The organism is Demequina litoralis, assembly GCF_030418455.1.
Lineage (GTDB): Bacteria > Actinomycetota > Actinomycetes > Actinomycetales > Demequinaceae > Demequina > Demequina litoralis.
Genome location: NZ_JAUHPW010000005.1, coordinates 111162 through 220572, shown reverse-complemented (window position 1 = coordinate 220572; position 109411 = coordinate 111162). Strand labels below are relative to the sequence as shown.

112 protein-coding genes and 2 tRNA genes (2 of these 114 only partly in view) are annotated in these 109411 nt (G+C 71.6%); 59 read left to right on the top strand and 55 right to left on the bottom strand.

What is annotated here, in order from left to right:
- The 3 genes in view from QQX09_RS08500 to QQX09_RS08490 are tightly spaced (at most 11 nt apart) and all read right to left on the bottom strand, a layout consistent with a single transcriptional unit that may run on beyond the window.
- On the bottom strand, positions 1-690 hold the 5' portion of the coding sequence (locus QQX09_RS08500; RefSeq protein WP_301133437.1) for an acyl-CoA thioesterase. The gene continues 189 nt to the left of window position 1, outside the view; the window shows 690 of its 879 coding nt (coding positions 1-690); the start codon lies at positions 688-690; its stop codon lies beyond the left edge, outside the window.
- Positions 690-1112, bottom strand: coding sequence for a globin (locus QQX09_RS08495; RefSeq protein ID WP_301133485.1), 423 nt, complete (start codon positions 1110-1112; stop codon positions 690-692). Before QQX09_RS08495 ends, QQX09_RS08500 begins: the two co-directional genes overlap by 1 nt.
- Before the next feature lie 11 nt (positions 1113-1123).
- Entirely contained in the window at positions 1124-2215 is a 1092-nt protein-coding gene (locus tag QQX09_RS08490) for a mechanosensitive ion channel family protein (RefSeq protein WP_301133435.1), read from the bottom strand.
- A 64-nt stretch (positions 2216-2279) separates the two neighbouring features.
- On the opposite strand from QQX09_RS08490, the gene malQ reads away from it, so the two are divergent.
- Positions 2280-4424 (top strand): 4-alpha-glucanotransferase, encoded by a 2145-nt coding sequence (gene malQ / locus QQX09_RS08485; protein ID WP_301133433.1) that lies wholly within the window; start codon positions 2280-2282, stop codon positions 4422-4424.
- 63 nt (positions 4425-4487) lie between these two features.
- Here the strand turns inward: malQ and pepN (QQX09_RS08480) are convergent, their stop codons facing one another.
- Together pepN (QQX09_RS08480) and pepN (QQX09_RS08475) are read right to left on the bottom strand one after the other, a co-directional pair.
- Positions 4488-7082: an aminopeptidase N gene (gene pepN / locus QQX09_RS08480; RefSeq protein ID WP_301133431.1), complete on the bottom strand. Its 2595-nt coding sequence runs from the start codon at positions 7080-7082 to the stop codon at positions 4488-4490.
- Between the two features lie 317 nt (positions 7083-7399).
- Positions 7400-9994 (bottom strand): aminopeptidase N, encoded by a 2595-nt coding sequence (gene pepN / locus QQX09_RS08475; RefSeq protein WP_301133429.1) that lies wholly within the window; start codon positions 9992-9994, stop codon positions 7400-7402.
- Between the two features lie 83 nt (positions 9995-10077).
- Between pepN (QQX09_RS08475) and QQX09_RS08470 the strand changes: the two genes are divergently transcribed.
- Together QQX09_RS08470 and QQX09_RS08465 are read left to right on the top strand one after the other, a co-directional pair.
- Positions 10078-10512, top strand: coding sequence for a GNAT family N-acetyltransferase (locus tag QQX09_RS08470; RefSeq protein ID WP_301133427.1), 435 nt, complete (start codon positions 10078-10080; stop codon positions 10510-10512).
- 31 nt (positions 10513-10543) lie between these two features.
- A complete protein-coding gene (locus tag QQX09_RS08465) occupies positions 10544-11923 on the top strand; it encodes an MFS transporter (RefSeq protein WP_301133426.1) in 1380 nt (459 codons plus the stop codon).
- 33 nt (positions 11924-11956) lie between these two features.
- On the opposite strand, the gene QQX09_RS08460 is transcribed toward QQX09_RS08465, so the two are convergent.
- Together QQX09_RS08460 and QQX09_RS08455 are read right to left on the bottom strand one after the other, a co-directional pair.
- The gene (locus QQX09_RS08460; RefSeq protein WP_301133424.1) at positions 11957-12544 is read right to left on the bottom strand and encodes a hypothetical protein; all 588 of its coding nucleotides are present in this window, start codon (positions 12542-12544) and stop codon (positions 11957-11959) included.
- A 68-nt stretch (positions 12545-12612) separates the two neighbouring features.
- A complete protein-coding gene (locus QQX09_RS08455) occupies positions 12613-14373 on the bottom strand; it encodes a chloride channel protein (RefSeq protein ID WP_301133423.1) in 1761 nt (586 codons plus the stop codon).
- 79 nt (positions 14374-14452) lie between these two features.
- Here QQX09_RS08455 and QQX09_RS08450 point away from each other — a divergent pair, with 79 nt between their 5' ends.
- Complete coding sequence (locus QQX09_RS08450) at positions 14453-14908, top strand: MarR family winged helix-turn-helix transcriptional regulator (protein WP_301133421.1); 456 nt, start codon at positions 14453-14455, stop codon at positions 14906-14908.
- 19 nt (positions 14909-14927) lie between these two features.
- On the opposite strand, the gene QQX09_RS08445 is transcribed toward QQX09_RS08450, so the two are convergent.
- Entirely contained in the window at positions 14928-15404 is a 477-nt protein-coding gene (locus QQX09_RS08445) for a tRNA (cytidine(34)-2'-O)-methyltransferase (protein ID WP_301133418.1), read from the bottom strand.
- A gap of 131 nt (positions 15405-15535) precedes the next feature.
- Between QQX09_RS08445 and QQX09_RS08440 the strand changes: the two genes are divergently transcribed.
- Entirely contained in the window at positions 15536-17380 is a 1845-nt protein-coding gene (locus tag QQX09_RS08440; RefSeq protein ID WP_301133483.1) for an ABC transporter ATP-binding protein, read from the top strand.
- A 33-nt stretch (positions 17381-17413) separates the two neighbouring features.
- Positions 17414-19114, top strand: coding sequence for an alpha-glucosidase (locus QQX09_RS08435; protein ID WP_301133416.1), 1701 nt, complete (start codon positions 17414-17416; stop codon positions 19112-19114).
- Positions 19115-19247: 133 nt separating this feature from the next.
- On the opposite strand, the gene QQX09_RS08430 is transcribed toward QQX09_RS08435, so the two are convergent.
- The gene (locus tag QQX09_RS08430) at positions 19248-19820 is read right to left on the bottom strand and encodes a DUF3558 family protein (RefSeq protein ID WP_301133413.1); all 573 of its coding nucleotides are present in this window, start codon (positions 19818-19820) and stop codon (positions 19248-19250) included.
- On the bottom strand, positions 19817-21754 hold the full coding sequence (locus QQX09_RS08425) for a M13 family metallopeptidase (protein WP_301133412.1): 1938 nt from the start codon (positions 21752-21754) through the stop codon (positions 19817-19819). Before QQX09_RS08425 ends, QQX09_RS08430 begins: the two co-directional genes overlap by 4 nt.
- Positions 21755-21954: 200 nt before the next feature.
- Between QQX09_RS08425 and QQX09_RS08420 the strand changes: the two genes are divergently transcribed.
- A complete protein-coding gene (locus QQX09_RS08420; RefSeq protein ID WP_301133410.1) occupies positions 21955-22407 on the top strand; it encodes a ribose-5-phosphate isomerase in 453 nt (150 codons plus the stop codon).
- A 78-nt stretch (positions 22408-22485) separates the two neighbouring features.
- On the opposite strand, the gene QQX09_RS08415 is transcribed toward QQX09_RS08420, so the two are convergent.
- The 3 genes from QQX09_RS08415 to QQX09_RS08405 all read right to left on the bottom strand — a co-directional run bounded on the left by QQX09_RS08415 (position 22486) and on the right by QQX09_RS08405 (position 25734).
- Complete coding sequence (locus tag QQX09_RS08415; protein ID WP_301133408.1) at positions 22486-23745, bottom strand: GNAT family N-acetyltransferase; 1260 nt, start codon at positions 23743-23745, stop codon at positions 22486-22488.
- A 116-nt stretch (positions 23746-23861) separates the two neighbouring features.
- The gene (locus QQX09_RS08410) at positions 23862-25130 is read right to left on the bottom strand and encodes a GNAT family N-acetyltransferase (RefSeq protein WP_301133405.1); all 1269 of its coding nucleotides are present in this window, start codon (positions 25128-25130) and stop codon (positions 23862-23864) included.
- A 94-nt stretch (positions 25131-25224) separates the two neighbouring features.
- Positions 25225-25734, bottom strand: coding sequence for a CoA-binding protein (locus QQX09_RS08405; RefSeq protein WP_301133403.1), 510 nt, complete (start codon positions 25732-25734; stop codon positions 25225-25227).
- A gap of 166 nt (positions 25735-25900) precedes the next feature.
- On the opposite strand from QQX09_RS08405, the gene QQX09_RS08400 reads away from it, so the two are divergent.
- Positions 25901-26401 (top strand): Dps family protein, encoded by a 501-nt coding sequence (locus tag QQX09_RS08400; RefSeq protein ID WP_301133400.1) that lies wholly within the window; start codon positions 25901-25903, stop codon positions 26399-26401.
- An 85-nt stretch (positions 26402-26486) separates the two neighbouring features.
- On the opposite strand, the gene QQX09_RS08395 is transcribed toward QQX09_RS08400, so the two are convergent.
- The 3 genes from QQX09_RS08395 to cysK all read right to left on the bottom strand — a co-directional run bounded on the left by QQX09_RS08395 (position 26487) and on the right by cysK (position 29140).
- On the bottom strand, positions 26487-27419 hold the full coding sequence (locus tag QQX09_RS08395; protein ID WP_301133397.1) for an aldo/keto reductase: 933 nt from the start codon (positions 27417-27419) through the stop codon (positions 26487-26489).
- Between the two features lie 88 nt (positions 27420-27507).
- A complete protein-coding gene (gene cysE / locus QQX09_RS08390; protein WP_301133395.1) occupies positions 27508-28155 on the bottom strand; it encodes a serine O-acetyltransferase in 648 nt (215 codons plus the stop codon).
- Between the two features lie 49 nt (positions 28156-28204).
- Entirely contained in the window at positions 28205-29140 is a 936-nt protein-coding gene (gene cysK, locus QQX09_RS08385) for a cysteine synthase A (protein ID WP_301133393.1), read from the bottom strand.
- Positions 29141-29514: 374 nt separating this feature from the next.
- On the opposite strand from cysK, the gene QQX09_RS08380 reads away from it, so the two are divergent.
- From QQX09_RS08380 to QQX09_RS08360, 5 genes are all read left to right on the top strand, one after another.
- Positions 29515-29982, top strand: coding sequence for an SRPBCC family protein (locus tag QQX09_RS08380; protein ID WP_301133391.1), 468 nt, complete (start codon positions 29515-29517; stop codon positions 29980-29982).
- Between the two features lie 55 nt (positions 29983-30037).
- The gene (locus tag QQX09_RS08375) at positions 30038-30508 is read left to right on the top strand and encodes an SRPBCC family protein (RefSeq protein ID WP_301133389.1); all 471 of its coding nucleotides are present in this window, start codon (positions 30038-30040) and stop codon (positions 30506-30508) included.
- A 242-nt stretch (positions 30509-30750) separates the two neighbouring features.
- Entirely contained in the window at positions 30751-31167 is a 417-nt protein-coding gene (locus QQX09_RS08370) for a DUF1761 domain-containing protein (RefSeq protein WP_301133387.1), read from the top strand.
- A 46-nt stretch (positions 31168-31213) separates the two neighbouring features.
- The gene (locus QQX09_RS08365; RefSeq protein WP_301133385.1) at positions 31214-32161 is read left to right on the top strand and encodes an aldo/keto reductase; all 948 of its coding nucleotides are present in this window, start codon (positions 31214-31216) and stop codon (positions 32159-32161) included.
- Between the two features lie 76 nt (positions 32162-32237).
- On the top strand, positions 32238-35120 hold the full coding sequence (locus QQX09_RS08360; protein WP_301133379.1) for an aminotransferase: 2883 nt from the start codon (positions 32238-32240) through the stop codon (positions 35118-35120).
- A 471-nt stretch (positions 35121-35591) separates the two neighbouring features.
- Here the strand turns inward: QQX09_RS08360 and QQX09_RS08355 are convergent.
- Positions 35592-35665, bottom strand: a tRNA-Gly gene (locus QQX09_RS08355).
- Positions 35666-35755: 90 nt separating this feature from the next.
- Here QQX09_RS08355 and QQX09_RS08350 point away from each other — a divergent pair.
- A tRNA-Pro gene (locus tag QQX09_RS08350) sits at positions 35756-35832 on the top strand.
- Between the two features lie 80 nt (positions 35833-35912).
- Here the strand turns inward: QQX09_RS08350 and QQX09_RS08345 are convergent.
- The gene (locus tag QQX09_RS08345) at positions 35913-36332 is read right to left on the bottom strand and encodes a DoxX family protein (protein WP_301133377.1); all 420 of its coding nucleotides are present in this window, start codon (positions 36330-36332) and stop codon (positions 35913-35915) included.
- A 169-nt stretch (positions 36333-36501) separates the two neighbouring features.
- Here QQX09_RS08345 and QQX09_RS08340 point away from each other — a divergent pair, with 169 nt between their 5' ends.
- Together QQX09_RS08340 and QQX09_RS08335 are read left to right on the top strand one after the other, a co-directional pair.
- Positions 36502-37167 (top strand): DUF4386 domain-containing protein, encoded by a 666-nt coding sequence (locus tag QQX09_RS08340; protein ID WP_301133370.1) that lies wholly within the window; start codon positions 36502-36504, stop codon positions 37165-37167.
- A 12-nt stretch (positions 37168-37179) separates the two neighbouring features.
- Positions 37180-37776, top strand: a complete 597-nt coding sequence (locus QQX09_RS08335) for a cation efflux transmembrane domain-containing protein (protein WP_301133368.1) — start codon at positions 37180-37182, stop codon at positions 37774-37776.
- Positions 37777-37789: 13 nt separating this feature from the next.
- Here the strand turns inward: QQX09_RS08335 and QQX09_RS08330 are convergent, their stop codons facing one another.
- Both QQX09_RS08330 and QQX09_RS08325 read right to left on the bottom strand, forming a co-directional pair.
- Complete coding sequence (locus QQX09_RS08330; RefSeq protein WP_301133365.1) at positions 37790-38176, bottom strand: DUF1304 domain-containing protein; 387 nt, start codon at positions 38174-38176, stop codon at positions 37790-37792.
- Positions 38176-38760, bottom strand: coding sequence for a GNAT family N-acetyltransferase (locus QQX09_RS08325; RefSeq protein WP_301133363.1), 585 nt, complete (start codon positions 38758-38760; stop codon positions 38176-38178). Before QQX09_RS08325 ends, QQX09_RS08330 begins: the two co-directional genes overlap by 1 nt.
- A 32-nt stretch (positions 38761-38792) precedes the next feature.
- Here QQX09_RS08325 and QQX09_RS08320 point away from each other — a divergent pair, with 32 nt between their 5' ends.
- On the top strand, positions 38793-39353 hold the full coding sequence (locus QQX09_RS08320) for an NYN domain-containing protein (RefSeq protein ID WP_301133361.1): 561 nt from the start codon (positions 38793-38795) through the stop codon (positions 39351-39353).
- Between the two features lie 11 nt (positions 39354-39364).
- Here the strand turns inward: QQX09_RS08320 and QQX09_RS08315 are convergent, their stop codons facing one another.
- Positions 39365-39835 (bottom strand): MarR family winged helix-turn-helix transcriptional regulator, encoded by a 471-nt coding sequence (locus tag QQX09_RS08315; RefSeq protein WP_301133355.1) that lies wholly within the window; start codon positions 39833-39835, stop codon positions 39365-39367.
- A 204-nt stretch (positions 39836-40039) separates the two neighbouring features.
- Between QQX09_RS08315 and tig the strand changes: the two genes are divergently transcribed.
- Entirely contained in the window at positions 40040-41365 is a 1326-nt protein-coding gene (tig, locus tag QQX09_RS08310) for a trigger factor (protein WP_301133353.1), read from the top strand.
- A 78-nt stretch (positions 41366-41443) separates the two neighbouring features.
- Here tig and QQX09_RS08305 read toward each other — a convergent pair whose 3' ends face one another.
- The 3 genes from QQX09_RS08305 to QQX09_RS08295 all read right to left on the bottom strand — a co-directional run bounded on the left by QQX09_RS08305 (position 41444) and on the right by QQX09_RS08295 (position 43149).
- Positions 41444-42016, bottom strand: a complete 573-nt coding sequence (locus QQX09_RS08305; RefSeq protein WP_301133351.1) for a DUF4190 domain-containing protein — start codon at positions 42014-42016, stop codon at positions 41444-41446.
- Between the two features lie 84 nt (positions 42017-42100).
- On the bottom strand, positions 42101-42526 hold the full coding sequence (locus QQX09_RS08300; RefSeq protein ID WP_301133349.1) for a DUF4190 domain-containing protein: 426 nt from the start codon (positions 42524-42526) through the stop codon (positions 42101-42103).
- Positions 42527-42639: 113 nt separating this feature from the next.
- The gene (locus tag QQX09_RS08295) at positions 42640-43149 is read right to left on the bottom strand and encodes a DUF4190 domain-containing protein (protein ID WP_301133347.1); all 510 of its coding nucleotides are present in this window, start codon (positions 43147-43149) and stop codon (positions 42640-42642) included.
- A gap of 177 nt (positions 43150-43326) precedes the next feature.
- On the opposite strand from QQX09_RS08295, the gene QQX09_RS08290 reads away from it, so the two are divergent.
- The 3 genes from QQX09_RS08290 (at position 43327) to clpX (ending at position 46253) form a co-directional block, all read left to right on the top strand.
- A complete protein-coding gene (locus QQX09_RS08290; protein WP_062299720.1) occupies positions 43327-43905 on the top strand; it encodes an ATP-dependent Clp protease proteolytic subunit in 579 nt (192 codons plus the stop codon).
- Positions 43902-44597: an ATP-dependent Clp protease proteolytic subunit gene (locus tag QQX09_RS08285; protein ID WP_436969057.1), complete on the top strand. Its 696-nt coding sequence runs from the start codon at positions 43902-43904 to the stop codon at positions 44595-44597. The genes QQX09_RS08290 and QQX09_RS08285 overlap by 4 nt, the downstream gene beginning before the upstream one ends.
- A gap of 399 nt (positions 44598-44996) precedes the next feature.
- Positions 44997-46253, top strand: coding sequence for an ATP-dependent Clp protease ATP-binding subunit ClpX (gene clpX / locus QQX09_RS08280; protein ID WP_301133345.1), 1257 nt, complete (start codon positions 44997-44999; stop codon positions 46251-46253).
- 124 nt (positions 46254-46377) lie between these two features.
- Here the strand turns inward: clpX and QQX09_RS08275 are convergent, their stop codons facing one another.
- The 3 genes from QQX09_RS08275 to QQX09_RS08265 all read right to left on the bottom strand — a co-directional run bounded on the left by QQX09_RS08275 (position 46378) and on the right by QQX09_RS08265 (position 50649).
- Entirely contained in the window at positions 46378-47307 is a 930-nt protein-coding gene (locus QQX09_RS08275; RefSeq protein ID WP_301133343.1) for a PDDEXK family nuclease, read from the bottom strand.
- Between the two features lie 196 nt (positions 47308-47503).
- On the bottom strand, positions 47504-50257 hold the full coding sequence (gene valS, locus QQX09_RS08270; protein WP_301133341.1) for a valine--tRNA ligase: 2754 nt from the start codon (positions 50255-50257) through the stop codon (positions 47504-47506).
- Between the two features lie 62 nt (positions 50258-50319).
- On the bottom strand, positions 50320-50649 hold the full coding sequence (locus tag QQX09_RS08265; protein WP_301133339.1) for a hypothetical protein: 330 nt from the start codon (positions 50647-50649) through the stop codon (positions 50320-50322).
- A gap of 69 nt (positions 50650-50718) precedes the next feature.
- Here QQX09_RS08265 and QQX09_RS08260 point away from each other — a divergent pair, with 69 nt between their 5' ends.
- A complete protein-coding gene (locus QQX09_RS08260) occupies positions 50719-51132 on the top strand; it encodes a carboxymuconolactone decarboxylase family protein (protein WP_301133337.1) in 414 nt (137 codons plus the stop codon).
- Positions 51133-51134: 2 nt separating this feature from the next.
- Here the strand turns inward: QQX09_RS08260 and QQX09_RS08255 are convergent, their stop codons facing one another.
- Positions 51135-51548 carry a winged helix DNA-binding protein gene (locus QQX09_RS08255; protein WP_301133335.1) on the bottom strand — a complete coding sequence of 138 codons (414 nt, stop codon included), beginning with the start codon at positions 51546-51548 and terminating at the stop codon, positions 51135-51137.
- Positions 51549-51666: 118 nt separating this feature from the next.
- A complete protein-coding gene (locus tag QQX09_RS08250; protein WP_301133333.1) occupies positions 51667-53313 on the bottom strand; it encodes a cation:proton antiporter domain-containing protein in 1647 nt (548 codons plus the stop codon).
- A gap of 291 nt (positions 53314-53604) precedes the next feature.
- On the opposite strand from QQX09_RS08250, the gene QQX09_RS08245 reads away from it, so the two are divergent.
- From QQX09_RS08245 to QQX09_RS08230, 4 genes are all read left to right on the top strand, one after another.
- Positions 53605-54027: a phage holin family protein gene (locus QQX09_RS08245; protein ID WP_301133331.1), complete on the top strand. Its 423-nt coding sequence runs from the start codon at positions 53605-53607 to the stop codon at positions 54025-54027.
- A gap of 84 nt (positions 54028-54111) precedes the next feature.
- Positions 54112-54492 (top strand): phage holin family protein, encoded by a 381-nt coding sequence (locus QQX09_RS08240; protein WP_301133328.1) that lies wholly within the window; start codon positions 54112-54114, stop codon positions 54490-54492.
- Positions 54493-54697: 205 nt separating this feature from the next.
- Positions 54698-56155, top strand: coding sequence for an NAD(P)/FAD-dependent oxidoreductase (locus QQX09_RS08235; RefSeq protein WP_301133325.1), 1458 nt, complete (start codon positions 54698-54700; stop codon positions 56153-56155).
- Between the two features lie 13 nt (positions 56156-56168).
- Positions 56169-56312, top strand: coding sequence for a hypothetical protein (locus QQX09_RS08230; protein ID WP_301133323.1), 144 nt, complete (start codon positions 56169-56171; stop codon positions 56310-56312).
- 117 nt (positions 56313-56429) lie between these two features.
- Here the strand turns inward: QQX09_RS08230 and QQX09_RS08225 are convergent, their stop codons facing one another.
- Entirely contained in the window at positions 56430-57005 is a 576-nt protein-coding gene (locus QQX09_RS08225) for a MarR family winged helix-turn-helix transcriptional regulator (protein ID WP_301133320.1), read from the bottom strand.
- Between the two features lie 105 nt (positions 57006-57110).
- On the opposite strand from QQX09_RS08225, the gene QQX09_RS08220 reads away from it, so the two are divergent.
- Complete coding sequence (locus QQX09_RS08220; protein ID WP_301133318.1) at positions 57111-57689, top strand: NADPH-dependent F420 reductase; 579 nt, start codon at positions 57111-57113, stop codon at positions 57687-57689.
- 201 nt (positions 57690-57890) lie between these two features.
- On the opposite strand, the gene QQX09_RS08215 is transcribed toward QQX09_RS08220, so the two are convergent.
- Positions 57891-59705, bottom strand: coding sequence for an alpha/beta hydrolase (locus QQX09_RS08215; protein ID WP_301133316.1), 1815 nt, complete (start codon positions 59703-59705; stop codon positions 57891-57893).
- Positions 59706-60009: 304 nt separating this feature from the next.
- Between QQX09_RS08215 and QQX09_RS08210 the strand changes: the two genes are divergently transcribed.
- Genes QQX09_RS08210 through QQX09_RS08195 form a run of 4 tightly spaced genes read left to right on the top strand, consistent with a single transcriptional unit; the run spans position 60010 to position 63513 of the window.
- Positions 60010-60660 (top strand): biliverdin-producing heme oxygenase, encoded by a 651-nt coding sequence (locus QQX09_RS08210; protein ID WP_301133314.1) that lies wholly within the window; start codon positions 60010-60012, stop codon positions 60658-60660.
- Positions 60660-61706, top strand: a complete 1047-nt coding sequence (locus QQX09_RS08205; RefSeq protein WP_301133312.1) for a heme/hemin ABC transporter substrate-binding protein — start codon at positions 60660-60662, stop codon at positions 61704-61706. Before QQX09_RS08210 ends, QQX09_RS08205 begins: the two co-directional genes overlap by 1 nt.
- Entirely contained in the window at positions 61703-62746 is a 1044-nt protein-coding gene (locus QQX09_RS08200) for a FecCD family ABC transporter permease (RefSeq protein WP_436969056.1), read from the top strand. The genes QQX09_RS08205 and QQX09_RS08200 overlap by 4 nt, the downstream gene beginning before the upstream one ends.
- The gene (locus tag QQX09_RS08195) at positions 62743-63513 is read left to right on the top strand and encodes a heme ABC transporter ATP-binding protein (RefSeq protein ID WP_301133309.1); all 771 of its coding nucleotides are present in this window, start codon (positions 62743-62745) and stop codon (positions 63511-63513) included. The genes QQX09_RS08200 and QQX09_RS08195 overlap by 4 nt, the downstream gene beginning before the upstream one ends.
- 183 nt (positions 63514-63696) lie before the next feature.
- Here QQX09_RS08195 and QQX09_RS08190 read toward each other — a convergent pair whose 3' ends face one another.
- The 5 genes from QQX09_RS08190 to QQX09_RS08170 form a co-directional block, all read right to left on the bottom strand.
- On the bottom strand, positions 63697-67353 hold the full coding sequence (locus tag QQX09_RS08190) for an HtaA domain-containing protein (RefSeq protein WP_301133304.1): 3657 nt from the start codon (positions 67351-67353) through the stop codon (positions 63697-63699).
- Positions 67354-67473: 120 nt separating this feature from the next.
- Positions 67474-68730: an arginine deiminase gene (locus QQX09_RS08185; protein WP_301133302.1), complete on the bottom strand. Its 1257-nt coding sequence runs from the start codon at positions 68728-68730 to the stop codon at positions 67474-67476.
- Between the two features lie 372 nt (positions 68731-69102).
- On the bottom strand, positions 69103-69561 hold the full coding sequence (locus QQX09_RS08180; protein WP_301133300.1) for a CotH kinase family protein: 459 nt from the start codon (positions 69559-69561) through the stop codon (positions 69103-69105).
- Between the two features lie 67 nt (positions 69562-69628).
- Positions 69629-69859, bottom strand: coding sequence for an NINE protein (locus QQX09_RS08175; protein ID WP_301133297.1), 231 nt, complete (start codon positions 69857-69859; stop codon positions 69629-69631).
- A gap of 195 nt (positions 69860-70054) precedes the next feature.
- Positions 70055-70225 (bottom strand): DUF8730 family Cys-rich protein, encoded by a 171-nt coding sequence (locus QQX09_RS08170; RefSeq protein ID WP_301133294.1) that lies wholly within the window; start codon positions 70223-70225, stop codon positions 70055-70057.
- Positions 70226-70356: 131 nt separating this feature from the next.
- Between QQX09_RS08170 and QQX09_RS08165 the strand changes: the two genes are divergently transcribed.
- Genes QQX09_RS08165 through QQX09_RS08150 form a run of 4 tightly spaced genes read left to right on the top strand, consistent with a single transcriptional unit; the run spans position 70357 to position 72186 of the window.
- Positions 70357-70899: a GNAT family N-acetyltransferase gene (locus QQX09_RS08165; protein ID WP_301133292.1), complete on the top strand. Its 543-nt coding sequence runs from the start codon at positions 70357-70359 to the stop codon at positions 70897-70899.
- A 47-nt stretch (positions 70900-70946) separates the two neighbouring features.
- Positions 70947-71336 (top strand): ribonuclease E inhibitor RraB, encoded by a 390-nt coding sequence (locus tag QQX09_RS08160; protein WP_301133290.1) that lies wholly within the window; start codon positions 70947-70949, stop codon positions 71334-71336.
- Positions 71336-71833: a GNAT family N-acetyltransferase gene (locus QQX09_RS08155; RefSeq protein ID WP_301133286.1), complete on the top strand. Its 498-nt coding sequence runs from the start codon at positions 71336-71338 to the stop codon at positions 71831-71833. The genes QQX09_RS08160 and QQX09_RS08155 overlap by 1 nt, the downstream gene beginning before the upstream one ends.
- Positions 71830-72186: a hypothetical protein gene (locus tag QQX09_RS08150; RefSeq protein WP_301133284.1), complete on the top strand. Its 357-nt coding sequence runs from the start codon at positions 71830-71832 to the stop codon at positions 72184-72186. Before QQX09_RS08155 ends, QQX09_RS08150 begins: the two co-directional genes overlap by 4 nt.
- Before the next feature lie 67 nt (positions 72187-72253).
- Here QQX09_RS08150 and QQX09_RS08145 read toward each other — a convergent pair whose 3' ends face one another.
- Positions 72254-73684, bottom strand: a complete 1431-nt coding sequence (locus tag QQX09_RS08145; RefSeq protein WP_301133281.1) for an MFS transporter — start codon at positions 73682-73684, stop codon at positions 72254-72256.
- A gap of 109 nt (positions 73685-73793) precedes the next feature.
- Here QQX09_RS08145 and QQX09_RS08140 point away from each other — a divergent pair, with 109 nt between their 5' ends.
- The gene (locus QQX09_RS08140) at positions 73794-74051 is read left to right on the top strand and encodes a hypothetical protein (RefSeq protein WP_301133279.1); all 258 of its coding nucleotides are present in this window, start codon (positions 73794-73796) and stop codon (positions 74049-74051) included.
- 63 nt (positions 74052-74114) lie between these two features.
- Here QQX09_RS08140 and QQX09_RS08135 read toward each other — a convergent pair whose 3' ends face one another.
- Positions 74115-74423: a DUF2316 family protein gene (locus QQX09_RS08135; protein ID WP_301133276.1), complete on the bottom strand. Its 309-nt coding sequence runs from the start codon at positions 74421-74423 to the stop codon at positions 74115-74117.
- A 192-nt stretch (positions 74424-74615) separates the two neighbouring features.
- Between QQX09_RS08135 and QQX09_RS08130 the strand changes: the two genes are divergently transcribed.
- On the top strand, positions 74616-75242 hold the full coding sequence (locus QQX09_RS08130; protein ID WP_301133273.1) for a thymidine kinase: 627 nt from the start codon (positions 74616-74618) through the stop codon (positions 75240-75242).
- Here the strand turns inward: QQX09_RS08130 and QQX09_RS08125 are convergent.
- The 6 genes from QQX09_RS08125 to QQX09_RS08100 all read right to left on the bottom strand — a co-directional run bounded on the left by QQX09_RS08125 (position 75239) and on the right by QQX09_RS08100 (position 77674).
- Positions 75239-75517: a hypothetical protein gene (locus tag QQX09_RS08125; RefSeq protein ID WP_301133271.1), complete on the bottom strand. Its 279-nt coding sequence runs from the start codon at positions 75515-75517 to the stop codon at positions 75239-75241. The genes QQX09_RS08130 and QQX09_RS08125 overlap by 4 nt on opposite strands.
- A gap of 101 nt (positions 75518-75618) precedes the next feature.
- The gene (locus QQX09_RS08120) at positions 75619-75864 is read right to left on the bottom strand and encodes a hypothetical protein (RefSeq protein WP_301133268.1); all 246 of its coding nucleotides are present in this window, start codon (positions 75862-75864) and stop codon (positions 75619-75621) included.
- A 120-nt stretch (positions 75865-75984) separates the two neighbouring features.
- Positions 75985-76326, bottom strand: a complete 342-nt coding sequence (locus QQX09_RS08115; RefSeq protein ID WP_301133266.1) for a hypothetical protein — start codon at positions 76324-76326, stop codon at positions 75985-75987.
- Between the two features lie 224 nt (positions 76327-76550).
- On the bottom strand, positions 76551-76796 hold the full coding sequence (locus tag QQX09_RS08110) for a hypothetical protein (protein WP_301133263.1): 246 nt from the start codon (positions 76794-76796) through the stop codon (positions 76551-76553).
- 138 nt (positions 76797-76934) lie between these two features.
- Positions 76935-77207, bottom strand: coding sequence for a hypothetical protein (locus QQX09_RS08105; protein WP_301133261.1), 273 nt, complete (start codon positions 77205-77207; stop codon positions 76935-76937).
- Positions 77204-77674: a nucleotidyltransferase family protein gene (locus QQX09_RS08100; RefSeq protein WP_301133260.1), complete on the bottom strand. Its 471-nt coding sequence runs from the start codon at positions 77672-77674 to the stop codon at positions 77204-77206. The genes QQX09_RS08105 and QQX09_RS08100 overlap by 4 nt, the downstream gene beginning before the upstream one ends.
- Before the next feature lie 111 nt (positions 77675-77785).
- On the opposite strand from QQX09_RS08100, the gene QQX09_RS08095 reads away from it, so the two are divergent.
- From QQX09_RS08095 to QQX09_RS08085, 3 genes are all read left to right on the top strand, one after another.
- Positions 77786-79798: an ATP-dependent helicase gene (locus QQX09_RS08095; protein WP_301133258.1), complete on the top strand. Its 2013-nt coding sequence runs from the start codon at positions 77786-77788 to the stop codon at positions 79796-79798.
- A gap of 46 nt (positions 79799-79844) precedes the next feature.
- Positions 79845-80276 (top strand): hypothetical protein, encoded by a 432-nt coding sequence (locus QQX09_RS08090; RefSeq protein WP_301133255.1) that lies wholly within the window; start codon positions 79845-79847, stop codon positions 80274-80276.
- A gap of 70 nt (positions 80277-80346) precedes the next feature.
- Positions 80347-80679, top strand: a complete 333-nt coding sequence (locus tag QQX09_RS08085) for a DUF3024 domain-containing protein (protein ID WP_301133252.1) — start codon at positions 80347-80349, stop codon at positions 80677-80679.
- Between the two features lie 23 nt (positions 80680-80702).
- Here the strand turns inward: QQX09_RS08085 and QQX09_RS08080 are convergent, their stop codons facing one another.
- The 4 genes from QQX09_RS08080 to QQX09_RS08065 all read right to left on the bottom strand — a co-directional run bounded on the left by QQX09_RS08080 (position 80703) and on the right by QQX09_RS08065 (position 83656).
- Positions 80703-80954 (bottom strand): Txe/YoeB family addiction module toxin, encoded by a 252-nt coding sequence (locus QQX09_RS08080; protein WP_301133250.1) that lies wholly within the window; start codon positions 80952-80954, stop codon positions 80703-80705.
- Positions 80951-81199 (bottom strand): type II toxin-antitoxin system Phd/YefM family antitoxin, encoded by a 249-nt coding sequence (locus QQX09_RS08075; RefSeq protein WP_301133248.1) that lies wholly within the window; start codon positions 81197-81199, stop codon positions 80951-80953. Before QQX09_RS08075 ends, QQX09_RS08080 begins: the two co-directional genes overlap by 4 nt.
- 88 nt (positions 81200-81287) lie before the next feature.
- Entirely contained in the window at positions 81288-82718 is a 1431-nt protein-coding gene (locus tag QQX09_RS08070) for a serine hydrolase domain-containing protein (RefSeq protein WP_301133246.1), read from the bottom strand.
- A 236-nt stretch (positions 82719-82954) separates the two neighbouring features.
- A complete protein-coding gene (locus tag QQX09_RS08065; protein ID WP_301133244.1) occupies positions 82955-83656 on the bottom strand; it encodes an HNH endonuclease signature motif containing protein in 702 nt (233 codons plus the stop codon).
- A 1165-nt stretch (positions 83657-84821) separates the two neighbouring features.
- On the opposite strand from QQX09_RS08065, the gene QQX09_RS08060 reads away from it, so the two are divergent.
- On the top strand, positions 84822-85646 hold the full coding sequence (locus QQX09_RS08060) for a hypothetical protein (RefSeq protein ID WP_301133242.1): 825 nt from the start codon (positions 84822-84824) through the stop codon (positions 85644-85646).
- A 146-nt stretch (positions 85647-85792) separates the two neighbouring features.
- Positions 85793-87052 carry a mechanosensitive ion channel family protein gene (locus tag QQX09_RS08055; RefSeq protein WP_301133240.1) on the top strand — a complete coding sequence of 420 codons (1260 nt, stop codon included), beginning with the start codon at positions 85793-85795 and terminating at the stop codon, positions 87050-87052.
- 33 nt (positions 87053-87085) lie between these two features.
- Here the strand turns inward: QQX09_RS08055 and QQX09_RS08050 are convergent, their stop codons facing one another.
- On the bottom strand, positions 87086-87688 hold the full coding sequence (locus tag QQX09_RS08050; RefSeq protein WP_301133238.1) for a hypothetical protein: 603 nt from the start codon (positions 87686-87688) through the stop codon (positions 87086-87088).
- Positions 87689-87759: 71 nt separating this feature from the next.
- Here QQX09_RS08050 and QQX09_RS08045 point away from each other — a divergent pair, with 71 nt between their 5' ends.
- Positions 87760-88692 (top strand): DUF6994 family protein, encoded by a 933-nt coding sequence (locus tag QQX09_RS08045; protein ID WP_301133236.1) that lies wholly within the window; start codon positions 87760-87762, stop codon positions 88690-88692.
- Here the strand turns inward: QQX09_RS08045 and QQX09_RS08040 are convergent.
- Positions 88689-89381 carry a DUF429 domain-containing protein gene (locus tag QQX09_RS08040; protein ID WP_301133234.1) on the bottom strand — a complete coding sequence of 231 codons (693 nt, stop codon included), beginning with the start codon at positions 89379-89381 and terminating at the stop codon, positions 88689-88691. The genes QQX09_RS08045 and QQX09_RS08040 overlap by 4 nt on opposite strands.
- Positions 89382-89389: 8 nt before the next feature.
- A complete protein-coding gene (locus QQX09_RS08035) occupies positions 89390-91180 on the bottom strand; it encodes a DUF262 domain-containing protein (RefSeq protein WP_301133232.1) in 1791 nt (596 codons plus the stop codon).
- A 149-nt stretch (positions 91181-91329) separates the two neighbouring features.
- Here QQX09_RS08035 and QQX09_RS08030 point away from each other — a divergent pair, with 149 nt between their 5' ends.
- The gene (locus QQX09_RS08030) at positions 91330-92355 is read left to right on the top strand and encodes an endonuclease/exonuclease/phosphatase family protein (RefSeq protein WP_301133230.1); all 1026 of its coding nucleotides are present in this window, start codon (positions 91330-91332) and stop codon (positions 92353-92355) included.
- 210 nt (positions 92356-92565) lie between these two features.
- On the opposite strand, the gene QQX09_RS08025 is transcribed toward QQX09_RS08030, so the two are convergent.
- The gene (locus QQX09_RS08025; protein WP_301133228.1) at positions 92566-92925 is read right to left on the bottom strand and encodes a nucleotide pyrophosphohydrolase; all 360 of its coding nucleotides are present in this window, start codon (positions 92923-92925) and stop codon (positions 92566-92568) included.
- Positions 92926-93064: 139 nt separating this feature from the next.
- Here QQX09_RS08025 and QQX09_RS08020 point away from each other — a divergent pair, with 139 nt between their 5' ends.
- Complete coding sequence (locus tag QQX09_RS08020; RefSeq protein WP_301133226.1) at positions 93065-94951, top strand: DUF2075 domain-containing protein; 1887 nt, start codon at positions 93065-93067, stop codon at positions 94949-94951.
- Positions 94951-95289: a hypothetical protein gene (locus QQX09_RS08015; protein WP_301133225.1), complete on the top strand. Its 339-nt coding sequence runs from the start codon at positions 94951-94953 to the stop codon at positions 95287-95289. The genes QQX09_RS08020 and QQX09_RS08015 overlap by 1 nt, the downstream gene beginning before the upstream one ends.
- A 103-nt stretch (positions 95290-95392) precedes the next feature.
- Here the strand turns inward: QQX09_RS08015 and QQX09_RS08010 are convergent, their stop codons facing one another.
- Positions 95393-96577 (bottom strand): exonuclease domain-containing protein, encoded by a 1185-nt coding sequence (locus QQX09_RS08010; RefSeq protein WP_301133224.1) that lies wholly within the window; start codon positions 96575-96577, stop codon positions 95393-95395.
- Between the two features lie 158 nt (positions 96578-96735).
- On the opposite strand from QQX09_RS08010, the gene QQX09_RS08005 reads away from it, so the two are divergent.
- Together QQX09_RS08005 and QQX09_RS08000 are read left to right on the top strand one after the other, a co-directional pair.
- Positions 96736-97884, top strand: coding sequence for a 4Fe-4S dicluster domain-containing protein (locus tag QQX09_RS08005; protein WP_301133223.1), 1149 nt, complete (start codon positions 96736-96738; stop codon positions 97882-97884).
- Between the two features lie 207 nt (positions 97885-98091).
- On the top strand, positions 98092-99240 hold the full coding sequence (locus QQX09_RS08000; RefSeq protein WP_301133221.1) for a hypothetical protein: 1149 nt from the start codon (positions 98092-98094) through the stop codon (positions 99238-99240).
- Positions 99241-99263: 23 nt separating this feature from the next.
- On the opposite strand, the gene QQX09_RS07995 is transcribed toward QQX09_RS08000, so the two are convergent.
- Entirely contained in the window at positions 99264-100316 is a 1053-nt protein-coding gene (locus tag QQX09_RS07995; RefSeq protein ID WP_301133219.1) for a DUF8320 family protein, read from the bottom strand.
- Complete coding sequence (locus QQX09_RS07990) at positions 100292-101494, bottom strand: sensor histidine kinase (RefSeq protein ID WP_301133218.1); 1203 nt, start codon at positions 101492-101494, stop codon at positions 100292-100294. Before QQX09_RS07990 ends, QQX09_RS07995 begins: the two co-directional genes overlap by 25 nt.
- A 244-nt stretch (positions 101495-101738) precedes the next feature.
- Between QQX09_RS07990 and QQX09_RS07985 the strand changes: the two genes are divergently transcribed.
- From QQX09_RS07985 to QQX09_RS07935, 11 genes are all read left to right on the top strand, one after another.
- Positions 101739-102212, top strand: a complete 474-nt coding sequence (locus QQX09_RS07985) for a nucleotidyltransferase domain-containing protein (RefSeq protein ID WP_301133216.1) — start codon at positions 101739-101741, stop codon at positions 102210-102212.
- Entirely contained in the window at positions 102212-102574 is a 363-nt protein-coding gene (locus QQX09_RS07980; protein WP_301133214.1) for a HepT-like ribonuclease domain-containing protein, read from the top strand. The genes QQX09_RS07985 and QQX09_RS07980 overlap by 1 nt, the downstream gene beginning before the upstream one ends.
- Positions 102575-102648: 74 nt before the next feature.
- A complete protein-coding gene (locus QQX09_RS07975; protein WP_301133212.1) occupies positions 102649-103518 on the top strand; it encodes an FAD/NAD(P)-binding protein in 870 nt (289 codons plus the stop codon).
- Positions 103519-103608: 90 nt separating this feature from the next.
- On the top strand, positions 103609-104568 hold the full coding sequence (locus tag QQX09_RS07970) for a 5'-nucleotidase (protein ID WP_301133210.1): 960 nt from the start codon (positions 103609-103611) through the stop codon (positions 104566-104568).
- A gap of 123 nt (positions 104569-104691) precedes the next feature.
- Positions 104692-105561: an NADH-quinone oxidoreductase subunit B family protein gene (locus QQX09_RS07965; RefSeq protein ID WP_301133208.1), complete on the top strand. Its 870-nt coding sequence runs from the start codon at positions 104692-104694 to the stop codon at positions 105559-105561.
- Positions 105558-106865, top strand: a complete 1308-nt coding sequence (locus tag QQX09_RS07960; RefSeq protein ID WP_301133206.1) for a Ni/Fe hydrogenase subunit alpha — start codon at positions 105558-105560, stop codon at positions 106863-106865. The genes QQX09_RS07965 and QQX09_RS07960 overlap by 4 nt, the downstream gene beginning before the upstream one ends.
- Positions 106862-107359 (top strand): hydrogenase maturation protease, encoded by a 498-nt coding sequence (locus QQX09_RS07955; RefSeq protein WP_301133204.1) that lies wholly within the window; start codon positions 106862-106864, stop codon positions 107357-107359. The genes QQX09_RS07960 and QQX09_RS07955 overlap by 4 nt, the downstream gene beginning before the upstream one ends.
- Positions 107350-107580 (top strand): HypC/HybG/HupF family hydrogenase formation chaperone, encoded by a 231-nt coding sequence (locus QQX09_RS07950; protein WP_301133202.1) that lies wholly within the window; start codon positions 107350-107352, stop codon positions 107578-107580. The genes QQX09_RS07955 and QQX09_RS07950 overlap by 10 nt, the downstream gene beginning before the upstream one ends.
- Positions 107577-108473, top strand: a complete 897-nt coding sequence (locus QQX09_RS07945; RefSeq protein WP_301133200.1) for a DMT family transporter — start codon at positions 107577-107579, stop codon at positions 108471-108473. The genes QQX09_RS07950 and QQX09_RS07945 overlap by 4 nt, the downstream gene beginning before the upstream one ends.
- Positions 108470-109264 (top strand): DUF6390 family protein, encoded by a 795-nt coding sequence (locus QQX09_RS07940; RefSeq protein WP_301133197.1) that lies wholly within the window; start codon positions 108470-108472, stop codon positions 109262-109264. The genes QQX09_RS07945 and QQX09_RS07940 overlap by 4 nt, the downstream gene beginning before the upstream one ends.
- A gap of 12 nt (positions 109265-109276) precedes the next feature.
- Positions 109277-109411 carry the beginning of an energy-coupling factor ABC transporter permease gene (locus QQX09_RS07935; protein ID WP_301133194.1) on the top strand. 591 nt of this gene lie beyond the right edge of the window, so the window shows 135 of its 726 coding nt (coding positions 1-135); the start codon lies at positions 109277-109279; the stop codon falls past the right edge of the window.

Sequence of the window (109411 nt, the reverse complement as noted above, 5' to 3'; positions counted from 1 at the left end):
GATGTCCGGGGTCACCCAGGACGCGCCGTGGCGGCGCAGCAGCGGCTCGAGCATCACCTGGTCCGAGCCGAAGGCCAGCAGCGCGCGGTGCATGAGGTCCGAGCCGTCGATCGGCCCCCTCAGCCTCATCCACGCCGTCTGGTACTGCTTCGGTCGCTTGTCGGGGCCCAGGAACAGCGAGCCCTCGACGTGGCGGACGTCGAACGGCGCCTTGGTGAGCCAGAAGTCCGCCGACGGGTGGCCGGCGAACGGCGCGAGGATGTCGATGCCCGACTGCACCGACTCCGGGCCGGGCACCTCGGGCATCGCCACCGCGTGCTCGGGTCCCTCCTGCTCGATCTGGAACGACGTGATCATCGACAGGATGGGCCGGCCGTCCTGCAGCGCGTGCGTGCGCCGCGCCGAGAACGAGCGGCCGTCGCGCAGCACCTCGACCTCGAACTGGATGGGGTGCGCGGCGTCGCCCGCCCGCAGGAAGTAGCCGTGGAGCGAGTGCGCGAAGCGGTCCTCCGGCACCGTGGCGCCCGCTGCGAGGAGCGCCTGCGCGAGCACCTGGCCGCCGAACACGCGGCCGCCCGGCATCGGCATCGAGTCACCCTCGAAGCTCGTGTCGCCGAAGCGCCGCAGGTCCAGCACGTCCATCCCGGCGGCGACGGCGGAGTCCGCCCAGGTGTCCTCGATCGCGGGCATCAGCTCTCCTCGGTGGCGTCGAACGTGTTGACCATCGAGTGCGCGGCGCGCTCGAGGTAGTCCATCAGGGTGACGGCGTGCAGCGGCGCGAGGTTCTGACGCGCCACCGCCTCGCGCATGTGGGCGATCCAGCGGTCGCGGGCGTCGGGGTTGACCTTGAAGGGCATGTGCCGCATGCGCAGGCGCGGATGGCCGCGGGTCTCGGAGTACGTCGTGGGTCCGCCCCAGTACTGCTCGAGGAACAGGGTCAGGCGGGAGACCGCGCCCTCCATGTCGTCCTCGGGGTACATGGGCCGCAGCACCGGGTCCGCGGCGACGCCCTCGTAGAAGGCGCGCACGATCGCGTCGAAGGTCGCGTGCCCGCCCACGGCCTCGAAGAAGGACTGGCCCTGCTCCTGCGCGGGTCCGGCGCCCACGCTCATGCCCGGCGTGCTCACTCGTCGTCGCCGTCGTTCGGGGGAGGCAGGCGGCTGCCGTCCTGGTCCACCGGCTGCTCGTCGCCCGCGGGGCGCGCCGAGTCGTGCAGTAGCCGCTTGGGCCCCTGCGAGTCGACCACCATGGCCTCGCCCGGCACCGCGAGCTCGATGCCGCGCTCCGCGAAGATGCGGCGCATCTCGTGACGCACCTCGCGCTGCACGTCCCACTGCGTGGACGGGTTGGTCTGCACCAGCAGCCGCAGCATCACCGCGTTGTACTCGAGCGACTCGATGCCCGCGACCTCGGGCTCGCCCAGGATCGCGGAGGCGACCTTGTCGTGGCCGGCCTGGGCCGCCTTCACCGCGTCGATCATCGCCTCGCGGGCCGCCTCGATGTCGGTGTCGTACGCGAAGCGCACCTCGACGAGCGCGCGCGACCACATGCGCGTCATGTTGCCCACGCGCGTGATCTCGCCGTTGGGCACGTACCAGACCGTGCCGTCGAGGGACCGCAGCCGCGTGCACCGCAGCCCCACCTCCTCGACCGAGCCCGTCGCCTCGCCCAGGTTCACCACGTCGCCCACGCCGTACTGGTCCTCGAGCAGCATGAACACGCCGCTGAGCACGTCCTTGACGAGCGACTGCGCGCCGAAGCCGAGCGCGACGCCGACCACACCCGCGGAGGCCATGAGCGGACCCACGGGCACGCCGACCATCGACAGCACGGTCGTCACGCCGATCGTCACGAGCACGACGGCGAGGGTCGAGTTGAGCACCCTGCCGATGGTGTTCGCGCGTTGGCGGCGCCGCTCGCCCTCGAGACGGAGCTCCATCGTGTCGGGCTCGGCGACCTTGATCTTCGCCTTGCGCATCGCGCGACGGGCGCGGCCGTCGAGCGGCGTGCCCTTCTCGATGCCCATGACGATGCCGCGGATGACCGCGCGGCCCACGAACCACACGATGACGAGCAGCAGGATCGCGAGGCCGAGCCCGATGAACTGGCCCGAGGTGTCGCTCGTGAGGTCCTCCCACAGGTTCTGCACATCGCTGGCAGGACCCTCGAGCGTGGGAGAGGTGGACGGCTCGGGAGATGCGGAGAGAGTCAGCACCCCAACAGAGTAGCGAGCGCGCGCCGCCGCCCCTATACACCCTCGCATCTGGCAGGATTGACACGTGATCGATGCGCCCGAGGTCGAGCGTGAGGCCCCGTCGGAGCCGCTCGTCGCGCTCGCGCGCGCATGCGGCGTCTCCGTCGAGTACTACGCCATCGACGGAACCCAGGTCCAGTGCTCCGCCGCGGCGATCCGTGCCGCCCTCACGTCGATGGGGCTCGACGCCTCGTCCGACGTCGCGTGCGAACGCACGCTCGAGGGGCTCGAGGATCAGGAATGGGCGCGGCTCGTGCCGCCCATCACGGTGCTCTGCGCCGGCGAGAGCCGCGAGATCCCCGTCCACGTGATCGACGGCGACCCCGCCTCGCTCGGCCTGCGGCTCGAGTCGGGCGAGGAGCGCGCGCTCGAGCAGCTCGACCGCTGGGTCCCGCCGCGGAAGGTGGGCGTGCAGACGCTCGGCCGCGCGACGTTCGAGGTGCCCGGCGACCTTCCGCTGGGCTGGCACGTCGTCGAGGCGGAGACCAAGGGTCGCCGCGGCCGCGGCTACGTCGTGGTGACGCCCGCCCGCGTGACGATGCGCGACGACGTGCGCGCGCATCGTCCCTGGGGGCTCACCGTGCAGCTGTACTCGCTGCGCTCGGCGCGTTCGTGGGGGATCGGCGACCTCGCGGACCTCGCGGACCTGTGCGCGCTCGGCAAGTCGCGCGGCGAGGCCGACTTCGTGCTCATCAACCCGCTGCACGCGACGGAGCCCGTCCCGCCGATCTCGAACTCGCCGTACCTGCCCACCTCGAAGCGCTATATGTCGCCCCTGTACATCCGGGTCGAGGACATCCCCGAGGTCGCGTACCTCCCGTCGCAGCAGCGCGCGCTGCTCGCGTGGGAGGCGGAGCGGCCGCAGCGCACCAACGATACGGACGAGCTGCTCGACCGCAACGCGATCTGGCGCCTCAAGTCCGCCGCCCTCGAGGAGGTGTTCCTCGCGCCGCGCTCGGCGGGCCGCGAGGCGCTGTTCGAGGCGTTCTGCCTGCGCGAGGGCGCGGCGCTCGAGGACTTCGCCACGTGGTGCGCGATCGCCGAGGCCCACAAGGGCCTGCCGTGGCCCGACGAGTTCGACTCGCCCGCATCCCCGGCCGTCGCGCGCTGGCGCGACGAGCACGCCGACCGCGTCCTCTACTACGCGTGGCTCCAGTGGATCTGCGAGGCGCAGCTCGCGGACGCGCAGGCGACCGCGAAGCGCGCCGGCATGAGCATCGGCGTGATGATCGACCTCGCCGTGGGCGTCCACCCCGAGGGCGCGGACGCCTGGTCGTACCAGCGCGTGCTCGCGCAGGGCCAGAGCATGGGAGCGCCGCCGGACTTCTACAACGCGCTCGGCCAGGACTGGTCGATCCCGCCGTGGCAGCCGCGCGCCCTCGAGGCGGCCGCCTACCTGCCGTTCCGCGACATGGTGCGCGCGGCCATCCGCAACGCGGGCGCGCTGCGCATCGACCACGTGCTCGGCATGTTCCGCCAGTGGTGGGTGCCGGAGGGCCACATCCCCGTCGACGGCGTGTACGTCTACGTCGACCATGAGGCGCTCATCGGCATCATCGCGCTCGAGGCGGAGCGTGCCGGCGCGCTCGTCATCGGCGAGGACCTCGGCACCGTCGAGCCGTGGGTGCGGGAGTACCTGCATGAGCGCGGCCTGCTCGGCACCTCCATCACGTGGTTCGAGCGCCACGACGACGGCGCCCCGCGCCTGCCCGAGCACTACCGCGCCGACACGCTCGCGGCCGTCACTACCCACGACCTGCCGCCCACGGGCGCGTACCTCGCGGGCGAGCACGTCCGCCTGCGCGCGGAGCTCGGGATGCTCGGCGGCGGCAGCATCGAGGACGCGCAGGCGGAGGCGGAGCGCGAGCGCCAGGCCTTCATCGACATCATGCTCGAGCGCGGCTGGATCCTCGGCGACTACAACGAGGAGGACCTCATCGCGGGCCTGCACCGCTGGGTCCTCGAGAGCCCCGCGCTGCTCACCGGCGTCGCGGTCACCGACGCGGTCGGCGAGCGTCGCGCCCAGAACATGCCCGGCACGGACACCGAGTACCCCAACTGGTGCGTGCCCGTCACCGACGGCAACGGTGTGCCCGTGCTGCTCGACGACCTGTTCGAGCACCCGCGCGTGCGCCGCCTCTTCCGCGCGATCAAGCACGCGCGCGGGTAGACCGGGCGCACGCCGCGGGCCACGCGGGACGATGCGGCGGTCGCCGCATCGTCCCGGCGCACGTCAGCGGGGGATGGCCATCCGGCTCACGGTCTGCGCGACCTGCGCGCGGCGCACGTGGTCGAGCGCCTCGACGACGGTCTTGCGCAGCACGCTCGGGGCGTCGCCGTGGTCGGCGAGCCAGTGCTCGAGGCGGTCGGCGAGGCCGTCGACGCGGCCCGCGAGCTGCACGGGCAGCGTGAGGCGCGCGACGCGGGCGCCGACGAAGCCGGCGTTCGCGTCGTAGTAGCCGCGCAGCGACCCGAGCAGGTCGTCGAGCAGCGGCGCGAGGAGCGCGGGGTCGACCGCCCGGGCCAGGCCCGCCGCGAGCTCGAACTGCACCGCGTTGATGGCGGGGCCGTCCTCGGGACGCACGAGCGCGTCCCACGCCGCCTGCTTCGCCTCCGCGGTGGCGACGGAGGCGCGCACGCCGGCCGCGCGCCGCTGACCGGCCGCGGACACGTCCATGGCGGCGTAGTGGCCGATCTCCTCGAGGCCGATGCCGCCGGCCGCAGCGAGCCCCGCGAGCAGGTCCCACGTGAGGTCGGAGTCGATCTCGACGCCGGGGATCTCCGCGGCGTCCTCGACGAGGGCGCGCAGGCGCAGCGCCTGCTCCGTGGTGCACGCGAGCTGCGCGTAGCCCTTGAGCAGCTGGAGCTGGATGTCCGAGCCGTGCTCGGCGGCCGCGAGCGCGGTCCACAGCCGCTCGGCGGCGGCCTCGGTCACCTCGGCGACGAGCTCGGGCGCGAGGTAGCGGCGCAGCGCCACGACCATGAGGGCCACGTGGGACTCGGCGGTCGCGGAGTTGCGCACGTGCGGCAGCAGCGTGAGCACGGCGTCGATGTAGCGCTGTGCGGGCAGCGACCCGTCGCGGGTCATGTGCCACAGCGCGTCGAGCACCGTGGCCTGCACCATCGGGTCCGTGATCGCGTCGATGTGGGCCTCGAGGGTCGCGAGGGAGACGTCGTCGAGGTGGAGCTTGGCGTACGTGAGGTCGCGGTCGTTGACGAGCAGCAGGTCGGGGCGGGGGTGGCCCACGGCCTCGGGGATCTCGACGAGCTCGCCGCCCACGGTGGCGGTGACGGCCCAGTCGCGGTCGAGCACTCCGTCGCGGAGCCGGTAGCCGGCGATCTCGACGCCGTGCGGGCGGGGCACGGGGTGCTCCGCCGGGACGTCCTCGTCGACGGCGAGGCGCGTGAGGGTGCCCGCGTCGTCCGTGGCGAGCACCGCGCGCAGGGTGGTGACCCCGGGGGTCTCGAGCCACACGCGCGCCCACTCGTCGAGCGGACGGTCGGCGGCCTCCTCGACCTCGGCCAGGAACTCCGCGAGCGTCGCGTTGCCGTGGTGGTAGCGCTGGAGGTAGGTCGCGACGCCGCCGAAGAACGCGTCCTCGCCCACGTACTGCGCGAGCTGGCGCAGCGCCGAGGCGCCCTTGGCGTAGGTGATCATGTCGAAGGCGGACACCGTGGCCTCGGTGTCGGGCACCTCGGTGACGATCGCGTGCGTGGTGGGGAGCTGGTCCTGGACGTACGCGACGGACTTGCGGTTGGCCGCGAAGGTCACCCACGCGTCCTTCCACTCCGAGATCTCGGCCGCGGCCCACGTGCCGACGAACTCGGCGAAGGACTCGTTGAGCCACAGGTCGTCCCACCACTTCATCGTGACGAGGTTGCCGAACCACATGTGCGCGAGCTCGTGCAGCACCACCACGGTACGGAACTCGAGCTCGGCGGCGGTGGGCCGGCCGCGGAACAGCAGCCGGTCCTCGGAGATGGTGACGCAGCCGACGTTCTCCATCGCGCCCAGGTTGTACTGCGGCACGTAGACCTGGTCGTACTTCTCGTACGGGTACTCGGTGCGGAACACGCGCTCGTAGAGCTCGAGACCGGCCTGCGTGTCCTCGAGGACGCGGTCGCCGTCGAAGTGCTGCTCGAGCGACGGGCGGCCGTAGATGCGGGCCGGGATGTCGCCCTTCGCGCTGTGGAGCACGCCCTCGTGGTACGCGTACGGGCCGGCGACGATCGCGGCGACGTACGAGGGGATCGGCACCGTGGGGCCGAAGGTCCAGCGCGCGAGCCCGTGCTCGGCGCCCGCGACGGTGGTGGCGCCGTCCTCGTAGGTGGGCTCCGGGGTGGGGGAGTTGGAGACGACCATCCAGTGGTCGGGCACCACGACCGAGAACGAGAACTCGCCCTTGATGTCGGGCTGGTCGAAGCACGCGAAGGCGGCGCGGGTGTCGTTCGCCGCGAACTGGCTGTAGAGGTACACCTCGCCGTCCGCGGGGTCGACGAAGCGGTGGATGCCCTGGCCGTCGTTGCGGTAGCCGAAGTCTCCCGCGATGCGCACGGTGTTGTGCTCCGCCAGGTTCGCCAGCTCGATGCGGCCGTCGCGGTGCAGCGACGGGTCGAGCGTCTCGCCGTTGAGCTCGATGAGGTCGATGCGCGGCGCGACCGCCTCGATGAAGGTGGTGGCGCCGGGGGTGGCGGCGAACTCGACGGTGGTGTCGGAGCGGAAGGTGTCGCCCGCGGGGGTGACGTCGAGCGAGACCGCGTACGCGGCGCGGGAGACCACCGAGAAGCGCTCGGCAGCCTCCTGCTTGGTGAGGTTCAGACCTGGCATGGGTCAAGTCTGGCAGGGGATGCCCTTATGCACCCACCGCAGCGGTCCCACCCCGCCCCACCCGCCCCGCCCCACCAAGACCCACCACGACCCACCACGACCCCGCTGCGGGGAACTCAGCGACGGTTCTGGAAGGTTTGCGACTCCTGCGGGGAGCTGAGCGACGGTCGCCCGCGGCGGCGGATGGTGGCAGCCGCGCCCCGGACGGCACGACGGCCGCACCTCGGTGCGAGGTGCGGCCGTCGGTGTCTTCCCCGTAGGAGTCACGGATCGCTCGAGAGCGTCGGTGGCTTCCCCGTGGGAGGGCGGCGGTGGCGCTAGTAGGCCAGGTCCGCCGCCTGGGCCTTGAGCGCGCGGCGCACGCCGTCCGAGCCCTCGCGGATGAGGCGCTTGAGCGCGTCGTGCGCGTCCGGGTTGGCCTCGAGCCACGCGAAGGCCTTGTCCTGCAGGTCCGGGACGCGGCCCGCGAGCTCGACGGGGTAGAGCCCCTCGATGAGGTTCGCGGCGATCTCGTTCGTCTTGGTCGCGTAGATGCGGCGCAGCGCGTCGAAGTACTCGTCGACGTACGGCACCAGCAGGTCGAGGTCGTGGACGTGGTTGAAGCCCGCGATGGTCTCGTACTGGAGCGCGTTGGGCAGGTCCTTCTCCGCGTTGATGAGCGCGTCGAACGCGGCCCGCTTGGCCTCGGGGGTCGCGATCGCGGCACGGGCGTGCGCGGCGCGGCGCTCGCCCGACGCGGTCGCGTCCTTCGACAGCTGCAGCTCGACCGCGACCTCGCCCGCACGCCCTCCCGCGACCAGCGAGATGAGCAGGTCCCATGCGAGGTCCGTGTCGATGGTGAGCCCGTCGATCTGGATCTTGCCGTCGATGAGGGCCTGCACCGTGTCGAACATCGAGTCGACGCAAGCGAGGGACGCGAAGGCCTTGACCAGCTGGAGCTGGCTGTCCGAGCCCGGGTCGCAGGCGACCATGAGGCGCCAGATCTCGCGCGCGGCGGCGGCCTGCACCTCGTCGGTGTGCGACGGGTGGACGTACAGCGCGATCGTGGTCTGCAGCTGGCGCAGCAGCACCAGCACCGTGGTGGACTCCGTCTCGCCGCCGATGTTCTTCAGCACGAGGTCGATGTACTGGCGCGCCGGCATCTCGGCGTCGCGGGTCATGTCCCACGCCGCCGCCAGCACCATGGAGCGGGCCAGCGGGTCGGTGAACTTCGCGACATGCTCGACCGCGGCCTCGAGGGAGGCGTCGTCGAGGCGCACCTTCGCGTAGGCGAGGTCGCCGTCGTTGACGAGGATGAGCGCGGGGCGCTGACGGCCCACGAGCTCGTCGATGTGCGACAGCTCGCCGTCGATGTCGGTCTCGACGTGGAGGACACGCTCGAGCACCTCGTCGCCGTCCTCGTCCACCACGACGTCGTAGCCGCCGATGGCGAGACGATGCGGGCGCTGGGTCGGCCACTCGGCCGGGACCTCCTGGCGGACGGCGAACGAGGTGATGACCCCCGCATCGTCCGTCTCGACGATCGGGCGCAGCGTGGTGACGCCCGCCTTCTGCAGCCACACGTCGGACCAGCCGGAGAGGTCGCGGCCGGAGGCCTTCTCGAGCTCGACGAGGAGGTCGTTCAGGGTCGCGTTCGCGTGGTGGTGCTTGCGCATGTACTCGGCGACGCCGGTGAAGAACTCGTCCTGGCCCACCCACGCGACCAGCTGGCGCAGCACTGACGCGCCCTTCGCGTAGGTGATGCCGTCGAAGTTCACCTCGACGTCCTCGAGGTCCTTGATGTCGGCCATGATCGGGTGCGTCGACGGCAGCTGGTCCTGGCGGTACGCCCACGACTTCTCGAGCGCGTTGAAGGTCACCCACGCGTTCGAGTACCGGGTGACCTCGGCAGTCGCCAGGGTCGACGCGAACTCCGCGAACGACTCGTTGAGCCACAGGTCGTTCCACCACCGCATGGTGACGAGGTCGCCGAACCACATGTGCGCGAGCTCGTGCAGCACCGTCACGGTGCGGCGCTCGACGCGCGCCTGCGCGGTCTTGGAGCGGAACACGTAGTCCTCGAGGAACGTCACGCAGCCCGCGTTCTCCATCGCGCCGGCGTTGAACTCGGGGACGAAGATCTGGTCGTACTTCTCGAACGGGTAGTCCGTCTCGAACTTCTCCTCGTAGAAGGCGAAGCCCTTCTGGGTGTCGTCGAGGATGACGTCCGCGTCGAGGTACGGCGCGAGGCCCTTGCGGCAGTACACGTTGGCGCTCAGCGTGCCCTTGCGCGACTCCACCGTGCCGACCACCTCGTGGTACGGGCCCGCGACGATCGCGGTGACGTAGCAGGGGATGCGCGTGGTGGGCGAGAACTCCCAGCGGGCGACGCCGCGCGCGGTGCCGGCGATCTCGACCGAGCCCTCGGCGGCGGTCTTGGTGGCCGGCGAGTTCGACAGCACGTGCCAGTGCTCGGGCGCGGTCACCGCGAACGTGAAGGAGGCCTTGAGGTCGGGCTGCTCGAAGACCGCGTAGACGCGGCGCGTGTCGGCGACCTCGAACTGCGAGTACAGGTACACCTCGCCGTCCTCGGGGTCGACGAAGCGGTGCAGGCCCTCGCCGGTGTTCATGTAAGCGCAGTCGGCGACCACGGTGAGCTCGTTCTCCACGGCGAGCGTCGGCAGCGTGATCCGCGAGTCCTCGAAGTGCGTCGCGGGGTCGAGCTCCTCGCCGTTGAGGGTGATGCTCAGCACCTGCGGTGCGATCAGGTCGATGAAGGTGGTCTCACCCGGGGTCGCGGTGAAGCGCACGGTCGAGGTCGAACGGAAGGTGGTGTCCGACGTGGTGAGGTCGAGGTCGACGGTGTAGGTGTCGACCGCGACGATGGCGGCGCGGGCCTCGGCCTCGGCGCGCGTGAGGTTGGTACCTGGCATGGCGTGATTGTGTCATGACGATGTCACCCGCGCGTGTGCTCGGACGCCGGGTGGACGATGCGCGTGTCGGCTAGCGTCGGACCATGGCCGATGCGGCGCTCACCATCCGGGCGGCGACCTTCAGGGACGCCGCGGTCCTCGCGTCCTTCGCGGCGGACCTCGCGCTCGGCGCGCCGCCCGCGCCCGACGGGGTGACCGGCGCGCTCGCCGCCCTCGTGGGCCAGTACGGCGTCGGCGCGTTCCTCGCGGAGCTCGACGGCGAGCCGGTCGGCTACGTGGTCGTGCATCGTGTGCCCGCGCTGTTCGCGGGCGGCGTGGTGGCGGTGGTGGAGGAGATCTACGTGGTGCCCGAGCGCCGCGGCCGGGGGATCGGCGCGGCGCTCATGGAGCGCGCCGAGGAGGCCTCGGCCGCCTGGGAGGTCGCCTACGTGTGCGTCGCCACGTCGCGCGCGGTCGACTTCTACAAGGCGCTCGGCTACGAGCCCACCGCACGCTTCCTCAAGAAGGGGCTCGACTGACGGCGTCGGCGCCCGGCCCTAGAATCCTGCGGTGACCCAGGACCCCGCCGGCGCCGCGCCCGAGACCGACACCCCCGCATCGTCCCGCCGCGGGCTGTCCCGCCACCTGGTCGACATCGCGCCGCTCAAGGCGAGCCCCGCCTTCGCGCGGCTGTGGATCGGCGGCGCCATCAGCGGGATCGGCGCGTTCATGACGCAGGTCGCGGTGGGCCTCCAGATCTACGAGATCACCGAGTCGACCTTCATGGTGGGCCTCGTGGGCGGCGTCGCGCTGCTGCCGATGATCGTCGCCGGCCTGTGGGGCGGCATGATCGCCGACGTCTTCGATCGTCGGAAGGTGCTCATCGCCTCGTCGCTGGTGGCGTGGGCGTCGACCATCGCGCTCGCGGCGCTGTCGTTCTGGGATCAGCACCTCCAGGGAGACGGCGGGCACGCGGCGGTGTGGCCGTTCTTCGTCGTCACCACGGTGAGCGCGGTCGCGTCGACCGTGTCGAACGCGACGCGCGGCTCGGTGGTGGGCCGCATCCTGCCGCCGGAGATGATCAGCCGGGCCACCGCCCTCAACGGCATCTCCTTCGGCGCGATGCTCACCATCGGCCCGGCGCTCGCGGGCGTGCTCGCGGCGGGCGTGGGCCTGCCGTGGACGTTCACCATCGACGCGGTGCTCTTCACCGCGGGCTTCCTCGGCATCTGGATGCTGCCGTCGCTGCCGCGGCTGGGGGAGCGGGTCGAGGCCGGCTGGCCCGTGCTCAAGGAGGGGCTGACGTTCCTGCGGCACGCGCCGAACATCCGCATGAGCTTCGTCGTCGACATCATCGCGATGACGTTCGGCCGGCCCTACGTGCTCTTCCCGGCGCTCGGTGCGACGGTGGTCGGCGGCGGCTCGCTCACCGTGGGCGCGCTGACCGCCGCGGGCGCGATCGGCACGATGCTCACGAGCCTGTTCTCCGGGCCGGTCGCCCGGGTCCACCGCCACGGCGTCGCGATCTCGCGCGCGATCCAGCTCTTCGGCCTGTTCGCGGCGCTGTTCGGGCTCACCACGCTGCTGCTCGGCGCCACCGGTCACGAGCCCGCCGAGGGCTGGGGCGGCGTCCACTGGGCGACGCTGATCGTGCTCGCGCTGTGCATGGCGGGCATGGGCGCCTCGGACGAGGTGAGCGCGATCTTCCGCCAGACCATGATCATCACCGCCGCGCCCGACGAGATGCGCGGGCGCCTGCAGGGCGTCTTCATCGTCGTCGTCACGGGCGGGCCCCGCATCGGCGACCTCTACGCGGGCATCCTCGCAACCGCGGTCGCGCTGTGGTTCCCGCCGCTGCTCGGCGGCGTCGTCATCGTCGCGCTCATCGCGATCCTCACCCGCGCGCAGCGGGCGTGGCGCGAGTACGACGCGCAGGCGCCCACGCCGTAGCGTCCGGAGGGACGATGCGGCGGGCGGCCGGGATCAGGCCGCGCCGATCTCCTCGGCGAGCGTGGACGACACGGCGCGCGCCAGCTTGAGGGTGATGTCCGGTGCGCCCTTGCGGTTCGGCTGGATGAAGGAGACCTTGACGAAGTAGTCGCCGACGCCCATGCCGATGGTGCGGCGGCCCGGCAGCGCGTACGCGTTCTCGGCGTGCTTGATCTTGCCGCCCGGCTTCACGGTCCTGCCGAAGACGCCCTCCGCGATCGCCTGGTGCGCCTCGGGGTCCGGGTACTCCCAGTTGATCTCGACCTGGACGCGCGGCTCGGAGCGCTCCTCGTTCTTGGGGCGCCACTCGCAGATGTTGCGGCCCTCGTACGACAGGCTCGAGTTGAACTCGCCGTCGGCCATCTTCACGTCGACGATGCCGTTGAGCTTCTTGAGCGTGATCATCTCGCACGGGTCGGGCGTGCCGGCCGGTGCGACGGCGACCGCCGACAGGCTCGGGTCCGCCAGCGACGACGCGTCCGCGCTGGGCTCGGCGTCCGAGGCCAGCGGGGTGCAGCCGGCGAGCACCACCGCGGCGCCGACGGCGGCGGCGGTCCAGGCGGGCAGGAGGCGAAGCGTCATGCGGGGGTCCCTTCGATCACGAAGAGGTTAGCAACCGCCCGAGCCCGCGCCGACGACGCCGGGCCATGTCACACGGACGCGGAGGCGAGCCGGCGCAGCACCGCGTCCTGCTGCAACCACCCGACGAGCGCGCCGTCCTCGACGACCGCGAGGCCGTCCGCGCCCTCCTCGTCGAGCAGCTCCTCGAGCACATCCTCGACCGCGTCCGAGGGCCCGACGCCCGCGCGTCTCTCGAGCAGCTGGCCCACGACGACCTCGGCCGCGTCGTCGTCGGACGTCACCGCGCCGGCGGCGGCGGACGAGGTGACGACGCCGAGGTAACGGCCGTCGCGGTCGACGACCGGCAGCGTGTGCCGCCGCGCGGCCACGAGCGCGCCGACGGCGTCCGCCGCGGGGAGGCCGCGGCGCAGGGTCGGGGGAGCGGCGGTCATGAGCTCGCCGACGGTCGAGCCGTGGAGGGCCCGGGTGTCCGCGCGGCGCGTGATGTCGATGCCGCGGCGGCGCAGCTTGAGCGTGTAGATCGAGTCGTGCGAGAGCCTGCCCGAGAGCAGCGTGGACACCGCGACCGCGAGCATGAGCGGCAGGATGATCGTGTACTCGCCGCTGAGCTCGAACAGGATGAGCACCGCCGTGATCGGCGCGCGCGACGCGCCCGCGAAGACCGCGGCCATGCCCACCACCGCATAGGCCCCGGGGTCGAGGTCGAGGCCCGGGAGCAGCGCATCGGCGCCCTGCCCGAACGCGGCCCCGAGCATGGCCCCCAGGAACAGCGACGGCGCGAAGACGCCGCCCGAGCCGCCCATGCCGATCGTGAAGGAGGTGGCGACGATCTTCGCCACGAGCAGCACCAGCAGGAACCAGACGGCGTAGCGGCCCATGACGGCGCCCTCGAGCACGGGGTAGCCGACGCCGTACATCTGCGGGACGGCGAGCAGCAGCAGCCCGAGCCCGAGCCCTCCGACGGCGGGGCGTGCCCACTCCGGGCCCCGCCAGACCGCGTCCCACGCGTCCTCGATCTTGTAGAGCACCGTGGTGAACGTCACGCCGACGAGGGCGGCGAGCACGCCGAGGACGACGTACAGGCCGTACTCCGCGAGATGCGCCACGTGGAACTCGGGCAGCACCAGGAACGGCTCGTCGCCCAGGAACACGCGGCCGATGACCGATGCGGTGACGGCGGAGATGACGATCGCGCCGATCGAGCGCGCGGCGAGCGTGCCGAGCAGGAGCTCGAAGGCGAAGAACACTCCGGCGATGGGCGCGTTGAAGGTGGCCGCGATGCCGCCGGCCGCGCCGCAGGCGACCAGCATCCGCACGCCGTTCTCGTCCAGGCGTGCGGCGCGCGCGAGGGACGAGCCCAGCGCCGATCCGATCTGCACGATCGGCCCCTCGCGGCCCACCGAGCCGCCCGAGCCGATGGTGACGGCGGAGGCGAGGGCCTTGACGAACGCCACCTTGACGGGGATGCGGCCGCCGCGACGGTGGATCGCGTACATCACCTCGGGCACGCCGTGGCCGCGCGCCTCCTTGGCGAAGCGCTGGACGAGGGGCCCGTAGAGGAGCCCGCCGACCGCGGGGGCGAGCACGACGAAGAAGCCCCCGAGCCACGGCAGCCACGGGTGCGCCGGGTGGCCGGAGGTGCCCGCGTAGTCCGCGTGCCCCGAGAAGACCCACGTCGCCGTCTCGACGAGCCAGCGGAAGGCGATCGCGCCGAATCCGCCGAGCACGCCCACGACGAGCGCGAGCGCGATGAGCACGGTGTTCTCGGAGCGGCGGAGGCGGGCGAACGACCACGGGCGCTCGGCCCGGGCGGCGGCATGCGCGGACAACGGGACATCCTCACGGTTGTACGGAAGCAACCTTTGGACCCTAGCAGAGGTACGGAACCGTCAACGCTACGGTGGAGGCGTGCCCACCGACGCCACCTCCGCGACCCTCGTCGCCTCCCGTGCCCTGCTCGGCATCGTCGCCCGCTCGCTCGCCCCGGCGCTCGCCGAGGTCACCGTGCCGCAGTTCCGCGTCCTCATCGTGCTGTCGACCGCCGGGCCGCAGCGCATGGGCGACCTGGCCGACCGCATCGGCATCCACCCGTCGACGCTCACGCGCACGGTGGAGCGGCTCCGCACGGGCGGCTGGATCACGCGCGGCGAGGCGCCCGACAACCGGCGCGAGGTGCACGTCGACCTCTCCGAGGCGGGCGCGGAGCTCGTCGCAACCGTGACGGAGACGCGCCGCGCGTTGCTGCGCGACGTGCTCGAGTCCGCCTCGCCGGAGGACCAGGAGGCGGTGCGCCTCGGCATGGAGGCCTTCGCGCGCGCGGCCGGCGAGCCGCAGGAGACGGAGCTCCGCGAGCTCGGGATCTAGCGCGGGCTCGCTCCGCGCCTCACTCCATGTCGCCGAAGCCGAGCTGGCGCGCGGCCTCGTAGATGACGATCGACGCGCAGTTCGCGAGGTTGAGCGAGCGGCGGCTCGCCAGCATCGGGATCCTCACGAGCGACGTCACGCGCGGGTGGTCCATGACCTCCTGCGGCAGCCCCGTGGGCTCGGGCCCGAACAGGAGGACGTCGCCCGGCTCGTACGCGACCTCGGTGTAGGTGGTGCCGGCGCGCGCGGTGAAGGCGAAGACCCGCGCCTCCGGCAGCGCGTCGAGCATCGCCTCGAGGTCCGCGTGCACCGTGACGTTGGCGAGGTCGTGGTAGTCGAGGCCGGCGCGGCGGAGCTTGGAGTCCTCGAGCTCGAAGCCGAGCGGCTCGACCAGGCGCAGCGGTGCGCCGGTGACGGCGGACAGGCGGATCGCGTTGCCCGTGTTCTCGGGGATGCGGGGCTCGAAGAACGCGATCGACGGGAGGGCGGCGGGCATGCCGCCAGTGTGGCACGCGGCGCCAGGGCGACGATGCGCCGGCGGGGTGCGCGCATCGTCCCGCCGTCGGAGGCCGGCCCTAGGCTCTCCCCATGAGCCATCCCGCGCCCGCCGGCAGTCGCCGCGCCGCCATGGGCGGCATGCCCGGCCGCGGCATCGCGAGCCGCGACGAGGACGCGCAGCGCGCCCTCAACGCGGAGGCGCCGGACATCCCCGACCTGTGGCCCCGCGTCGTGGCGCTGTTCCGGCCGTACCGCGCGGCGCTGATCACCACCGCGGTGCTCGTGATCGCGGCGGCCGGTGCGACCGTGATCCCGCCGCTCATCGTCGAGCGCATCTTCGACAACGCGCTGTTCCCGGCCGACGGCGACGTGCAGCTGGGCCTGCTCGCGGAGCTGGTCGGCGTGATGATCGCGATCTACCTCGTGGCCGCGGGCCTGCAGGTGTGGCAGACGTACCTCACCTCGTCCGTGGGCAACCGGGTCACGGGGGACCTGCGCGAGCAGCTCTTCGCGCGCCTCCAGTCGATGGAGCTCGCGTTCTTCACCCGCACCAAGACCGGCGTCATCCAGTCGCGCCTCCAGAACGACGTCGGCGGCGTGTCGGGCGTCCTCACCACCTTCGTGTCGAGCATCGTCGGCAACACCGTCACGGTGGTCGCGAGCCTCGTCGCCATGGTGCTGCTCGACTGGCGCCTCACCGTGCTCGCGGTCATCCTCATGCCCGCGCTCGTCGTGGTGCAGCGCCGCGTGGGACGGGTCCGCGCGCGCATCGCCGCGCGCACGCAGGAGTCGCTGTCCGAGCTCACCGCGATCACCCAGGAGACGCTCTCGGTCAGCGGCATCATGCTGTCGAAGGTCTACAACCGGCAGCGCCTCGAGACCGAGCGCTTCCGCAAGGAGAACGCCACCCAGATCCGCCTCCAGGTGCAGCAGGCGATGACGGGGCAGTGGTTCTTCGGGCTCGTCTCGGTGGTGATGTCCTCGGTTCCCGCGGTCATCTACCTCGCCGCGGGCGCGCTCATCGACCGCGGCTCGACCCTCATCACCGCGGGCACCATCGTCGCCTTCACCGCCGTCCAGTCGCGGCTGCTGTTCCCGCTCATGGCGCTCATGCGCGTCGCGCTCGAGGTGCAGACGTCGCGCGCCCTGTTCGCGCGCATCTTCGAGTACCTCGACCTCGAGCCCGCGATCCGCGACGCCGAGGATGCGATCGCGGTCGAGGACGCCCCGGGACCGCTGGGCGCCGTCGAGTTCCGCGACGTCGTCTTCCGGTACCCCGGCGCACGGGACGATGCGCCGCCCACCCTGGCCGGTGTGTCCTTCCGTGTGGAGCCGGGCACCACGCACGCCTTCGTCGGGCCCTCGGGCGCGGGCAAGACCACCATCGTCTACCTCGCCGCGCGCCTGCACGAGGCGAGCGGCGGCGAGGTGCGCTTCGCCGGCGAGGACGTGCGCCGTCTGCGCCACGAGTCCGTGGTCGAGCACGTGGGCGTGGTGAGCCAGGAGACGTACCTCTTCCACGCGACCATCGCCGAGAACCTCCGCTACGCGCGCCCCGACGCCACCGACGCCGAGCTCGAGGACGCGTGCCGCCGGGCCGACATCCACGACGCGATCCTGGGCTTCGAGGACGGCTACGACACGATCGTGGGGGAGCGCGGCTACCGGCTGTCCGGCGGGGAGAAGCAGCGGGTCGCGATCGCGCGGGTGCTGCTCAAGGACCCGCCCGTGCTGCTGCTCGACGAGGCCACCAGCGCGCTCGACACCGTGTCCGAGCGCGTGGTGCAGGCCGCCCTCGACCGGGCGGCCGTGGGCCGCACCACCCTGGTGGTCGCGCATCGTCTCTCCACCATCCGCGACGCGGACGTCATCCACGTGGTCGAGCGCGGCCGCATCGCCGAGTCCGGCACCCACGTCGAGCTGCTCGAGGCCGGCGGGCTGTACGCGCGGCTCGCGGCCCGCCGGGCCGATTAGTGTGGAGGGAGCGATGACGCGAGAGGAGCGGACGTGAGCGACGACTGGTGGAAGTCCGCGGTGGTCTACCAGGTGTATCCCCGCAGCTTCCAGGACTCCGACGGCGACGGCATCGGCGACCTGGCGGGCATCCGCTCGCGGCTCGATCATCTCGAGTGGCTGGGCGTCGACGTCATCTGGCTGTCGCCCATCTACGCGTCGCCGCAGGCCGACAACGGCTACGACATCTCCGACTACCAGGCCATCGACCCGACCTTCGGCGACCTCGAGGACTTCGACGCGCTGCTTACCGCGGCGCATGCGCGGGGCATGAAGATCGTCATGGACCTCGTGGTGAACCACACGTCGGACGAGCACCCGTGGTTCCTCGAGTCGCGCGCGTCGAAGCGCAGCCCCAAGCGCGACTGGTACTGGTGGCGGCCGCCGCGTCCCGGCTTCGAGCCGGGCGCCACCGGCGCCGAGCCCACCAACTGGCGGGCGTTCTTCTCCGGGCCCAGCTGGGCCTTCGACGAGGAGTCGGGGGAGTACTACCTCCACCTGTTCCACCAGAAGCAGCCGGACCTCAACTGGGAGAACCCCGAGGTGCGGCAGGCCGTCTACGCGATGATGAACTGGTGGCTCGACCGCGGCGTCGACGGCTTCCGGATGGACGTCATCAACCTCATCTCGAAGACCCTGCCGCTGCGCGACGGCGAGCCGCTGGCCGGCGGGCTCGGCAACGGCTTCCCGCTGTACGCGTGCGGGCCGCGCAACCACGAGTTCCTCCACGAGATGCATCGCGAGGTGTTCGAGGGTCGGGAGGGGCGCTTCCTCACGGTCGGCGAGATGCCGGGCGTCACGGTGGACGATGCGGTGCTCTTCACGGACCCCGAGCGCCGCGAGGTCGACATGGTGTTCCAGTTCGAGCACGTCGACGTCGACCACGGCCCGCTCGGCAAGTTCGACCCCCAGCCGCTCGACCTCGTGCGCCTCAAGTCGATCCTCGGACGGTGGCAGTCGGCGCTCGCCGAGCGCGGCTGGAACTCGCTGTACTGGGACAACCACGACCAGCCGCGCGTGGTCTCGCGCTTCGGCGACGACCGCGACCACTGGGCCGCGTCCGCCAAGGCGCTGGCCGCGGTGCTGCACCTCCAGCGCGGCACGCCGTACATCTACCAGGGGGAGGAGCTCGGCATGACGAACGCCGGCTTCACCTCGATCGACGAGTACCACGACATCGAGTCCCTGGGCGCGTACGACGAGCTGCGCGAGATGGACGTCCCGATCGAGCGCATCATGGACGGCCTCGCGGCCCAGAGCCGCGACAACGCGCGCACCCCGGTCCAGTGGGACGCGTCCCCGCACGCGGGCTTCACGACGGGCACGCCGTGGCTGCCGGTGACGGCCAACCACACGTGGCTCAACGCCGAGGCGCAGCGCGCCGACCCGGACTCGGTGTCCGCGTTCTACAGGGCGCTCATCGCGTTGCGCCATTCCGAGGACGTGGTGGCCCACGGCACGTTCGAGATGCTGCTGCCCGAGGACCCGCAGGTGTTCGCCTTCCGGCGCACGCTCGACGGCACGGTGATGACCGTCGCGGCCAACCTGTCCGGCGACGATGCGGTGGCCCGCGTCGACGTGGCGCAAGGCGCGCTCCTCCTGCACAACCTGGGATCCGACGCGACGCCGTACCCGGCCGGCGCGGGCGAGATCCCGCTCGGCCCCTGGGAGGCACGCGTCTACCTGCACCGGTAGCGCGCATCGTGCCGCCGGCCTGCGCTCCCACGCGCGCAACCGGCGTACGGATCGCCCCCGACCGCGCATCGTGCCTGGTCGCGGAGGTCGAGGCGCGTCCTGTACGCCGGTTCGGGAGGGGAGGACGGGCGGGTCAGAGGCTCCCGGCCACGACCTCCGCGATCGCGGTGCCGATGGCGGTGACGTCGTCCTCGCCGCTCATGTAGGACACCTCGACGAAGACGTCGCCCACCTGCATCCCGAGGATGGTGCCGGCGCCCGCGGCATACGCGTCCGTCGCTCCCGCGACCTCGACGTCGGTCGCCGTGCCCATCCACTCCTCGGTCGACTCCCTCCGCGCCGCCGCCTGGTCGGGAGCGGCGACCACGAGCACCTGCACGATGGGGAGCGGGCCGTCGACGGCCTCCCACACGCAGGACGCCTCGGTCGCGGTGGCGATGTCCTCGGCGAGCATGCCCTCGCCGAACGGCACGCCCGACACCTGCTCGAGGTCGGCGGCGGACACGAGCGTGCAGGGGTCCGGGAGGGTGGCCGGCGCGGGGGACGAGGGTGAGGCGGCGGTCGCGGTCGGGGAGGCGGCGGTCCGGTCAGGCACGGCGGGAGCGTCGCCGCCGGAGCAGCCGGTCAGCAGGCCCGCCAGGCCCAGCAACCCGGCGAGCGCCGCGACGACGCCCGACGACCGCCGCATCGTCCCTCCCCAGGTCACCAGATGGAGACGCGCTCCTCGGGGGCGAGCCACAGCTCGTCCTCGGCGCCCACGCCGAACGCCTCGTACCAGGCGTCCATGTTGCGCACGATGCCGTTGACGCGGAACTCGCTGGGGGAGTGCGGGTCCGTCGCGAGGCGCGTCACGAGCGCCTCCGAGCGGACCTTCATGCGCTCGGTGAGCGCGTAGCCGATGAAGAATCGCTGCACCGCGGTGAGGCCGTCGACCTCGGGCGCCTCATCGATGGGGTGGCCCAGCGCGATCTCGTAGGCCTTGAGGGAGATCTCGACGCCCGCGAGGTCGCCGATGTTCTCGCCGACCGTGAGCGCGCCGTTGACGTGGTGCGAGCCCTCGAGCTGCTTCGGCGAGTAGCCGTTGTACTGCTCGATGAGGGTCTTGGCGCGCTCCATGAAGGCGGCGCGGTCGTCCTCGGTCCACCAGTCCTCGAGCGCGCCGGTGCCCGAGTACTTCGAGCCCTGGTCGTCGAAGCCGTGGCCGATCTCGTGGCCGATCACGGAGCCGATGCCGCCGTAGTTGACGGCGTCGTCCGCGTCGGGGTGGAAGAACGGCGGCTGCAGGATCGCGGCCGGGAACACGATCTCGTTCGCGACCGGCAGGTAGTAGGCGTTGACCGTCTGCGGGGTCATGAGCCACTCGGAGCGGTCGACCGGCTTGCCGATCTTCGCCCACTCCCAGTCCTCCTCGAACGCGCTCGCGGCGCGCACGTTGCCCACGAGGTCCTCGGGCGACACCTCGAGGCCCGTGTAGTCGCGCCACTTGTCGGGGTAGCCGATCTTCGGGGTGAACTGGCGCAGCTTCTCGAGCGCCTTGTCCTTGGTCGCCGGCGTCATCCAGTCGAGATCCTCGATCGACACGCGGTACGCCTCGATGAGGTTCGCGACGAGCGCGTCCATCTGCTCCTTGTAGTGGGGCGGGAAGTGGCGCGCCACGTACTCCTGGCCCACGAGCTCGCCCGCGACGCCCTCGACCAGGCCCACCGCGCGCTTCCAGCGCTCGCGCTGCTCGGTCGCGCCGCTGAGCACCGTGCCGTAGAAGTCGAAGTTCGCCTTCGAGAGGTCCTCGGTGAGGTACGCGGCGCGCGAGTTGACGATGCGCCAGCGCAGGTACGCCTTCCACGTGTCGAGGTCCGTCTCGGCCCAGATCTTCGCGAAGGCGGTGAAGTAGCTGGGCTCGCCGACCACGAGCAGCTCGTGCGCGGTGGCGGGCATGCGGATCGCCTCCGCCCAGATGGCCCACTTGAACCCGGCCGCATCGACGTCGAGCTGCGCGAGCGTCGTGGGGTTGTGGGTGAGCTCCGCCTCGCGGGTCTTCACCACGTCCCAGTGCTCGCGCGCGATCGCGGTCTCGAGGCCCACGACGGTCGACGAGTCGAACGCGAGGCCCGTGAGCCCGGCCATGCGGTCGACGTGCGCGACGTACTTCTCGAGCGCGGCGGCGTGCGCCTCGTCGCGGTAGTACGCCTCGTCGGGCAGGCCGATGCCGGACTGGCCCAGGTAGACGACGTTGCGGTCGGGGTCGAGGCGGTCCGCGAAGACGTAGTAGCCCGCGGCGCCGGAGACGCCGTCGCGCTGCAGCTCGCCCATCGCGCGGGCGAGCTCGTCGTGGTCGGTCGCGGCCTCGACCTTCGCGAGGTCCGCCTCGAGCGGGCTCACGCCGAGCGAGTTGACCCGGTCGACGTCCATGAAGGACGCGTACAGCGCGCCGATCTGGCTGTCGCGCGACGCCTCCTCGATGATGACGCGGACCTGCTTCTCCGCCTCGTCGCGCAGCGTGTAGAACGAGCCGTCAGCGGAGCGGTCGCCCGGGATCACGTGCGTCGCCTCCCACGGCCCGGAGACGTACCGGAAGAAGTCGTCCTGCGCGCGGACGGTCGGGGAGAACTCGGACTGGTCGATGCCGGAGTGGAGCGTCATGCCTCTCACCCTAGGGGCGGACGATGCGCGGGACCGGGCGGTTTCGCTCACGGCGAGCCCGCGGTCGGGCGATTCCCAATGACAAGAGTGACCAGTGTGACTCGCGGGACCCGCACCATCAGCCTCACCCGTCCCTCGCGCATCGTCCCTCACCCTTGTCATTGGCAGTCGACGTCGCGAGCGCTGGCAGAATGGGCGCCATGCGCATCCACATCGCCGCGGACCACGCGGGCTTCGAGCTCAAGCAGCACCTCATCGCCCACCTCTCCGGGGCCGGCCACGATGTCGTCGACCACGGCGCGTACGAGTACGACGCGCTCGACGACTACCCGCCCATGTGCATCGCCGCCGCCGAGGCCGTGGCCGCGAGCGACGGCGCCGACCTGGGCATCGTCATCGGCGGCTCGGGCAACGGCGAGCAGCTCGCCGCGAACCGCGTCACCGGCATCCGCGCCGCGCTCATCTGGTCCGTCGAGACCGCGAAGCTCGCGCGCCAGCACAACGATGCGCAGGTCGGCTCGATCGGCGCCCGCATGCACTCGCTCGAGGACGCCACCGCGATCGCGGACGCCTTCATCGCCGAGCCCTTCTCGGGCGACGAGCGTCACCAGCGCCGCATCGACCTCATGAAGGACTTCGAGGCGCAGCGCTGACCTGACGCCGCGCCGTCATCCGGCCGACGCACCGCGTCACACGCGTCACAGGTGTCATTGGGAATTGAGCCGTGTGCGCTAGAAGTCCCAGTTCGCCAGCGGCGCCACCGGGGACATCATCGCGATCGCGAGCTCGCGCGCCTGACCGGGCGTGTGCTCGCGCACCAGGCCGGCCCGCACGAGCGCCTCGAGCGACGTGCCGCCCAGGTAGCACTGCGACAGGTGGCGGATGTCCATCGACAGGTCCGGCGCATCGTCCGTCCGGGTGACCCGCGCGTCGCCGCCGGAGACCCGGACGCGCCACGTGCCGGCGTTGCCGGGGACGTGCTTGTCGGCGAGCTCGATCGCGACGTCGCAGTCGTGGAGGTACTCGCGCGCCTCGAGCGCGGTCGGCACGTCGAGGAGCCGCACCCACAGGTTGTCGATGACCTTCGACCGGACCCCGCGCGGATCCTTGAGCTGGTGCAGCAGCGGATCGTCGGTCGCGAGGTTCTCGGTCATCGTCGTCTCGACGAGGTCGAAGTCGGTGAGCGTCTCCCACAGCCGCTGCGATGCGGCGGGCGACATCGAGCCGTGCTCGCGCACCTGGCACACACCGTCGTGGATGCCCACGGACGAGCGCGCGTGCCGGCGGAAGAACGCGTACGCGACGGGGCCGCCGGCGTCCTCGACGATCGCGAGGCGCCACTTCTCCATGCCGCGGCGGTTGCCTACCGGGTCGGTGAAGCGCGCGTTGCGCCCCGAGCCGACCGCGTTGATCACGGTGCCGGGGCGGTCGAGCCGCGCCTGCAGCCCCGAGACCAGCGCGTCGTGCGCGTCGAACGACGCGCGCTCGAGCCGCACCGTGAGGTCGTCGGCGCCGTCGACGGCCCACATCTTCGCGCCGCGCGGGATCTCCGCCTTCACGGTCTGCGAGCCCATGCCGTAGCCGAAGCGCGCGTAGATGGGCGCCTCCATCGCGTACAGCACGGACACGGCCTCGCCGCGCGCGAGCGAGCGTTCGAAGTGGTCGTGGATCATGCGGGTCATGAGCCCGCGGCGACGATGCGCGGGGTGCACGCCCAGCCACGACAGGCCGGCGGTGGGCACCGTGCGGCCGCCCGGCACCACCATCTCCGTGCCGAAGCTCGCGTGCACCGCGGCGACCTCGCCGACGCGGCCGCGCCGTGCATCGGTCACCTCGAGCGCGCGGGCGCGCTCGACGGGCAGCGCGTCCACGTAGTCCTGCCGGTCCTCGCGCAGCCACTCGCCGACGAACGCCCACTGGACCACGTCGAAGAACTCGTCGAGACGGTCCTCCGGGATGGAGATCGGTCGGTATCCCTCTGCCTTCTTCATCCCTCCACGGTGTCACGATGCGAGACGCGCGCCTAATCCTGTGGGGTTGCTCACGCGGGGGAATGCGCCCTGGCACGGCGGCGGCTGCGCGCCCGCGCGCGCCTCGGAGGAACGGGTCAGAAGAACAGGTTGGACACGGGCGCGGAGGTCGACTCGAAGGCCGCCGCGAGGGCGTGCAGCGCACCCGGCGTGCGCTCCTCGACGAGGCCCGCTCCCGCGAGCGACTCGAGGCTCACGCCGCCCAGGTACACCGCGCCGAGCTCCTGCACCGAGAGCACGACGTCGGGCTCCTCGCCGGGCGCCGCCTCGACGTGTCCGGTGCCCTCGCGGGACGTGACGCGCCACGGGCCGGCGTTGTCGGGGAACAGGGGGTCGTCGATCTGGATGACCGCGTCGACCGGGCACAGGTACTCGCGGGCGGTGAGCGCCGCGGGCACGTCGACGATGCGCAACCAGATGTTGTCGCGCAGCCGCGGCAGCGCGGCGCGCATGTCCTCGAGCATCCACAGCAGCGCGTCGTCGGTCGCGAGCGGTGCGGCGGTCACGGTGCCCATGAGGTCGATGTCGAGCAGCACGCTCCACAGGCGGTGCGCCGATGCGGGGGTCGCGGCGGCCAGCTGGGTGACGTGGACGGTGCCGTCGGGCATGCCCTCGTCGGTCCACCTGTCGGTGCGGCGGAAGATCGCGTAGGCGGCCGGCGCGCCACCCGGCTCCTCGACGACCGCGATGCGGGCGCGCTCGCTGTCGCGCCGCTCGGTGCTCGGATCGCTGAAGCGCGCCTCGAGCGCGACGTCGTCGTCGAGGGTCATGGTGCCCGGACGGGACACCCGGCGCTGCACGAGGGTGAGGGTGCGGCCGTGCGACTCACGGTCGAGCCGCTCGACCCTCACGGTGAGCTCGGCGGAGCCCGCCACGTCGCGCAGCGCGGCGCCGCGCGGGACGCGCACGTCCACCTGGCGCGCGGCGAGGCCGTAGCCGAAGCGGGGGTAGATCGTGGACTCCGCGGCGTACAGCGCCGAGGCGACCTCGCCGCGGCGACGGGCGTCCGCGAGGTGGTCGGCCATGAGCGCGCGCAGCAGCCCGCGACGGCGGTGACCGGTGTGGACCGAGACCCCCGTGAGGCCCGCGACGGGCACGAGGTCGCCGCCCGGCACCCGCATGCGGAACGTGAACGAGCCGGCCACCCCCGCGAGGGTGCCGACGTCGCCCTGCTGCGGGTCCTCGATCTCCATCGCGCGCGCACGGCCGTGCGGCAGCATGCGCGACCACTCCGCGAGATCAGCGGGCTCGGGGTCTCCGGGGAAGCCCCAGGACGTCACCTCGAGCATCTCGCCCATGCGGGCATCATCGACGGAGATCAGGCGATACCCGGGCGCGACGGACATATCGTCATGGTGGCATCGGGACGATGCGGCGGCGAGTCGCGCGCCCGGCGAGTCGCGCGGCGCCCGCCAGGGTCGGGCGGCCTCGGCTCGCGCGCTACAGCGCGCGGAAGGAGTCGATCCGGTCCTGGAGCCGCCGGTACTCGACCTTGATGCAGCGGTTCTGGACCGCGACCATGCCGGCACCGCGCGCGGTGGACATGGCGTCCGGGTGCGAGATGCCGAGCTGGAGCCACAGCGCCTTCGCGTGGACGTCGACGGCGGCGGTCGCGATGGCCGGCGTGAACTCCGCGCGGCGGAAGACGTCGACCAGGTCCACGGCGACGGGCAGCTCCGCGAGCGAGTCGTAGAAGCCGTGGCCGCGGATCTCCTCACCGTTCGCGGCGGGGTTGACCAGGTACAGCTCGTACGGGGTGTTCTCCATGAGCCAGACCGCGATCTGGTAGCTGGTGCGCGACGGGTTGGGTGAGCAGCCGACCACGGCCACGCGCTTGGTGCGGGCGAGCGCGAGCGCGAGCTCGTCGTCGCCCGGCACGTCGGAGAGGACGGGGGCGGGGCAGTGCTCGGCAGCGGCCTGGCGGTGGTGGTCGAGACGCATGTGCTCCATGCCCCCGGAACGTATCAGGGCGGGGTCGCATTCCGGCAGGTGCGGAGGTCACGGGTGCTCGTGCGGGCGGAGGCCGGTCCGGGAATGCCCGGGACGCGGGGCCGGTTGGCCTCAGAGGACGGCGTCGTGATCCTGCGACGCCGCGGACCCATCAGGAGGAGGACGCATGGCTGCCACCACGCCCGTGAAGACCACCGAGTCGAGCCCGAAGATCGGCATCAAGGTCGAGGACCTCAAGGCGATCAACGCGGGGCTCGCGCAGGTCCTGTCCGACACCTTCACGCTGTACGTGAAGACGCACGGCTACCACTGGAACGTCACCGGTCCGCACTTCCGCTCGCTCCACCTCATGTTCGAGGAGCAGTACCAGGAGCTGTGGGAGGCCGCCGACGTGCTCGCCGAGCGCATGCGGGCCCTCGGCTCGGGCGCACCGGGCTCGTTCGCCGAGTTCCTCGAGCACGCCTCGATCACTGACGACGAGCGCACCACCGACGCGATGACGATGGTCGAGAACCTCGCCCGCGACCACGAGACCCTCGCGCGGCTCGTCCGCCCGCTGGTCGAGGTCGCCGAGGACGCCGGCGACGGCGCCACCGCGGACCTGTTCAACGCACGCCTCGCCGTGCACGAGCAGGCCGCGTGGATGCTGCGCTCGTTCGCCGCGTAGCCCGCGCATCGTCCCCGCACGACGCGAAGGCCCCCTCTCCCGGGAGAGGGGGCCTTCGCGTCGTGCACGCAGGAGGAGCGGCGCCTCAGGGCACCGTGTGGCCCGCGGCACGGAACATCTCGTACCACTCGGAGCGCGCGAGGTGCACGTCGGCGCCCTTGGCCGCCGCCTCGACGCGCGACGGGGTCGTGGTGCCCAGCACCACCTGCATCTGCGCCGGGTGGCGCGTGAGCCACGCGACCGCGATCGCCTCGGCCGGCACCTCGTACTTCCACGCGAGGCGGTCGATCACCTTGTTGAGCTCCTCGTAGCGCGGGTTGCCCAGGAACGGGCCGTTGAAGAAGCGCGACTGGAAGGGCGACCACGCCTGGAGCGTGATGTCGTTGAGGCGGCAGTAGTCGACGATCCCGTTGTCGCGGTCGATCGACTGGTCGAGGTCGCCCATGTTCATCGCGATGCCGCTCGCGATCGACGGAGCGTGGGTGACGGACAGCTGGATCTGGTTGGCCACGAGCTTCTGGCGCACGCTGCGCTGGAGCAGCTCGATCTGGCCCGGCGTGTGGTTCGAGACGCCGAAGTGGCGGACCTTGCCCGCGGCGTGCAGCTCGTCGAACGCGCGCGCGACCTCGTCGGGCTCGACCAGCGCGTCGGGGCGGTGCAGCAGCAGGATGTCGAGGTAGTCCGTGCCGAGCGCCTCGAGCGAGCCGTCGACGGACTCCATGATGTGCTCGTACGAGAAGTCGAAGTACGGCCCGGGGTGGCGGATCCCGCACTTGGTCTGGATGGTGAGCCTCTCGCGCTCCGACGGGGTCAGCCGCAGCGCCTCCGCGAAGCGGCGCTCGCAGCCGTGGTACGGCGGGCCGTAGAGGTCGGCGTGGTCGACGAAGTCGATCCCCGCGTCGAGGGCCGTCTGCACGAGCGTGCGGATCTCGTCGTCGGACTTCTCGACGATGCGCATGAGGCCGAGCACGACGGCGGGCGCCGCGATCTCGGTGCCGGGCAGGGTGAACGTCTTCATCGACTGGTCTCCTTCGAGGTGGGATGAGTCCAGTCTAGGGACGCGGAGAGGCCCCCCGCCCGCGGGCGAGGGGCCTCTCCGGGACCGCTCAGATGTAGTACATCGCCGGCTCCCGCACCGGCTCCGGCGGGGCGTCGGGGTCGGGGTGACGATGCGAGTCGCCCGAGTCCACGGCCGATGCGGCGGTCGAGGCCTCGGTGGGTCCGGGGTGGTTGCGGATGACGGCAGGGATGCCCACCGCGGTCGCGCCGTCCGGCACGTCCTTGACCACGACGGCGTTGGCGCCGATGCGGGCGTCCGGGCCCACCCGCAGCGGGCCGAGGACCTTCGCGCCGGCGCCGATGACGACCCGGTCGCCGATGGTGGGGTGGCGCTTGCCCGGGCTCATCGTGGTGCCGCCCAGGTTGATGCCGTTGAACATCAGCACGTCGTCGCCCACCACGGCGGTCTCGCCGATGACGACGCCCATGCCGTGGTCGATGAAGACGCGGCGCCCCAGCTGGGCCCCGGGGTGGATCTCGATGCCCGTGGCGCGCCGCGCGTACTGGGAGACGAGACGCGCGTACGAGCGCATGTTCCGCTTCCACAGCCAGTGCGCCACCCGGTGGTACCAGACGGCGTGGACGCCCTGGTAGGAGCCCGCGATGACCCACCACGCGGGCGCGGCTGGGTCGCGCCGTCTCGCGGTGCGGATGTCCTCGAGCGCTCGGGCGAGCGCTCCGATCTCGGCTGCCATCTGGGTACCTCCGGGTGGGGACTGCTGGGGTGGTGCGTGGAGGGCGGGACTAGTCCATGAGGTCCGAGTAGAGGACCGAGGACAGGTAGCGCTCGCCGAACGAGGGGATGATCGCGACGATGGTCTTGCCCGCGTTCTCGGGGCGCTTGGCGACCTCGATGGCGGCGTGGAGGGCCGCGCCCGAGGAGATGCCCACCAGGAGGCCCTCCTTGCGGGCGGCCGCCCGTGCCGTCGCGACGGCCGTCTCGGCGTCGACGTCGAAGATCTCGTCGTAGATCTCGGTGTTGAGGATCTCGGGCACGAAGTTCGCGCCGATGCCCTGGATCTTGTGCGGGCCGGGCTGGCCGCCGTTGAGGATCGGCGACTCGGCGGGCTCGACGCCGATGATCTGGATGCCGGGCTTGCGCTCCTTGAGCACCTCGCCCACACCGGTGATGGTGCCGCCGGTGCCGATGCCGGCGATCACGATGTCGACCTCGCCGTCGGTGTCCGCCCAGATCTCCTCCGCGGTGGTGCGGCGGTGGATCGCGGGGTTGGCCTCGTTCGCGAACTGGCGGGCGAGGATCGAGCCGGGACGCTCCTCGGCGATCTTGTTGGCGGCCTCGACCGCACCGCGCATGCCCTCGGGGCCGGGCGTGAGGACGAGCTCCGCGCCGAAGGCACGCAGCAGGGCGCGGCGCTCCTTCGACATCGTCTCGGGCATCGTGAGCACCACGCTGTAGCCGCGGGCCGCGCCGACCATCGCGAGCGCGATGCCGGTGTTGCCCGAGGTCGCCTCGACGATCGTGCCGCCGGGCTGGAGCGAGCCGTCGGCCTCGGCGGCGTCGACGATGGCGACGCCCAGGCGGTCCTTGACGGAGTTCGCGGGGTTGTAGAACTCGAGCTTGCCGAGCACCGTGGCGTCGACTCCCTCGGTCAGCTGGTTGATCTTGACGAGGGGGGTGTTGCCGATGAGGGCGGTGACGTCCTCGTAGATGCGTGCCATGGGCTTGTTTCCTCTTTTCCCTTGAGAGGTAGGTGTTCCGGGGTGCACAACGCTGGAGCATCGAGAACGATGCCCGGGGCGAGCGCTGGGTGCGGGCGAGGCTCGGCCGGCGGCCGGGCGAGGCGCTTCCAGCGCTCTACAGACAGCAGCAGCCGCAGCAGCGGCCACAGGTGTCGTCGACAGCGCACGAGGGGAGGGCAGAGGCGGGTGCGGTCATCGCACGGCGCTCGATGCTCATCTCCCCGACCTTTCGTGGGCTTCGGGGTCAGGCTAGCGCCGGGCGCGCGCCGGTGGCAACCCTTCGGGCGGCACGCCCTTCCTGCTATTACGGTGGGAGCAGGGGCGCGCCCCGAACGCCCCGAGGAGGAGGCGTCATGCCCGGGCCGCTGGATGTGTCGGTCGAGAGGGAGGGTCTCGTGCCCGCGTCCGCGAAGGACGTCTGGCACGCGCTCACCGACCCGGAGCTGCGTGTCGAGGTGTTCACGATGGTGAGCCAGGCCGTCACCGAGGAGGGGATCCCCGGCGAGGTGGGCCACGTCATGCAGTTCACCGAGAAGGACGCCGGCACCGAGCCCGTCGTGGTGCGGCTCACGACCATCGCGACCGACCCCTACCACCGGCTCGTCCAGGAGCGGGTGGGCCCCGACGGCGTCTTCACGTCCACCACGTTCCTCGAGGAGTCCGAGGACGGCACGCTCGTGCGGCGCGTGTTCCACGTCTATCAGGCGAACCCGTCGATCGCGGAGCGCGCGATGCGCCGGGCGATCGCGACGTTCTTCTCCCTGGGTGGCACCGTGCGCCTCAAGGCCGACATCGGCGACCTCATCAGGCACTTCTCCTGAGGCGGGGACGGTTCGCCGCGGGTTAGCCTGGGCGGAACGGCAGAGGGGACCGAACATGGTGGGGCACAGCGTGCGTGCCGAGAGGGAGATCGCCGCGGCGGTCGAGAGGGTCTGGGACGTCATCACGGACCTCGACTACGCGTCCGAGGTGATCCCGGCGATCGTCAGCCTCGAGAGGCTCGAGGGCTCGGGGTACGACGTGGGCGTCCGCTGGCGCGAGACGCGCAGGATGTGGGGCCGCGAGGAGACCGAGGAGATGGAGGTCGTCGAGGTCGACGCCCCGCGCTCGACCGCGATCCACGCCGAGTCGCGCGGCACGCGGTACCGCACGGTCTACTCGCTCGGCGAGACGGACGGCGGCACGCGGATCGTCTGCGACTTCTCCGCCGAGACGCCCGACCCCGGTCCGGCGCAGCGCATCGGCTGGCTCCTGTTCGGCAAGGCCGGGATGAAGGCGACGCAGAAGGCGCTCGCCGACGATCTCGACCACATCGCCGCCGCGGCCGAGGGGCGCGACGGGGGCTGACGGGCCTCTGCCCCGCCTCGCCGGGCGCGACCGGCCACGCCGCGCGCAACCGGCGTATGCCGTCGACCTCGCGCCCGGGGACCAGGGACGATGCGCGCGAGCGCGGTCTCGTACGCCGGTCGCTGTGGGCGGTGGGCCGGGCGGGGTGCGAGGACGATGCGCGGGCGGGCCGGTGTCGGCGCCCGGGGCTACTCTCGCAGTGATGGGCCGCAGCGGCGGCCCGTGGACCCGGGGGAGGGGTCATGGACTGGATCACGTTCGACGGGATCGACTGGATCGCGGTGCTCGTGGCGTTCGTCGCCAGCTTCGCGATCGGCTGGTGGTGGTACTCGCCGGCCGGCTTCTGGAAGGTGTGGCGGGACCGGGCCGGGGTCACCGACGACCTCATGAAGGACGCCAACATGGGCGCGGCCTTCGGCGGCACGATCGTGTTCAACATCCTCGGGGTCGTGCTGCTCGCGATGCTGATGAACGGGCTCGGGGTCGACGACTGGGCGGGCGGGCTGCTGCTCGGCGCGCTCATCGGCCTGGTCTTCCGCGGGGGCGCCCACGCCATCCACAACGGCTTCGCGGTGCGCAGCCCAGCGGTAACGGTCATCGACACGGCGCACGACACGGTGGCGCTCGCGGTCGCGGGCGTGATCCTCGGGCTGTTCTAGGCCCTCGGTCCGGGAATCGTGCGGGACCCCAATCGTTGACATCTGCATGACAGCAGAGATCACCGCCACCGCACTCGGCTCCCTCGACCTGTCCCGCGCCTCGCTGGCGCTCGGCGGGAACGTCTTCGGCTGGACCGCCGGCCGCGACGCCTCCTACGCGATCCTCGACGCCTTCGTCGGGGGCGGCGGCGTCATGATCGACACCGCGGACGTGTACTCGGCGTGGGCCGAGGGCAACCGCGGCGGCGAGTCCGAGACCGTCATCGGCGAGTGGGCCGCGAGCCGCGGCCGCCGCGACGACGTCATCGTCGCGACCAAGGCGAGCCAGCATCCGGAGTATCCGGGTCTGTCGGCAGACACCGTGGCCGCGGCGGCACGTGCGAGCCTCGCGCGCCTCCAGACCGACCGCATCGACCTCTACTACGCGCACTTCGACGACGCGGCGACCCCGCTCGAGGAGACGGCCGCCGCCTTCTCGCGGCTCGTCGACGAGGGCCTCGTGCGCGAGATCGGCATCTCCAACTACAGCGCCGACCGCATCGACGAGTGGTTCTCGATCGCCGATCGCGAAGGCCTCCACCGTCCGGTCGCGCTGCAGCCCCACTACAACCTCATGGAGCGCGGCTTCGAGGGCGAGCTGCGCGCCGCCGCGGAGCGCCACGGCCTCGGCGTCCTGCCGTACTGGGCGCTCGCCAAGGGCTTCCTCACCGGCAAGTACCGCGACGGCGCCACGGTCGACAGCCAGCGCGCGGCCCAGGCCGGCGAGTACCTCGACGACCGCGGCCGGCGCGTCCTCGCCGCGCTCGACGCCGCGGCCGAGGCCAACGACGTGCCCGTCGCGGCGGTCGCCCTCGCCTGGCTCCGCGACCAGCCCACCGTGGTCGCCCCCATCGCCTCGGCCCGCACGCTCGAGCAGCTCGAACCGCTGCTGGCCGGCATGACGCTCGAGCTCACCGCGGAGGAGCTCGCGACCCTCACGAAGGCCTCCGCCTAGGCACGATGCGGGACGGTCCGCGGCGTCGCGCGCGTCGCGGGCGACTCGCGGGCGGGCGTGCGACGATGCGCTCATCATGAGCACGACACCCGACCTGACCGCGCTGCGCGAGCTCGCCGCGAGGGAGTGGGGCCTCGACCCGGTCGACGCCCGCGACCTCGGCAGCAACGAGGACCGCAACGTCCTCCTCACGCTCGCCGACGGCGGCCGACGCCTCCTCAAGGTGTCGCACGCGGGCGTGTCCCGCGCAGCCCTCGAGGCGCAGGACGCCGCTCTCGCGCGCCTCGCCGCCGACCCCGCGGTCGTCGCCGCCGTGCCCCGCGTCCATCCGACGCGGGCCGGCACGCGCATCGTCCCTCTGGGGGACGGTCGCCACGCGCGCGTACTCGACTTCCTCGACGGCGCGCCGCCGATCGCGGCATCGCGGCTGCCCGAGGGCATGCCCGCCACGCTGGGCGCCATCGCCGGCGGCGTCACCGCCGCGCTCGCCGGCCTCGACCATCCCGGCCTTGAGTCGGGCGCGTGGGACCTGCGCCGTGCGCGCGAGGTGCTTGACGGCGCGGCCGCCGCGCTCGGCGCAGAGGAGCACGCACGCCTCGGAGCGCTGCTCGAGTCCGCGGGCGCGCGGATCGCGGACGTCACGGGACGGCTCCAGGTTCAGGCCGTGCACGGCGACCTGACCGCGGACAACGTGCTCGTCGACGCCGAGGGCGCCGTGACGGGGATCATCGACCTGGGCGACGTGGGCCTCGGGTGGGCGGTCGGGGAAGCGGCGATCCTCGCATGCGGGCTGCTCCAGCACGACGGCCCGGCCGTGCGCGACGCCCTCGATGCCGTGGCGGCCTTCGACGCGATCGCGCCCCTCACGGACGAGGAGGTCGTGGCGCTGTGGCCGCTCGTGATCGCGCGCGCCGTGGTCCTCGCCGCCGCGGGCGAGCGCGTGCTCGCCGACCAGCCCGACAACGCCTACGCCCGCGCGCGCCGTCCGCTCGAGGCGCGCATGCTCGAGCGCGCCACGTCGCTCGGCCTCGACGAGGCGGAGCTGCTGGTGCGCCACGCGCTCGGCCGCGTGCCCGAACCCGCCTCACGCACCTTCACGCCGATGATCGCCGGGCTCGCCGAGGCCGCCGAGGTGGACCTGTCCGTGACCTCTCCCGCCTACGACGCCGGCGCGTGGCTCGAGGCCGGCACCCCGCGCTCCGCGCTCGCGGCGGAGCGCGGGGAGGCCGCGGGCGCGCTCTCGCGCTACGGCGAGCGCCTCCTGCTGCCCGAGGCGGCGGGTCCTGGGACGCCGCGCTCGCGGCTCGCGGGGCGCGCAATAGCCGTCTCACCGGGCACCCCGGTGGTGAGCCCCAACGGCGGCGTCGTGACGAGCGCGGAGGGCGACGCGCTCACGGTGAGGATCGACTACGGGCCCGCCGTGCACGTGCGAGGCGTGGTGCCGCGGGCGACGGCCGGCACCCGTGTGGTCGCGGGCGAAGCGCTCGCGCGCGCGGCGGAGGGCCCGGACGGCACCGCCGTCGTGCTCGTCTGGCAGTCCGTGCTGCCCGACCTCGCACCGCCGCCGCGCGTGGCGCCCGGCCACGACGAGGCGTGGGAGGCGTTGTGCCCGGACCCCGCCCCGCTGCTCGGCCGCGTCCCGGCGAACGTCGCATCGTCCCGCTCGCCGCAGGCGCTGCTGGACGCGCGCGACCACGCCTTCGCTCGCGTCCAGGAGCACTACTACGCCGCGCCGCCGCGCATCGAACGCGGCTGGCGCCACCACCTGCTCGACACCGACGGCCGCGGCTATCTCGACATGGTCAACAACGTCGCGATCCTGGGCCACGGTGAATCGCGGATCGCCGATGCGGTCGCGCGCCAGCTGCGCCTGCTCAACACCAACTCGCGCTTCCACTACGAGGCGGTGGTCGCGTTCTCCGAGGAGCTGGCGGCGCGCGCGCCCGACGGGCTCGACACGGTGCTGCTCGTCAACAGCGGCTCGGAGGCGGTGGACCTCGCGATCCGGATCGCGCGCGCCGCGACCGGCCGCACCGACATCCTCGCGCTCACCGAGGCGTACCACGGTTGGACCGTGGGGGCCGATGCGATCTCGACTTCGCTGGGCGACAACCCGGGTGCGCTCGAGTCGCGCCCGGGCTGGGTCCACCTGCTCGATGCCCCCAACGCCTACCGGGGGCGTCATCGCGGCGCCGACGCGGGCCGCTACCTCGAGGACGCGCTCGTGCGGCTCGCCGAGCTGGACGGAGCGGGGGTCGAGCTGGCGGGCCTCGTCGCGGAGCCGATCTTCGGCAACGGTGGCGGCATCCTCCTGCCCGACGGCTACCTCGCCGGGCTCGCCGATGCGGTGCACGCGCGGGGAGGCATCGTCGTGGCGGACGAGGTGCAGGTGAGCTACGGGCGGCTCGGCGCGCACTTCTGGGGCTTCGAGCAGCAGGGCGTGGAGCCGGACGTCATCGCGGTCGCGAAGGCCATGGGCAACGGGCATCCGCTCGGCGCGGTGATCACCACCCGCGCGATCGCGGAGGCCTTCGCGGTCGAGGGCTCGTTCTTCTCGTCGGCGGGAGGGAGCCCCGTGAGCTGCGTCGTGGGTTCGACGGTGCTGCGCGTGCTCGACGAGGACGGGCTCCAGGAGAACGCGCGGGTGATGGGGGACCGGCTGCACGCGGGCCTGCTGGGGCTGTGCGAGCACTTCCCCGGGCTCGGGGCTGTCCACGGGATGGGCCTGTACCTGGGCGTCGAGGTGGTCGCCGGTGGGCCGGACGCGCCCGACCCGGACGGCGCTCGCGAGATCTGCGAGGCGCTGCTCGAGGAGGGCGTGATCGTGCAGCCGACCGGCGACCACAAGAACGTGCTCAAGATCAAGCCGCCGCTCACCATCGGCGAGGAGGCGGTCGCGCGCTTCCTCGACGCGCTCGAACGGGTGATGGTGAGGCGGAAGGCCTGGGCGGCGCTGTAGGCGTGGGCCGAATCGGCCGGCGCGCTGCGAGGTGCTGGGCGCCCGTCCTGGCCATCGGGCGCTGAGCGCCTCGCACGGGACGGCCCAGCGCCACCGCCACGCGCCTTGCAGTTGCGGCACCGCCTTGTGCGGCGCGCTCGCGCTCCTCGCCGCGGGCCAGGCAGGCGCGCTCGCGTGCAAGTCGTGCTCGCGTGTTTCAGGAATCGCTTGAACAGCCCCGCCGGAGGGGCGGTTCAGCTGCCCGCGGCGAATCGTGTTCAAGCCTGCGCTGAAATACGCGAACACGAAGTGCGCGCCCGCCCGCCGACACGCGTGCGCCCCGACCGCACCACCGGCGCGATCATCGCCGAGCACCACCTCGACGAGACCCACGACTACCAGCCCAGGAAACACCACAGGCCCCTCCCGAAGGAGGGGCCTGTGGTGAACGATGACCCGAGACATCTGTGAACGATGTCCCGACACATCACATGGAGCGGGTGACGGGAATCGAACCCGCGCAATCAGTTTGGAAGACTGAGGCTCTACCATTGAGCTACACCCGCGAAGCCGACCGGCGCTGACGCCTGCGCGGCGCGTACTAGAGTAGCGGAGCCTCGCGCGAGCGAGGAACATCGCGCCGACGACGGCGCGGACGGGGTGTAGCGCAGCTTGGTAGCGCATCTGCTTTGGGAGCAGAGGGTCGCAGGTTCAAATCCTGTCACCCCGACCATCCGACAGCGGCGGATCACCCGCTCGCGCGCACCACGGGGCGGCCCGGTCGGGGCCGCCCCGTGGCACGTCGGCCGCAGCTCAGGCGATGGTGAGGAGCGGCTCGGTGACGGTGAGCCCCATCGCGGCGCCCTGACTCGCGAAGAGCAGGAACAGCGCAAGAGCGCCGCCGATGAGGCCCAGGTTCTTGTTGAACGAGATCTGCTCGGTCTGGCGGGCCTGCGGGTCCGTCTCCTTCCAGAACGCGTGCATGAAGAAGGTGACCGGGATGAGCGTCGCGGCGATGAGCAGCGCGCCGATCTCGCCCCAGATGCCGAGAAGGATCATGAGGCCGCCGACGCCCATGGCGATGCCGGACACGATCACGCCGGCCTTGCCGCCCGGCGCGCCCTTGTAGTCGGCGTACTGGGCCATCGCGTTCGCGTTGGCGACGTGGCCGACGGCGGAGAGCAGGAAGATGAGCGCGACCAGGATGCGCGCGATGAGGAAGACGGTGTCCATCGAGTTGTCCTTCGAATGCTTGTAGGTTGAAGTAAATGTAGGGGCGATGTGTTGACGTGTCAACTACCGGCGTCGCGGGTCCGTGCGCCTCTCGCTGGCGCCCATCCGCGCACACACCTCCGCAGTGCTTGACTGGAGGAGTCGAAGCTCGCCGACCGAGGGGGTCGCGATGTCTGCCGAGCACGAGCCTCACGGGCGCCGGTCAGCGATCGCCCGGACCGCCGGGGCCCTGTACCTCTCCTTCATCCTCGCCTCGTTCCTCGCGGACCAGATCGGGCGCATCGGGCTGAGCAACGAGGATGCGCTCGTCGACCTCATCGCCACCGCCGAGATGCGCTTCCGGGTCGGCCTGGTCTTCGCGCTGGTGTCGCAGCTGCTGTTCCTGCTCGCCGCATGGGCGCTGCAGGTGCTGCTGCGGCCCTTCGGCCGGAGCCTGGCGCAGCTGTTCCTGGTGCTCAACGCGGTCGGCGTCGCGGTCTACACGGCGAGCCTCGTCGTTCTCACCGTGGGCCTCGGGTCGGAGGCCGGCGTCGGCGCGACCCTCGTCGCGATCGACCTGCATGGCAACGGCGTGGTGGCCGCGCAGCTGTTCTTCAGCACGTGGCTCGTCCCGCTCGGCGTGCTGCTCCTGCGCAGCAGGCTGGTGCCGCGCGCGCTCGGCTACCTGGTGCTGCTCGACGCGGTGGCGGTCGCGTTCTGGTTCCTGCAGGCGCTGCTGGTCCCCGACCAGCCCGAGCTGAGCTACCCCGCGTTCGCCGTGAGCCTGCTCGCCGAGGCGGGGCTGGCGCTGTGCCTGCTGGTGCGCGGCGCTCCGGAGCCCGCGCCCCGCACCTGACACGCTGGGCGCATGGCCCGCCTCGACCCGCTCCGCCGCGCCGTGCTCGCGGTCGCCCTCATCAACCTCGCCTACGCGGTTGTCGAGTTCACGGTGTCGCAGCTCATCGGCTCGGTCGCGCTCGTGGCGGACTCGATCGACTTCCTCGAGGACGGCATCCTCAACCTGCTGATCTTCTTCGCCGCCGCGTGGCCGCTGCACCGGCGCTCGCGCGTGGGTCATGCGCTCGCGATCGTGATCCTCGTGCCCGCCCTCGTCACGCTCGTCACCGCCGTGGTGAAGATCCTCGACCCCACGCGTCCCGAGACGGTCCCGCTGACCGTGACCGCGCTCGGTGCGCTCGCGGCCAACCTGACGGCGGCCGCGATCCTCGCGCGCCACCGCCACGCGGGCGGCTCGCTCGCCCGCGCGGCGTGGCTGTCCGCACGGAACGATGCGCTGGCCAACGTCGCGATCATCGCGTCCGCGGCGATCGCGCTCGCGTGGGTGTCGGGCTGGCCCGACATCGTCGTCGGCGTGGGGATCGCCCTGCTCAACGCGGACGCCGGGGTGAAGGTGTGGCGCGCGGCGTCGAAGGAGCGGCTCGAGGCCAAGCAGGCCGAGGCCTAGCCGACCCTGCGCGTCACACCACGGCGGCGGTGAGCGCCACCACCGCGAGCAGCGGCAGCGTCCCCTGGATCGCCGCGGCCCGCGCGTACGCCCGCGACCCCGACACCAGCACGAGCGCCGCCGCCACCATCGACCCGCTGCCTGCGTAGACGAGCGCGGCCCCGGCCGGCGTCGACCCGGTCGCGAGCAGCACGATGCCCACGACCGTCACCACCGCGAGGAACAGGTTGTAGAAGCCCTGGTTGTAGGCGAGCGCCCGGGTGGTCCGCGCATCGTCCTCCGACGCGATCCTGAACACCCGCCGCGTCGCCGGCCGCATCCACACGACCGACTCGAGCCAGAAGATGTACACGTGCACGAGCGCCGCGAGCCCCGCGAGGACCATCGCCGCCGCGAGCATCACAGCTCCACGCGCATGACGGCGCGCAGCGGGGTGGGCCGGGACACCTCGGTCATCCCGGCAGCGGCGAACACGGACGCGGACCCCACGAACAGGTCGGACACGGTCCCGCCGTCCACACGCGGATAGCCCTCGACCGCCGTCGCGCCGCCCGCCTGGGCATGCGCCACGGCCGCCACTGCCAGCGACTTCGCGAGACCCCGCCCGCGGAAACCCCGGCGGACCACGAAGCAGGTGACGGCCCACACCCCCGCATCGTCCCGGTCCTCGTCCCGGCCGGTCCACGGGATCCGTGCCGTCCGCAGTCGCGGGTAGGCGACGCGCGGCTCGACGGCGACCCACCCGGCGGGCTCGTCGTCCACGTATGCGACGGGGCCCGACGTCGCCGCCGCGTCGGGGTGCCCGCATCCCGCCTGCTCGGCCAGCGCATCGTCCCGGGCGTCGCGGCCGGTGGACTGCCACTGCGACTGCGGCAGCTTGAACCACTGGCAGCGGCAGGAGCTGGCGTCGCCGCCGTCGCGCATCACGAGGTCGAGGTCCTCGCGGGAGACCCGGTTGGCAGGCACGATGCGCGGATCGCTCATGCGGTCAGGCTAAGCCCGCGTAGGCTCGCGGCATGGGTAGAGACAAGCGGGTCACGTACGTCCTGGTCGACGGCGAGAACATCGACGCCACGCTCGGCACGTCCATCCTCGGCCGCCGGCCGCGTCCCGAGGAGCGTCCGCGCTGGGAGCGCGTGCTGCGCCACACCGAGGAGCGCTGGGGTCAGCCGGCCCAGGGCCTGTTCTTCCTCGCGGCCAACAACGAGCTGCCGATGACGTTCGTGCAGGCGCTGCTCGCGATCGGCTTCCGCCCGGTGCCGCTGTCCGGCTCCGCGGGCGAGAAGGTGGTCGACATCGCCATCCAGCGCACCATGGAGGCGCTGCGCGAGCGCGACGCGGACGTGGTGCTGGTGAGCAACGACGGCGACTTCGTGGACCAGGTCGAGGACCTCCTCGACGGCCGCCGCGTGGGACTCGCCGGCTTCGTCGAGTTCCGCAACGGCGGCTTCATCGAGCTGCAGGAGCAGGGCCTCGAGTTCTTCGACCTCGAGTACGACGTGCACGCGTTCAACGAGACGCTGCCGCGGGTGCGGATCATCCCGATCGCCGAGTTCGACCCGCTGCAGTTCCTGTAGCGGGGCCCGTCTCAGACCGGACGCGGCCCCGGCGGCTCGGACGGCGGCGGCACGGTCAGGGCGCCGCCGTCGAACGAGGCGATGCGCGCGGCCGCGCCGGCGACGACCTCCCAGTCGTCGTCGCTCAGGTGCGCGAGCCCGGGCAGGATCATCGCGGACAGCTGGGCGTGCCAGGCCTCCGCCTCGTCGTTGCCGGCGTCCGTGAGCATGATCATGTCCGCGCGGCTGCCGCTCGGGTCGAGCCGGCGGGTCAGCAGGCCCCGGTCCTCGAGCATCGCCACGCTGTGCGCCAGGGCGGGTGCGGCGATGCGGAGCGCCGCGGACAGCTCCCGCATGGACATCTCGCCCTCGGAGTGCAGCGTCGCGAGCAGCTGGCGCGTGGACGATGCGGTGCGGTCGCCGTGGGTCGCCACCGTCACCCGGATCATCCGGTGGACGGCGGTGACCAGCTGGGCGAGTGCCTCCTCGCGCGCATCCCTCATGGCGCCATGGGTACGCCCGCCACGGGCCGCCGTCAAGTGGAACGGGGCCCGGCTCTCCGCATCGTCCCGAATGTCTTCCGCATCGCGAGGTATGTCCCCCGAATTGGCCTGCGCCCGTGCGGCGCGTACGATTGCAGGGTTGCCCGAACAGCGGGAGCCACCGGAGCCTCCGCGGGCCCCACAACCCAACGCCAGGAGTACGTAGTGACCAGCGCCCTCGAGAAGATCGACGCCACGACCGTCAAGCTCACGGTCAACCTCACCGAGGCGGACCTCGCCGACAGCATGAAGCACGCCTACGAGCACGTGGGCAAGCAGGTCCAGATCCCCGGCTTCCGCAAGGGCAAGGTGCCCGCGAAGGTCCTCGAGCAGCGCGTGGGCAAGGGCGCGATCATCGAGCACGCCGTCAACGACGGCCTGCCCGGCTGGTACACCGACGCGGTCAAGGAGACCGGCATCCGTCCCTTCGGCCAGCCCGAGGTCGAGGTCACCAAGGTCCCCGGCATCGTCGAGGGTGACGAGGGCCTCGAGTTCACCGCCGTCGTCGAGGTGCGCCCCGAGGTGACCCTCCCGGCCCCCGCCGACCTCACCATCGAGGTCGAGCCCGTCGCCGTGGCTGACGAGGACGTCGCCGAGCGCCTCGACGCGCTGCGCGAGCGCTTCGGCACCCTCGTGGGCGTCGACCGCCCCGCCGCCGAGGGCGACTTCGTCACCATCGACCTCACCGCCGTCATCGGCGACGAGACCATCGACACCGTGCAGGGCACCTCCTACCAGGTGGGCGCCGGCAACATGCTCGAGGGCATCGACGAGGCCATCACGGGCCTGTCGGCCGACGAGGAGACCACCTTCGAGGGCCCGCTCGCGGCCGGCGACCACGCCGGTGAGACCGCGCAGATCACCGTCAAGGTGACCGCCGTCAAGACCCGCGAGCTCCCCGAGGCGGACGACGACTTCGCGCAGCTCGCCTCCGAGTTCGACACCATCGACGAGCTCAAGGAGGACCTGCAGACGCAGGCCGCCCGCATCAAGACCAACAACCAGGCCATGGAGGCCCGCGAGAAGCTCCTCGAGAAGCTGACCGAGGCCACCGACTTCGAGCTCCCCAAGAAGGTCATCGAGAACGAGGTCCACAACCACCTCGAGAACGAGAACCGCCTCGAGGACGACGAGCACCGCGCCGAGGTCACCGAGGAGGCCACCAAGGCCCTCCGCACCCAGATCCTCCTCGACCAGCTCGCGGACGACCTGGACATCGACGTCGAGCAGCCCGAGCTCCTCGACTACCTCATCAACTCGTCGCGCCAGTACGGCATGGACCCGGGCACCTTCATCCAGCAGGTGGAGCAGGCCGGCCAGATCCCCGCCATGGTCGCCGAGGTCGCCCGCTCGAAGGCCACCGCCTTCGCGCTGCGCCGCGCCACCGTGGTCGACACCGCGGGCGCCGCGGTGGACCTCTCCGAGGTCATCGGCTCGATCGAGGACGAGAAGGCCGAGGAGGCCGCGGCCGCCGACGCCGCCGCGGAGTAACCCTCCGCGAGCTCCTCGCAGACGCGACGAGGCCCCGGTCACCGCCAGGTGGCCGGGGCCTCGTGCCGTCTCAGGCGGTCAGGCCGCCATGGCGTTGTCGAGCTCGTTCTGGATGCTGGTCCACCAGTCGACGCACTCGGGGTCGGACGCGCAGCTCGCGATCCCGACGATCACCGCGATGAGCAGGATGATCCCGATGACGATCTGCACGTAGCCGAGGATCAGGCCGGCGATGCCGAGGCCCTTGAGGTCGGCCTCGCCCTTGTTCGACGCGGACACGCCCAGGTGGCCGAAGATCACGCCGACCAGGCCCAGGCCCAGGATGCTCGTGACGAACGACGTGATGTTCATCCACGTCTTCGCGCCGCTCTGGCCCGGCGGCCGCTGCGGCGGGGGCTGCTGCGGGTAGCCCGCCTGCGCGGGCCCGGGCTGCGCGTACGCGGGCGGGGCCTGCTGGTAGGGCGGGGCGGGCTGCTGGTACGGCGGCGCCGGCTGCGGGGACGATGCGGCGGCGGGCTGCGCGGGGGCCGAGGGCTGGGCGGTCGGCTCGGGAGCGGCGGGCGTCGGCTCGGTCGACGGCGCCGGCTCGTAGGCGGTGGGCTCCGCCGGGGCGGGCTCCGGCGGCTTCTCGTTCTCGTCGGGCGTGGTCATCGTCCCTCCTCCGGTCGCGTGTGCGGGACCACTTCTCAGGCTAGCCGCGCATGCCCGCGCGAGCGCGGCGAAGGCCTGGTAGTCCTACGCGTTGGTGTCGGTGCACCAGTCGGCGGGGTTCGAGCCGCCGCACTCGCTCACGACCCAGCCGATGAGCACGAAGAACACGATCATCGCGATGACGCCGAGCACGGTGACGACGTAGCCGATGATGAGGCCCGCGAGGCCGGTGCCCCGGTTGTCGGCCTCGCCTCGCCGCGCGGCGCTCAGGCTGAGGTGGCCCAGCACGATGCCCGCGATCGCGGTGACCCACGTGAACAGGCCCACGAGCGACAGGATGAGCGACGTGATGCCCATCCAGTTCTTCTCGGTGGACGATGCGGGGGCCTGGCCGCCGTACGGCGGCTGGCCGGGGACGCCGGGCTGCTGCGCGTAGGCCGGCGGCTGCTGCGGCTGGAAGCCGCCCTGGTCGGGGGCGGGCCCGTACGGGTCCTGCGGCGGATAGGTCATGGCGTCCTCCTCGCCGCCCCGGTGGCGGCCTCTCACCCGACGCTAGCGAGCGGGCCCGCGCCCGCGCATCGTCCGCACGCCCGATCGGGCCCTGATCCCGCGTCGGGGTAGCGCTACTGGACCGTGACCGTCGAGGCGTCCGCGACGATCGAGATCGCGTACAGGAAGGACACGATGCCGCCGACGAGGCCCAGGTAGCCGAGGACGAGGCCGGCGATGCCGATGCCCTTGTACTCGGCGTCGCCCCGCTTGGAGGCCGCGACGCCCAGGTGGCCGAAGATGATCGCGAGCAGCGAGCCGACCACCGGCACGAGCAGCGCGCACACGAGCGACGTGACGTTCATCCAGGTCTTGGTCGCGCGCGTCGGGGAGCCCCCGTAGTACGGCTGCTGCGGGGTGGGCGCGGCATAGCCGGGGGACGAGTAGGAGGGAGCCGGCGTCGTCGGGGTCGGCTGCGGCGTCGGCTGCGTGTAGGTCGACTGCGCGAACGGCGCGGGAGGTGCCACGGTCATCTCGGACTCGGGCTGCGGCACCCAGCCCTCCTCGGCGGGCGGGCTCGGCTGGACCGGGCGCATCGTCCCCTCGCCCTGGGCGTGCAGGTACGGGTCGTCGTTGGTGGTCATGCGTGTCCCCTCATCGCGGGCGTCCCTCGCGCCCGTCCCGACCGTAGCGGTTCACCCCGTAGCGAAACCAGGGGGGTAACGGCATCGTCGCGTCGGTCGCGCGCGTTACTGTCGACCAGGACGCTCGACAGGAGGAGACACGTGAACGACATCACGGCGCGAGGCGAGGGGCCCAGCATGGGGCTCAACGACTCGATCTTCAACCGGCTGCTGCGCGAGCGCATCATCTGGCTGGGCGACGAGGTGCGCGACGACAACGCGAACGCCATCTGCGCCCAGATGATGCTGCTCGCGGCCGAGGACCCGGATCAGGACATCTACCTGTACATCAACAGCCCCGGCGGCTCGATCACCGCGGGCATGGCGATCTACGACACGATGCAGTACATCAAGCCCGACGTCGCGACGGTCGCGATGGGCATGGCGGCCTCGATGGGCCAGTTCCTGCTCTCGTCCGGCGCGCCGGGCAAGCGCTTCGCGACGCCCCACGCCCGCGTGATGATGCACCAGCCCTCGGGCGGCATCTACGGCACCGCGACCGACATCCGCATCAACGCGGAGCTCATCATGCACATGAAGAAGGTGCTCGCCGACCTCACCGCCGCCCAGACCGGCAAGACGATCGAGCAGATCACCAAGGACGCCGACCGCGACCGCTGGTTCACCGCGGACGAGGCCCTCGAGTACGGCTTCGTCGACAAGGTCATCAAGCACGCGGCCGAGGCCGGCGACAAGTCCCAGGGAGGCAAGGCGTGAGCGAGATCCAGCGCGCGTTCCAGGCGGCCGGTCGCACGGCCGGCACGTTCGGCGGCGGGGCGGCGGACGCCCCCTCGTCGCGCTACATCCTTCCCCAGTTCGAGGAGCGCACGGCCTACGGCTTCAAGCGCCAGGACCCGTACGCGAAGCTCTTCGAGGACCGCATCATCTTCCTCGGCGTGCAGATCGACGACGCCTCCGCGGACGACGTGATGGCGCAGCTCCTGGTCCTCGAGTCGCAGGACCCGGACCGCCTCATCACCCTGTACATCAACTCGCCCGGCGGCTCGCAGACCGCGCTCACCGCGATCTACGACACGATGCAGTACATCAAGCCGGAGATCCAGACGGTGTGCCTGGGCCAGGCGGCCTCGGCGGCGGCGGTGCTGCTCGCCGCGGGCACCCCGGGCAAGCGCCTCGCGCTGCCCAACGCCCGCGTGATGATCCACCAGCCGCGCATCGAGGGCGGCGCCCGCGCGCAGGCCTCGGACATCGAGATCTACGCGGAGGAGATGCTCCGCATGCGCGAGTGGCTCGAGAACACCCTCGCGTTCCACTCCGGCCAGACCGCGGAGAAGGTGCGCGAGGACATCGAGCGCGACACGTTCCTCTCGGCCGAGCAGGCCAAGGAGTACGGCCTGGTCGACCAGGTGCTCGAGTCCCGCAAGGGCACGCAGATCGTGCACTCGTAGGCCTCATCCGGCCGTCCACGAGGGGCGCCGCGCGCGGAGCGATCCGCGGCGGCGCCCCTCGTGCGTGTGGGGGGTGCGCGTCGCCGCGGGTGCGGGCGCGGGGTGCGAGTCGTCGCGGGTGCGTGTGAGCGGTGCGAGTGGCCGCCGGCTCGGGCGACGCGCCCGTGCTCGTCGCGGCGGGGGAGCCCGCGCATCGTCCCCTCGGCCCGCGCATCGTGCCCGCGACCGCCCCGCCACGTTTCCACGGGATGTCGAGAAGGTCACAATTCGCCCGGAACGTGCGGTTTCGCGCCTGCGAGGGGCTCTCGGGGTGCGTGGATGCGGCGCGCCGTCTCCCGCTTGTCGGACCGCGTGGGTAGCCTGGAGAGGCACGACGGTGTTCGTGAGAGGAGCCCCCACATGAACCGACCCGCCGACAGCGGCGACCTGCTCAAGTGCTCGTTCTGCGGAAAGACGCAGAAGCAGGTGCGCAAGCTCATCGCGGGCGGGGGCGTGTACATCTGCGACGAGTGCATCGAGCTGTGCAACGAGATCATCGAGGAGGAGTTCGCGGAGCAGGTCGAGGCCGAGCTCACCGAGCTCCCCAAGCCCCGCGAGATCTTCGACTTCCTGGGCCAGTACATCGTGGGCCAGGACAGCGCCAAGCGGGCCCTGTCGGTCGCGGTCTACAACCACTACAAGCGCGTGCGCGCCGGCGAGACCCGGCTCAAGGGCGACGATGACCAGGTCGACATCGCGAAGTCGAACGTCCTCTTCATCGGACCCACCGGCACCGGCAAGACGTACCTCGCGCAGACGCTGGCGAAGATGCTCAACGTGCCGTTCGCGATCGCGGACGCCACGGCGCTCACCGAGGCCGGCTACGTCGGCGAGGACGTCGAGAACATCCTCCTCAAGCTGCTGCAGGCCGCCGACTACGACGTCGACAAGGCCCAGCGCGGCATCATCTACATCGACGAGATCGACAAGGTCGCCCGCAAGGCGGAGAATCCGTCGATCACGCGTGACGTGTCCGGCGAGGGCGTGCAGCAGGCGCTGCTGAAGATCCTCGAGGGCTCGGTGGCCTCGGTGCCGCCGCAGGGCGGGCGCAAGCATCCGCACCAGGAGTTCATCCAGATCGACACCACCAACGTGCTGTTCATCCTAGGCGGCGCCTTCGCCGGCCTCGAGGAGATCATCAGCTCGCGCGTGGGACGCAAGGGCATCGGCTTCGGCTCGACGCTCAAGGAGGCCGACAACTCCGACCTCTTCTCCGAGGTCACGCCGGCGGACCTGCACAAGTTCGGCCTGATCCCGGAGTTCATCGGCCGCATGCCGGTGATCGCGACGGTCAACCCGCTCGACGTCGACGCGATGGTCAACATCCTCACCCAGCCGCGCAACGCGCTGGTGAAGCAGTACCAACGCATGTTCGAGCTCGACAACGTGGAGCTCGAGTTCGACGACGAGGCGGTCCGAGCGATCGCCGAGCAGGCGCTCGAGCGCGGCACCGGCGCGCGCGGCCTGCGGGCCATCATGGAGGAGGTCCTCCAGGAGACCATGTTCGAGGTCCCCGGCCGCGACGACATCGCCCGCGTGATCGTGACCCGCGAGACGGTCCTCGACCGCGCCCGCCCGGCCTTCGAGGGCCCGCTGGAGGAGCAGGGCGCCGCCTAGCTCTCCTTGGTTCCGCCGTGGGTCGTCGACCTGAAGCCGCTCTGGGGAGCCGCCCGATCCCGACATGGGTAGTTGGTTGTCGGTTTCGCGAGGTGCATGCACCTGAGGGGCAGGCCATGGTCGTCTAACGTGCCGACCGTGCCACCAGCACGCCTCGCACCAGCGCGCGGCACCACTCGGGCCGAGTGGTGAGATCCCGGTAGCTGATTCGGATCGTCTGGATCCCAAGCTGCGCGAGGTCGGCGTCGCGGCGCAGGTCCCGTTGGCGCTGCGAAGGATCGGAGTGGCTCGCATCGCCGTCGAGCTCGACGGCCGTGAGCGTCTCGGGGTCGAACATATCGAGGCGATAGCGTCCGCCGTTGGCCCTCACCCGATGCTGCCGGACGAAGCGCGCGAACTCGGAGGTGTTGAACACCTTGCTCGCGCCGTGCTCCTCAAGATAGCTCTCGGCTCCGGCGAGCGCGAGCTCGAGCCGCTGGCGGAGGTCGCGCCGGGCGCGCACGCGCGGGACCTTCCCCAACGTGTCGATCAACGAGCGCGGTGTCACGAGCCGTGTACGGATCGCCTGATGGACCGCGGTCGCGCGATCACGCGCCGCGAGGAAGCCGTACCCGAGCACCACCGCATGGGCGGGCCCGACGACGGTCATGCCGTTGACGCGCGAGAGGGGAGGTGACCAGGTGACGCGGCGGACCCGTAGCCACGGCGGAGTCTGGTGATGCATCGGGTGTGGCAGCAGCAGGTCGATGGTGCTGGGCGGTTCATCGAGGAAGCCCCACAGGTACATGGCTGCGGGTCCGGAGAGCATCGCGGTCGGTCCGGCCCACAGGAGTGCCGCGTCCGCGCGTGCAGCGAACGAGTCCTGGTGCGCCGCGGAGACGTACGCGTCCGGCAGCAGGCGCACCACCTCGCCGCGGGCGATCGCCGTCCTCGCCTTGCGCGCGCTGGAGAGGCTCGCGAGCTCGGCGAAGGTGTGCGCCCGGGTCGAGCGTCGCATCACGGTGGCGAGATCCTCGCCGGGTCCGACGGCAGGCAGGGCGCGGAGATGGGTCACTTGCCCGTTCTAGGCGCGCGATGGTGCGCGCGGCTCCGAACGCCGTGCTGCCCGGGGACGGAGGAGCCCGGCGCACGCGCTGTGGACATCGGCATGTGCGCCGGGCCGGGCGGCACTCATCTACCCCTCAGGAGCACAGACCGCTTGGAAGCGACCACCATCTACCATTTGCGCGATGCGGTGGAGGTGGGGCGGGTCAGGCCCCCGCGAGGACCGCGTTCTCGGTGCGCATGACGGTCGGGTCGGCGATCTCGTCCGAGGAGCCGTCCTCCGAGCCCAGGCCGTCGACGTTGGGCTCGAGCGCGGCCTCGGTGTCGACGATCTGCATCGCCTCGACGCGACCGGCCGCCAGCAGGTCGGCCTTGGCGGCACGCACGAAGCCCGCCTTCGCGGCCGGCACCAGCAGGTCCACCGACGTCAGCGGCGTGCGCTGCGAGACCTTGGCCTCCGACTTGACCTTGCGCAGCACGGACAGGGCCTCGCCGGCCGCGGCCAGCAGGGGAGCGCCCTGCGACGCGGACCCGGCCGCGGAGCGCAGCGGCTCCGAGACCGGCCACTCGGCGCGGTGCACCGAACCGGGCTGGTACCAGCTCCACACCTCCTCGGTCGCGAACGGCAGCACCGGCGCGAAGAGGCGCAGGAACGTGCCGAGCGCGAGCGTCAGCGTGGTGCGGGCCGATGCGGCGCCCGCCGAGCACGGCGCGTACGGGTCGATCGCCGCACCGGGGGCGGCACCGTCGTAGGCGCGCGCCTTGACCAGCTCGAGGTAGTCGTCGCAGAACGTCCAGAACAGCGTCTCGGCGACCTCGAGCGCGCGCGTGTGGTCGTAGCCCTCGAGCGCCTTGGTCGAGGCGTCCACGACGTCGGCCAGCGCGGACAGCATCGCCTGGTCGAGCGGCTCGGTCACCGAGCCCGCGGCCACCGCGTCGGCGGCGGCGATGCCGGCCTCCAGGGAGGAGCCGGCGGCGGTGGAGATGCCCGTCGCTCCGAGCACGAACTTCGACGCGTTGAGCACCTTCATCGCGAGGCGGCGGCCGATCTTCATCTGGCCCTCGTCGAACGCCGCGTCGGTGCCCAGGCGCGCCGCGGCGGCCCAGTAGCGGACCGCGTCCGAGCCGTGCTGCTCGAGCAGGCCCATCGGCGTGACCACGTTGCCCTTCGACTTCGACATCTTCTTGCGGTCGGGGTCGAGGATCCAGCCGGAGATCGCCGCGTGCTTCCACGGCAGCGTGCCGTGCTCCTGGTGCGCGCGCACCACGCTGGAGAACAGCCACGTGCGGATGATGTCCTGGCCCTGGGGGCGCAGGTCCATGGGGAAGGTCGCCGCGAACAGGGCGGGGTTGTCGCGCCAGCCGCACACGATCTGCGGGGTGAGCGACGAGGTCGCCCACGTGTCCATGATGTCCTTCTCGCCGGTGAAGCCGCCCGGCACGTCCCGCTGCTCGGCGGAGAAGCCCGCGGGCACGTCCACCGACGGGTCCACCGGCAGCGCGTCCTCGGACGGCACCAGCGGGTTGTCGAAGTCGGGCGAGCCGTCCGCGAGCACGGGGTACCAGACCGGGATCGGCACGCCGAAGAAGCGCTGGCGCGAGATCAGCCAGTCGCCGGTGAGGCCCTTGACCCAGTTCTCGTAGCGCACGCGCATGAAGTCGGGCTCGAAGTCGAGCTCGGACCCGCGCGCCACCAGCTCCGCGTTGAGGGCCGCGTCGGTGCCGCCGTTGCGGATGTACCACTGGCGGGTGGTGACGATCTCGAGCGGCTTGTCGCCCTTCTCGAAGAACTTCACGGGGTGCGAGATGGCGCGCGCGTCGCCGTCCATCACGCCGGCCTCCTGGAGCATCTCGACGATGCGCTTCTGGGCCGAGAACACGGTGAGGCCCGCGAGCTCGCCGTACGCGGCGATCCCGTCCGCCGATTCCAGACCCGAGGGCGCCTCGGCGAGCATGCGGCCGTCCCAGCCGATGACCGGGCGCGTCGGCAGGCGCAGCTCGCGCCACCAGGTCACGTCGGTGATGTCGCCGAACGTGCAGATCATCGCGATGCCGGACCCCTTCTCGGGGTTGGCGAGGTGGTGCGCCACCACGGGCACCTCGACGCCGAACAGCGGCGTCCGCACGTGCTTGCCGAAGAGCGGCTGGTAGCGCTCGTCGTCGGGGTGTGCGACCAGCGCGACGCACGCGGGCAGCAGCTCGGGGCGGGTGGTCTCGATCCAGATCGACTCGTACGAGCCGGTGGCCTCCTCCATGTCCGCCGCGGGCTCGAAGGCGAGGCGGTGGTAGGCGCCGGGACGCTCGCGGTCCTCGAGCTCGGCCTGCGCGACGGCGGTGCGGAACGTCACGTCCCACAGGGTCGGCGCCTCGGCCTGGTAGCACTCGCCGCGCGACAGCCCGCGCAGGAACGCCTGCTGGGCCACGGCCTGCGACGAGGGGGAGATGGTCTGATAGGTGCGCGACCAGTCGACGGACAGGCCCAGGTGGCGCCAGAGCGCCTCGAACTGCTTCTCGTCCTCGGCGGTGAGACGCTCGCACAGCTCGACGAAGTTCCTGCGCGAGATCGGCTGCTGGTCCGCCGCCTTGATGGACTTGCCCTCGCCGCCCTCGTGCGGGGGCTCGTAGCCCTCGACGTACGGCAGGGTCGGGTCGCAGCGGACGCCGTAGTAGTTCTGCACGCGGCGCTCGGTGGGCAGACCGTTGTCGTCCCAGCCCATCGGGTAGAACACCTCGCGTCCGCGCATGCGCTGGAAGCGGGCGACCACGTCGGTGTGCGTGTAGCTGAAGACGTGGCCGACGTGCAGGGAGCCCGAGACGGTCGGCGGCGGGGTGTCGATCGAGTACACCTGCTCGCGGGTATTCGACTCGTCGAAGCGGTACGTGCCGGAGGCCTCCCAGGCCTCGTTCCAGCGGTCCTCAAGCCCGTCGACGGTGGCCTTGTCGGGGATGCGCGAAGTCATGGGCGACATTCTTCCAGAGCGCGGACGATGCGCGGGAATCGGGAGCAGGGACGATGCGGGACCTACGCGGCCTCGGCGGCCGCCTCGCGCATGATCGGGCCGAACCAGCGCACGATCACCACCGCCATCACCGCGGCCCCGACGGCCGCCGGGACTACCAGGTCCCGCGCATCGTCCCGCCGCAGCGCGAGGCCGCCGGCGACGACGGCGCCGCCCGCGTTGATCGCGGACCACGCGGCGTTCTCGCCGGGCGTCGACATGCCGCGGCCGGGCGGCTCCGCGAAGATCGAGGGGAAGGGCCGTCGCAGCACCGCGGCCGTGCCGTGGGGGAGCGCGTTGACAGCGAGCGCGCCGGCCACGCCGGCGAGGGTGCGGGCAAGCGTGCTGGTCATGGCGCCATCCTGCCGCGCGACGGCGCGGGAGACCAGGGCCGGGGACGATGCGCGGGTACCGTTCCGCGCATGGAGGCGAGGGTGGGCGCCGGCTTCCTCAAGGCGCTGGAGAGGCTCGACGGGGACGTCGGCGACGCGCTCGAGCCGCGCCTGCGCGACATGATCCGGCTGAGGGTGTCGCACCTCAACGGCTGCCACCATTCGATCCGCCTGCACTCGGAGTCGCTCGCCAAGTCCGGCGCGCGCCCGGATCTCATCAGCGCGCTCGCGCGCCCGGCCCGCCAGATCCGTCCCGGGCTCGTCACGGACGGCGAGTCCGCCGCGCTGCGCCTAGCCGAGGTGCTCACCGATGCGCCCCGCGCGCTCGAGCAGGAGGCCCGCGAGCAGGCGGGCGCGTGGTTCAACGGGACGCAGGTCGGCGCGATCGTCGAGGTGGTGGCGCTCACCAACGCGTGGAACCGCGTGATGCGCGGGATGGACTGAGGTCAGTCGCCCAGGTTGTCGAGCATGCGCCGCAGCACCTCGGCGGTGACCTCGAGGTCGTGCGCGTCGGTTCCCTGGACGGCCTCCGTCGCGATGCCGTCGATGGCCGCGTGGAGCTCGTCGAGCGCGTCCCGTCCGCCCTGGGTCGCGACGCGCAGGCCGTCGACCTCGTCGGCCCAGCCGGCGACCACGAGCGCGTTCCACGTCTCGGTGAGCAGGCCCGGGCCGTAGCCGACCGGCATCGAGCCCTCGAGCATCTCCCACGTGAGCGGGTCCGCCGACTCGGCGAGCCGGCTCAGCATGACGAACTCGACGCGCGTGCTCGAGCGGTCCGCGAGCGCCTCGTCGAAGGCCAGGTCGAAGGCGTGCGTGAGCATCCGCACGAGGATGTCGAGCCGAGGGGCGTCGTCGCTCATGCCCTCAGGCTAAGCCGCCCCTCGAGGAGATTCCCGATGACAAGGGTGACAGGTGTGAACTCGGGGTGCGGTGGGCCTCTGTCACATGGGTCACACGTGTCATTGGGAATCGTCGGGGTTACGTTCGCTCGGGCTCGTTGGGCGGGCCGCCCGCGCGCTCGACCATGAGGTCCGCGATCTCGTGCACGCCCACGAGCACGCGGCTCGCGCCCTGCGTCTCGAGGTACGTCACGTCGCGCTTGCCGTGGCCGCGCGCCACGATGTCGGCCTCCGGCGCGAGCTCGCGCGCCTTCGCCACGACGGCGCCGGCGTTCAGCGGGTCCGGCACCCCGACGAGCACCGCCCGCGCGGACTCGATGCCGGCGGCGTGCAGCACCTTCGCGCGGGCCGCGTTGCCCAGGATGGCCTCGTGACCCTCCTCGCGGATGCGTTCCACGCGGGTCTCGTCGTCGTCGATCACCACCACCGGGATCTCCGCGCCCCACAGCCCCTTGGCGACGCGGCCGCCCACGCGCCCGTACCCCACCACGATGACGTGACCGTGGGCGTGCGACTCCACCGGGCCGTCCGCATCGTCCACGGGGACGCCCTCGCGGCGCGCATAGAAGCGCGCGACCCACGCGAACAGCAGCGGGTTGAGGATGATCGACACGATCGCGCCCGCGAGCACCAGGTCCTGCGCGTCCTGGTGGAGCACCTCGAGGTCCGCGCCCAGGGTGACGAGGATGAAGGAGAACTCGCCGATCTGCGCGAGCGAGGCGCCCACCACGAGCGCCATCGACCGCGAGTACTTGAGCGCCCTCACCAGGGCGTACGCGACCGCGAGCTTGCCGCCCACGATGATCGCGACGGTCGCCAGCAGCGCGATCGGCTGGCGCCAGACGATGCTCGGGTCGACGAGCATGCCGACCGCGACGAAGAACAGCACCGCGAACGCGTCGCGCAGCGGCAGCGAGTCCTCGGCGGCGCGGTGGGAGAGGTCGGACTCGCGCAGGATCATGCCCGCGAAGAACGCGCCGAGCGCGAACGACACCTCGAACAGCCAGGCCGCACCCACGGCGACGCCGAGCCCGATCGCGAGCACGCCGAGCGTGAACAGCTCGCGCGAGCCGGTGTCCGCGACCCGCGCGAGGGTCCACGGGATGACCCGGCGGCCCACGAACCACATGAGCGCGACGAAGCCGCCCACGCGCGCCACCGTGAGGGCGAGCTCGCCGGCGAGCTCGCCGCCCGAGACGTCGGCGCCGCCCGCGAGCACCGGCACCACGACCAGCGCGATCACCATCGCGAGGTCCTCGACGATGAGCCAGCCGATCGCGATGTGGCCCGCGCGGGTGTCGAGCATCTGGCGCTCCTCGAGCGCGCGCAGCATCACCACGGTGGACGCGACGGACAGCGCGAGGCCGAAGAGCAGCGACCCGGCCGTGCCCCAGCCCAGCAGGAAGCCCAGCCCCGTGCCGAGCGCGGTCGCCACCGTCATCTGGGCGATGGCGCCCGGCACCGCGACGCGCCGCACCGCGAGCAGCTCCTTGAAGGAGAAGTGCAGCCCGACGCCGAACATCAGCAGGATCACGCCGATCTCGCTCAGCTGCGTCGCGAGGTCGACGTCGCCCACGTAGCCGGGCGTGTACGGGCCGATGAGCAGGCCCGCGGCCAGGTAGCCGACGATGGGGGACAGCCGTGCCTTCTGCGCGAGGAAGCCGAGGATGAAGGCCGCCACCAGGCCCACGGCGATGGTCGTGATGAGGGGAGCGTGGTGCAGCATGTCCCGACCCTATCCGGCGAAGTTTGCGGACAGATGTCCGGTTCGACGCGCCGGATCCTGTGCGATCCGGCGCGCGAGAGGTCCCGGATGCGCTATCGTCTAGGCACAAGGTCCTAGACCTCATTCGTCTTTGAAGCCGGCCGCAAGTCCCTGGTGGCCGGACGACATGGTCGACAGCACCACGAGGGCGCCTCTTCGGAGGCGCCCTCGTCGTCTGTCCGGACCCGTGCGGCGGGACGATGCGCCGGGAGCCTCTCGCGCATCGTCCGTGGCCCGTTGTAGCGTCGGCCCATGGAGAGATTCCTGCTCAAGGCCGCGGTCTTCCTCGCCTCGGCGGTCGCCGCGCTCGCGCTGACCTCGCTGCTGCTCGGCGACGACTTCCAGCTCAAGATCAGCGGCCTCATCACCGCCACGGTGATCTTCGCGCTCGCGCAGAGCCTGCTGTCGCCGCTCATCGAGAGGCAGATCGAGAAGCGCGCCCGTGCGGTCGTGGGCGGCGTCGGCATCATCTCGACGTTCGTCGCGCTGCTCATCACGGCCACGCTCACGTCAGGCCTGAGCATCCACGGCTTCGGGGCGTGGGCCGGCGGCACGCTGCTCGTGTGGCTCATCACCGCGATCGGCGTGTGGGTGCTGCCGGGGATCTTCGACCGCATGGGCGACAAGGGAGACAAGGGCAAGGCCGTCGACAAGCAGACCGGCTCGACCGACTGATCCCGCGCATCGTCCCGACGCGCCATACGCGCGTCATGCCTGATTGACGCGCGAAACGGACATTCGAGGAGTAGCGTCTGCCTCATGGTGAGATTCCTGATCAACACGCTGATCTTCCTCGGTTCCGCGGCCCTGGGCCTGTGGATCACGTCGCTCGTCCTCGACGGCTTCCAGATCGACTTCCTCGCGCTCATCACCGCCGCGGTGATCTTCACCGTCGCGCAGTGGATCCTGTCCCCGCTCATCTTCAAGATGGCGACCAAGTACGCGAACGCGTTCCTCGGCGGCGTGGGCCTGGTGTCGACGTTCGTCGCGCTGCTCATCACGTCCCTCGTGGTGGACAGCCTCACGATCGACGGCGTCGGCACGTGGATCGCCGCGACCGTCCTGGTCTGGCTCATCACCGCGCTGTGCACCTGGCTGCTGCCGATGTTCCTGCTCAAGGAGGCGGCGGACAAGAAGTAGGGCCTCGCCTCCCTTCCCGATCTCGCGGACGCGCCGCCGGCTGATGCCGGCGGCGCGTCCTGCTGTCCCGGCGCATCGGCGCCCCTCCGCTCGGCGTTTCGGGGGACCTTCGTCCCTTGCCCCGCATACCCTCGGGGGTATACACCTGAAAGGTAGGCCGCCAACGGTGACGGTCGATCCTGATCAGCGAGGAAGGTGATCGGTCATGGCCCGTGTGGTCGTCCTGGGTGCCGGGGTTTCGGGGCACACCGCAGCGCTGTACCTGAGGAAGCTGCTCCCGTCCGAGCATGAGGTCGTGGTGGTCAACCCCAAGCCCACCTACAACTGGATCCCGTCGAACATCTGGGTCGGCGTGGGCAAGATGGAGCACAAGGACGTCGTCTTCGAGCTCGCGCCCATCTACAAGAAGGAGGGCATCACCTTCGTGCAGGCCAAGGCCTTCGCGCTGTGGCCCGAGGGTGATGAGGACGATGCGCGGCCCGCCGTCGAGGTGGAGCACACGTCCGCGGGGCGCGACGGCGAGCATGAGAAGCTGCGCTACGACTACGTGGTCAACGCGACGGGTCCGAAGCTCAACTTCGGCGCGACGCCGGGGCTGGGGCCGGACGCCGGCAACACGCTGTCCGTGTGCACGCCCGACCACGCGACCGAGGCGGCCGCACGGCTCGCCGAGCTCACGACGCTGCTGCGGACCAAGAAGCAGACCGTCGTGATCGGCGTGGGGCACGGCACGTGCACGTGCGAGGGCGCCGCCTTCGAGTACACGTTCAACGTCGAGCACGAGCTGCGCGAGGCCGGCGTCCGCCAGAACGCCGAGATCGTCTACCTCACCAACGAGAACGAGCTCGGCGACTTCGGCGTGGGCGGCATGCAGTTCGAGCAGAACGGCTACCGGACCACCTCGGAGCTGTGGACCGAGTCGCTGTTCCGCGAGCGCGGGGTCAAGGCGATCACGGGCGCGGCCGTCACCTCGATCGACCCGGGCGTCATCCACTACGACCAGCTCGACGGCTCGCACAACGACCTCGAGTTCGACTTCGCGATGCTGCTGCCGCCGTTCAAGGGCAACGACTGGAAGGCGTTCGACCGCGCCGGCGAGGACATCACGGGCACGGTGTTCGCGCCGTCGGGCTTCCTCAAGGTCGACGCGGACTACACGCCCAAGCCCTACGAGGAGTGGACCGCGAAGGACTGGCCGCGGACGTACCAGAACCCGACCTACCGCAACGTGTTCGCGGTGGGGATCGCGTTCGCGCCGCCGCACCAGATCTCCAGGCCGCGCGCCACGCCCGACGGGGTCGCGGTCGCACCCTCGCCGCCGCGCACCGGCATGCCGTCGGGGACCATGGGCAAGGTGGTCGCCAAGTCGATCGCCGACATGATCGTCACGGGCGCGCCGGCGCCCACGCACTCGGCATCGATGTCCGAGATGGCGGCCGCGTGCGTCGCATCCGCCGGGCACGGCTTCCGCTCGGGGACCGCCGCGGCGATGACCATGAGCCCCGTGGTGCCGGACTGGGAGAGGTATCCGGAGACCGGCCGCGACCTCAAGGCCACCAAGGGCGAGATCGGGCTGTCCGGCCACTGGGTGAAGCGGATGCTGCACACCCTGTTCATCTACAAGGCGAAGGCCCGTCCCGGGTGGACGTGGATCCCGGAGTGATCGGAGGGCTCTGATGGACACCACCAACGAGAGGATCGCGCACGCGCCGCTGCCCACCGAGGGCGAGCTGCGGCGCCGGCGGAACGTGTTCGCGCAGCTCGCGAGGTTCGTCGGGACCTCGTGGACCATGTGGAGGCTGGCCCGCAAGCACCACTAGTCGGTGCGGCGGACGCTCGGCGGTATCGCTGGCGCGTGCGCTCCGGCCGTACCGCTCACGGTGCGCTCCGGCCCTGTTGAGGGGCTTCCCGTACCGGTGGGGGTTCGGGTGCGGGATTCAGGCCTGCGCCGGGTCCGCGGGGCAGTCGTCCGCGGGCAGGGGGTCCGCGGCGCATTCCGCGGCGGCCGGATCGGCCGCGCACTCGGCGCCGAGGCTCGCGGTCACCGCGAGGCGACGGTCGGGGTCGAGGCGGCCGAGGATCTTGAGCGCGAGGTCGGCCAGCAGGTCCACCTCGTCCTCGGTCATGCCGTCGAGGACCATCTCGCGCACGGCGTCGGCGTGCAGCGGCCGCGTCGACTCGAAGGCCTCGAGGCCCGCGGTCGTGAGGACCGCGTTGAAGGCCCTCCCGTCCTCGGCGCACGGCGTGCGGGTGACCAGGCCCTTGCGCTCGAGGCCGGTCACCACGCGCGAGAGGCGGGGGAGCGTCGCGTTCGTGCGCGAGGCGAGGGCGCTGAGGCGCAGGCGGTGGGCGTCGGCCTCCTGCAGCGCCTCGAGCAGCGTGAACTCGAAGGCCGTGAGGTTCGCGTCGGAGAGGCGCTTGTCCAGGGCGGTCGGGAGCAGCTCGAGCAGCGCATGCAGGCGCGCGACGGCCACGCGCTCGCGGTGGCGCAGGGCGGTGTCGGTGCTCGTCATGGGCACCATCCTACCCAAAGGTTGCATCTACAACCAAGAGGGTCTATCGTCGGTGGTTGTAGGTACAACTAATGGGTCGCGGGGCGGCCCGGAACAGGAATCGACATGACGACCTTCACGATCATCGGCACCGGCAACATGGCGAACGCGATCGGTGGCGTGCTCGCCGACGGCGGCAGCTCCGTCACCTACGTCGCCAAGCACCAGGTGGGCGTCGCGCCCGTCGACGGCGACGTCGTCGTCCTCGCGGTGCCGTTCCCCGCCGTGGACTCGATCCTCGACGCGTACGCCGACGCGCTCGCCGGCAAGGTCGTCGTCGACATCACCAACCCGCTGAACTTCGAGACCTTCGACTCGCTCGTCGTGCCCGCCGGCTCGTCGGCCGCCGCCGAGATCCAGGCACGCATCCCCTCCGCGCACGTGCTGAAGGCGTTCAACACCAACTTCGCGGCGACCCTGGGCGCCAAGAAGGTCGGCGAGCTCACCACCACCGTGCTCGTCGCGGGCGACTCGGCCGAGGCCAAGGCGACCCTCGTGGCCGCGGTCGAGGCGGGCGGGCTCGAGGCCATCGACGCCGGCGCGCTGGCCCGCGCCCACGAGCTCGAGGCCATCGGCTTCGCGCAGCTCACGCTCGCGGTGTCGGAGAAGATCGGCTGGACCGGCGGCTTCGGCATCACGCGCTGACGCTGCCTCCACCTCGTCACGCCCCGCGCGCCCACCCGGCGCGCGGGGCGTTCGCGCGCCTGAACGCTCGGCGGTATCGCGAGCGCCGGATCCGGGCTGGAACGCACGCTCAGCGGTATCGCTGGTGGTGGGTGGTGGGTGGTGGGTGGTGGGTGGTGGGCGGTGGGTGGTGGCTGGTGGCTGGTGGGTGGGGACGGCCCGCTACCGCCCCAGCTGCTCCAGCAGCGTGAGCTGCTCCTGGCGGCGCTCGTTGAGGTAGTCGCCCAGGGCCGCGGTGTCGGCGGCGTCCCACCCCTCGGGATCCGTCACCCCCACCCACGCCTGCAGGTTCGCCTTCGCGGTGTACATGTGGCCGAATCCCTCCGGCACCGAGCCGGCGGCCGGCATGTCGAGCATCGTCTGCCACCCGGTGATGAGGGGGAACCAGCGCATCTCGGGCGAGACGTCGGGTGCGCGCGAGGAACCCTGGAGCCACTCGGGCTCGCGGTAGAAGGTCACCGGGGAGAAGAACACCACGGGGTCGGACCCGTGCTGCAGGTACACGACCCGCGTGTCGCCCCACCGGGCGGTCGGCTCGCCGAGCGCGTCCTGCTCGCCCGTGAAGCGCACCGTGCGGCCGTCGCTCACCACCGGCAGCCAGGCGGGCGAGCCCGCGTCGCGCGAGCGTTCGAGCTCGTTGTGCATGAGGTTGAGGAAGGTCGGGCCGGTCATGAGCGCGCCGTCGACGGGCTCGTTGAGGATGTCGATCGAGCTGAGGATCGACTCGACGCCCGCGGACCCCAGCGACAGGCCGTAGAGGTAGAACTCGGGGCGGGCGTCGGCGGGGAGCTCGGCCCAGTAGTCGTGCACCAGGCGGAACGTCACCTGCGAGGCCTCGTCGACCGCCTCCTGGTCGGCGAGCAGCGAGATCCAGCTGGGCAGGTACGAGTACTGCAGGCCCGCGATCGCGGTGTCGCCGTCGTAGAGGAACTCGAGCGAGTCGGCGGCGTTCGCGTCGATGAAGCCCGTGCCGGTGGTCGTGGTGAGCACCAGCACGTCGCGGTCGAAGGCTCCCGTGCGGACCAGCTCGTCGAGCAGCAGCTGCGCGCGCTCCTCGAGCGTGTCCGCCGAGCGCAGGCCCACGAACACGCGGATGGGCTCGACCGCGGCGCCGCCGGACCACGAGGCCAGCTCGTCGACCGTCGGACCGCCCGAGACGAAGGCGCGACCCTGGCGGCCCAGGTCCTCCCACGCGACGAGCGAGCCGTCGCCCCCCGAGCGCAGCGCCGACGCCACCTCGGTGGTGCCCAGCCTGTCGTTGAGGTCGCGCGCCGAGAACGCCCAGTTGGCGACCACGAAGAAGCCCTGCACCAGCACTCCCGAGAAGAGCAGCCACAGCAGCAGCGCCATCCCCGCCGTCGCGAGCGTGACCGCGAGCCGATGGGGGAGGAAGCGCAGAAGCAGCTGGTCGGCCCAGCGGAACACCATCCGCAGCGCGCGCGCCGCGACCAGCAGCGCCGCGGCGACCACGAGCGCTATGCCCACGACGATGGGCCACGCCGTCGGGTCGAGCTCCTCCATCCCGAAGGTGCGACGGATCCCGTTCTGCCAGCCCACCCAGCGCCAGATAGCGAGGCCCAGGCTCAGGCCGATGAGGCCGAGCACCGTCCAGCCCACGATGATGCGTGCGCGGCCGCGCAGGTTCGGCACCTCGAGGTAGTTCCAGATCGCGTGCGCACCAGCACCCAGGCCGTACCCGACCATGAAGGACACGCCCGTCGCGACGCCCTGCACGATCGGGATCCGGGGCAGCAGCGACGGCTCGAGCGACACCGCGATGAAGAGCGCGCCCGCCACCAGCCCCACGCCGGAGAACGTGGGCTCGAGCAGGCGGGGCGGCTGGGTGGACGATGCGCGGCGACGGCGGTCGCGGAGCGTCCGCAGGATGAGGATGCGGCCGTGCGGTCCGACGCCCTCCGGGGGGTCGCGCGGGGACGGCTCGGCGGACTCGGCGACGTCGGTCGCGGAACCGGTCATGGGCGTCACCCCCCTCACCCTCGTGACTGTATCCCGCGGGGCCGCGAACCCCGCGCATCGTCCTCGGCAGGGGCCGAATGGCACTCGGAGCCGCAATGTGACCGTTCCCATTGATAACTATTCCGTAACGCTGGGCTCTGCAACGTTTAACGGCGCTAGCGTCGGGTGGTGCGGACACAATGGCGTGTCCGCACCTACCTGTGACCCCGGGACGGCCTCGACGACGCGGCCGCCCGGGGTGCTGTGCTCCCGGCGCGAATCGATTTTCGTGACACAAGGCTTGCGGAATTGCTATGTTTCCCCCATGACCGATCCCCAGTCCCCGGAGGGGCTCGCCTCGCGCCTGCGCGAGGCCACCGCACCCGAGCACCGCGACACCGAGAACCGCGGCTTCATCACCCGCCTCATGGGCGGCGAGCTCGACCTCGACGCGTACACCCGCTACCTCGCGCAGTACACCTACGTGTACCGCGCCCTCGAGTCCCGCGAGCCGCAGGCCGGGGACCCGGCCTTCCTCGCGGACGAGGCGCTGCGCCGCGTGCCGTCGATGGAGGCGGACCTCGAGGCCCTGGGCGCCGGCGACTGGGAGCGGGCGCTGCCCGCGCTGCCCGCGACGCAGGCGTACGTCGACCACCTGCGCGGCCTCGCGGTGCACGACGTCCCGCGCTACGTGGCCCACCACTACACCCGCTACCTGGGCGACCTCTCGGGCGGCCAGGCGATCGCGAAGCTGGTGGCACGCCACTACGGCGCGACCGACGAGCAGCTGGGCTTCTACCGGTTCGAGCAGATCGACTCGGCCGTGCGCTACAAGCGCGCCTACCGCGAGCAGCTCGACGCGCTCGAGCTCGACGACGCGCAGGAGGCGGCGCTCATCGCCGAGGCCAAGGCCGCCTTCGGCTTCAACGCGGACATCTTCGAGGCCCTCGGCGCGGACGCGCCCGTCGCGGCGTAGTGGTCGCGCGCATCGTCGCCCGGCTCGCGGCCGGGGCGCTCGCCGTCGCCCTCGCGGGCTGCGCGGCGACCGCCTCGCCGCAGCCGGCCACCACGTCGGCGGCGGCCTCGTCCGCGGTCGGGCCCGCGACCGCGGTGCTCGCCGACCGTGCCGTCGCACCCGTCGGCGCGCCCGTTCCCGCGCTCCCCGTCACGGTGGTCTCGCACGAGCGCGCCGGCGACCGCGAGGTCGCCGTGGCCGATGCGAGCCGGATCGTCGCGGTCGACATGAGCGGCGCCATCGCCGCCACGGTCGCCGGGCTGGGGCTCGGGGAGAACCTCGTGGGGCGCGACGTCGCCGCCGAGATCCCCGGCCTCGAGGACGTGCCGGTGGTGACCGGGTCGGGGCACACGCTCACGCCCGAGGCGGTGCTCGCGCTCGAGCCGACCGTGGTGCTCACCGACGGCAGCATCGGTCCGTCCGATGCGGTCGCGCAGCTCCGTGACGCCGGCATCCCCGTGGTCTACGTGGACAACGAGGCCGGCTTCGACGGCGCGGGCGAGCTCGCGCGCCAGGTGGGTGCCGCGCTCGGGGTCCCGGATGCGGGCGTGGAGCTCGCGGACCGCATCGCGGCCGAGGTCGTCGCGGCCACCGCCGACGTGGCGGCCCTCGCGTCCGACGCGGGCGAGGCGCCGCGGATGGCGTTCCTCTACCTGCGCGGCTCGGCGGGCGTGTACTACATGTTCGGCGACGAGTCGGGGGCGGACGAGCTCATCGACGCCCTCGGCGGCGTCGACGCGGCCGCCGACGCCGGCATCACCGGCATGCAGCCGCTCACCGACGAGGCGATGCTCGCCGCGGACCCCGACGTCATCCTCGTGATGACGAAGGGCCTCGAGTCCGTGGGCGGGATCGACGGGCTGCTCGACGCGCGCCCCGCGATCGCCCTCACCGCCGCGGGCCGGGACCGGCGCATCGTCTCCATGGACGACCACGACATCCTGGCGTTCGGCCCGCGCTCGGCGGCGATCGTCGAGGCGCTCGCTGCCGCGGTCTACGGCGGGTGAGCGCGCCGTCGCGCCGCGCCGTCGCGGTGGGCGCCGGCCTCGCGGGCGCGCTCGCGGTCGGCGTGGTGGTCTCCGCGGCGGTCGGCCAGCTCGCGATCGCGCCCACCGAGGTGGTCGGCGCGTTCCTCCAGGGCCTCGGCGTCGACACCGCGTGGACCCCCACCAGCGACGTCACCACGCAGGCCCTGTGGCAGATCCGCTTCCCGCGGGTCGCGATGAGCGTCCTCGTGGGCGCGGCGCTCGCGGTCGCGGGCGCGGTCATGCAGGCCATCTTCGGCAACCCGCTCGCCGAGCCCGGCGTCGTGGGCGTGTCCTCCGGCGCCGCGCTGGGAGCGGCGCTCGCGATCGTCACGGGCGCCGCGCTCGGGTCGGTCGCGTCCGTCGCGGGGCTCGCCTTCGCCGGCGGCGTGGGCGTGACGATGCTCGTGTACACCATGGCGCGGTCCAACGGCCGCACCGAGGTGGTCACCCTGCTGCTCACCGGCATCGCGGTCAACGCGTTCGCCGGCGCGGGCCTCGCGCTGCTGCTGTTCATGGGCGACTCGGCCGCGCGCGAGCAGATCGTGTTCTGGCAGCTCGGCAGCCTCAACGGCTCGCGCTGGAACGAGGTCGCCGTGGTCGCCGCCCTCACCGCCGTGGGCGTCGCCGTCTCGCTCGGGCTCGCGTCCCGCTACGACCTGCTCGCGCTCGGCGAGCGCACGGCCGCGCACCTGGGCGTGCGCGTCGAGCGCCTGCGCATCGTCTCCATCCTGGTGGTCGCGGTCCTCACCGGCGCCGCGGTCGCGTACGCGGGCATCATCGCGTTCGTCGGCCTCGTGGTGCCGCACGTCATGCGCATGGTCCTGGGCCCCGCGCATCGTGCCCTGCTCGCGGCGAGCGCGCTCGGCGGCGCCGTGCTGCTCACGTACGCCGACGTCGCCGCCCGCACGCTCGTGTCCGGCGCCGAGCTGCCCATCGGGCTGCTCACCTCCCTCGTGGGCGGGCCGTTCTTCTTCTGGCTGCTGCGCCGCGCGCGCACCCGGGCGGGAGGCTGGGCGTGACCGCCGCGATCCACGCCCGCGACGTCACCGTCCGCGCGGGCGACGCCGCCCTCGTCGACTCCGTCACGCTCGACGTCCGCCACGGCGAGCTGCTCGCGCTCGTGGGGCCCAACGGCGCCGGCAAGTCGACGCTGCTGTCCGCGCTGTCGGGGGAGCGGAGTCTCGCGGGCGGGCTCGTCGAGCTCGACGGCCGGCCGCTGTCCGCGTGGCAGCCGGGCCCGCTCGCGCGCGAGCGCGCCGTCCTCACGCAGGACAACCAGGTCGCGTTCCCCTTCACCGTCGCCGAGGTAGTCGCGATGGGGCGCGCGCCGTGGCGCGGACGCCCCGAGTCGGATGAGGACGATGCGGTGATCGCCGAGTCCCTGGCCCGCGCCGACGTCGCGCACCTCGCCGGGCGGGCGTTCCCGTCCCTGTCCGGCGGCGAGCGGGCGCGCGTGTCGCTCGCACGCGTGCTGGCGCAGCGCACCCGCATCGTCATGCTCGACGAGCCCACCGCGGCGCTCGACATCCGCCACCAGGAGGAGGTGTTCGCGCTCGCGCGCGAGCTGGCGCGCGCGGGCGCGGCGGTGGTCGTGGTGGTCCACGACCTGTCGCTCGCGGCTGCGTACGCGGACCGCATCGCGGTGCTCGACCGGGCGCGGCTCGCGGGTATGGGCTCGCCGCGCGAGGTGCTGGTGCCGGAGCTGCTCGAGCGCGTCTACGGGCTGGGCGTGCGGGTCATCGAGGATCCCGACACGGGCCTGCCGGTGGTGCTCCCGCGCCGCTGATCCTCGCGGTTGCCTCTCCACGCCGGTGAGGCACTCCTCCACGCGCGACGCGGATGTGATCGGGAACATCGGCGATACCGGCGCCCTCCCGGCGGTGCGGCGTGGAGAGGTAAACGCCTGGACGGAGAAGGCGCCCCCGACCTTGCCGGTCGGGGGCGCCTTCTGTGTGTCGAGAGCCGAGGGTCAGCCGCGTCGCGCGCGCACCAGCCCGGCGGCGAGAGCCGCGCCCACGAGCACCGTGCCGCCGAGCGCCCACACCCACCAGGGGAGGGTGTCGGAGGCGGCGACCTCGGCCGCCTCGGTCTCGGTGGCGGTGGTGCCCTCGACGGCGACGTCGGTGTCCGCGGCGGCGTCCTCCGCCTCGTCCTCGGCGACCGCGACCTCGGGCGCGGGCAGGCCCGCGACCACGCCGGCGCATGCGTCGGCACTGGTGAGCACCACGGTGACCGGGTCGAGCGCCTCGCCGGCGGGGTACGTGCCGAAGGCGGCCGAGCCTTCCGCCGTGAGCGTCGCCGGGATGCCCGTGATCGTGACGACGTCGCCGTCGACGGTGACCGTGCCGGCCTCCATGTCGAGCGCCGCGAATGCCACCGCGTCGGAGGCGACCGTGGCGCCGTCCTGGCGCTCGCCGTGCACGTCGACCAGCAGCGTCGCGACGCCGCCCGACACGTCGAGCGTGGGGTTCGCGAGCGTGGTGTCGAGCGCGCCGTCGTGGCCGACGAAGCGCACGCCGCCGTCGAAGGCGACCGCGCCGCTCACCGGGTCGGTGTCGAGCGAGCCCGCGCCGGTCCAGGTGAACTCACCCGACTCGTAGGTGACGCCGTCGAGCTCCCACGAGCCGCTCGCGATGGTGCTCTCGATGTACGAACGGAAGGAGGCCTTCACGCCCCAGGTGAGCGTCGCATCGTCCACCGGGCACATGGTGCGCGCAGGGATCTCGAGCGCGAGCCCGTAGCTCTCCGAGCCCTGGAACGTGAGCGTGTGGCTGCCGGTGAGCGAGCCGGGCAGGGCGCCGGTCCACGTGACGACGCCGTTCGCGTCGGCGGCGAGGCCGTCCGCGAGGACGGTCGGGGTGGAGTAGATGACGACGCGGATCCCGGTCTCGTGGGCGCCGAAGCCGCCCACGCGGAGCGTGACCTCCTCGCCGGCGAGCAGCCGGGCGAGGGTCTCGTCGTCGATCTCGATGCCCGTGGTCGCCGGCGGCGTCGCGGGCACGTGCGTCGAGGAGGACGATGCGCCGGGGCCTCCCGCCGAGGCGACCACCGTGGTGCCGCCCTGGCCCGCTGAGACGGTGCCCGTGCCGACTGTGAAGGTCACCGGGTCGAGCACGCGGCCCGCGGGGTAGAAGTCGTCGAAGGCGTCCGCGCCGGCCGCGGTGAGCGTCGCGGGGACGCCCGCCCAGCGCACCGCGCCGTCGAGCGTGGTGCGGGTGCCGCCGGACAGGTCGAGCGTCGCGAAGTCGACGCGCGTGCCGTCGACCGCGAGGCTGAGCACGCCGCGAGAGCCGTCGAGGCGCACGTACGGGTTCGACATCGTGAGGTTCAGCAGGCCGTGGTGGCCGGTGAAGGTCACCGCGCCGGCGTACCGCGCCGTGCCGGTGCGCTGAGCCGCCTCGGCGTCGCCACCCGACTGCACGAACGTGTACGCGCCGTTGGACGCGGTCGCGCCGGTCACCGAGATCGCACCCTGCGCGATCGGGCCGGTGACGTAGGTGCGGAAGCCCGCGTCGATGCCCCAGGTGAGGCGGCCGACGACGGTCGTGCCGGTGGTCGAGCCGGTGGAGCCGGAGCCGCCGGTCGAGCCCGTCGAGCCGGAGCCAGAACCGCCGGTGGAGCCGGACCCGGAGACGTCGGTCGACCCGGAGCCGGACCCGTCGCCGCTGTCGCCGCCATCGGTCGCGCCGGCGAGCGTCACCGGCACGAACTGGTCGAGCGAGTAGTCGCCCGCGAACGTGTGGGCGAGGCGCACGAACACGCCGCAGGTGGTGTCGCCGGTCGCGGCGCACGTGACGTCGCCGAAGCCCGCGGGGACCTCGAGCGAGGTCTCGAAGGTCCACACGCCGTCGGTGACGGAGCCGGTGGCGGCCAGCCCGTAGACCGACGTGTGCATGAGCCACTGCTGGCGCGACGTGTCGCAGTCGGCGCCAGTGGGGCGGCCGTCGGCGGTGCCGACCTCGCCCGTCGGCTCGGCGCACCACATCACGTACACCGACGTGTCCTGGCCGTCCACCTGCGCGGGCAGGGTGCCAGTGATGGTGACGGTGTCGCCCGCCTCGACGCCGTCCGCGGGGGTGACGGCGATGCCCGTCTCGACCGCCGCATCGTCCGACGCGAAGGTCAGCGGCGTGGCGGTCTCGAACGGCGCGTGCTTGGCGCCGCCCGCGGCGTAGGTGTAGACGCCCCAGGTGCCGTCGATGTCGGCGAGGGCCGCCTTGTCGACGGTGAGGGTCGTGGTGAAGGTGCCGGCCGCGTCGATCGCGACGGCGCCCGCGGCGGTGCCGCCGATGGTGTCGACCTCCTCGGCGGGCACGGCCCAGCGGACGTCGGCGTTCTTGCGGGTGGACGATGCGGCGCCCTCGGTGGGTCGCCACACGTCCGCGTACTTTCCGGCGGCCACGTAGACGCCCGTGAACTTGCCGGCCAGCGGCGGGTACTTGCCGGTGGTGGCGGCGCCGGCGGGCAGGAAGTTGCGGCCCTCGACGGTGACGGTCGCGACGTCGTCGAGGCCCTCGGTCGGGGTGACGGTCACGCGCGGTGCGAAGGAGAAGGTCGTCGCGGTCTCGAAGGGCGCGTGGACGGCGCCGCCGGCGGCGTAGGTGTAGACGCCCCAGGTGCCGTCGACGCCCTCGAGGTCGGTGTCGGCGACGTCGAAGGTCGCGGTGAAGGAGCCGTCCTCGGCGAGCTCGATGGCGCCGGCGGCAGCGCCGCCGACCGAGGCCATGCTGTCCGCGGGCAGCGCCCAGAACGTGGTGCCGCGGGGGCGGCTCGAGCTGGCGGCGCCGGTGCTCGGCTGCCACTCGTCGGCGAACTTGGAGACGACGACGTACACGCCGGTGAACTTGCCCGCGAGCGGCGGGCGGGTGCCGGTGGTCGCGGGGGCGCTCGGGAGGAAGCCGGTGCCGGTCACGGTGATGGTGTCGCCGGTGCCGTCGAGGTTCTCGGAGCGGTCGATCGCGACCTCGGGGGTCGCGGCCGGGGTGGTCGGCTCGTCGGTGGGCTCGTCGGTGGGCTCGTCCGTCGGCTCGTCGGTGGGCTCGTCCGTCGGCTCCGTCTCCGGCTCGGTCGTCCCGCCCGCCGGGAGCGAGAACGTCACGGGGTCCATCGCCTCGCCGGCCGGGTACGACCCGAACACGGCCGCGCCCGCCGCGGTGAGCGTCGCGGGCACGGAGGCGAAGGTGACGAGGCCGTCGGCGACGGTCGGGACGATGCCCGACAGGTCGAGCGTGACGAGCTCGGTCGACGCCCCGCCGACCGTGGCCGACAGCGTGCCCGACGTGCCCGACACGGCAACGGCCGGGTCTGCGATCTCGAGGTGCAGCGCGCCGCCGTGCGCGTCGAAGGCGACCGTGCCGGCGTACGTGGCCGACGCATCGTCCCCGGACACGAAGGGGAAGGCGGTGGTGGTGCCGTCGTCGGTCGCGGGCGAGACCGCGGTGACCGTGCCGCCGGTGCCGGTGACGTATGAGCGGAACGAGGACTTCACGCCCCAGCTGAGCGAGCCGCCGGTGGTGGCGGCCTGCGCCGGCAGGGCGATCAGGAGGGGTGAGAGCAGCAGCGCGAGCAGGGCGGCGGCCGTGAGTGCGGCGGCGCGCGGGCGCGCTGAAGCGACGCGTGTGAGCACGTGGACTCCAGGGTGGGGACGGGGCGCGGGGCGCCGGGGCAGGGTAGGTAAGGCTTGCCTGACCCGCACCCTAGCGGGAGTGTCGCGTAAAACGCAACATGGATGTTGCGTAAAAGATTCTCAGGCGTCGCGGAGCAGCGGCTGGGTCATGCAGTGGGCGCCGCCACGGCCGCGTCCGAGTTCCGCTCCGACGATCTCGATGACCTCGACGCCGGCCGCGCGCAGCTCGTCGTTGGTCTGGGTGTTGCGGTCGTAGGCGACCACCACGCCGGGCTCGAGCGCGAGCAGGTTGTTGCCCGAGTCCCACTGCTGGCGCTCCGAGGCGTAGCGGTCGCCGCCGGTGGCGATGACGCGCAGCTCCACACCCAGCGCCTCTCCCACGACCTCGACGAACGGCCGGTCCTCGCGGCGCACGTCGAGCATGGTCGGCGCGGGCGCCTCGCGGATGGTGAAGGTCTCGATCTCGTCGATGATGCCGGGGAAGACGGTGCAGAGGTCGCGGTCCGCGAGCGTGAAGACCGTGTCGAGGTGCATCGCGGAGCGCAGCCGCGGGAGCTTGGCGACGATGACCTGCTCGGCGCCCTCGGCGAGGAACAGCTCCATCGCGAGCTGGGTGATGGCCTGGCGGCTGGAGCGTTCGGACATGCCGACCACCACGGTGCCGTTGCCGATCGGCATGACGTCGCCGCCCTCGAGCGTCGCGAGGCCGTGGTCGAACTCCGGGTCGCCCCACCACACGTTGACCGCGTCGCCGAAGTCGGGGTGGAAGCCGTAGACCGCCTTCATCACGAGGGTCTCGGCGTGGCGCGCGGACCAGTACAGCGGGTTGAGCGTGACGCCTTCGTACACCCACGAGGTGGTGTCGCGCGTGAAGAGCGTGTTGGGCAGCGGCGGCAGGAGGTAGTCGCGCATGCCGGACTCCTCGCGCACCAGCTGGATGCCGGGCGGCGAGAAGTCGCGGGGGAGGTCCAGCGTGGAGAGGCCGCCGATGATGTGCTTCGCGAGCTCGTCGGACGGGAGCTCGTCGAGGTAGCCGCGGATGTCGGTGGCGAGGCCCAGGCCCACCTCGTCCGGGGTGACCTTGCGGTCGAGCAGCCACGCGCGGGCGTGGGGGATCGCGAGGGTCTCGGCGAGCAGCGTGTGGAGCTCCATCACCTGGATGTCGCGGTCCCTCATCAGCTGCACGAACTCGGCGTGGTCGCGCTCGGCGTTCTCGACCCACATGACGTCGTCGAAGAGCAGGTCCTGGCAGTTCGACGGGGTGAGGCGGTGGTGCGCCAGCCCCGGGGAGCAGACGAGGACCTTCTGGAGGCGCCCGACCTCCGAATGGACGCCGTACTCCGGCATCGTGATCGCGGGGGCGAAGCTCTCGCTCATGGACGTGTCGTGCCTTCCTGCAGGGTGATTCGAACCTAGCAGGGAGGGTCGGAGGGACGATGCGGGGCCGGGGGCCGGGGGCCGGGGGCCGGGGGCCGCGCCGCCCGCGTGGTCCGCGCCGCCCGCGTGGTCCGCGCCGCCCGCCCGCCCTTCATCGGCGCCGCGGCGCGACGTGCGTGCGTTCGCGAGTTCTCGGGATTCCTGAAACAGCCGCCAGCGCGGCCGGTGCCACCGCTCGCACGGTGCGTGCGCGCATCGTCCCGCCGGCGGTCGGCCGTCGCTGTTCTCGGGATTCCTGAAACAGCCGGGAGGGAGGGCACCGAGCCGCGCGGCGGGGGCGGGCGCCCGCCCCCGCCGCGCGAGGAGGCCGCGCTACAGGCTGGGCGCGGCGGCGAGCGCCGGGGTGTGCTCGCGCAGCACGCGGGCCCACTCGGCGGCGGTCGCATCCGCGGAGCCCGACGCGACGAGCGCGGCGCAGAGCCGCTCGAGCTCGGCGTCGACCAGGGCGGCGTAGTCGGGGTGCGCGAGGAACCGCTCCGCGAGCAGGCGCGCGCCGGCCGCGTCGCCCAGCCCGCTGCGGGTGCCGACCGCGACGTCGAGCGCCCAGTCGACCACCGCGAGGCGGCAGGTGGCCGGGTCGTAGCAGACGTAGGCGTGGCCGGCCGGGGCGACGGGGGCCTCGTAGTTGTCGACGATCTCCTGGAACGCGAGGTAGGTGGCGAAGGCCTCGACGTCGAGCGCGGCGTCGATCGCGACGGCGAAGGCGGCGTCCTCGGCGCGGGTGAGGCCGGCCAGGACGTCCGCGACCGTGGTGGTGGTGGCGGTGTTCATGATCCTCATCCCACCAACGATGGCTGGGAGCCCGCTGAGAGCCGGCCGGGTGTTCGTGGGGAGCGGCTCAGCGGAGCCCGACCGAGCGCCGCGCGTTCACGGTGCGCACCTGCGACGGGATGGTGAAGAGGTCGACGATCCAGCCGATGAAGAACAGCCCGCCCGTGAGCAGCCACAGGATGCCCCGGCCGATCTTGCCCATGTAGAAGTGGTGGATCCCGAACAGCCCGAGGAAGAACCACAGGATGTACGTGATCGCGGTGTCCTTGGGCGGAAGGGGTGGGGGAACGGTGCTCATCTCGGTCTCCGTGGCGTCAGAGGGGGCTCCTTCGAGCGTAGGTCGCCCGGCCCTCCGGCGGTATCGGGGAACGCCCTGATCCGTGCCCCGCGCATCGTCCCGCGCCGCCCGGGAACGAGGAAGGCCCCGCCACCTCGTGGGTGACGGGGCCTCTCCCCGGATGGAGCGCGGGCAGTGCGCGCTCCTCTCGCGCGCTTAGCGCGAGAAGATCGAGCCGAAGAGCGAGCCGAACGAGCCGTTGCTCGAGCCCTGGTCGCACGAGCAGCGCTGGTCCTGGGCGACGCCGGCGAGCGCCTGCTCGATGTGCTGACCGCAGCCGGTCCACGTGGCCTTGCCGCACTGGTTGCAGGTGATTCGCGAGCACATAGGTGTTCTCCTTCTCGGGGTGACGTGGTGATGCGGCCGGTGTCAGGGGGGAGGATCTCCGGCCGCTCGACATCCAGTATGCATACCCCCAGGGGTATATGTCAAGGGGTGGCTTTGCTACCGTCGGGGGCATGGCCGAGAACGCGATGGAGCAGCCGTACGACCGCATCGTCATGCGCGCGCCGGTGGCGGCGATCCTCGCGGCCGCCACTCCATGGTCGCACGTGCGCGCGATGGTGCCCGAGGACATCCCGTGGCTCGCGGCGGCGGTGTGGGACGCGTACCCGCAACGTCCACCGTACGAGCCCGACTGGGACGGCGTCGTCGCATCGACGCAATCCATGTTCAAGAACGAGGCCGGCGCGTTCATGCCGGTCGCGTCGCCGGTCGCGCTCACCGAGGACGGCTTCATCGCGGGAGCCGTGACGGTGGTGCAGCGGTGCACGCTGCGCGACGACCTGCCCGACGCACCGTACGTGCTCGACTGCATCACGCTGCCCGACCACCGCCGCCAGGGGGTCGCCTCGGGGCTGCTCGCGGCGAGCGCCCGCGCGCTCAAGGCGGTGGGGGAGAAGGACCTCGCGCTCACCTGCGACGCCGACAACGAGGCCGCGCTCGCGCTGTACGAGAAGCTCGGCTTCGTCGAGGTCATGCGCAGGTCCGCCGGCTCCTGACGCCCGCGCGGTCCGGGACCGGGACCCCGCGCGGCTAGCGTGGACCCATGGGATTCCTGTCGAAGGTGTTCGGGGGCCGCAAGCGCGTCGAGCCGTACGACCTGTGGAGCGAGGACCAGGAGCAGCTCGCGGCGCTCGAGTCGCGCGGAGGCGTCCTCACCGCCCCGCGGGAGTCCGAGTTCTTCGTCGCGTTCCGCTCCGAGCCGGGCCTGCGCGCCGCCGCCGACGAGCTCCGTGCCATGCGCGTCATCCACGAGGTGGTGGAGCCCAGCCACGACATCCCCGAGTGGATGCTGTTCGTGCGGGCGTACCGGACGCCGCTCGTCCCGGACTTCCTGCGCGAGACCATCGACGTGTGCGAGCGCATCGCTGACAAGCACGGCGGCGACTACGAGGGCTGGGCCGGCCTCCTCACCGACGAGGAGAAGGGCCTCTGATGGGCTACCGGATCCGCCGGTGGACCGACGCGGACCTTCCCGTCCTCCATGCCGCCAACGTGCCCGAGATGATGGAGCACCTTGCCGGTCCCGAGACCGACGCGCGCCTCGCGCGCCGCCACGAGCAGTACATCCGCGGGTGGGACAGCGGGCGCCCGCACATGTTCACGATCCGGCGGGACGATGCGGCGGTGGGCTCGATCGGCTGGTGGGAGTCGGAGTGGGACGGCTCGCCGTGCCTCGAGACCGGCTGGATGGTGCTGCCCGAGTTCCAGCGCCAGGGCGCCGCGACCGCCGGCGTGCGGCTCGTCATCGAGGACGCGCGCGAGCGGGGCACCCTGCCCGTGCTCATGGCCTGCCCGAACGTGGACAACGCGGCGTCGAACGCGCTGTGCCGGACGGTCGGCTTCACGCACCGCGGCACGCTCGACGACGAGTACCGGGGCGTGCCCATGACCCTCAACATGTGGACCTACGACCTCGAGGAGGCCGCGTGAGCGCCCAGTGGACCGGCCCCGACGGCAAGCCGCTGCCACCGCATGCGGTGCGCAAGCTCGAGCGGCGCGCGTGGCGGTGGAAGACCTCGTGGTGGATCCTGCCGCCGCTGCTGACGTTCGGGGTGCTGCCGTGGGTGGGCTTCCTGTGGGCCGGCATCAAGACCGCGAAGCCCAAGTACTACGTGTCGGGCGGCATCTGGCTGGCCGTGTCCCTCACGTGGGGGCTGATCCTGCCGTCCGCGGCGCCGGGAGCGATCCCCGTGGTCGCGATGTCGTGCGTCTCGCTCGCGACCATCCAAGCGGTCGTGATGAACCGTCAGTACCTCGTCGAGCGCGCGACGATCGACCTGTAGCGGGCCGGGGGTCGCCGGCCCCCACGCCCGGGCGCGGCGCTCCCGGTCGTCGGGGCGGGATCGGCGCTCAGGCGCCCGCCGCATCGTCCCGTGCGACCGCACCGTTCCGGATGCCGATCCACGAGATCGCGCCCGCGACCACCATGAAGATGCCGGTGACGACGGTGGCGCGGTGGAAGCCGTCGAGGTCGAGCTCGCCGCCCACGATGGTGCCGACGAGCGCCACCGCGACGAGGCCCGCGATGCGTGCGACCGCGTTGTTGATCGCGCTCGCGATGCCGGAGCGGGACGTCTCGATGGCGCCCAGGATCGCGGACGTCAGCGGCGCGACCATGAGGGTGAGCCCGACGCCGAACACGAGGATGCCGGGCAGCACCTGCGTCCAGTAGGAGAAGTCCTCGGAGACCGCGACGAGCATGAACGCGCCGACGCCCATGACGAGCGGACCGGCCGTCATGAAGAACCGCGGCCCGTAGCGTCCGCCGAGCGCCCCCACGCGTGAGCTGCCGAGGATCAGCAGGAGGGTCATGGGCAGCTCGGACAGGCCCGCGGCGGTCGCGGACAGGCCCGCGCCCTGCTGGAGGTAGACGACCACGATGAAGCCGTTGAGCGCGATCGCGCCGTACGCGAACCAGGTGGTGAGGTTGCCCCACGCGAAGTTGCGCGCCTTGAACAGTCCCAGCGGCAGCATCGGGTCCGCGATGCGCGCCTGGCGCCACAGGAACGCGGCGAGCGCGAGGACGCCCCCGGCGGCGGCGCCGAGGATCGCGGGGTGGTCCCAGCCGAGGTTGGGCTCCTCGACGAGCGCGAACACGAGCGCGCCGAGCCCCACCGCGCACAGCGCCGCGCCCAGGTAGTCGATGGTCGCGTCGGGGCGGCGCACGTCGCGCATGCCTGCCGCCTTGACGCGCGCGAGCAGCCCCAGGGTGATCGCGATGGGGATGACGTTGATGCCGAAGGCCCAGCGCCACGACGCGTAGTCGGTGAGCAGGCCGCCCAGCAGCGGGCCCGCGACGAAGGCCCCCGTGGTCGCACCGGTCCACGTGCCGATGGCCTTCGCCTGCGCCGGCCCGCGGAAGGTCGACATGATGAGCGCGAGGGAGCTCGGGACCAGCAGCGCGCCGGCGACGCCCTGCAGCAGCCGCGCGGCGATGAGGATCCCGCCCGTGGGGGCGAGCGCGATGACGAGCGACATCGCCCCGAACCCGATCAGCCCCACCGTCAGCACCCGCAGCCGGCCGAACGTGTCGGACAGCGAGCCGGCCACCAGGATGAGCGCACCCAGGGTGATGAGGTACGCGTCCGTCACCCACTGCTGCAGCGCGATACCGCCTCCCAGGTCGCGCGCGATCGCGGGCAGCGCCACGGTGACGATGCTGCCGTCGAGGAACGCGACGAAGCTGCCGAGGATCGCGATCCGCAGCACCGTGACCTGGGTGGATGTCGCGGTGGGAGCGGGCTGGGGGGACGATGCGCCGGGTGCCGGGGAGTCGGCCATGGCTTCAGGTTAGGTCGGGTCGCGCGCGGGCGTCCGTCAAGGCGCCGTTGACGTCCGGGCCGAGCGGGCGCATGGTGGAGGTCCGGCCCCGCGACCCTGAGGAGGGACGATGCGACCGCCCAGCGATCCCACGACCACCGACCGCTCCGCGTCCGAGGGCGCCGCGCCGGCGACCATGACGGCGCGGCATGCGGCGCACGTGCGGGCGATCGTGGACGCCTCCGCCGGGGTCGACGAGGCGCACGGCCGGCTCGTGGCGGCCGTCGCGGAGGCACGCGAGGCGGGGGAGTCGTGGACCGCGATCGGCGCGGCGCTCGGCACGTCGCGGCAGAACGCCCAGCAGAGGTTCGGTCGGGGCGAGGCGTAGGCGCGAGGGTCCCTAGGCGGCGCGAGTCTTCAGGAGGCGCGGTCGCTCAGGGTGCGCGGGCGTTCAGGAGGCGCGGCGCTGCGGAGGCGTGCGCAGGGCGAACCAGCGCGTGGCGCTCTCGCGGGCGGCGTCGGTGAGGACGGTCCACGGGTGGGGCAGGTCGCCGCGCTCGCGGATCTCGCGGTCGAGGTAGTCGCGCAGCAGCCACACGTCGGCGGGGTCGGAGGCGGGGCCCACGCGGAGGGTCTCGGTGAGGCGGCGCGTGCTGAAGCCCAGGTCGCGGGCGACATCCTCGCGGGGCAGGCCCGAGCGCTCGAGGTTGGCGGTGAGCTCGAGCCCGGTGCGGGCGATCTCGGTCCGGTTGAGCGACATGCATGCTCCTTCAACTCGTCGGCGTCGTTGCCGACTGCTCGCGGTGAGCCCTACGAGGATGCCACCGTTTCGGAGCGCTCGTGACCACGATGCGGGACGCCCCTGGTAGGTGCCGCGAGGCGGTGCGGCGTGGCATTCCGCGGTCGCGCGCGCCGCTAGGGTTTCTCGCACACGCGCAGAGAAGGGGCCGATGTGGCGAAGCTGTACTTCCGATACGGGGCGATGAACTCGTCCAAGACGGCGCTGCTGCTCACCGCGGCCTACAACTACGAGGAGCGCGCCCAGCACCCCGTCATCGTGAAGCCCGGCATCGACACGAAGGCGGGCGAGGCGGTGTCCTCGCGCATCGGCGTCGAGCGCGCCGTGGACGTGCTGCTCGACTCGGGCGACTCGATGCTCGAGGCGCTGCGCGCGCACCGCGACCTCGACGCGATCGACGCGATCTTCGTCGACGAGGCGCAGTTCCTCACTCCCGCGCAGGTGGACGAGGCCTTCGTCATCGCGGTCCAGCACGGGATCCCGGTGCTCTGCTACGGCCTGCGCGGCGACTTCATGACGAGGTCCTTCCCCGGGTCGCTGCGCCTGCTCGAGATCGCGCACTCGATCGAGGAGCTCAAGACCATCTGCCGCTGCGGGTCGAAGGCGATCTTCAACGGCCGCGTCGTCGGCGGCGTGTTCGTCAGCCACGGCGAGCAGGTCGCGATCGACGGCCAGCAGGCCGACTACGAGTCGCTGTGCGGCCGCTGCTACCTCGAGAAGGTCGGCCCGGTGCAGGCCGCGGGCGCCCCCGAGCGCGAGGCCGGTCCCGCGCTCTTCTAGCGTCCCTTGCGACCCGGCACATCGCCGGCCGCGCCGGAGGCCACGTGGCCCGCGCGCGCCCATTCGGCGGCGTGGCGCGCGCACAGGATCGCGACCGAGCCGAGGTCGGACGAGGTGCGGTCGTGCACGATCCAGAGGGCGTCCGTGCGGACCGCCGCCGCGGCGGGGCCGCACGCCACGCATCGTCCGGTCGCGCGGACGATGTCGGCGAGCGCGAGCATGTCCGCGTAGTTGTCGAGGCTCAGGTGGTTCCGGGTCTCAAGGATGTCGGTCACGGGCGACTCCCGGGTGTGCATCGTTCCTGGTAGTGGTAGATCCACCGTAGGCAGGTCGATTCGGGGGTCGCGCGGGGCCAACGTCCCGGCTGGCGCGTGCATCAGCTCGTCGAGGCGAGGTGGTCCGTGTGGACCCAGTCCGACGCGTGGTGCGCGCACAGCAGCGCGAGGCCGCTCGTGTCCTCGCCGGACTGGTCGTGGACCAGCCAGAGCGAGTCGGTGCGGTACGGCAGCGAGTCGGGGCCGCAGGCGTTGCAGGTGCCGGTGTCGCGGGCGATTCCGGCGAGGGCCAGGAGGTCGGCGTAGTTGTCGAGGCTCAGGTTCGGGCGCTCGGGAGCGTGGATCATGTAGCAGTCCCAGTTCTGTACGTCATTGTCGTCGTGGGTGCCGAACACCTTACCGGTTCTGCGGGGTGGGTCGTGGGGCCTTGGTCCCTGGCCGTGCGGCGGGCCGGTCCCCCGGGCCGGTCACTCGCAGTTGGCGCAGCCGCCGGTGAGCGGCATCTGCATGAAGCAGGTGGGGCAGATCTGGTGCGCGGGCGGCTCCACGGTGCGGCGGCCGGGGCGCCTGGCGGCCCGCGCATCGTCCCTCCATTCGGCGAGGTGGATCTCGCAGTAGAGGCGGCTCGAGCCCTTGTCGCTTCCCGACTGGCGGTACTTGATGAGCGAGAGCCGGTGCGGGGGGAGGGGGTCCGACTGGAGGCCGCACAGGGTGCACCGCGCGGTGTCGCGCACGCTGCCGGCGCGCGCGAGGAGCTCGGCGTAGTTGTGGGGACTGTCGTAGTCGATGAGGTCGCGGACGTCGGTCATGGACGCTCTGCTTTCCTGCGGGGCCCTGGGAGGGGGATGGGCCTCTGGGGGCAGGGTAGGTCGGCTGCCGGCGTGTCGGGAAGGGTGGTGAGCAGATGTTCATCTGGTTGCGCGCTCGCGGGTGTGTCGCGTGTCGCGCGCCTGGGCGCTTGTCGTGCTGCGCTGTTTCAGCGAATCCTTGAACAGGCCCGCGCGGCGGGTGCGCGGGTGCGTGACCCGCGGGTTCAGGAGGCGAGGGCGATGGGGCCGCTCTCGGCCCAGTCGGCGGCATGGCGGACGCACAGCAGCGAGGCGCCGCGGAACTCCTCGCCGTTCGCGTCGTGGGCGAGCCAGAGGGCCTCGGGACGCAGCGGCGTGCTGTCGGGGCCGCAGGCGGAGCAGACGGCGGTGTCGCGGACGATGCCGCCGAGGGCGAGGAGGTCGGCGTAGTTGTCGAGGCTCGGGCGCGGCTGCTCGGCGGCGGCGATCATCGTGGTGTCAGCTCCGTAGGGTCTCGCCCGGCGATCGCGCCGGGGCAGCCGATGCAACCGGGGTGGGGCGTCGGCTATTCCCAAGTTCGGGCAAAGAGGGGTGAAAACCTTGTCATGCGGGCCGGTAGTCGGGTGTGCCTAGCCGAGGGTCTGCGGGCCCTGTTCCCCTTCCAGCGCGCGGTCGAGCACGGCGACGAGGTGTGGGATGTCGTCGCGCAGCGTCGCGATCACGACCTCGAGCTCGTCGCGGGAGCTCGCGGCCAGGCCGTTGAGGGCCTCGATCCCTGCTGCGATCCGCATGCAGATCGCGTCGACGTGCACCTGCTCCAGCCGGGTGCGCCGACCGTACTCGACGGCCGTGTTGAGGTGGAGGCGTGCGTCGGCGAGGCGCTCGGCGTCGGTCCTGCTCATAGAGTGATCGCCTCGGCGAGGATCCGGTCGCGGAGGTCCTCGCGCAGGGAGGATTCCGGCACCAGGTCGACTTCCACGCCGAGCAGCGCAGACAGCCTGCGCTCGACCGCGGACAGCTGCATGAGGCTCAGCGGTTCGCGCATCTCGAACACGAGGTCCACGTCGGAGCCCGGGCCGTCGGTGCCCGCCGCCGTCGAGCCGAAGACGCGCACGTTCCGGCCGCCGACGGCGGTCAGCTCCTCGCGTACCTGCGCGGAGTGGGCGCGGAGCTTCCGGGCGTGCGGCGTGGTGCCGTGGAAGCGAAGGAGGCGGTTGACCTCGGGCTGGCTGCGGCCGATCTGGGTGGCGATCGCGGCCTGGGTCTCGCCCGACGCGTAGGCGTTCCTCACGGCGGCGACGAGCTCGCGACGCGCCTTCTCGACCATCGCATCGCAGCGCACGGCGACGTCTCGCAGGCACTCGGACATGGCCGCAAGTATAGCAATTGCTATGACGGTCGCCGTGGCCTTGTGGACAGGCGGAAGGCTGCGGTGGCCGTGCAGCCCGGCCTGTCCCACCCCGCACCTAGACTCGTGCGCATGGCTGAGCAGGTGGACGACGGCGCGCTCGCGCACCTCAACCCCGCCCAGCGGGAGGCCGCGCTCACCGAGGCGCGCCACAACCTCATTCTCGCCGGCGCCGGCACGGGCAAGACCACGACGATCGTCGCCCGCATCCGCCACCTCATCCGCAACGGCACGCCTCCCGACCGCATCCTCGCGATCACCTTCACGCGCCGCGCCGCCGCCGAGATCAGGAGCCGCGTCCAGGGCGACGCCGCCACCGCATCGTCCACCCAGGGCGTCGCCGCCATGACCTTCCACGGGTGGGCCATGCGCGAGGTGCGCGGCGCTCCGGACGTGTTCGGCTACGAGGGCTGGAGCGTGCTCGACCAGGAGGATCAGCAGCAGGTGATGCGCGGCGTGCTCGGCCGCGGCAAGCGGGTCGAGGGGCTCAAGGCGGCGCAGATCGTCGACGTGCTGTCCTTCGCGCACAACACGCGCCGCACCCTCGCGGACGCGATCCGGGTCAAGTTCCCCGACGACGCCATCGACGCCAAGGCGATCGGTGCCGCGGTGCGCGCCTACGAGCAGCGCAAGCAGGAGCGCCGGTACCTCACCTACGACGACATCCTGCGCGTCTTCGCCGCGCGCCTCGCGGACGATGCGGTGGCGGAGTGGGTGGGCTCGCACTACGACGAGATCCTCATCGATGAGATGCAGGACACCAACCCGCTGCAGTGGCAGATCATCGACCCGCTCGTGCCGCACACGCGCTTCTACTGCGTGGGCGACGACGCGCAGTCGATCTACGGCTTCCGCGGCGCGGACTTCGCCTCGATCCACTCGTTCCGCGACCGCGTGCCCGGCGCGCGGGTGCTCAAGCTCGAGGACAACTACCGGTCCACGCAGGAGATCCTCGACCTGTCGAACTGGCTGCTCGAGCAGTCGCCGCTCGGGTACGACAAGAAGCTGCGTGCCGTCCGGGGCCGCGGCGCGAAGCCGGAGCTGCACTCGTTCGAGACGCCCGCCGACGAGGCGGGGTTCATCGCCGCCGAGATGCTGCGCGCGCGCCGCGACGAGCTGCCCTGGGCGACCCACCTCGTGCTGGTGCGCACCAACTACTCGGGGCGCGCGATCGAGGCGCGGCTGGTCGAGTACGACATCCCCTACGTGTTCTTCGGGGGAGTGAAGCTCCTCGAGAGCGCCCATGTGCGGGACGTGCTGTCCGCGCTGCGGGTGGTCGCGAACCCCGACGACGAGGTCGCCTGGATGCGGCTGCTCACGCTCGTGCCGCGGGTGGGGGACGTGACGGCGGCGCGCGCCTTCGACTCGTTCCTGGCGGCACGCTCGGGCGGGGCTTCCGCCCGGGAGGCCCGCGCATCGGCCCTCGCGGGGATGCCCGCGTGGCTTGCGGCCGGGCTCGACGCCATCGAGGAGGCGGCCAAGCGGGTGGACGATGCGGTGGGCCGGGCCGCGGCGATGCTGCAGCCGGTGCTCGCGCACAAGTACCGCAACGAGAACTGGGAGGCGCGCGCCCGCGACCTCGTGCACGTCGAGCGGCTGGCGGCGTCGCGGCGGTCGATCCTCGAGTTTCTCGAGGAGTACATCCTGTCGCCGGTGTTCACGTCGGAGATGGAGCCGGAGTCGCAGCAGGACCACGTCATCGTGTCGACGGTGCACTCGGCGAAGGGCCTCGAGCGGGACTGGGCGTTCGTGGCGGGGGCGTCGGCGGGGTCGTACCCTTCTGCGCGGTCGCTCGGGGACCTCGACGAGGTCGAGGAGGAGCGCCGCGTCCTGTACGTCGCGCTCACCCGGGCGCGGGACCGGCTGGTGGTGACGCGGACCGTGTCGCACACGCCGGTGCGGGCGTGGATGGGGTCGGCCGGCATGGACGTCCTCGAGGACGCCTACTTCCTCAACACGCTGCCCGAGCGGCTGGTCGAGGAGGTGCCGCACGTGGTCGCTCGGCCGTCGCGACCGGCGCCGCCGCCGGGGCTGTCGGCGCCCGCCGAGGTGGACCTCTCGATCGACCTCGGGGACCTCGAGTAGGCCCTCCGGCCCTGCGGAAGGCGGGGTGGGCGTGAGACCCTCAGGGGTGAACACTGTCCCCCTCATCCCGCTCGAGGCTGCCATGGAGCAGCTCAAGATCGCCGAGGAATCCCGGCCGCTGGTGCGCCAGATCGCCCTCCGAGCAGGCGTGATCGGCTGCGAGGTCAAGTCGAGCTACATCAAGGCGATGCGCGAGGACGGTTTGCACCCGCTGCACATCGGCAAGCGGTCGACGGAGTGGTTCGGCTCGCGGCGCGAGGCGATCGCGGCCTCGGACCTGCCCGACCGGGTGCGCGACAAGACCCACGGCAACGGCATGGTCAACTGGGCCGTCGACTTCCCGGTCACGAAGCGCAGCATGAGCCCGGGCGTGCAGAAGAAGATCACGCCCGCAACCGGCGCCGAGGAGAAGAGCTACGGCGTGTGCGAGGTGTGCTGGCAGGCGCGGACGCCTTCCGGCTCCTGCGGGTGCGACTGAGCGGCGCCGATGCGGTGGTTCCGGCCGCGTTTTCCGGCGCGCGGGCCAGACATCGCGCATCCTGGTGAGCGTGGCGATTCCTGAGGCCGACCTGACACGGATCCGAGACTGGTGCGAGGAGCAGACCTCGCCCGAGCATCGCGATCAGCTGCGCTACGAGGCAGAGGTCGACGGTCATCGCGTCACGGTCGTCGAGGTGAGCCCGCCGTGGGACGGCGAAGGCGCGGAGGTGCGATTCCCTGTCGCACGCTTCACGTGGGTCGCACGCCGTGAGGTCTGGGAGCTCTACTGGCGCGACCGCAACAGCAAGTTCCACCTGTACGACCAAGCGCGACCCAGCCACACCATCGTCCCGCTGCTCGCGCACGTCGAGCGTGACCCGTACGCGATCTTCTTCGGGTAGCCGCGCACCAAGGCCGCGCAGCGTCAGTAGTGGTAGCGCGCCTGCAGGATCAGCAGGTCCTGGCCCTCGACGCGGTAGACGAGCCGGTGCTGGCCGTCGATCCGTCGCGACCACGCGTCGATGCGGTAGCGGAGGCGCTCGGGCTTGCCGATCCCGGCGTAGGGGTCGCGGCAGATCGCGTCGATGAGCGCGTTGACGCGGCGCAGCGTCTTGCGGTCCTCGGTCTGCCAGTGCTGGTAGTCCTCCCACGCCTGTGGTGAGAAGACGATGTTCACGCGCGGTCGAGCTCGCGGGTCTCGCCTCGTCCTGCACGCAGCGCCTCATCCGCGTCGAGGAGGCGACGAGCGTTGGCGGGGGACTGGAACAGGTAGACCGTCTCCTGGAGCGCCTCGTACTCCTCCAGCGAGATGAGGACGGCGCTGCCCGCGCGCGAGGTGATCTCGACCGCGGTGTGGTCCTCGTTGACCTGCTCGATCAACGGGAAGAGGCGCTTGCGTGCCTCGGACGCGGTGATGGCCATGAGCACTCCATAGTGGTACCGAATTTCGTACCATTCTACGTTTGCGGGACGATGCGCGGAAGAGGCTGTGGATCAAGTCCGCGCAGGCTCAGCCGCGCGCGGGTCGCCCCGGCCGCCCCGTGTACGCGATCACGAGCCGGACCGCCGCCCACACCACGCCGCCCACGGCCGTCGCGGTCATCGCCAGCGCCATGTCCGGCTGGAAGACACGCACCGTCGACAGCGGGGCGCCCATGAGGCCGGGGACGAGTGCCAGCAGCACCCACGCCGCGACGCCCGTGGTGAGCAGCGGGAACCACAGGCTGAAGAGCCCCGCGAAGCCCGCGCGCGTCTTGGCTCGCACCGCGTCGCGCTTGGCCCACGCCCAGACCATGGCCGCGAGGTACACGAGCGGTGCGAGCGCCAGGCCGAGGAACAGCGCCTTCTGGGCCCAGCGGGAGCCCTCGCCGTCGTAGTCGAGGCCCAGCGCGATCGCCGTGGTCCCGTAGCGCAGCTGCGTGGTCTCCCCGAAGCCCACCCCACTGCCGCCGTTGACCAGGACGACCACCGCATCGTCCCGCGCGGGGACCATGGTGGCCTGCGTCTCGATGCCGGGGGTGGAGCCGGTGTGGCCCACGGTGCCGTCGGACGTGTCGACGTACCAGCCGAGGCCGTAGAACGGCGAGACGGCGCTGGCGGGCCGCATCATCCGGGCCTTGCCCTCGGCGCTCAGGACGTCGTCCTCGCCGTTCATCATCATCGCGAGGTAGGTCGCCACGTCGTTGGCGCTGGCGACGATGCCGCCCTGGGGTGCGGTGACGCGGTCGGTGGGGCTCTCCGCCAGCGGTCGCTTGGTCCAGAACCATGGCGTGTGCCCGGTGGCGATCTCGTGGTGGACCTGGCCGTCCGCGACGAAGCTGTGGTCCATCCCCACGGGTTCGAGGATGCGCTCGGTGACGTAGGCCTGGAACTCGGTGCCCGCGACCTCCTCGATCAGGCGACCGAGGATCTGATAGTTGGTGTTCGAGTACTCCCAGGTGGTGCCCGGCGGGTACGCCGGTGCCTCGTCGGCGAGCGCGGCGACGGCGTTCGCGAGGTCGTCGGCGGCGCCTGTGGAGCTCACGCGCGACGTGTTGCCCTGCACCGTCGAGAAGCCGCTGGTGTGGCTCAGCAGCTCGCGCACGGTCGGGGCGCCCGCGGCGGTGCCTTCGAGGGCGGCCACGTAGTCGCCGCCGGCAGCGTCGAGGCCCACCTGACCCGCCTCGACGAGCTGCATGACGGCCAGCGCGGTGAAGCTCTTCGAGATCGAGCCGATGACGAACGGCGTGTCCGGGGTCACGGCCTCGTCCGAGCCGGCGCGCATCACGCCTCGGGCGCCCGCCTCGGCCACCTCGCCGTCGGTCACCACGGCGTAGGCGATGCCGGGCGCGCCGGAGGCGGGCAGCTCGGCGGTGATGTAGTCGTCGACCGTGCCGCTCGGGGTGGCGGCGCCGAGCGCGGCGGCGAGCCCCAGGGCCGTGATGGCAAGCAGATGCCGCACGAAGGCACCCCCAGTAGTCGTGCGTGCGGATTTCCCACGACCCTAGCGAGGCCCATCAGCCCTGACAACGGCGACGTTCCCCGCGCGCTCCGTACGTGCGGTGCTCGCCGAGGCGTCCCCCCCCGGGCAGGCGCCCCCCGCGCAGGCGCCCCCCGGCCGGCGCCCTCGGCCGACACCCGGCCGCCGCGCCTGCCGGGGACCGCCCGACCGTCGCGCATCGTCCTCCTCTTCGTTCTTCATGTCTGCACGTGGTTCCCGCTGCACCGGCGTGTGCTCGGCGATGTCGGTAGCGGCGGCGGCGCGGGCATCTCCTCGGGGGCGGTACGCCGGCGCCCACCCAGGATCGCCACCCGTTGAGGGTCGACGGACGCGGGCGGCCGGAACCACACGACGCCGCCGTGGATCTCGACCTCCCAGCCGGTGTCGTGAAGGCGAAGATGGCAGCTGCGACAGAGCAGGACGCCGTTGCAGAGGTCCGTGCAGCCGCAGTCCCGCCCCCAGTGGTCGATGTGGTGCGTCTCCGTCCAGGAGATCGGGGCGCTGCACCAGGCGCAGCCTCCGTCGCGTACCGAGAGGGCGCGGCGCTGGGCGCGGGTGAAGAGGCGTCGCGCGCGTCCCAGGTCGAGCACCTCGGACTCGCCGCCGCAGACGGCGGGCAGGATCTCCGCGTTGACGGCGAGCTGGCGTGCGGTCGCGCCGGTGACGGGCACGCCGATCCCGTCGCATGACCCGAGGCCCAGCTCGTCGGTGAGCGCATCGCGGTCGATCGTCACCAGCAGCGTGGTCTTCACGCCGGACCCCGGGGAGTCGCAGTCGAGTCCGTGCGAGGCGAGCGCGGCCAGGGCGTCGACCCGGATCTGGGCGGCGTTGCGCTCCTCGGTGACGCCGGCGTCGCGGGCGGCACGGAACGCCTCGGTGGTCTGCGCGTCCAGCCACACGCGCAGGGGGGGCGGCGGACAGCGGGTCGAGCCGCGCCGTGAGCGTCATCATCCCTTCGACGTCCTCGCCCAGGGTGAGCGAGCGCCGGGCCCGGATCCGCTGCTCGCGTTCGCGCCAACCCGCGGGGTCGGCGGTGGCGCGCTCGCGCCAGCACGCCTTGCGGAGGTCGTACAGGGACAGCCGGGGGGCCTTCGCCACGAGCCGCTTCTCGATCTCCCACAGGGCTGCCCGGTCCACGACATCGAGGAGCTCCCTCAGCGTCGCGCGGATCAGCGCCGCCGCGTCGACCGCGACGGTGCCGTTGCCGATCGCCTCGGCGAGCGACCCGGGCACGGGCGGGCGCGGCTTGGGCTTCGCGGGCTTCGGTTGCGGGTCGGGCGAATCGGGATCGTCCTCGCCGCCGCCGCCTCCCGCCCCGCCCTCATCGGGGTCGTCCGGATCGCCGGGACCATCGGGGTCCTCGGGCTCGTCGGGGTCCATCGCGAGGCCTGCGCCGATCAGAGTGCGCGCCTCCGCCACCGTCCCGCCGAGCAGGCTCGCGATGAAGTACTCCGGGCTGCGATGTCCCGCCTCTCGCGTGATCCCTCCGCGAAGTCCCGGACCGCCCGCGTCCCGCGACACGGCTGCAGCGATGGGGGCGGCCAGGCGGCGTGCCTCGGACAGCACCTCGCACGCGGCGACGATCGCGTCGTGGAGTCCCTCGCCGTGAAGCTCCCTGGTCTCGGCGCCGTCGAGCGCGCGCACACGAGCGGCTGCCCGGTCGAGTGCGGCGGTCGTGACGTCCATGGAACAAGTTCATCACGGGGGTCTGACATCGAGATCCGACATCGCTCCTGGTAGATGTGAAAAAGTTGCGACGGAATGGGCCTGTGGACATCGCCCCCGAGGCGCCGCCAGGACGATGCGCGGAACCCCGCCTGTGGAGAACCGCCCAGGGGCACGCCGGCTGGCTAGCGTCGAGGCATGCGCGAAGAGCGACGGTGGTCCGAGGACTGGGGCGGGAGCTGGGACGAGGGGGTGTCCCGTCCTGGCGAGCGCGTCTACGGCGTGCTCTCCGATGCCTCCGAGGAGCTGCGGACGGAGTTCCTCGAATCCGGCGACCGCCCCTACAGGTCGCGCGAGTGCGCCGGGTGCGCGCTCGACCTGATCCTCGCCTTCGCGGAGGTGGTCAGCCTGGGCGGGCCGATGCGGTGGGACGCCCGCGTGGTCGGGCACCTGGTGCGTGTGTGGGCGCCTGGCATCGCCAAGAACTGCGGCGCGGCGGAGGCGATGCCGTCGGTGCTTGCCGCCTTCGTGCGCTTCGTGCACCGCCGCGAGGGCGTCGATAGGGTCACGTCTCGCGAGGTGGCCCGTGAGATCCACGAGGCCGTCCAGGCAGGGTTCGGCAGCGGCGAATGGAGCGGGCGCGGGTACCGCGACCCATGGCTCCGCGATGCCGCCGTGCGCGAAGAAGGGGAGCGGGCGCGTGAGCGCCTCGCAGCGTCCGTGGGCGGGCCCGATGCGCTCGCCGCCCTCGACGCCGAGCCGATCCCCGACGAGGACTTCGTGTGGGATGGGATCGCAGACGACATCCGCACGCGCGTGGCCGAGCACCTGGTGCTGCTCGACGAGGTCGCGAACGGGCATCTCGACGTCGAGCATCGCACCGCGATGCGGCGTCTTCTCGCGCGGATCGCGATCGCCGACGCCGCAACCTTCCGGCGTGAATGCTCGGTGGTGCGCGGCGCGGCGGGCATGTGTCTCGTCGTGTGCGAGGCGAACGACACGGTCGCCGCCTATCGCCAGGGGGCCAACGTCAAGGTTCTCGCGGGCTGGTTCGGGACCGACGGAGGAGTGTCGGGCCGTGCTCACACCTTCCGGCGTGCGATAGGCGCGCCGTTCGTTCTCGACCGGATCGGGACTCGAGAGCCGATGCCGCTCGGATCCGCCGACCTGCTGGTGTCGTCACGCCGCGCGGCGATCATCGAGGAGCGCGACCGCCTCGCGTGACCCCACGGCGGTGACGGAGGAGAGCAACCGCAACCCCCGCATCGTCCCCCCGCAATCCCACCCTCAGCGATCCCTCACCCGGGGTTCACGTCGATGAAACACGCCTCCCGTACGGTCGAAGTTCGGCTTCCATCCCAGGAGGAGACATGCTCGAGGACTGGTTCGGATTCGGGGTCGCCGTCGCGATCGGCGTGGGCGGGGCACTGCTCTTCGCGCTCGCGGTCGAGGTCATCATGCGGCTCGTCGCGCGCCGCTACCCGTGGGCCCGCGACCTCCAGACGAAGGCGCGCAACCCGTTCTGGGCGCTCGTGCTCGTGCTGGGGCTGTGGGTCGGCGTGCATGCCGCGCTGCGCAACACCGACTGGATGCCGATCGTCGGCCGCGTCTTCACCGTCGCCGCCATCGCGACGCTCGCGTGGCTGCTCATCGCGCTCGTGCGCTTCGTCGCCGACCTCGCGCTCGCTTACAACAACATCGACATGCCCGACAACCGGCTCGCGCGTCGGCTGCGGACGCAGACGCTCATCGTCAAACGGCTCGCCATCGCGCTCATCGTGGTGATCGCGGTGGGTGCCGAGCTGTTCAGCTTCGACGCGGTGCGCGCGGTCGGGGCGTCGGTGCTGGCCTCGGCGGGCATCGCGTCGATCGTCGCGGGCCTCGCGGCCCAGTCGGTGCTGGGCAACATGTTCGCCGGCATCCAGCTCGTCTTCAGCGACGCGCTGCGGGTCGACGACGTCATCGTCGCCCAGGGGGAGTGGGGCCGCGTCGGCGAGATCACGCTCAGCTACGTGGTGCTCGACCTGTGGGACGACCGCCGCCTCGTCCTGCCCTGCACCTACTTCACCACCACGCCCTACGAGAACTGGACGCGGCAGGGCTCCGAGCTGCTCGGCTCCGTCGAGTTCGACCTCGACTGGCGCGTCTCCCCGCAGCGGATGCGGGAGCACCTCGAGCAGGTCCTCACCGAGACGCCGCTGTACGACGGCCGCGCCAACGTCCTCCAGGTGACCGAGGCGACCGCCGGCTACGTGCGCGTGCGCATCCTCGTCACCGCCAAGGACGCGCCCACGCTCTACGACCTGCGCTGCTTCGTCCGCGAGGCCATGGTGCTGTGGATCCAGTCCGTCATGCCCGATGCGGCGCCCGCGCAGCGCGTGCTCGTGTCCGAGGCCGTCCCGGCGGGGACCGGGCCTGCCGGGCCGAAGCGGCGGAGCCTCAAGCCCGAGCAGGCGGGGGAGTCGGGCTTCTTCACCGGGTCGGCCGAGGCGGAGGAGCGGGCGAGCCACTTCACGCACGCGATCCCGCGCGTGCCCCGGGACGGCGAGGGGGACGATGCGGTGGTCGAGGAGGACGTGACGGTCGGCGAGCCTCTCGAGGAGACGGCCGGCGCGCGTGCGCGTGACTAGGGCCGGTGCGGTCGCCGGGCCGGCAGCGAGCGCCTACTCCGCGAAGACGAACTCGACCTCGATGGTCGGGTCGATCGCTCGGATGATGTTGCCGTAGAAGAACTGGGTCTGGTCCTGCAGGACGTCCTGGTTCGACTCGATGGCCTCGTCGAACTCCTTGGCGTTGAGCACCTCGTTCACGGTGTCGAGCTCGTCGATGTCGGCCGTCGCCCAGCTGAGGAGACCATTGGACTCGGTGGCGGTCTCGAAGTGAGGCTCGCTGTTCCCGATGACGATGAACTCGGGGATCGTCAGGGTGTACTCGTTCTCGCCGGTCTCGTCGATGGTGACGTCGCCGCCGTCGAGACCGAGCTTGAGGGTGAACGAGTACTTGATGAACTTCGACTTCTCGCTGCCGGGGATGACGACGCCGAGCAGCTCCTTGCTCCTGCGCTCCTCCTCGATGCCCTCGATGCCGACGCTGAGCAGCGACACCTCTTCGGTGCGCTCGATCGCGGTGATGACGAGGCTGTTCTCGCTCGACGACTGGTCGCCCCACGGCATGAGGCTCGGCGCATACGCGGACGCTGCCGACGCGAGGCCGACGCCCGCGACGACGAGCACCGTGCCGGTGGCGATCTTGCCGACGATATTCATGAATCCCCCAGACTGCGGGCGCGCGGCGAGCCGACGTTGGTCTCGTTGCGCCCGATGATTGCGCCAGCGTAGTGGCGGCGTCCGACAGTGATAACCACGCTGTTGCGGAGATCACGGCGCGACGCGAAAGGGACGATGCGGTAGTCCCGGGAGGCGCGATGGCGGCGGCCGGAACTGCGCTGCCGGTTGCGTCGACGCTGGGCTCCTTCGGTCCGGCGGTTGTCGGTGGCATCGTGCAGGCTTGGTGCATGACCGATTTCCAGGGCTATGCGGGCGCGCGATCCGAACTTGATGTCATCGACGTCTCGTTCGACTTCAGATCCGACACCCCACCCGGCAAGGATCCCGATTCGCATAGCCCCACATTGCGGCGCTTCCACCAGTTGCTGTGGAGCAAGCCACTACCGGACGGTCGGCGTATCGAGTGGGACACGACTCAAACGTGGCGGTACCTGCACCACCGGTCGTCGATCGGCGAGTTCTTCCTGTCCAGCGACGCGGTCATGGCGTCATACGCACGGTGGGTGAGGATGCGGGACATCATCTCGCAGCTCACCCCTGAGCAGATCGAGGAGTTCGACACGCTCGGCTACACCATGGGCGGCATGATGGTCTGGCCTTCGGACCGCCGTGAGGGAGTCCACACGATCAACAGCGAGCGCGGATTCAACTCGCGGATCTCGGACCGCATGGACCTCACGATGGAATGCGTGCGCCGCTACTACCAGGGGCAGGACAGCCCGTTATCGCGCACGTTCGACGCATATTCGGAGTTCTTCGATCTCTTCACCGATTTCGAGGGCTTTACTGACTTCTTCTTGCTGGACGACCTTCTCGATCCGCATTCGGGCGACGTGACATTCTTCATGCCATTCCACGACTTCGACGGGCCATCTCGTCCGACGGACCTCGCCGAGTACATGGACTTTCGCGAGGCCAGCATGGACTTCATTCGTGCGCGCAATCGCCGCATCAGCGCGTGGGCGCCGAGCGAAGCGAATTAGAACCAGATCGCGGAATCGACGTCGTCGCTGAACCTCTCGGCTAGATGAAGCGGCGGAAATCGGTCGGCGTCGCCGCGCGCGACGCGGCGAGCGGTCCACGCCATCGCGGCGGCGTCGAGTAGGTCATCCGCGGAGGCGCCCCCCAAGCGTCCTTCGAGCTCCATCGGAACATCGATGCCCTCGGCTTGCAGCAACTGGTGCCTCAAGGTCATCCCTGCGAAGGTCTTCTTCGCGTGCGGGATGCCCGAGCCCGCCATCGCGCGGAAACTCACCTCTGGATGGCCCTCAACCAGCGGAATCCGAGCGCGCCCGGCGTAGCCGTCGGCGTCGAGGATCCGCTCCCGGATCGCGTAGGCCTGAGCCGAGAGGCTCTTGCCCGATGCTGCGACGGAGGCCTCGCGCGCGTCGGCGTAGGTGTCCGCCAACAACGCAGCGCGGACCGGCGTAGGGAACACGCTGGATCCACGCGGCTTGATGAACCGCCGCGCCAACGTGTCAGCGAGGCGCGTGCCGGTATCCGGGATGCCGATCGGAATGTCGACCACCATGCACGCGGCCGCGAATTCGTCGATTCCTCTGGTTTCGGCCGCCGCGATATCAGTCGCGACGAATGCGTCGATCCAGCGCTCGTCGCTCACCACCGCGACTACCCAGCCCGCCTTGCAGGCGTCCAAGCCGAGGTAGGTCATGCGGATGCCTACAGAGACTCGTAGTAGTCGCGCATGGCGCTTGCCATGAGAACCCGACGCTCTTCGAGGAAGTCGCGGTAGTCCGATGCGGTGGCATGCCAGATCGAATCCGGCACGGCGGATTCGCGCAGGCTGCGGTCCACCGCGTCTCGTGACACGATCTCGCCGATACGCCGCTCGCCGGTGGAAACCTGATCCGCGATGAGCCCCATGTAGTCGGCCGGAGCTTTGTCACTGATCGCGATGTTGATCGCAGTCTCCGCGAGCACATAGTTCGCGACCTGGTTCTTGTCAGCACGGTCGCGAATGCCAGACCTGTCCAGATAGGCCTTGGGGAACAGGTGATGAATGTCGCCTTGGCCGTCGAGCATCTGGCTCACCGTGATGTTCTGCGAGAGGAATCCTCGGGCCTTGCTGAACACCTGCGACGCCAGGAATGTGCGGAAGTAGGGGCTCCTCGTGCTGCTGGTCTCGAGCGCTTGCGGAAGCCCGACCCGCCAGAAGCCGTCAGAGAGTTCGCTCTCTTCGACCGTTGCGAGGTACCGGGCTGCTCCGAGCTCGCGGACTCGCCGGATGTCGAGCTCGAACTGGGTATCGACGCTCCCCGATGCGCGTCCCGTCAGCATCGACATGACGAACCACCGACGCACGATCCGCTGCACCTCGCCGAAGGGGAGGTCCTTGTCTCGCCTCAGCCGAAGGAATAGCGCATAGGCGAAGTTGAGCGCGTTGCGTGAAGTGATGAGCGCGGAGGTGTCGAAGCCCGCGGACTGGATGATCATCAGGAACTGGGTGAAGTTGTACTGGTTCGTGTATTCGTCGAGGGCACGCTCCAAGCGCTCGAACGACTCGAGCGCAAGCTCCTCCTTGAACGTTCGCGTCTCGAAGTCGCGTCCTGATAGGTAGCTCACGAGCGCGTCGATCCGTCCGCGGCCGAACTCGTGGAGGCCTGCCACGCGGATCACATCGCGGTAGTCGGGGTCGTAGAGGTCGGCCGCGTCGTCCTTGAGCCAGGAGATCCGGCGGAACTGCTCCGTAGCGGCGAACTCGGCATCGTTCTCGCGAATCGCCTCGTGGAAGTGCGGCGCCACCGCGAGGTGGCAGAAGTAGTCGATGTACTTGCGGAGGTTCGCGCCGTAGTCGCCGTAGGCGGCGATCTTGCTCATCGCGAAGTCCGCCGAATTCAGCACGACGCCCTTCGAGTTGATCCGGATGAAGATCTCGGTCACAGTCTCGATGTCGAGCGCCGCGTCGAGGTTGATGATTCCGACCTGCTTGTTCTGGATGCCAGAGAGCTTGGTGAGCGCTCCGATCACCGCATCGCGATCGGCGTCGGGATTCGCGGCGAAATAACGTTGGGGGAGTTCGTACGCCATCACCGGATTCATGAGCTCGGCAATGTCGAGAATCCATGCGGGGTCGTTTCGCATGACCGGCGTGAATGTCTCGAAACGCTCGGTCTGTGGGTTGAACGCGATCTGGATCCGCTTCCTCACGTACTCCTTGGTGACGATCTTCTGGCCGGCGAGTGCGGCGGTGAGCGCCGTCACACGCTGCTGGCCGTCGATCAGAATCTGCTTGTTGCCCGACTGAGTTCCGTCCTTCAGTTTCACGTCGTGTGTCTGCCACGTGATCAGGTATCCGACTGGATAGCCGTTGTAGAGCGAGTCGATGAGATCGCGAACCTTCGTGGAATTCCAGACGAATGGCCGTTGGATCTCGGGTATGGCAACTTGGCCCGTTGCTACCCAGTTGAGGATCGTGCCCACGGCTTGTTGGTGAACTGTGTACTTCTCCACGAAGTGCCCCTTTCGCCTTCAACTCGCACGATTATTGCGCGGACCCACCGCGCGGGCGAGAACGGATCGCGGTCGGTTGAAATAGTTGGTTTGATGGCAGAGCGGCCTGCCGTTCGCGCAGATGGTGCCCGGACCTCGACACTGGCTCCGTGAGCACGCTACGGGTCGCCACCTGGAACATCCAGGCGATTCGTGGTGCGAGCGACGAGCGCCTTGCCGCGATCGCGGCCGCGCTCGCCGCGCATCGTCCCGACGTCGTGCTGCTCCAGGAGGTCTCGAGCCGAGCGGACACCTTCGACCGGCTCGCGGCCTTGCTCGCGCATACAGGCCTCGCGTACTCCCACTTCGGCGGCCGTGATGCCGACCGCATCGTCCGCCGAGACCGGCGCAAGCGCTACGGCAACGTGGTCGCGAGCCGATGGCCCCTGACACCCGTGACGTGGACGCCCGCGCCGCCGTGGCCGCAACTGATCGCGGCCGCGGACATTGAGGTTCCCGGCCACCGTGTGCGGGTCGTCTCCGTGCACGCGCCCAATGCGGCCGGCAACGGGTGGGACAAGGTGCGCACGCTCGAGGCGCTCCGGGCCGGGCTGCTCGAGAAATCGGGCCCGTGTATCGTCGCCGGCGACTTCAACGAGCCGCGTACGTTCGCGCCCGCGCCGTTGTCCTTTCGCGCCCGCGCGGACGGCTCCACCGACGGGGGCTGGACAGATCGTTTCGGCGAGACGCACCCGCGGTCGCGCTGGCAAGCGGCGGTGACCGGGGTGCTGGGGGACGGTGCGCCGGTCGCTCTCGCCACGACGCTCGCGGGCGTCGAGCCTCAGCCCACGCACGTGATCCGCGTCGGGGAACCGCGGTTCTTCGACCACGTGCTGGTGTCGCCGCCGGTGTCGGTGGAGGGCCTCACCTACGACCATGAGGTCCGGTTGTGCCTCGAGCCGTTGAGCGACCATTCGATCGTCGTCGCTAGCCTCGCGCTCCCCGCGGTCGCGTCGGCGAGGAGCGACCGCGTGGGTGCCGTTGACACGCCCTACGGGCGGATCGTGTGGCGAGACGGTCCGCTCACTGACGGCACCAGGATCACGCTCGAGCGCCATGGCGAGGCGGCGCGAGACCTGCTCCTCGGCAGCCTGATCGGGCACACGAACGGGGCCGTGCTGCGCTTCCTGCCGTGACTCGTTCCGGGGTCCGGTCGCGGCGTTTTCAGCCGGTGCGTCGTGGGGCCGTTTGCCCTGACGCTCCGACGACGCTGGCGTGTCGGCGGCAGGCGGCTGGGCCTTGCGGACTTCGCGCGCTGGCAGCGTGCGCCAGCCCGCCGACGGCCCCAGTCGCCGCGGCTTGCCTTCAGCGAGCCGGATCGCAGCGATGCCCTTCGCGCGCGGTGGCTACTCCTTCTTCGGTGCGATGCCGAGCACTGCGTCGGCTGCGAAACGCCGGTGAGAGTCCACAAGCTTGGCATGCGCGGCGCGCGGCAGATCAATGTCGAGCACATCCGCCAATCGCAAGAGGTAGATCAGCACGTCGCTGACCTCCTCACCAGCCCGCTGTCTGCGGTCGGGATCGGCAAATGCGGCTACCGCATCGTCCGCGGGCACCCACTGGAAGAGTTCTGCAAGCTCCCCGACTTCCCCCACGAGTGCCAGCAGCAGCGACTTCGGGTCGTGGAACTTCTCCCAGTCGCGCTCACGCGCGAACTCACGGATGTCGGCGGTGAGCGCGCGGATGGAGTCGACTTCGTCACTCATGCGAAGACTCTCCCACAACGCGTTCCGTAGGCCGTCGCGTGGCTCGGATAGTCTGCCTGGGTCAGAGCGGATCGACAGGCTTTCGCCTCGGTGAACATGCCTCCCCGCACGAGTACTTCGTGCTGCCTGGGGGCTACCGATGCAGGTCGTTCGGCTGAGCGCCGACACTCTCGCCGCGCATGCGACTGGCGACTTCTCGCCGATCGAGCGCGCGCTCATCGACACGTTCGTCTACCACGGTTGGGGGAGGCCCGGCTCGAGCGAGATCGCCTCGTGGCGCCACAGCATCCCGCAGCTCGCGTCGGTGCTGACCGATGCCGGCCTCGGCGGTGTCGAGGTGATGCTGGAGCACCGCCTGCCGCTGACTTCGAAGCGTGCCGACGTCGTGCTCGCGGGCCTTCACCCGCGCACCGGCGATCCGTCCTACGTTGTGGTCGAACTCAAGCAGTGGTCGCGGGCGCACCGTCACGAGGACACCGACACCCTCGTTGAGGTTGAAGGCGTCGCGTACAACCCGACCCTGCATCCCGCATGGCAGGTGGGGGAGTACGTCCGCTATTACCGGGACTTCCTGAAGGCTCTCGCCGGTCACCCCGAGGAGATGGCCGGCGTCGCGTACCTTCACAACGCGGACGATGCGGGAGTCGCCGACCTCTGGACGATGCCGCCCAGCGACGACGGCCGCATGTTCACCGGTCAGCGACGGGGTGAGTTCGTCTCGTTTCTCCAGTCGCGTCTCGCGCCGTCGCCCGGAGCCGGGGCGGCCGATGTGTTCCTCGCCTCCGCGATCGGGCCGTCGAAGCAGTTGCTGAAGGTCGCGGCGGCCGAGATCCGTGACCGCGAGCAGTTCGTGCTGCTCGATGAGCAACGGGTGGCCTACGAGCTCGTGATGCGTGCCGTGGATGACGCGCGACGAGCGGACTCGAAGGAGGTCATCATCGTGGCCGGCGGACCCGGGTCAGGAAAGAGCGTGATCGCCCTGTCGCTGCTCGGTGAGCTCGCCCGCCAGGGTCGGACGGTACTGCACGCGACGGGCTCGAAGTCGTTCACGCAGACGCTGCGCACCGTGGCCGGCAAGGGGTCGACGCGGACGAAGAACCTCTTCACGTACTTCAACAGCTTCATCGGAGCCGAGCGCAACGGGCTGGACGTGCTGGTGCTCGACGAGGCGCATCGCATCCGTGAGCAGTCCGTCAACCGCTTCACGCGTGCCGAGCTCAGGGCGAAGGCGCAGCCCCAGGTCAACGAGCTGCTCGATGCTGCGCGTGTGCCCGTATTCCTCCTCGACGAGCACCAGGTGGTGCGTCCCGGCGAGATCGGCACGGTCGCCGACATTCGCGCTGCGGCAGCGGCACGAAGCGTCAACGTCCGACAGGTGGACCTCAACGCGCAGTACCGGTCAGGAGGCAGCGCCGCCTATGTGACCTGGGTGCTTCGGTTGCTCGGTCTGGAGCCGGGCGGGCCGATCCCTTGGCAGGACGAAGACGCGTTCGCGGTCGAGCTGGTCGACTCGCCTGAGGACCTCGAGGTGCGCCTCGCTGAGAAGCGCGCCGAGGGCTACTCCGCTCGCATGACGGCAGGGTTCTGCTGGCCGTGGTCGGACCCGGCTGGCTCCGCGCTCGTGCCAGACGTGCGCATCGGCGAGTGGGCGCGTCCGTGGAACACGAAGGCGGATCGCAGGGTCGGTCCATACCCGCCGTCGAGCCTGTGGGCTACCGAGGACGGCGGTGAGACGCAGGTCGGGTGCGTGTATACGGCTCAGGGCTTCGAATACGACTGGAACGGGCTCATCATCGGGCCCGACCTCGTCGTCAGGGATGGCGAGTGGATCAGCAGGCGCGAATTCTCCAAGGACCCCGCGTTCAGGAGTCGCAGGACGGTCAGCGACGAGGCCTTTGACGGCAATGTGCGCAACGTCTACAAGGTGTTGCTCACGCGAGGGATGGTGGGAACCGTTCTCTACTCGACGGACGCTGAGACCCGCGAGTACTTGCGGTCGCTGCTCGCGGGCTCGGAGGCTCGGTGATGGCTGACCAATCGCACGGTCCCGCCCTGGAGGTGGTGGCGCAGATCGAGCACTACCTCTCGACCGATCGTTCGCGGGTCGGTGACGTCTTCCGATTGCGGGCCGAGGGGCTCGACGCGGATCAGATCGCTGTGCGTCTGGGTGTTCGCACATCTCGCTTCGTGTGGAACAACGATCGGCTCATCGCCTTCCTTCTCGAAGGCGATGTCCCTTCAGCGCCGACGGTGGCCAGCTACTGCGCGAGCAAGTGTGCCGCCATGCTGCGCTCCGGCGAGTGGAGTCCTGCGACTCGTCGCTACCTCGAGCTGATCCGTCAGCAGGCAGCCGCGCGGTTCTGAACGGGCGACGCCAGTCGGGAAACGCCTCTCGGTGAGCACGGTGTCGTGTCCCGCGCGCCGCGAGATCGAGGCGTGGGCGGCTCGCCCAGACGGCTTCCCTACTTCAGCCGAGGGCGTCGGAGCCGACGACAGGGATCCCGAGGTCGCGGGCCTTCTTGGCCTTACCGGAGTTGGATCCCGGGTCCTTCGCGATCACGGCGGCGACGCCCTTCTTGACACCGGGCCACACGACGAGGCCCCGGGACTCGGCGATCGAGCTGAGCCTTGCCTTGTCGGCCGCGGCGTGCCCGGTGAAGACGACGAGCGCGCCGGGAGTGAGGTCCAGCGAGGTGGACACTGTCGCCACCCGGGAAGTCGCGTGCGCCAGCAGCGCCTCGACCTCGAGGTCCGCGAGACCGAGGAGGTTGGCCATCTGGACGATGTGCGCGCGCTCGTCGGCGGTGAGGAGGTCGTCGTCGCATGCCGCGTCGACGACGCCGAGCATGTACGTGCGGTGAAGACGCTCGCGGTCCGCTGCGGACAGGCGGTGATGCGCGGCCTCGGAGTCGAGCGCGACCTTCTCCTGCGCGGTGATCTTGCGGTCGAGGAGGACACGCCCGAGGAGGTCGAGGTAGGCGCTCTCGCCGCGGTGGTGGCTTGCCCCGTCGAAGGCGGCGACCACAGACTCGAGGAGTCCGTTGCCGGGACGGGTAGCGCCACGGTGAACCACGGAGGTGGCGAGCGGAGCCGCAGCAGGCCAGGTGAGTCTCTCACCGGCGGTGGCGAGCTGGTGCCAGCGGCGTTCGACGGACGCGAACTCGCGGTACCGCGCGAGGAGTTGCGCGGTGGCCTCTGCGTCGACGAGCGCGGCGTGCGCGCCGTCCAGCGGGATCCCGAAGTGTTGGCAGGCATCACCGAGCTTCGACGGGACGCCGACCTCGCGCGCGAGCTTCATGGTGCACACCGCATCGTCCGGCGTCAGCGCGATCGGGACGCCCGCGCGCGCGTACTCCGCGGCGAGGAAGCGGACGTCGAACGGCGCGTTGTGGGCGACCACGGTGCGTCCGCCGAGGAGCTCGGTGAGGTCGCCGACGATGCGGTCGAACGTCGGCGCGACGCGGGTGTCGGTTGCGTCGATACCGTGAACGTGCTGAGCGCCGAGGTCACGGAGCGGGTTGACGAGCGTGCTGTAGGCGTCCTCGCGGCGGCCATCGGCGTCGAGGAGCACCACGGCGATCTCGCAGATGCGGTCGAGCGACTTGTAGGCGAAGCCGGTGGTCTCGAGATCGATGACGGCGTAGCCGGACATGGGGCTCCCTGCAGGTGGGTGGACGGTGCACAGATCGTAGGTGCTCGTGCCCGGCCTCGTGTGGGACGTCGGACGGATGGTCGCCTCGACGCCGGTCCCGGACCAAGGTCCCTAGCCTCGCCGAAGAACGCGCCTACCGTCGCAAGAGGAGGCGTGTCATGGACGACATCCGAATCCTTGAGCCCGACGGCCTCGATGGCCTCATCGCGGAGCTGCGACGGCGCGGCTACCGCGTCGTCGGGCCGTCCGTCCGGGGCGATGCGATCGTCACCGGCGACATCCACGCGGCCGCTGACCTGCCAAAGGGCGTCGGCGACGAGCAGGAGGCGGGCACCTACCGGCTGAGGCAACGCGACGACGACGCCTACTTCGGCTTCGCCGACCCCGCCCAGTCCACCAAGCCGGTGTTCTTCCCGGCCGAGGAGGTCGTCTGGCGCGGCCGCCGCGAAGAGGGCCACTTCACCGTCGAGCGCGACACGCCAGATGCCCCGCCGATAGCCCTCCTGGGAGTCCGCAGCTGCGACCTCCGCGCCGTCGAGATTCACGACGCCGTCCTCGCCGACCGGCCCTTCCACGACGCCCACTACATCGCCCGGCGCGACGGCACCTTCACCGTCGCCGTCGCCTGCGGCGAGCCCGCCGCCACCTGCTTCTGCGCCTCCATGGGCACCGGCCCACGCCCCGCCGCGACCAATCCAGAGACCCAAGAGCCCGCCTACGACCTCCTCCTCACCGAGGTCATGGTGCCGGAGCACCGCTTCGTCCTCGAGGTCGGCACCGAGGCCGGCAGGGAAGTCGCCGACGCCATCGCGACCACCCCCGCGGGCGAAGAGGCGCAGCAAGCGGCAATAGACGTCACCGACCAAGCAGCCGCCCGCCAGACACGGTCCATCAACACCGACACCATCCACGACGTGCTCCAGGCCTCCGCTGAGTCCCCCCGCTGGGACGACGTCGCCTCCCGCTGCCTCGCCTGCACCAACTGCACCCTCGTGTGCCCCACATGCTTCTGCACCACCATCCAGGACACCAGCGACCTCGCCGGCGACAACGCCGAGCGCCACCGCGTCTGGGACTCCTGCTTCTCCGAGAACTTCAGCTACATCCACGGCGGCCCGCTCCGCGGCGACGTCAAGGCTCGCTACCGCCAATGGATCACCCACAAGCTCTCCAGCTGGGAGGACCAGTTCGGGATGCTCGGCTGCGTCGGCTGCGGCCGCTGCATCGCCTGGTGCCCCGTCGGCATCGACATCACCGAGGAGGCCGCGGCCCTCGGCCGCATGGCGACCGCCGCATCCTCCACCTAGACGCGGGACGATGCGCCGTGCACCTCCGCGACACGAACGCGCCCGCACGCCCGCGCGCTCAGAGGTGAGATCAGCCACATCAACGCTCGCGAGCGGCCGACTTGCCGTCCGTTGTCGGTCTGCGCCGGTACCGTGAACGCCACGCGTTCCCGGGCATCGCCGCCCGGACGCGCATCGTGATCTGCACCGGAGGACTGAGGGGTACCCATGAGCGACACGACCACCACGACGACCACTGCCGTCGCGCTCCCCGACGACTTCCAGGAGCGCGTCTTCAAGGCGATCGCGGTTCAGCGTCCGGCCGCGGCGGCGTACATCAAGGAGGTCCGTCGCAAGGACCCCTCCGCGTCGCCGGCGGCGGTCATGAAGAAGATCGAGTCGCAGTACGTGGCGACCACGACGACGGCGAGCGCTGCGGCGGGAGCATCGGCGACGATCCCGGCGGTCGGGATCCCGGTGGCGATCGGCCTCGGAGTCGCCGACCTACTGTTCTTCTACGAGACGACCGCGCTGTTCGCGCTCTGCATGGCTGAGCTGCGCGGGATCGCGATCGACGACCCCGAGCGGGCCAAGGCCGTCGTGCTCGGCGCGCTGCTCGGCGAGAAGCGCAAGAGCCCGATCACCGGCATGGTGATGTCGGCGCTGCCTGCGGGCGCCACCGTGGCGGGGGCCCGATCGGTCGCCGGAGCTGCGGTCATGGGCGCCGACGCCAAGTGGGGTGATCTCCTCGCCCAGCAGCTGCCGGACTCGGCGCTGGTTCCGGTCACCATGGTCCTTGCGAAGCAGGCGATCGCGCAAGGCGCCACGATGGGCACCGTGAAGATCAGCACCAAGGCGATCCCCGTGATCGGTGCAGTCGCGGGCGGTGCCACCAGCTTCTACTTCGGCAGCGCCGTGGTGAAGTCGTGCCGCGAGGGCTTCTCGGCCCCCGCGGAGACCTGGCCCGAATGGCTCGAGCTCTCCTACTCGGACGGCAGCGACGTGCCGGACGCATCCCGCGCGGTGCTCGCGATGCGGTCCGCCTCGGGCTCGGCGAAGGACTTCGGTGAAGGCGTCTGGAGCAAGGTCGTCGACGCCACTGCGGCGTTCCGCAGCGTCGACCTCGACGGCGACGGGGTTGCCGACGAGGCCAGGGCGCTCACGGCCCTCAAGGGCGCGACCGCCACGGTGACGACCGCGACCGGCGGTGCCGCGAAGGCCGTCGGAGCCGCAGCCGGCGATGCAGCCAAGTCGGCTCGAGCTGCCGCGGGCGGCGCCGCCAAGTCGTTCGGGTCCTTCGCCAACAACGCGAAGGGCTCCATGGCCGGTGCGCTCAAGCGAGGCAAGCCTGTCGACGCCGACGATCCGGAGGCCTGACGCGCGACGGCTGACGCCCGCGCCTACAAACCAACCCCACTGGGCACCGCCACCCGCCTCACCTCGTCGCCACCCAGCGACACGATCGTCAGCATCTCGTCCCGCCCGGGCGGCAGCAGCCGCACCGTCACGCTCCCCTCAGCCGCGGCATCGAGCGCCGTCGAGACGGCGCGCACCACCGCATCGGTCTCGATGGGGGAGAGCGGCACGCCCAGGTCGTCCAGCAGTGTCACCGCCACCCCCCGCGACCTCGCCCGCGTCGCGGCCTGCACGATCGGCGGCAGCGCGAGCCCGTGCCCGCGCACCGAGTCGCGCAGCTGCGCCTCCACCCGCACGATCTCCTCGCGCATCGCCTCGGTGAGCGGCGTCCCCGACGCCAGCAGCGTGAGCGCGGGGACCACCACGTCGGCGAGCTCGTCGGCGCGCTCGTCCTGGACGCGCCGCGCCGCCTCGAGCGCCCCTGCGGCGGCCGCCGCCTCGACGGACCGGCCGGCGAGCGCGTTGATGCGGGCGCTCGACCGTCGCAGCGCCGTGCCGAACAGCGTCGCGATGATCAGCAGCAGGATCTGCGGCATCGCGAGGGTCAGCCCGTCGACCGCGCCCCGCCCCGCGAGCTTGGCCCACAGCATCGTCTCCGCCAGCATGACAAGACCGCCCGCCCACGCCAGCCGCGCGCGACGCCGCAGGGTGAGGAACCACAGCAGCCAGGTGTTCGCGCCCAGATACCAGGTGGCACGCCCCAGCGAGCCGGTGTCGGGCAGCGCGTACAGCACCAGCGCCGTCGAGGCCACGACCACCCCGAGCACCGCCGCCGTGAGAGCGAGCGGGAACGGGTCCGGATGCGGCCGCGTCACCACGAATCCGCCCGCCGTCACCAGCGCCACCGCGACGTACGACGCCCACACGTGGTCGAGCAGGTCCGCCGTGCTCGCGACGAACGCGAGGTTCGACGCGACGTACACCGCCAGGATGAGCTGCGCACCGCGCGTGTGCAGTCCCAGCAGTCGGCTGATGTCGGTGCCGCGTGGGGTCGGGAGGGACGATGCGGCGGTCACGTCGTCGCCTCCGCGCGCCACCACAGCTCCACCGTCGTGCCCTGGCCGGGCGCCGACGCCACCCGCGATCCGCCGCCGCTGAGCGCCGCCATCCGCCCGCGGATGCTCACCTGCAGGCCCAGCCGTCGCGAGGACACCGCCCGCGGCGCGAAGCCTCGGCCGTCATCGCGCACGGTGACGCGGACCTCGCCCTCGGCCACGCCGACCGTGACCGTGCGCATCACGGCCTCGCCGGGCTCGCCCGCGTGGATGACGCTGTTGCGCAGCGCCTCGCCGGTCGCCTCCGCGAGCGCGGTGACGACGGACGCGGGGACGGGCTCGGACGTGGTGACAGTGGCCGCGACGGGCATGTCGCCGGCGATGTCGTTCGCCGTGGCGCGCAGCGCGGCCACCAGCTGATCGGGAGGGTATGCGGACTCGCGCGACCGCGCCTCCCGGATCGCGTCGATCGACCCGAGCGCCCGCTGCGCGCGTTCGGGCACCGCGTCCGACGTCGGCGTGCGGACGGCGGCGATGAGCACCGACATGATCTCGTCGTGCACCAGCGCGTTGATGCGGGCCTGCTCGCGCTCGCCGGTGCGCTGCGCCGCCTCGCGGGCGGCCTCCGCGCGGGCCCGGGTGGCCTCCCGGTCCTGCCGCGCCGCCGCGACCACCACGGCGGCCCCGGCCCCGGTGAGGATGAGCGACGTCACCAGCGCGCCCATCCCGTCGAGCAGCGACTGCTCCAGGTGGCCGCCGGCGGCGTAGTACTCGACCGTCGCGACGAGCGGTCCCTGCGCCATCGGATACAGCCACACCCAGGGCCGATGCCACGCGACCGCCAGCAGCGTCGCGTGCAGCGCGCCGAAGCCCTGGAGCCACGGCGCGGCGCCGTCGTCGAGGACGTCGACGGTCATCATCGGCACCCACAGCAGCTGCGACAGCACGAATCCCGCGGCGGCCGCGGTCACCAGCCAGCGCAGCACTCCGATGCTCGCCGCGAAGGCGATCACCGCGAGGCTCGCCGGGATCGCGACCCCCACGAGCACGGTGAACGCGCCGAACGGCGCGCGCAACTGGTCCATCTGGGCGAGGAAGCCGTTGGCGCCGCCCGCGAAGAGCACCGCGAACAGCGCCGCCGCGAGCCCGGTCGCGAAGTACGTGGTGCGCTGCATGCGCTCGAGCGCGCTGCGAACCACCGGGGTCTCGATGGTGGTCATGAGGCGCACCGGGCCCGCGTCGCATGCGCACGCACGCGCTCGCTCCCACTCCGCGCCATGTGCCGCCTCCCACCACACGTGCCGCAGCCCTCGACCGCCGTCGGCCGAGGTCCCCTGTGCCTATGGTGCCTGCTCGGCGGCAGATTGGCACGGGGCAAGTGCTGTGCGGCGGTGCATGCCGAGGCGCGCGCGCATCGTTCACAGGGGATAGTCAAGACCTGTAGCAGGTTCATAAGATTGCCTTATGACGCTGGCTTCCGCGTATCGCGATGCGCGACGAGATGAGGAGATCGCGCGACTTCGTCGCGTTCTCGCCTTGCGCGCCATGCTCGCGACCGGGATGTCGCAGAGCGGGGTCGCGAGGGAGCTGGGGATCTCGCAGCCTGCGGTCAGTCAGCAGCTCAAGTTCGCGCCCAACCTCGACGCCGTGCACCCGGCTGATCTCGTGCGCGCCGCCGCGCCGGTGCTCACCGCGCTCGCTGGCGAGCGAGGCTACGGACACCTCGCGGTGTTCGGCTCGGTCGCGCGTCGTGAGGCGAGGCCGGAGTCGGACGTCGATCTGCTCGTCGAGGCGCCGGAGGGCACGTCGTCGCTGGAGTTCGTCGCGTTCGCACGGCTGCTGGCGCAGGTGCTCGGCCGCGAGGTCGATCTGGTGGAATACGGAAGCCTCCGACCAGGTCTCGACGATGACATCCGTCGCGACGCGGTGCTCCTGTGATGGATCGCCGTGCCGCCAAGGAACTCCTCCACATCGAGGGGTGGCTCGACCGCGTCGACGAGATCGCGCAGCGCGGGCGCGACGCCTATCTGGCAGACGACCTCCTTCAGGAGGCGGGCGACTCGCTCATGATGAAGCTCGGCGAGGCGGCGAACCGGCTCGCACGGCTCGGCGTCCTCGCGCCCGACGGCGTCGAGTGGGCGCTCGCCGTCGCGAACAGGAACTTCATCATCCACCAGTACGACCGTGTGAATCGGTCCATGACGTGGCTGACCCTCGCCGTCGACCTGCCGAGGTGGAGGGCTTCGCTCGCGCCCGTGTTCGCCGATGCGGCGGCCGCGATCGCCGGCGACGGCGCCTAGCCTCGCGCCCCACCCGGACCAAGGTCCCTTCCGCCTCGCCCACAGCGTCCTAGCGTCGCTAGAGGAGGCGTCTCATGACCACCACCGCAACCCGCGCATCGTCGCCCGGCTCGCAGCCCGCCGACCCCATGGTCCCGCGCCGCTACGTCATCACCCACGTGCGCCAGGACACCCGCGACACCTTCACGCTCCTGCTCGACCCCGCGGACGGCGGGCCACCGCTCGACTTCGCGGCCGGCCAGTTCACCATGCTCCACGCCTTCGGCGTCGGCGAGGTGCCCATCTCCATCTCCGGCGACCCGGCCAGCCCCGCGCCGCTCGAGCACACCATCCGCAACGTCGGCGCCGTCACCCGCGCCCTCGTCGAGGCGGCGCCCGGCACCGAGATCGGCGTGCGCGGCCCCTTCGGCACGTCATGGGACGCGGACGATGCGGTGGGCCACGACGTCGTGTTCGTCACCGGCGGCATCGGCCTGGCCCCGCTGCGCCCCGCGATCCTCGACGTGCTCCGCAACCGCGACGCCTACGGCAAGGTGCTCCTCCTGTACGGCTCCAGGACGCCGGACGACATCCTCTACGGCCACGAGATGCACCGCTGGGCGGACCTCGACGGCGTCAACCTCCAGATGACGGTCGACAACGCGCCCTACGGCTACAAGGGCAAGGTCGGCTTCGTGACGGAGCTGGTGGCCCGGGCCGGCTTCGACCCCCGCAACGCCTTCGCCTTCGTGTGCGGACCCGAGGTGATGATGCGGTCCGCCGCGACCGCGCTCAACGCCCGCGGCGTCCCCAAGCCCAAGATCCGCCTCAGCATGGAGCGCAGCATGAAGTGCGGCGTGGGACTGTGCGGCCACTGCCAGCTGCGCGAGCTGTTCGTGTGCGTCGACGGGCCTGTGCTCGACTTCGCGCGCCTCGAGCCGCTCATGAACGTCCGCGAGCTCTGAGCGCGCCCGAGGCGAAGGGGGAGTGACCGCTGTCGGTCCCGCCCGCTAGGGTCGAACTCCTGCCCCCGACGCGAAGGAGACCCGCTGCGCATGCGGTACGCACTCGACAACCGCCTGGTCGTGGGCGTGGCCTCGTCCGCGCTGTTCGACCTTGCCGAGTCCGACGCCTACTTCCGCGAGCACGGCGAGACCGCGTACCGGCACTACCAGGACGAGCGCATCGACGAGACGCTCGAGCCCGGCGCCGCCTTCCCGTTCGTCCAGCGCCTCCTCGCGCTCAACGACCTGCGCGCCGACGACCCCCTGGTCGAGATCATCGTCCTCTCGCAGAACGACCCCAGCACCGGCCTGCGGGTGATGCGGTCCATCGAGGCGCAAGGCCTCACGATGACCCGCGCCGTCTTCACGCAGGGACAGGCGCCGTACGCGTACATCGGCGCGCTCGAGATGTCGCTGTTCCTGTCCGGCAACCGCGAGGACGTGGACGATGCGATCGCCGCGGGCTTCCCCGCGGGTCACGTCCTCCCATCGGCGGCCGCGTACGACGCGTCGGACCCCGGCCTGCGCATCGCCTTCGACTTCGACGGCGTCCTCGCCGACGACGGCTCCGAGCGCATCTTCAAGACCGCCGGCATGGACGCCTTCCGCGACCACGAGGTCGACCGTCGCGACCACGCCCTCCGCCCGGGCCTTCTGCAGCCCCTGCTCAAGGACCTCAACCGCATCCAGGCGCTCGAGCGGGCCCGCAAGGACTCCGACCCGGCGTACGAGGAGCGTCTGCGCATCGCCCTCGTCACGGCCCGCGCCGCCCCGGCCCACGAGCGCGCCGTGCGCTCCCTGCGCGACTGGGGCGTCGAGGTCAACGACGCGTTCTTCCTCGGCGGCGTCGCGAAGTCGCAGGTGCTCGAGGTGATGAAGCCGCACATCTTCTTCGACGACCAGGCCACCCACCTCGAGGACGCCACCGACTTCATCATGGGCGTCCACGTGCCCTACGGCGTCGCGAACGAGATCGTCGAGACCGCGCCTGCCCAGGAACCGGCCGGGTAGCAGGCCCCACCCGGACCAAGGTCCCTTTCACGCCCCGGATAGCGGCCTAGCGTCGCTAGAGGAGGCGTGTCATGGACGACATCCGATTCCTCGCACCGCCCGCTCGTCGGAGGGGGTGCTGACATGGTCGAGCACGCCCACACGCACCCCCACGAGCACGAGCACGATGCGGCGGTCGCCACCGAGCCCACCCCGCCCGACGCCCGCCCCAAGCTCGCGGTGTGGAAGTTCGCGTCCTGCGACGGCTGCCAGCTGAGCATCCTCAACTGCGAGGACGAGCTCCTCCAGATCGCCGAGTCCATCCACATCGCGTACTTCCCCGAGGCCACCCGCGCGATCGTCGCCGGTCCCTACGACCTGAGCCTCGTCGAGGGCTCGATCACCACCCCCGAGGACGTCAAGCGCATCCACGAGATCCGCGCGCAGTCCGGCACGGTCGTGACGATCGGCGCGTGCGCGACCGCGGGCGGCATCCAGGCGCTGCGCAACTGGGCCGACGTCGACGAGTTCCGCTCGATCGTCTACGCCCACCCCGAGTACCTCTCGACGCTCGACACCTCCACCCCGATCGCGAGCCACATCGACGTCGACTACGAGCTGCGCGGCTGCCCGGTCGACAAGACCCAGCTGGTCGAGGTGCTCGCCGCGTTCCTCAACGGCCGCAAGCCCCGCATCCCCACGTACTCGGTGTGCGTCGAGTGCAAGCTCAAGGGCAACGTCTGCGTCCCGGTCGCCACCGGCACGCCCTGCCTCGGCCCCGTGACCCAGGCCGGATGCGGCGCGCTCTGCCCGTCCTACGGGCGCGGCTGCTACGGCTGCTTCGGCCCCCAGGACTCCGCGAACACCGAGGCCATGACACGCCAGCTCGCGGAGCTCGGCATGTCCAACGCCGACATCGTCCGCGTCTACCGCACCTTCAACGCCGGCTCCCCGGAGTTCGCCGCCGCGAGCGACCAGGCGGCCGCCGCATCGTCCACCGGAGGTCCGACATGACCCACCAGCTCAAGGACGGCGGCCAGGTGATGCAGGTCGGCATGCTCGCGCGCGTCGAGGGCGAGGGCGGCATGCACATCGAGTTCAAGGACGGCCGCGTCGAGTCCGTCCAGCTCAACATCTTCGAGCCGCCACGCTTCTACGAGGGCTTCCTGCGTGGCCGCAAGTTCACCGAGCCTCCCGACATCACCGCACGCATCTGCGGCATCTGCCCGGTCGCGTACCAGTCCGCGTCGACCGAGGCGATGGAGACCATCTGCGGCGTCACCACCACGCCGGAGATCCAGCTGATGCGCCGCCTGCTCTACTGCGGCGAGTGGATCGAGTCCCACGCGCTGCACATCTTCATGCTCCACGCGCCCGACTTCCTGGGCTACGAGTCCGTGCTGGAGATGGCCAAGGACCACGCCGAGGTGGTCCAGATGGCGCTGCGCCTCAAGAAGGCCGGCAACGACCTCATGACCGCCGTCGGCGGCCGCGCGATCCACCCCGTCAACGTCAAGGTCGGCGGCTTCTACCGGATGCCCACCGTCGCCGAGCTGCAGCGGCTCCGCCCCGCCCTGGAGCAGGGGAGGGACGATGCGCTGGCAGCCGTCGCCATGGTCGCGACCTTCGACTTCCCCGACATGGAGCAGGACTACAACTATGTCTCCCTGCGCCACCCCGACTGGTACCCGCTCGAGCGCGGCACCGAGGTGGTCGCCACGAGCGGCGTGCGCTTCCCGGTCACCGAGATCGCCGACCACGTCACGGAGTTCCACGTCGCCCACTCCAACGCCCTGCACGCATCGTTCGACGGCAAGCCCTACTTCGTGGGCCCGCTCGCGCGCTACAGCCTCAACTTCGACCAGCTGAGCCCCACCACGCAGGAGGCCGCACTCACGGCCGGACTCGGGGAGACGTGCCGCAACCCGTTCAAGTCGATCATCGTGCGCACCGTCGAGCTCGCGTACGCCTTCGAGGAGGCGTTGCGCATCGTCGACGCGTGGCGCGACGGGTACGCGCCGTCGGTGCCGGTCGCGCCGGTCGCGGGCGAGGGCATCGGCGCGTCCGAGGCGCCGCGCGGCCTCATCTGGCACCGGTACCGCATCGACGCGGACGGCGTCATCGAGGACGCGCAGATCGTGCCGCCCACCTCCCAGAACCAAGCCTCCATCGAGGCGGACCTGCGCAAGGCCGCCGAGCAGTGGATCGACCTCGACGACCACACGCTCACGCACCGCTGCGAGGAGGCCATCCGCAACTACGACCCCTGCATCTCGTGCGCCACCCACTTCCTCGACCTGCGGGTGAAGCGGTCATGACCGGCGGACGGGTGCTCGTGGTCGGCCTCGGCAGCCCCGACCGGGGGGACGATGCGGTGGGCGCCGCCGTCGCCGAGCGTCTCGACGCGCTGGGGATGGAGGGGGTCGACGTCGTCACCCGCGAGGACCCCACCCAGCTGGTCCGGCTGTGGACGGGGCACGATGCGGCCCTCGTCATCGACGCCGTCGCGTCCGGCAACCCGCCGGGCCGGCTCCACATCCGCGAGGTGGGGGACAGCGGGGAGCCGCTGCCCACCAGCGCCTTCATGGCCGCGGGCCGCGGCGGCAGCCACGCCTTCGGGCTGGCCGGCGCCGTCGAGCTCGCCCGCACGCTGGGCACGCTGCCCAGCCATGTGACGGTCGTCGGGGTCGAGGCGAAGACCTTCGACTTCGGCCCCATGTCCCCGGAGGTCCGGGACCACCTCGACGCCGCGGTCGCCACGGCCGCCGCCGAGCTCATCGCGCTCAGAGAGGAAGTGCAGTCATGTGCCTAGGAACCATCGCCCAGGTCATCGAGGTCCACGCCGACGGCCGCGCCGTCGTCGAGGACCACGGCAAGCGCCAGCTGGTGCTCGAGATGACCGTGTCGGACGACGACATCACGCCCGGCGACTGGGTGGTGGTCCAATCCGGGTTCGCGCTCGAGCGGATCTCGGAGAAGGAGGCGCTCGAGGCGCTGCGCATCCGCGACTCCCAACCGGAGGCGACGACATGATCTCCACCCGTGGCAGGGGCATCGCGCTCGCGGGCGCGACGGCCCTCATCTCCGGCGTCGCCGTGTACGTCAACTCCAACGGCGTGGCCGCGTACGGCGACGCGACCGCGTACACCACCGCGAAGAACGCGATGGCGGCCCTCGTGATCGCCGCCGCGTTCGTCGCGGCCCGGCCCGCCGGGGCACGCGTGTCGCGCCCCACGCGGGCTCGCCAGTGGTGGGGGCTCGCCTTCGTCGCCGTCTTCGGCGGCGCGGTCCCGTTCGTGCTGTTCTTCCAGGGGCTCGCCTCGACCGCCTCGACGCAGGCGGCGTTCCTCCACAAGACGCTGATCGTGTGGGTCGCGCTGCTCGCCGTGGTGGCGCTCAAGGAACGGCTCTCGTGGTGGCACCTGGGCGCGATCGGGCTGCTGGTCCTGGCGCAGTGGGGGCTCGCGGGCGATGTGGGCCTGGTCGCGGACCGGGGGACCGCGCTCATCGCGGCGGCCACGCTCATGTGGGCCGTCGAGGTCGTGGTGTCGAAGCGCCTGCTGGGGTCGATGACCCCGTGGACGCTGTCGCTCACGCGCATGGTCGGCGGTTCGGTCGCGCTGCTCGCCTGGTCCGGCGCGACCTCAAGCCTCGGGAACGTGATCCCGAGCACCGCCGGCCAGTGGGCGTGGGTCGTCGTCACCGGCGTCCTGCTCGCCGGCTACGTCCTCACGTGGCACCAGGCCCTCTCCCGGGCGCAGGCCGTCGACGTCACCGCCGTGCTCGTGCTCGGCGCGGTCGTCACCGCGGCGCTCGCGGGCGCCCTCGACGGCGCGGCGCTGGCCTCGCAGCTGCCGTGGCTCGTCATGCTCGCCGCGGGCGGGCTGATCTTCCTGCTCCCGACCCGCCGAGGCGCCCCGACATGACCGCGCGGCTGTCGCATCGTCCACCGTTGCCCGCCGACGGTGCGGTGATCTTCGGCCGCTACGCCTTCCCGCCCAACGACCTGGGCTACTGCGGGCCCGACCGGGCCGGCGAGCTGCTCGAGCGGGTCGACGCCGGCGCGTCCGGCCGCGCGCTCGAGGAGGTGGCGCGCGGCTTCGAGGGGGCGTGGCCGTACCTCCAGCTCATCGGCGAGTGCCTGGGGCGGTCGCCCCTCGACCCCGAGGTGGTCGAGGCCTACTGGCTGGGCGGCTCGGCGGTCGGACGATGCGGCGGCACGGCCTTCGCGAACTCCCTCGAGTCGAGGTTCCGGTCGCGTCTGACGCGCGAGGAGTTCGCGCGCCTGGTCGAGGGCGTCGCGATGGGCGGCACCCCGCACCACAGCTTCCACGTGTTCGGTGTCTACCCGTGGGTGGGCCTCATGAGGGGCGGGCATGTGGACGCGCCGCTCGAGGTGCTCGACAAGTGCCGCATCCGCTGGGGGCGCGTGGTGTCCGTGGCAGGCGACACCGCCGTGGTGGAGGGGCGCCATCTCGCGTGGGACGGCCGCTTCCTGCGGTTGGGACCCGTCACCACCGAGACCGCGCGCTTCCGCCGTGAGGGGCAGTCCTTGGCGCGGGCCTTCGACGCGGGGGACTGGGTGTCGCTGCACTGGGACTGGGTGTGCGACCGCCTCGACACCGCGCGCCGCGACCGTGTCCGCGCGGCCACCCTCACCGAGCTTGCGGCGGTCAACCGCTGCGCCGTTCCCGCACCCGCCGTGGTGCTGGCCTGAAAGGGGTTCATCATGCACATCCAGAGCGGGGTGCTCGACCCCGGGGTCCTGATCGTCACGGGGGCGGCCGCCATCGGCGCCGTCACCTACGCGGGTGTCGCGCTGCGGCGCGGCGAGAGGCGCTGGGGGCTGGCTGCGGCCGGCGCC

What these genes read in the sequence shown, in the direction of transcription:
- QQX09_RS08495 (WP_301133485.1), bottom strand. Translation starts at nt 1,112, where the DNA reads ATGAGCGTGGGCGCCGGACCCGCGCAGGAGCAGGGCCAGTCCTTCTTC.
- pepN (WP_301133431.1), bottom strand. Translation starts at nt 7,082, where the DNA reads ATGCCAGGTCTGAACCTCACCAAGCAGGAGGCTGCCGAGCGCTTCTCG.
- pepN (WP_301133429.1), bottom strand. Translation starts at nt 9,994, where the DNA reads ATGCCAGGTACCAACCTCACGCGCGCCGAGGCCGAGGCCCGCGCCGCC.
- QQX09_RS08470 (WP_301133427.1), top strand. Translation starts at nt 10,078, where the DNA reads ATGGCCGATGCGGCGCTCACCATCCGGGCGGCGACCTTCAGGGACGCC.
- QQX09_RS08460 (WP_301133424.1), bottom strand. Translation starts at nt 12,544, where the DNA reads ATGACGCTTCGCCTCCTGCCCGCCTGGACCGCCGCCGCCGTCGGCGCC.
- QQX09_RS08445 (WP_301133418.1), bottom strand. Translation starts at nt 15,404, where the DNA reads ATGCCCGCCGCCCTCCCGTCGATCGCGTTCTTCGAGCCCCGCATCCCC.
- QQX09_RS08440 (WP_301133483.1), top strand. Translation starts at nt 15,536, where the DNA reads ATGGGCGGCATGCCCGGCCGCGGCATCGCGAGCCGCGACGAGGACGCG.
- QQX09_RS08425 (WP_301133412.1), bottom strand. Translation starts at nt 21,754, where the DNA reads ATGACGCTCCACTCCGGCATCGACCAGTCCGAGTTCTCCCCGACCGTC.
- QQX09_RS08420 (WP_301133410.1), top strand. Translation starts at nt 21,955, where the DNA reads ATGCGCATCCACATCGCCGCGGACCACGCGGGCTTCGAGCTCAAGCAG.
- QQX09_RS08415 (WP_301133408.1), bottom strand. Translation starts at nt 23,745, where the DNA reads ATGAAGAAGGCAGAGGGATACCGACCGATCTCCATCCCGGAGGACCGT.
- QQX09_RS08410 (WP_301133405.1), bottom strand. Translation starts at nt 25,130, where the DNA reads ATGTCCGTCGCGCCCGGGTATCGCCTGATCTCCGTCGATGATGCCCGC.
- QQX09_RS08405 (WP_301133403.1), bottom strand. Translation starts at nt 25,734, where the DNA reads ATGGAGCACATGCGTCTCGACCACCACCGCCAGGCCGCTGCCGAGCAC.
- QQX09_RS08400 (WP_301133400.1), top strand. Translation starts at nt 25,901, where the DNA reads ATGGCTGCCACCACGCCCGTGAAGACCACCGAGTCGAGCCCGAAGATC.
- QQX09_RS08395 (WP_301133397.1), bottom strand. Translation starts at nt 27,419, where the DNA reads ATGAAGACGTTCACCCTGCCCGGCACCGAGATCGCGGCGCCCGCCGTC.
- cysE (WP_301133395.1), bottom strand. Translation starts at nt 28,155, where the DNA reads ATGGCAGCCGAGATCGGAGCGCTCGCCCGAGCGCTCGAGGACATCCGC.
- cysK (WP_301133393.1), bottom strand. Translation starts at nt 29,140, where the DNA reads ATGGCACGCATCTACGAGGACGTCACCGCCCTCATCGGCAACACCCCC.
- QQX09_RS08380 (WP_301133391.1), top strand. Translation starts at nt 29,515, where the DNA reads ATGCCCGGGCCGCTGGATGTGTCGGTCGAGAGGGAGGGTCTCGTGCCC.
- QQX09_RS08375 (WP_301133389.1), top strand. Translation starts at nt 30,038, where the DNA reads ATGGTGGGGCACAGCGTGCGTGCCGAGAGGGAGATCGCCGCGGCGGTC.
- QQX09_RS08370 (WP_301133387.1), top strand. Translation starts at nt 30,751, where the DNA reads ATGGACTGGATCACGTTCGACGGGATCGACTGGATCGCGGTGCTCGTG.
- QQX09_RS08365 (WP_301133385.1), top strand. Translation starts at nt 31,214, where the DNA reads ATGACAGCAGAGATCACCGCCACCGCACTCGGCTCCCTCGACCTGTCC.
- QQX09_RS08360 (WP_301133379.1), top strand. Translation starts at nt 32,238, where the DNA reads ATGAGCACGACACCCGACCTGACCGCGCTGCGCGAGCTCGCCGCGAGG.
- QQX09_RS08345 (WP_301133377.1), bottom strand. Translation starts at nt 36,332, where the DNA reads ATGGACACCGTCTTCCTCATCGCGCGCATCCTGGTCGCGCTCATCTTC.
- QQX09_RS08340 (WP_301133370.1), top strand. Translation starts at nt 36,502, where the DNA reads ATGTCTGCCGAGCACGAGCCTCACGGGCGCCGGTCAGCGATCGCCCGG.
- QQX09_RS08335 (WP_301133368.1), top strand. Translation starts at nt 37,180, where the DNA reads ATGGCCCGCCTCGACCCGCTCCGCCGCGCCGTGCTCGCGGTCGCCCTC.
- QQX09_RS08330 (WP_301133365.1), bottom strand. Translation starts at nt 38,176, where the DNA reads ATGCTCGCGGCGGCGATGGTCCTCGCGGGGCTCGCGGCGCTCGTGCAC.
- QQX09_RS08325 (WP_301133363.1), bottom strand. Translation starts at nt 38,760, where the DNA reads ATGAGCGATCCGCGCATCGTGCCTGCCAACCGGGTCTCCCGCGAGGAC.
- QQX09_RS08320 (WP_301133361.1), top strand. Translation starts at nt 38,793, where the DNA reads ATGGGTAGAGACAAGCGGGTCACGTACGTCCTGGTCGACGGCGAGAAC.
- QQX09_RS08315 (WP_301133355.1), bottom strand. Translation starts at nt 39,835, where the DNA reads ATGAGGGATGCGCGCGAGGAGGCACTCGCCCAGCTGGTCACCGCCGTC.
- QQX09_RS08305 (WP_301133351.1), bottom strand. Translation starts at nt 42,016, where the DNA reads ATGACCACGCCCGACGAGAACGAGAAGCCGCCGGAGCCCGCCCCGGCG.
- QQX09_RS08300 (WP_301133349.1), bottom strand. Translation starts at nt 42,526, where the DNA reads ATGACCTATCCGCCGCAGGACCCGTACGGGCCCGCCCCCGACCAGGGC.
- QQX09_RS08295 (WP_301133347.1), bottom strand. Translation starts at nt 43,149, where the DNA reads ATGACCACCAACGACGACCCGTACCTGCACGCCCAGGGCGAGGGGACG.
- QQX09_RS08290 (WP_062299720.1), top strand. Translation starts at nt 43,327, where the DNA reads ATGGGGCTCAACGACTCGATCTTCAACCGGCTGCTGCGCGAGCGCATC.
- clpX (WP_301133345.1), top strand. Translation starts at nt 44,997, where the DNA reads ATGAACCGACCCGCCGACAGCGGCGACCTGCTCAAGTGCTCGTTCTGC.
- valS (WP_301133341.1), bottom strand. Translation starts at nt 50,257, where the DNA reads ATGACTTCGCGCATCCCCGACAAGGCCACCGTCGACGGGCTTGAGGAC.
- QQX09_RS08265 (WP_301133339.1), bottom strand. Translation starts at nt 50,649, where the DNA reads ATGACCAGCACGCTTGCCCGCACCCTCGCCGGCGTGGCCGGCGCGCTC.
- QQX09_RS08260 (WP_301133337.1), top strand. Translation starts at nt 50,719, where the DNA reads ATGGAGGCGAGGGTGGGCGCCGGCTTCCTCAAGGCGCTGGAGAGGCTC.
- QQX09_RS08255 (WP_301133335.1), bottom strand. Translation starts at nt 51,548, where the DNA reads ATGAGCGACGACGCCCCTCGGCTCGACATCCTCGTGCGGATGCTCACG.
- QQX09_RS08250 (WP_301133333.1), bottom strand. Translation starts at nt 53,313, where the DNA reads ATGCTGCACCACGCTCCCCTCATCACGACCATCGCCGTGGGCCTGGTG.
- QQX09_RS08245 (WP_301133331.1), top strand. Translation starts at nt 53,605, where the DNA reads ATGGAGAGATTCCTGCTCAAGGCCGCGGTCTTCCTCGCCTCGGCGGTC.
- QQX09_RS08240 (WP_301133328.1), top strand. Translation starts at nt 54,112, where the DNA reads ATGGTGAGATTCCTGATCAACACGCTGATCTTCCTCGGTTCCGCGGCC.
- QQX09_RS08235 (WP_301133325.1), top strand. Translation starts at nt 54,698, where the DNA reads ATGGCCCGTGTGGTCGTCCTGGGTGCCGGGGTTTCGGGGCACACCGCA.
- QQX09_RS08230 (WP_301133323.1), top strand. Translation starts at nt 56,169, where the DNA reads ATGGACACCACCAACGAGAGGATCGCGCACGCGCCGCTGCCCACCGAG.
- QQX09_RS08225 (WP_301133320.1), bottom strand. Translation starts at nt 57,005, where the DNA reads ATGACGAGCACCGACACCGCCCTGCGCCACCGCGAGCGCGTGGCCGTC.
- QQX09_RS08220 (WP_301133318.1), top strand. Translation starts at nt 57,111, where the DNA reads ATGACGACCTTCACGATCATCGGCACCGGCAACATGGCGAACGCGATC.
- QQX09_RS08215 (WP_301133316.1), bottom strand. Translation starts at nt 59,705, where the DNA reads ATGACCGGTTCCGCGACCGACGTCGCCGAGTCCGCCGAGCCGTCCCCG.
- QQX09_RS08210 (WP_301133314.1), top strand. Translation starts at nt 60,010, where the DNA reads ATGACCGATCCCCAGTCCCCGGAGGGGCTCGCCTCGCGCCTGCGCGAG.
- QQX09_RS08185 (WP_301133302.1), bottom strand. Translation starts at nt 68,730, where the DNA reads ATGAGCGAGAGCTTCGCCCCCGCGATCACGATGCCGGAGTACGGCGTC.
- QQX09_RS08180 (WP_301133300.1), bottom strand. Translation starts at nt 69,561, where the DNA reads ATGAACACCGCCACCACCACCACGGTCGCGGACGTCCTGGCCGGCCTC.
- QQX09_RS08175 (WP_301133297.1), bottom strand. Translation starts at nt 69,859, where the DNA reads ATGAGCACCGTTCCCCCACCCCTTCCGCCCAAGGACACCGCGATCACG.
- QQX09_RS08170 (WP_301133294.1), bottom strand. Translation starts at nt 70,225, where the DNA reads ATGTGCTCGCGAATCACCTGCAACCAGTGCGGCAAGGCCACGTGGACC.
- QQX09_RS08165 (WP_301133292.1), top strand. Translation starts at nt 70,357, where the DNA reads ATGGCCGAGAACGCGATGGAGCAGCCGTACGACCGCATCGTCATGCGC.
- QQX09_RS08160 (WP_301133290.1), top strand. Translation starts at nt 70,947, where the DNA reads ATGGGATTCCTGTCGAAGGTGTTCGGGGGCCGCAAGCGCGTCGAGCCG.
- QQX09_RS08155 (WP_301133286.1), top strand. Translation starts at nt 71,336, where the DNA reads ATGGGCTACCGGATCCGCCGGTGGACCGACGCGGACCTTCCCGTCCTC.
- QQX09_RS08145 (WP_301133281.1), bottom strand. Translation starts at nt 73,684, where the DNA reads ATGGCCGACTCCCCGGCACCCGGCGCATCGTCCCCCCAGCCCGCTCCC.
- QQX09_RS08140 (WP_301133279.1), top strand. Translation starts at nt 73,794, where the DNA reads ATGCGACCGCCCAGCGATCCCACGACCACCGACCGCTCCGCGTCCGAG.
- QQX09_RS08135 (WP_301133276.1), bottom strand. Translation starts at nt 74,423, where the DNA reads ATGTCGCTCAACCGGACCGAGATCGCCCGCACCGGGCTCGAGCTCACC.
- QQX09_RS08120 (WP_301133268.1), bottom strand. Translation starts at nt 75,864, where the DNA reads ATGATCCACGCTCCCGAGCGCCCGAACCTGAGCCTCGACAACTACGCC.
- QQX09_RS08115 (WP_301133266.1), bottom strand. Translation starts at nt 76,326, where the DNA reads ATGACCGACGTCCGCGACCTCATCGACTACGACAGTCCCCACAACTAC.
- QQX09_RS08110 (WP_301133263.1), bottom strand. Translation starts at nt 76,796, where the DNA reads ATGATCGCCGCCGCCGAGCAGCCGCGCCCGAGCCTCGACAACTACGCC.
- QQX09_RS08105 (WP_301133261.1), bottom strand. Translation starts at nt 77,207, where the DNA reads ATGAGCAGGACCGACGCCGAGCGCCTCGCCGACGCACGCCTCCACCTC.
- QQX09_RS08100 (WP_301133260.1), bottom strand. Translation starts at nt 77,674, where the DNA reads ATGTCCGAGTGCCTGCGAGACGTCGCCGTGCGCTGCGATGCGATGGTC.
- QQX09_RS08095 (WP_301133258.1), top strand. Translation starts at nt 77,786, where the DNA reads ATGGCTGAGCAGGTGGACGACGGCGCGCTCGCGCACCTCAACCCCGCC.
- QQX09_RS08075 (WP_301133248.1), bottom strand. Translation starts at nt 81,199, where the DNA reads ATGGCCATCACCGCGTCCGAGGCACGCAAGCGCCTCTTCCCGTTGATC.
- QQX09_RS08055 (WP_301133240.1), top strand. Translation starts at nt 85,793, where the DNA reads ATGCTCGAGGACTGGTTCGGATTCGGGGTCGCCGTCGCGATCGGCGTG.
- QQX09_RS08050 (WP_301133238.1), bottom strand. Translation starts at nt 87,688, where the DNA reads ATGAATATCGTCGGCAAGATCGCCACCGGCACGGTGCTCGTCGTCGCG.
- QQX09_RS08040 (WP_301133234.1), bottom strand. Translation starts at nt 89,381, where the DNA reads ATGACCTACCTCGGCTTGGACGCCTGCAAGGCGGGCTGGGTAGTCGCG.
- QQX09_RS08025 (WP_301133228.1), bottom strand. Translation starts at nt 92,925, where the DNA reads ATGAGTGACGAAGTCGACTCCATCCGCGCGCTCACCGCCGACATCCGT.
- QQX09_RS08020 (WP_301133226.1), top strand. Translation starts at nt 93,065, where the DNA reads ATGCAGGTCGTTCGGCTGAGCGCCGACACTCTCGCCGCGCATGCGACT.
- QQX09_RS08015 (WP_301133225.1), top strand. Translation starts at nt 94,951, where the DNA reads ATGGCTGACCAATCGCACGGTCCCGCCCTGGAGGTGGTGGCGCAGATC.
- QQX09_RS08010 (WP_301133224.1), bottom strand. Translation starts at nt 96,577, where the DNA reads ATGTCCGGCTACGCCGTCATCGATCTCGAGACCACCGGCTTCGCCTAC.
- QQX09_RS08005 (WP_301133223.1), top strand. Translation starts at nt 96,736, where the DNA reads ATGGACGACATCCGAATCCTTGAGCCCGACGGCCTCGATGGCCTCATC.
- QQX09_RS08000 (WP_301133221.1), top strand. Translation starts at nt 98,092, where the DNA reads ATGAGCGACACGACCACCACGACGACCACTGCCGTCGCGCTCCCCGAC.
- QQX09_RS07990 (WP_301133218.1), bottom strand. Translation starts at nt 101,494, where the DNA reads ATGACCACCATCGAGACCCCGGTGGTTCGCAGCGCGCTCGAGCGCATG.
- QQX09_RS07985 (WP_301133216.1), top strand. Translation starts at nt 101,739, where the DNA reads ATGACGCTGGCTTCCGCGTATCGCGATGCGCGACGAGATGAGGAGATC.
- QQX09_RS07980 (WP_301133214.1), top strand. Translation starts at nt 102,212, where the DNA reads ATGGATCGCCGTGCCGCCAAGGAACTCCTCCACATCGAGGGGTGGCTC.
- QQX09_RS07975 (WP_301133212.1), top strand. Translation starts at nt 102,649, where the DNA reads ATGACCACCACCGCAACCCGCGCATCGTCGCCCGGCTCGCAGCCCGCC.
- QQX09_RS07970 (WP_301133210.1), top strand. Translation starts at nt 103,609, where the DNA reads ATGCGGTACGCACTCGACAACCGCCTGGTCGTGGGCGTGGCCTCGTCC.
- QQX09_RS07965 (WP_301133208.1), top strand. Translation starts at nt 104,692, where the DNA reads ATGGTCGAGCACGCCCACACGCACCCCCACGAGCACGAGCACGATGCG.
- QQX09_RS07960 (WP_301133206.1), top strand. Translation starts at nt 105,558, where the DNA reads ATGACCCACCAGCTCAAGGACGGCGGCCAGGTGATGCAGGTCGGCATG.
- QQX09_RS07955 (WP_301133204.1), top strand. Translation starts at nt 106,862, where the DNA reads ATGACCGGCGGACGGGTGCTCGTGGTCGGCCTCGGCAGCCCCGACCGG.
- QQX09_RS07950 (WP_301133202.1), top strand. Translation starts at nt 107,350, where the DNA reads ATGTGCCTAGGAACCATCGCCCAGGTCATCGAGGTCCACGCCGACGGC.
- QQX09_RS07945 (WP_301133200.1), top strand. Translation starts at nt 107,577, where the DNA reads ATGATCTCCACCCGTGGCAGGGGCATCGCGCTCGCGGGCGCGACGGCC.
- QQX09_RS07940 (WP_301133197.1), top strand. Translation starts at nt 108,470, where the DNA reads ATGACCGCGCGGCTGTCGCATCGTCCACCGTTGCCCGCCGACGGTGCG.